This is a genomic window from Moraxella sp. 179-F 1C4 NHS (assembly GCF_045370505.1).
Taxonomy (GTDB): domain Bacteria; phylum Pseudomonadota; class Gammaproteobacteria; order Pseudomonadales; family Moraxellaceae; genus Faucicola; species Faucicola tetraodonis.
This window is the reverse complement of record NZ_JBIQEC010000003.1, coordinates 57,672-173,014: the sequence shown is the minus strand read 5'-3', so window position 1 is coordinate 173,014 and position 115,343 is coordinate 57,672. Positions and strand designations below refer to the sequence as shown.

95 protein-coding genes, 3 tRNA genes, 1 other RNA gene and 2 pseudogenes (2 of these 101 cut by a window edge) are annotated in these 115,343 nt (G+C 44.2%); 51 read left to right on the top strand and 50 right to left on the bottom strand.

The features are described 5' to 3' along the window. Window positions 1-67 carry the final stretch of an RtcB family protein gene (locus ACH0AB_RS02625; protein WP_406877045.1) on the top strand. It extends 1,139 nt beyond the left edge of the window, so only the last 67 of its 1,206 coding nucleotides appear in the window; its start codon lies off the left edge, out of view; its stop codon occupies window positions 65-67. 3 nt (window positions 68-70) lie between these two features. After that, window positions 71-295, top strand: a complete 225-nt coding sequence (locus tag ACH0AB_RS02620; protein WP_406877043.1) for a hypothetical protein — start codon at window positions 71-73, stop codon at window positions 293-295. Window positions 296-349: 54 nt separating this feature from the next. Here ACH0AB_RS02620 and ACH0AB_RS02615 read toward each other — a convergent pair whose 3' ends face one another. The 5 genes from ACH0AB_RS02615 to leuC form a co-directional block, all read right to left on the bottom strand. Further along, window positions 350-1,675, bottom strand: a complete 1,326-nt coding sequence (locus ACH0AB_RS02615; protein WP_406877042.1) for a L,D-transpeptidase family protein — start codon at window positions 1,673-1,675, stop codon at window positions 350-352. 210 nt (window positions 1,676-1,885) lie between these two features. Continuing rightward, a complete protein-coding gene (gene leuB, locus ACH0AB_RS02610) occupies window positions 1,886-2,956 on the bottom strand; it encodes a 3-isopropylmalate dehydrogenase (RefSeq protein ID WP_406877041.1) in 1,071 nt (356 codons plus the stop codon). A gap of 130 nt (window positions 2,957-3,086) precedes the next feature. Beyond that, window positions 3,087-3,731: a hypothetical protein gene (locus ACH0AB_RS02605; protein WP_007114911.1), complete on the bottom strand. Its 645-nt coding sequence runs from the start codon at window positions 3,729-3,731 to the stop codon at window positions 3,087-3,089. Window positions 3,732-4,017: 286 nt separating this feature from the next. After that, a complete protein-coding gene (leuD, locus tag ACH0AB_RS02600; RefSeq protein WP_007114912.1) occupies window positions 4,018-4,668 on the bottom strand; it encodes a 3-isopropylmalate dehydratase small subunit in 651 nt (216 codons plus the stop codon). Between the two features lie 9 nt (window positions 4,669-4,677). Next, the gene (gene leuC / locus ACH0AB_RS02595) at window positions 4,678-6,096 is read right to left on the bottom strand and encodes a 3-isopropylmalate dehydratase large subunit (RefSeq protein ID WP_406877040.1); all 1,419 of its coding nucleotides are present in this window, start codon (window positions 6,094-6,096) and stop codon (window positions 4,678-4,680) included. A 247-nt stretch (window positions 6,097-6,343) separates the two neighbouring features. Between leuC and ACH0AB_RS02590 the strand changes: the two genes are divergently transcribed. Then, entirely contained in the window at window positions 6,344-7,234 is an 891-nt protein-coding gene (locus tag ACH0AB_RS02590) for a LysR family transcriptional regulator (RefSeq protein ID WP_065252955.1), read from the top strand. 70 nt (window positions 7,235-7,304) lie between these two features. Here the strand turns inward: ACH0AB_RS02590 and ACH0AB_RS02585 are convergent, their stop codons facing one another. Together ACH0AB_RS02585 and ACH0AB_RS02580 are read right to left on the bottom strand one after the other, a co-directional pair. Beyond that, a complete protein-coding gene (locus ACH0AB_RS02585; RefSeq protein WP_406877039.1) occupies window positions 7,305-8,708 on the bottom strand; it encodes a hypothetical protein in 1,404 nt (467 codons plus the stop codon). A 272-nt stretch (window positions 8,709-8,980) separates the two neighbouring features. Then, window positions 8,981-9,676 (bottom strand): DUF3108 domain-containing protein, encoded by a 696-nt coding sequence (locus ACH0AB_RS02580; protein ID WP_224054191.1) that lies wholly within the window; start codon window positions 9,674-9,676, stop codon window positions 8,981-8,983. A gap of 402 nt (window positions 9,677-10,078) precedes the next feature. Between ACH0AB_RS02580 and ACH0AB_RS02575 the strand changes: the two genes are divergently transcribed. Next, entirely contained in the window at window positions 10,079-10,372 is a 294-nt protein-coding gene (locus ACH0AB_RS02575) for a co-chaperone GroES (protein ID WP_198001374.1), read from the top strand. 158 nt (window positions 10,373-10,530) lie between these two features. Further along, window positions 10,531-12,165 (top strand): chaperonin GroEL, encoded by a 1,635-nt coding sequence (groL, locus tag ACH0AB_RS02570; protein ID WP_406877038.1) that lies wholly within the window; start codon window positions 10,531-10,533, stop codon window positions 12,163-12,165. Window positions 12,166-12,400: 235 nt separating this feature from the next. Here the strand turns inward: groL and yaaA are convergent, their stop codons facing one another. From yaaA to ACH0AB_RS02530, 8 genes are all read right to left on the bottom strand, one after another. Further along, window positions 12,401-13,207, bottom strand: coding sequence for a peroxide stress protein YaaA (gene yaaA / locus ACH0AB_RS02565; RefSeq protein ID WP_406877037.1), 807 nt, complete (start codon window positions 13,205-13,207; stop codon window positions 12,401-12,403). Between the two features lie 97 nt (window positions 13,208-13,304). Then, window positions 13,305-14,225, bottom strand: coding sequence for an ornithine carbamoyltransferase (argF, locus tag ACH0AB_RS02560; protein WP_406877036.1), 921 nt, complete (start codon window positions 14,223-14,225; stop codon window positions 13,305-13,307). 126 nt (window positions 14,226-14,351) lie between these two features. After that, entirely contained in the window at window positions 14,352-15,437 is a 1,086-nt protein-coding gene (gene alr, locus ACH0AB_RS02555) for an alanine racemase (RefSeq protein WP_406877034.1), read from the bottom strand. A gap of 27 nt (window positions 15,438-15,464) precedes the next feature. Next, complete coding sequence (gene dnaB / locus ACH0AB_RS02550) at window positions 15,465-16,886, bottom strand: replicative DNA helicase (RefSeq protein ID WP_062331227.1); 1,422 nt, start codon at window positions 16,884-16,886, stop codon at window positions 15,465-15,467. Window positions 16,887-17,160: 274 nt separating this feature from the next. Continuing rightward, window positions 17,161-17,619, bottom strand: coding sequence for a 50S ribosomal protein L9 (gene rplI, locus ACH0AB_RS02545; RefSeq protein ID WP_065252950.1), 459 nt, complete (start codon window positions 17,617-17,619; stop codon window positions 17,161-17,163). 15 nt (window positions 17,620-17,634) lie between these two features. Further along, complete coding sequence (gene rpsR / locus ACH0AB_RS02540) at window positions 17,635-17,862, bottom strand: 30S ribosomal protein S18 (protein ID WP_036594162.1); 228 nt, start codon at window positions 17,860-17,862, stop codon at window positions 17,635-17,637. A 15-nt stretch (window positions 17,863-17,877) separates the two neighbouring features. After that, a complete protein-coding gene (gene rpsF / locus ACH0AB_RS02535) occupies window positions 17,878-18,306 on the bottom strand; it encodes a 30S ribosomal protein S6 (RefSeq protein WP_007114929.1) in 429 nt (142 codons plus the stop codon). 145 nt (window positions 18,307-18,451) lie between these two features. After that, window positions 18,452-18,619, bottom strand: coding sequence for a hypothetical protein (locus tag ACH0AB_RS02530; protein ID WP_167541434.1), 168 nt, complete (start codon window positions 18,617-18,619; stop codon window positions 18,452-18,454). 437 nt (window positions 18,620-19,056) lie between these two features. On the opposite strand from ACH0AB_RS02530, the gene ACH0AB_RS02525 reads away from it, so the two are divergent. Next, window positions 19,057-19,278: a hypothetical protein gene (locus tag ACH0AB_RS02525; RefSeq protein ID WP_406877033.1), complete on the top strand. Its 222-nt coding sequence runs from the start codon at window positions 19,057-19,059 to the stop codon at window positions 19,276-19,278. Between the two features lie 129 nt (window positions 19,279-19,407). Here the strand turns inward: ACH0AB_RS02525 and ACH0AB_RS02520 are convergent, their stop codons facing one another. Further along, entirely contained in the window at window positions 19,408-20,880 is a 1,473-nt protein-coding gene (locus ACH0AB_RS02520; RefSeq protein WP_406877032.1) for a L,D-transpeptidase family protein, read from the bottom strand. Between the two features lie 695 nt (window positions 20,881-21,575). On the opposite strand from ACH0AB_RS02520, the gene prmB reads away from it, so the two are divergent. From prmB to ACH0AB_RS02480, 8 genes are all read left to right on the top strand, one after another. Next, window positions 21,576-22,595 carry a 50S ribosomal protein L3 N(5)-glutamine methyltransferase gene (gene prmB, locus ACH0AB_RS02515; RefSeq protein WP_406877063.1) on the top strand — a complete coding sequence of 340 codons (1,020 nt, stop codon included), beginning with the start codon at window positions 21,576-21,578 and terminating at the stop codon, window positions 22,593-22,595. A 140-nt stretch (window positions 22,596-22,735) separates the two neighbouring features. Continuing rightward, complete coding sequence (gene aroC, locus ACH0AB_RS02510; protein ID WP_065252948.1) at window positions 22,736-23,839, top strand: chorismate synthase; 1,104 nt, start codon at window positions 22,736-22,738, stop codon at window positions 23,837-23,839. 75 nt (window positions 23,840-23,914) lie between these two features. Beyond that, complete coding sequence (locus tag ACH0AB_RS02505; RefSeq protein ID WP_406877031.1) at window positions 23,915-24,781, top strand: hypothetical protein; 867 nt, start codon at window positions 23,915-23,917, stop codon at window positions 24,779-24,781. Window positions 24,782-24,901: 120 nt separating this feature from the next. Beyond that, on the top strand, window positions 24,902-26,005 hold the full coding sequence (serC, locus tag ACH0AB_RS02500; RefSeq protein ID WP_406877030.1) for a 3-phosphoserine/phosphohydroxythreonine transaminase: 1,104 nt from the start codon (window positions 24,902-24,904) through the stop codon (window positions 26,003-26,005). Between the two features lie 166 nt (window positions 26,006-26,171). Then, window positions 26,172-28,043, top strand: a complete 1,872-nt coding sequence (locus tag ACH0AB_RS02495; RefSeq protein ID WP_406877029.1) for an extracellular solute-binding protein — start codon at window positions 26,172-26,174, stop codon at window positions 28,041-28,043. Window positions 28,044-28,057: 14 nt separating this feature from the next. Further along, complete coding sequence (gene gloB, locus ACH0AB_RS02490; RefSeq protein WP_406877028.1) at window positions 28,058-28,858, top strand: hydroxyacylglutathione hydrolase; 801 nt, start codon at window positions 28,058-28,060, stop codon at window positions 28,856-28,858. 47 nt (window positions 28,859-28,905) lie between these two features. Then, window positions 28,906-29,955 carry a microcin C ABC transporter permease YejB gene (yejB, locus tag ACH0AB_RS02485; protein ID WP_406877027.1) on the top strand — a complete coding sequence of 350 codons (1,050 nt, stop codon included), beginning with the start codon at window positions 28,906-28,908 and terminating at the stop codon, window positions 29,953-29,955. Beyond that, a complete protein-coding gene (locus ACH0AB_RS02480) occupies window positions 29,955-30,977 on the top strand; it encodes an ABC transporter permease (RefSeq protein WP_406877026.1) in 1,023 nt (340 codons plus the stop codon). The genes yejB and ACH0AB_RS02480 overlap by 1 nt, the downstream gene beginning before the upstream one ends. A gap of 1 nt (window position 30,978) precedes the next feature. Here the strand turns inward: ACH0AB_RS02480 and vapC are convergent, their stop codons facing one another. Next, window positions 30,979-31,389, bottom strand: a complete 411-nt coding sequence (gene vapC, locus ACH0AB_RS02475) for a type II toxin-antitoxin system VapC family toxin (protein WP_313091269.1) — start codon at window positions 31,387-31,389, stop codon at window positions 30,979-30,981. Beyond that, a complete protein-coding gene (locus ACH0AB_RS02470; RefSeq protein WP_203172083.1) occupies window positions 31,386-31,589 on the bottom strand; it encodes a type II toxin-antitoxin system VapB family antitoxin in 204 nt (67 codons plus the stop codon). The genes vapC and ACH0AB_RS02470 overlap by 4 nt, the downstream gene beginning before the upstream one ends. Window positions 31,590-31,730: 141 nt before the next feature. On the opposite strand from ACH0AB_RS02470, the gene ACH0AB_RS02465 reads away from it, so the two are divergent. The 3 genes from ACH0AB_RS02465 (at window position 31,731) to tfpB (ending at window position 36,999) form a co-directional block, all read left to right on the top strand. Further along, complete coding sequence (locus ACH0AB_RS02465) at window positions 31,731-33,398, top strand: ATP-binding cassette domain-containing protein (RefSeq protein WP_406877024.1); 1,668 nt, start codon at window positions 31,731-31,733, stop codon at window positions 33,396-33,398. Window positions 33,399-33,584: 186 nt separating this feature from the next. Next, window positions 33,585-35,054 carry a DHA2 family efflux MFS transporter permease subunit gene (locus ACH0AB_RS02460; RefSeq protein WP_286130640.1) on the top strand — a complete coding sequence of 490 codons (1,470 nt, stop codon included), beginning with the start codon at window positions 33,585-33,587 and terminating at the stop codon, window positions 35,052-35,054. 172 nt (window positions 35,055-35,226) lie between these two features. Then, the gene (gene tfpB, locus ACH0AB_RS02455) at window positions 35,227-36,999 is read left to right on the top strand and encodes a type IV pilus assembly ATPase TfpB (RefSeq protein WP_406877022.1); all 1,773 of its coding nucleotides are present in this window, start codon (window positions 35,227-35,229) and stop codon (window positions 36,997-36,999) included. Window positions 37,000-37,090: 91 nt separating this feature from the next. Here tfpB and ACH0AB_RS02450 read toward each other — a convergent pair. Both ACH0AB_RS02450 and ACH0AB_RS02445 read right to left on the bottom strand, forming a co-directional pair. Continuing rightward, window positions 37,091-37,177: transfer RNA gene (locus ACH0AB_RS02450), tRNA-Leu, on the bottom strand. A 161-nt stretch (window positions 37,178-37,338) separates the two neighbouring features. Further along, a tRNA-Cys gene (locus ACH0AB_RS02445) sits at window positions 37,339-37,412 on the bottom strand. Window positions 37,413-37,635: 223 nt separating this feature from the next. Here ACH0AB_RS02445 and folD point away from each other — a divergent pair. The 7 genes from folD (at window position 37,636) to ACH0AB_RS02410 (ending at window position 45,941) form a co-directional block, all read left to right on the top strand. Beyond that, entirely contained in the window at window positions 37,636-38,505 is an 870-nt protein-coding gene (gene folD / locus ACH0AB_RS02440; RefSeq protein ID WP_406877021.1) for a bifunctional methylenetetrahydrofolate dehydrogenase/methenyltetrahydrofolate cyclohydrolase FolD, read from the top strand. 143 nt (window positions 38,506-38,648) lie between these two features. Beyond that, complete coding sequence (locus tag ACH0AB_RS02435) at window positions 38,649-39,359, top strand: class I SAM-dependent methyltransferase (protein ID WP_406877020.1); 711 nt, start codon at window positions 38,649-38,651, stop codon at window positions 39,357-39,359. A gap of 265 nt (window positions 39,360-39,624) precedes the next feature. Next, a complete protein-coding gene (locus ACH0AB_RS02430; RefSeq protein ID WP_406877019.1) occupies window positions 39,625-40,770 on the top strand; it encodes a beta-ketoacyl-ACP synthase III in 1,146 nt (381 codons plus the stop codon). A 146-nt stretch (window positions 40,771-40,916) separates the two neighbouring features. Continuing rightward, the gene (prfA, locus tag ACH0AB_RS02425; RefSeq protein ID WP_203172078.1) at window positions 40,917-42,011 is read left to right on the top strand and encodes a peptide chain release factor 1; all 1,095 of its coding nucleotides are present in this window, start codon (window positions 40,917-40,919) and stop codon (window positions 42,009-42,011) included. A 1-nt stretch (window position 42,012) separates the two neighbouring features. Further along, window positions 42,013-42,801, top strand: coding sequence for a phospholipase D family protein (locus tag ACH0AB_RS02420; RefSeq protein ID WP_406877018.1), 789 nt, complete (start codon window positions 42,013-42,015; stop codon window positions 42,799-42,801). 15 nt (window positions 42,802-42,816) lie between these two features. After that, window positions 42,817-44,349, top strand: a complete 1,533-nt coding sequence (lysS, locus tag ACH0AB_RS02415) for a lysine--tRNA ligase (RefSeq protein WP_406877017.1) — start codon at window positions 42,817-42,819, stop codon at window positions 44,347-44,349. A 239-nt stretch (window positions 44,350-44,588) separates the two neighbouring features. Then, complete coding sequence (locus ACH0AB_RS02410; RefSeq protein WP_406877016.1) at window positions 44,589-45,941, top strand: S1C family serine protease; 1,353 nt, start codon at window positions 44,589-44,591, stop codon at window positions 45,939-45,941. An 86-nt stretch (window positions 45,942-46,027) separates the two neighbouring features. Here the strand turns inward: ACH0AB_RS02410 and ACH0AB_RS02405 are convergent, their stop codons facing one another. Continuing rightward, window positions 46,028-46,831, bottom strand: coding sequence for a pteridine reductase (locus ACH0AB_RS02405; protein ID WP_406877015.1), 804 nt, complete (start codon window positions 46,829-46,831; stop codon window positions 46,028-46,030). A gap of 94 nt (window positions 46,832-46,925) precedes the next feature. On the opposite strand from ACH0AB_RS02405, the gene ACH0AB_RS02400 reads away from it, so the two are divergent. Continuing rightward, window positions 46,926-47,873: an alpha-glutamyl/putrescinyl thymine pyrophosphorylase clade 3 protein gene (locus ACH0AB_RS02400; RefSeq protein WP_406877013.1), complete on the top strand. Its 948-nt coding sequence runs from the start codon at window positions 46,926-46,928 to the stop codon at window positions 47,871-47,873. A 90-nt stretch (window positions 47,874-47,963) separates the two neighbouring features. Here ACH0AB_RS02400 and secB read toward each other — a convergent pair whose 3' ends face one another. The 4 genes from secB to rsgA form a co-directional block, all read right to left on the bottom strand. Beyond that, the gene (gene secB, locus ACH0AB_RS02395; RefSeq protein WP_007114956.1) at window positions 47,964-48,395 is read right to left on the bottom strand and encodes a protein-export chaperone SecB; all 432 of its coding nucleotides are present in this window, start codon (window positions 48,393-48,395) and stop codon (window positions 47,964-47,966) included. Between the two features lie 142 nt (window positions 48,396-48,537). Continuing rightward, window positions 48,538-48,798, bottom strand: coding sequence for a glutaredoxin 3 (gene grxC, locus ACH0AB_RS02390; RefSeq protein ID WP_036589920.1), 261 nt, complete (start codon window positions 48,796-48,798; stop codon window positions 48,538-48,540). 134 nt (window positions 48,799-48,932) lie between these two features. Next, on the bottom strand, window positions 48,933-49,361 hold the full coding sequence (locus ACH0AB_RS02385) for a rhodanese-like domain-containing protein (RefSeq protein ID WP_076774070.1): 429 nt from the start codon (window positions 49,359-49,361) through the stop codon (window positions 48,933-48,935). Between the two features lie 143 nt (window positions 49,362-49,504). Then, the gene (gene rsgA / locus ACH0AB_RS02380) at window positions 49,505-50,575 is read right to left on the bottom strand and encodes a ribosome small subunit-dependent GTPase A (RefSeq protein WP_406877011.1); all 1,071 of its coding nucleotides are present in this window, start codon (window positions 50,573-50,575) and stop codon (window positions 49,505-49,507) included. A 183-nt stretch (window positions 50,576-50,758) separates the two neighbouring features. Here rsgA and orn point away from each other — a divergent pair, with 183 nt between their 5' ends. The 3 genes from orn (at window position 50,759) to ACH0AB_RS02365 (ending at window position 54,156) form a co-directional block, all read left to right on the top strand. After that, window positions 50,759-51,310 (top strand): oligoribonuclease, encoded by a 552-nt coding sequence (orn, locus tag ACH0AB_RS02375; protein WP_095356063.1) that lies wholly within the window; start codon window positions 50,759-50,761, stop codon window positions 51,308-51,310. A 285-nt stretch (window positions 51,311-51,595) separates the two neighbouring features. Continuing rightward, complete coding sequence (locus tag ACH0AB_RS02370) at window positions 51,596-53,305, top strand: AMP-binding protein (RefSeq protein WP_406877010.1); 1,710 nt, start codon at window positions 51,596-51,598, stop codon at window positions 53,303-53,305. An 86-nt stretch (window positions 53,306-53,391) separates the two neighbouring features. Next, window positions 53,392-54,156, top strand: coding sequence for an SDR family NAD(P)-dependent oxidoreductase (locus ACH0AB_RS02365; RefSeq protein ID WP_406877009.1), 765 nt, complete (start codon window positions 53,392-53,394; stop codon window positions 54,154-54,156). A 133-nt stretch (window positions 54,157-54,289) separates the two neighbouring features. On the opposite strand, the gene hemP is transcribed toward ACH0AB_RS02365, so the two are convergent. Beyond that, a complete protein-coding gene (gene hemP / locus ACH0AB_RS02360) occupies window positions 54,290-54,454 on the bottom strand; it encodes a hemin uptake protein HemP (protein WP_007114963.1) in 165 nt (54 codons plus the stop codon). Between the two features lie 152 nt (window positions 54,455-54,606). Here hemP and ACH0AB_RS02355 point away from each other — a divergent pair, with 152 nt between their 5' ends. From ACH0AB_RS02355 to obgE, 4 genes are all read left to right on the top strand, one after another. Then, on the top strand, window positions 54,607-55,638 hold the full coding sequence (locus ACH0AB_RS02355; protein ID WP_406877008.1) for an NUDIX domain-containing protein: 1,032 nt from the start codon (window positions 54,607-54,609) through the stop codon (window positions 55,636-55,638). A gap of 174 nt (window positions 55,639-55,812) precedes the next feature. Next, window positions 55,813-56,421: a lipocalin family protein gene (locus tag ACH0AB_RS02350; protein WP_219331444.1), complete on the top strand. Its 609-nt coding sequence runs from the start codon at window positions 55,813-55,815 to the stop codon at window positions 56,419-56,421. Between the two features lie 125 nt (window positions 56,422-56,546). Next, window positions 56,547-57,899 carry a glyceraldehyde-3-phosphate dehydrogenase gene (locus ACH0AB_RS02345; protein ID WP_313063079.1) on the top strand — a complete coding sequence of 451 codons (1,353 nt, stop codon included), beginning with the start codon at window positions 56,547-56,549 and terminating at the stop codon, window positions 57,897-57,899. 152 nt (window positions 57,900-58,051) lie between these two features. Next, window positions 58,052-59,272 (top strand): GTPase ObgE, encoded by a 1,221-nt coding sequence (gene obgE / locus ACH0AB_RS02340; RefSeq protein WP_373703631.1) that lies wholly within the window; start codon window positions 58,052-58,054, stop codon window positions 59,270-59,272. Window positions 59,273-59,346: 74 nt separating this feature from the next. On the opposite strand, the gene ACH0AB_RS02335 is transcribed toward obgE, so the two are convergent. Beyond that, complete coding sequence (locus ACH0AB_RS02335; protein WP_406877007.1) at window positions 59,347-60,228, bottom strand: DegV family protein; 882 nt, start codon at window positions 60,226-60,228, stop codon at window positions 59,347-59,349. Window positions 60,229-60,541: 313 nt separating this feature from the next. Between ACH0AB_RS02335 and proB the strand changes: the two genes are divergently transcribed. The 6 genes from proB (at window position 60,542) to clpA (ending at window position 68,538) form a co-directional block, all read left to right on the top strand. Continuing rightward, window positions 60,542-61,690, top strand: a complete 1,149-nt coding sequence (gene proB, locus ACH0AB_RS02330) for a glutamate 5-kinase (protein ID WP_406877060.1) — start codon at window positions 60,542-60,544, stop codon at window positions 61,688-61,690. A 102-nt stretch (window positions 61,691-61,792) separates the two neighbouring features. After that, a complete protein-coding gene (gene hemE, locus ACH0AB_RS02325; RefSeq protein WP_406877006.1) occupies window positions 61,793-62,902 on the top strand; it encodes a uroporphyrinogen decarboxylase in 1,110 nt (369 codons plus the stop codon). Between the two features lie 21 nt (window positions 62,903-62,923). After that, window positions 62,924-63,991, top strand: coding sequence for an N-acetyl-gamma-glutamyl-phosphate reductase (gene argC / locus ACH0AB_RS02320; protein WP_406877005.1), 1,068 nt, complete (start codon window positions 62,924-62,926; stop codon window positions 63,989-63,991). 302 nt (window positions 63,992-64,293) lie between these two features. Further along, on the top strand, window positions 64,294-65,154 hold the full coding sequence (locus ACH0AB_RS02315) for a hypothetical protein (protein ID WP_406877004.1): 861 nt from the start codon (window positions 64,294-64,296) through the stop codon (window positions 65,152-65,154). A 42-nt stretch (window positions 65,155-65,196) separates the two neighbouring features. Then, window positions 65,197-65,682 (top strand): ATP-dependent Clp protease adaptor ClpS, encoded by a 486-nt coding sequence (locus tag ACH0AB_RS02310; RefSeq protein WP_406877003.1) that lies wholly within the window; start codon window positions 65,197-65,199, stop codon window positions 65,680-65,682. Window positions 65,683-66,078: 396 nt separating this feature from the next. Beyond that, window positions 66,079-68,538, top strand: a complete 2,460-nt coding sequence (gene clpA, locus ACH0AB_RS02305; protein WP_406877002.1) for an ATP-dependent Clp protease ATP-binding subunit ClpA — start codon at window positions 66,079-66,081, stop codon at window positions 68,536-68,538. Between the two features lie 140 nt (window positions 68,539-68,678). Here the strand turns inward: clpA and ACH0AB_RS02300 are convergent, their stop codons facing one another. From ACH0AB_RS02300 to ACH0AB_RS02270, 7 genes are all read right to left on the bottom strand, one after another. After that, on the bottom strand, window positions 68,679-69,830 hold the full coding sequence (locus ACH0AB_RS02300; RefSeq protein ID WP_406877001.1) for an AAA family ATPase: 1,152 nt from the start codon (window positions 69,828-69,830) through the stop codon (window positions 68,679-68,681). Between the two features lie 253 nt (window positions 69,831-70,083). Beyond that, window positions 70,084-70,168 (bottom strand) — tRNA-Leu (locus tag ACH0AB_RS02295). A 111-nt stretch (window positions 70,169-70,279) separates the two neighbouring features. Continuing rightward, window positions 70,280-71,248, bottom strand: coding sequence for a serine/threonine protein kinase (locus ACH0AB_RS02290; protein ID WP_406877000.1), 969 nt, complete (start codon window positions 71,246-71,248; stop codon window positions 70,280-70,282). After that, on the bottom strand, window positions 71,245-73,038 hold the full coding sequence (locus ACH0AB_RS02285; RefSeq protein WP_406876998.1) for a sigma 54-interacting transcriptional regulator: 1,794 nt from the start codon (window positions 73,036-73,038) through the stop codon (window positions 71,245-71,247). Before ACH0AB_RS02285 ends, ACH0AB_RS02290 begins: the two co-directional genes overlap by 4 nt. Before the next feature lie 128 nt (window positions 73,039-73,166). After that, entirely contained in the window at window positions 73,167-74,423 is a 1,257-nt protein-coding gene (locus ACH0AB_RS02280; RefSeq protein ID WP_406876997.1) for a two-component system sensor histidine kinase NtrB, read from the bottom strand. Window positions 74,424-74,707: 284 nt separating this feature from the next. Continuing rightward, window positions 74,708-76,645, bottom strand: coding sequence for a TonB-dependent receptor domain-containing protein (locus tag ACH0AB_RS02275; RefSeq protein WP_406876996.1), 1,938 nt, complete (start codon window positions 76,643-76,645; stop codon window positions 74,708-74,710). Between the two features lie 161 nt (window positions 76,646-76,806). Further along, complete coding sequence (locus ACH0AB_RS02270) at window positions 76,807-77,295, bottom strand: hypothetical protein (RefSeq protein WP_406876995.1); 489 nt, start codon at window positions 77,293-77,295, stop codon at window positions 76,807-76,809. Window positions 77,296-77,635: 340 nt separating this feature from the next. On the opposite strand from ACH0AB_RS02270, the gene recJ reads away from it, so the two are divergent. The 4 genes from recJ to ACH0AB_RS02250 all read left to right on the top strand — a co-directional run bounded on the left by recJ (window position 77,636) and on the right by ACH0AB_RS02250 (window position 84,516). After that, entirely contained in the window at window positions 77,636-79,414 is a 1,779-nt protein-coding gene (gene recJ, locus ACH0AB_RS02265; protein WP_406876994.1) for a single-stranded-DNA-specific exonuclease RecJ, read from the top strand. Between the two features lie 291 nt (window positions 79,415-79,705). Continuing rightward, the gene (locus ACH0AB_RS02260; protein WP_188874982.1) at window positions 79,706-80,791 is read left to right on the top strand and encodes a helix-turn-helix transcriptional regulator; all 1,086 of its coding nucleotides are present in this window, start codon (window positions 79,706-79,708) and stop codon (window positions 80,789-80,791) included. Window positions 80,792-80,843: 52 nt separating this feature from the next. After that, window positions 80,844-81,896, top strand: coding sequence for a TerD family protein (locus ACH0AB_RS02255; RefSeq protein WP_406876992.1), 1,053 nt, complete (start codon window positions 80,844-80,846; stop codon window positions 81,894-81,896). 382 nt (window positions 81,897-82,278) lie between these two features. After that, window positions 82,279-84,516, top strand: a complete 2,238-nt coding sequence (locus ACH0AB_RS02250; protein ID WP_406876991.1) for an NADP-dependent isocitrate dehydrogenase — start codon at window positions 82,279-82,281, stop codon at window positions 84,514-84,516. 139 nt (window positions 84,517-84,655) lie between these two features. Here the strand turns inward: ACH0AB_RS02250 and ACH0AB_RS02245 are convergent, their stop codons facing one another. After that, a complete protein-coding gene (locus tag ACH0AB_RS02245) occupies window positions 84,656-86,008 on the bottom strand; it encodes an adenylate/guanylate cyclase domain-containing protein (RefSeq protein WP_406876990.1) in 1,353 nt (450 codons plus the stop codon). Between the two features lie 39 nt (window positions 86,009-86,047). After that, complete coding sequence (locus ACH0AB_RS02240; protein ID WP_036601311.1) at window positions 86,048-86,485, bottom strand: HIT domain-containing protein; 438 nt, start codon at window positions 86,483-86,485, stop codon at window positions 86,048-86,050. Window positions 86,486-86,701: 216 nt separating this feature from the next. Here ACH0AB_RS02240 and ACH0AB_RS02235 point away from each other — a divergent pair, with 216 nt between their 5' ends. Next, window positions 86,702-88,465, top strand: a complete 1,764-nt coding sequence (locus ACH0AB_RS02235; RefSeq protein WP_406876989.1) for a mechanosensitive ion channel family protein — start codon at window positions 86,702-86,704, stop codon at window positions 88,463-88,465. Here the strand turns inward: ACH0AB_RS02235 and ACH0AB_RS02230 are convergent. Beyond that, window positions 88,462-88,638: a hypothetical protein gene (locus ACH0AB_RS02230; RefSeq protein ID WP_219299277.1), complete on the bottom strand. Its 177-nt coding sequence runs from the start codon at window positions 88,636-88,638 to the stop codon at window positions 88,462-88,464. The genes ACH0AB_RS02235 and ACH0AB_RS02230 overlap by 4 nt on opposite strands. 197 nt (window positions 88,639-88,835) lie before the next feature. Then, window positions 88,836-91,124 carry a class 1a ribonucleoside-diphosphate reductase subunit alpha gene (gene nrdA, locus ACH0AB_RS02225; RefSeq protein ID WP_406876988.1) on the bottom strand — a complete coding sequence of 763 codons (2,289 nt, stop codon included), beginning with the start codon at window positions 91,122-91,124 and terminating at the stop codon, window positions 88,836-88,838. Between the two features lie 526 nt (window positions 91,125-91,650). Between nrdA and ACH0AB_RS02220 the strand changes: the two genes are divergently transcribed. The 3 genes from ACH0AB_RS02220 to tadA all read left to right on the top strand — a co-directional run bounded on the left by ACH0AB_RS02220 (window position 91,651) and on the right by tadA (window position 93,539). Then, window positions 91,651-92,139 carry a MaoC/PaaZ C-terminal domain-containing protein gene (locus tag ACH0AB_RS02220; RefSeq protein WP_219299275.1) on the top strand — a complete coding sequence of 163 codons (489 nt, stop codon included), beginning with the start codon at window positions 91,651-91,653 and terminating at the stop codon, window positions 92,137-92,139. A gap of 118 nt (window positions 92,140-92,257) precedes the next feature. After that, window positions 92,258-92,974, top strand: a complete 717-nt coding sequence (gene ung, locus ACH0AB_RS02215; RefSeq protein WP_406876987.1) for a uracil-DNA glycosylase — start codon at window positions 92,258-92,260, stop codon at window positions 92,972-92,974. 16 nt (window positions 92,975-92,990) lie between these two features. Next, entirely contained in the window at window positions 92,991-93,539 is a 549-nt protein-coding gene (tadA, locus tag ACH0AB_RS02210) for a tRNA adenosine(34) deaminase TadA (RefSeq protein WP_406876986.1), read from the top strand. Between the two features lie 162 nt (window positions 93,540-93,701). Here tadA and ACH0AB_RS02205 read toward each other — a convergent pair whose 3' ends face one another. The 6 genes and pseudogenes from ACH0AB_RS02205 to ilvD all read right to left on the bottom strand — a co-directional run bounded on the left by ACH0AB_RS02205 (window position 93,702) and on the right by ilvD (window position 102,332). Then, window positions 93,702-94,076 carry a HopJ type III effector protein gene (locus ACH0AB_RS02205; protein ID WP_406876985.1) on the bottom strand — a complete coding sequence of 125 codons (375 nt, stop codon included), beginning with the start codon at window positions 94,074-94,076 and terminating at the stop codon, window positions 93,702-93,704. A gap of 269 nt (window positions 94,077-94,345) precedes the next feature. Continuing rightward, window positions 94,346-94,549, bottom strand: a pseudogene (gene csrA / locus ACH0AB_RS02200) (carbon storage regulator CsrA); the annotation flags it as partial. Window positions 94,550-94,867: 318 nt separating this feature from the next. Then, a complete protein-coding gene (locus ACH0AB_RS02195; RefSeq protein WP_007115684.1) occupies window positions 94,868-96,151 on the bottom strand; it encodes an aspartate kinase in 1,284 nt (427 codons plus the stop codon). Window positions 96,152-96,378: 227 nt separating this feature from the next. Next, window positions 96,379-97,170, bottom strand: coding sequence for a glutathione-dependent disulfide-bond oxidoreductase (gene yghU, locus ACH0AB_RS02190; RefSeq protein ID WP_406876984.1), 792 nt, complete (start codon window positions 97,168-97,170; stop codon window positions 96,379-96,381). Window positions 97,171-97,454: 284 nt separating this feature from the next. Then, window positions 97,455-100,127 (bottom strand): alanine--tRNA ligase, encoded by a 2,673-nt coding sequence (gene alaS, locus ACH0AB_RS02185; protein WP_406876982.1) that lies wholly within the window; start codon window positions 100,125-100,127, stop codon window positions 97,455-97,457. Between the two features lie 303 nt (window positions 100,128-100,430). Beyond that, on the bottom strand, window positions 100,431-102,332 hold the full coding sequence (gene ilvD / locus ACH0AB_RS02180) for a dihydroxy-acid dehydratase (protein ID WP_406876981.1): 1,902 nt from the start codon (window positions 102,330-102,332) through the stop codon (window positions 100,431-100,433). A gap of 216 nt (window positions 102,333-102,548) precedes the next feature. Here ilvD and ACH0AB_RS02175 point away from each other — a divergent pair, with 216 nt between their 5' ends. Together ACH0AB_RS02175 and pal are read left to right on the top strand one after the other, a co-directional pair. Then, window positions 102,549-103,136 (top strand): DUF6231 family protein, encoded by a 588-nt coding sequence (locus tag ACH0AB_RS02175; protein WP_406876980.1) that lies wholly within the window; start codon window positions 102,549-102,551, stop codon window positions 103,134-103,136. A 233-nt stretch (window positions 103,137-103,369) separates the two neighbouring features. Next, complete coding sequence (pal, locus tag ACH0AB_RS02170) at window positions 103,370-103,888, top strand: peptidoglycan-associated lipoprotein Pal (RefSeq protein ID WP_007115689.1); 519 nt, start codon at window positions 103,370-103,372, stop codon at window positions 103,886-103,888. A 73-nt stretch (window positions 103,889-103,961) separates the two neighbouring features. Here the strand turns inward: pal and ACH0AB_RS02165 are convergent, their stop codons facing one another. Next, window positions 103,962-104,771 carry an SIMPL domain-containing protein gene (locus tag ACH0AB_RS02165; protein WP_406876979.1) on the bottom strand — a complete coding sequence of 270 codons (810 nt, stop codon included), beginning with the start codon at window positions 104,769-104,771 and terminating at the stop codon, window positions 103,962-103,964. Window positions 104,772-105,083: 312 nt separating this feature from the next. Between ACH0AB_RS02165 and ffs the strand changes: the two genes are divergently transcribed. Beyond that, an RNA gene (gene ffs, locus ACH0AB_RS02160) (signal recognition particle sRNA small type) lies at window positions 105,084-105,180 on the top strand. 527 nt (window positions 105,181-105,707) lie between these two features. Beyond that, window positions 105,708-107,285: pseudogene (locus ACH0AB_RS02155) on the top strand (DEAD/DEAH box helicase); the annotation flags it as partial. 807 nt (window positions 107,286-108,092) lie between these two features. On the opposite strand, the gene ACH0AB_RS02150 reads toward ACH0AB_RS02155, so the two are convergent. Continuing rightward, window positions 108,093-109,109 carry an alpha/beta hydrolase gene (locus ACH0AB_RS02150; protein WP_406876978.1) on the bottom strand — a complete coding sequence of 339 codons (1,017 nt, stop codon included), beginning with the start codon at window positions 109,107-109,109 and terminating at the stop codon, window positions 108,093-108,095. A 482-nt stretch (window positions 109,110-109,591) separates the two neighbouring features. Here ACH0AB_RS02150 and ACH0AB_RS02145 point away from each other — a divergent pair, with 482 nt between their 5' ends. Next, the gene (locus tag ACH0AB_RS02145) at window positions 109,592-110,758 is read left to right on the top strand and encodes an MFS transporter (RefSeq protein ID WP_406877059.1); all 1,167 of its coding nucleotides are present in this window, start codon (window positions 109,592-109,594) and stop codon (window positions 110,756-110,758) included. A gap of 89 nt (window positions 110,759-110,847) precedes the next feature. Here ACH0AB_RS02145 and ACH0AB_RS02140 read toward each other — a convergent pair whose 3' ends face one another. From ACH0AB_RS02140 to ACH0AB_RS02125, 4 genes are all read right to left on the bottom strand, one after another. Continuing rightward, on the bottom strand, window positions 110,848-112,341 hold the full coding sequence (locus ACH0AB_RS02140) for an alanine/glycine:cation symporter family protein (RefSeq protein ID WP_406876976.1): 1,494 nt from the start codon (window positions 112,339-112,341) through the stop codon (window positions 110,848-110,850). A 215-nt stretch (window positions 112,342-112,556) separates the two neighbouring features. Continuing rightward, the gene (locus ACH0AB_RS02135; protein ID WP_406876975.1) at window positions 112,557-113,255 is read right to left on the bottom strand and encodes a VIT1/CCC1 transporter family protein; all 699 of its coding nucleotides are present in this window, start codon (window positions 113,253-113,255) and stop codon (window positions 112,557-112,559) included. 170 nt (window positions 113,256-113,425) lie between these two features. Next, entirely contained in the window at window positions 113,426-114,988 is a 1,563-nt protein-coding gene (locus ACH0AB_RS02130; protein ID WP_406876974.1) for a DUF3482 domain-containing protein, read from the bottom strand. A gap of 31 nt (window positions 114,989-115,019) precedes the next feature. Next, window positions 115,020-115,343 carry the 3' portion of a hypothetical protein gene (locus ACH0AB_RS02125; RefSeq protein WP_406876973.1) on the bottom strand. 234 nt of this gene lie beyond the right edge of the window, so only the last 324 of its 558 coding nucleotides appear in the window; the start codon falls outside the window, past its right edge — the gene reads right to left on this strand; the stop codon is at window positions 115,020-115,022.

Genomic DNA, 115,343 nt, shown 5'->3' with positions numbered 1-115,343 from the left:
GGCGAATCAGTCGGCGCTTGTCGAAGTCGTGCATGCGCTTAAACAAGTGATGTGTATTAAAGGATAAACCATGAAAAACCAAAAAAAATTAATCAAATTGGGCGAGCAACTGGAGAAAAACCCGCTGATTGCCCAATCTAATTTGCCAGTTAAGCCCCGTAATTACTTGGCGTTAAATCCGCTTTTGCAAAAAGGCGGACTGCATGAAAAAGACGATGTCGAAATCGCCCGTAAAAAACAACGCAGGCAGACCAAGCAGGATTTGCGAAAACAAGTTTGGCGACAGGAAGCGTAATAACCAAACACCCCAGATTTTGGGGTGTTTAGTTGACGCCTATACAATATAAACTTATTCAAATACCACGTCTGCGCCATCGGCTATCGTGCCATACAGACTTAGGGCATCCCAATTGGTCAAACGCACACAACCGTGTGATTTTTGCGCGCTGATTAACTCAGGCTCAGGCGAGCCATGAATACCATAACTCCGTTTTGATAACCCAATCCAAGCACGCCCCACAGGGTTGTTGGGTCCTGGTGGTAGCCACTTTTCTTTGGAAGAAAAATCAGTATTATAGGTGGGGTTTAATACCCGATTTTTAACTTTTAAGGTGCCAGAGGGTGAGGGGGTGTAATTAGAGCCGACTGTTGTCGGGTAGCTTGCAACGAGCTCACCACTAGCAGCATAGGCGTATAGAATGTTTTTCTTTTTATCGCTCACAACCTTAGTCACTTCCGTCATATTGGGCTGATAAGGATTGTACACGGTAATAACGTTACCCGCTTTGAGTGGCGTGGTGGGGTTTAATCGACTCACCAGTTTTTGGCTCATATGAAATTTTTCAGCCACCGCTTCACGCGCTGATTTATATTGCATGTCTTTGGGCGCTTTGGTAATCACCAAATCATCGCGCGTTAGCTGATAATTGATAAAAATCGGCTGCTTATTTAACGTCTCGTTGCTGGTTAACGCTGACCAAGTGGCTTCATCCATCGTGGTGGTTACGGGCAGATTGTGCTTTTGCTGAAAAATCTGCATCGCTTTGATGGTGTTTTTATTCATTATTCCTGTCAGCGCACCCACACTATGCCCATGCCAGTTAAGCAGGGCTTGGGTCTTAAATACAAGCAGTTCATCAGGCTTAATGAACACTTGTTTTGATGGTAACGCGTCTTTGTTAGCCACGGATGACGGATTATCATTAGCCGATTGTTTGAGCGCAGCATAGTCAATAGTTGATTGAAAACCCGTCACAGATGGAGTCGCTGAAGCAGATGTGGTTGATGCGGCTTGTGACGCCGCCACCGCAGAGGCAGGCATGGCTGGCAAATCAATAGCGCCTGTGGGTGACCAACTCACTTGGTTTACTTGCTGGGCAACCATTGGTAAATTATCAGTGGTATAGGCAATCTCTGGCAAGGCTTGTTTCAGTCGTTGCTGCACCAAGCTTGTGCCAATAAACTGTTGACTGACATTGGCTTTTAGCGTTGGGGCAGGCGAAGAGGCAGCGACACTTGCGGTTGTACTGACTGCAGTACTAGCTGTAGTACTTGCTGTCGGAACTGTGGGTACATCCATCGCTTGATTGGGTGACTGTTGACAGGCAGATAAACTGATAGCAAGCAGTAGGCTTGTAAAGCAAGGTAATATTTTATGATAAGAAGATATAGTCATTGAATTTTAAGAAAAATTTAGCAAGTGAGGATGGAAGGTCATCGAGGTTTTAGAGAAACGATAATGGCATACTATAGCAAAACTCGCTTGAAGATAAGCAGGATTTTACAAATTTTTCAAAAAAATGTTGGCAAAAATGGCATAAAAAAAGGCAGGTTAGACCAGCTAACACTACCTTTAACGCACAATAAAAATTAGGGTAATCAAAGATTATAAGTTAGCGATAACTGCATCACCCATGTCTGAGCAAGAAACCAGCGTGGTGCCTTGTTCAAAGATATCGCCTGTGCGTAACCCTTGCTGCAATACTTTTTGCACTGCTTGCTCAACCTGCGTGGCACGGGATTCATCATTGAGGCTATAGCGTAACAGCATCGCCAATGACAAAATGGTTGCCAACGGGTTGGCTTTATTTTGACCTGCGATATCAGGGGCAGAACCATGCGATGGTTCATATAGCCCTTTGCCTGTGTCATTTAAGCTTGCTGATGGTAGCATACCAATAGAGCCAGTCAGCATTGAGGCTTGATCTGATAAAATATCGCCAAAAATATTGCCGGTGGCAATCACATCAAACTGTTTTGGGGCTTTGACCAGCTGCATCGCTGCATTGTCGACATACATGTGAGTCAATTCAACATCTGGGTATTCGGCAGCCACTTCAGTGAAAATCTGCTTCCAAAACTCTGTGGTCTCAAGCACGTTGGCTTTATCAACTGAACAGAGTTTTTTACCGCGTTTTTGCGCCGCTTCAAAGGCGACTTTGGCGATACGGCGAATTTCTGATTCGCTGTATTTCATGGTGTTGTAGCCTTCTTTCTCGCCGTTTTCAAGCGTGCGAATACCGCGTGGTTCACCAAAATAAATATCGCCGGTGAGCTCACGGACAATCAAAATATCTAAGCCAGATACCACCTCAGGTTTTAAAGTTGAGGCATTGGCAAGCTCTGGATAAAGAATGGCTGGGCGAAGATTGGCAAATAGATTTAAGTCTTTACGAATCGCCAGTAATCCACGCTCTGGGCGCACTGAGCGTTCAAGGTTATCATACTGTGGGCCACCGACAGCACCGAGCAATACTGCATCAGCCTTGCGGCACAGAGTTTGGGTAGCTTCTGGATAGGGTGAGCCATGCGCATCATACGCTGAACCACCTAACAGCCCATACTCATAATGAGCGTCTAATCCTTGCTCGATTAATTTGTCCAATACTTTGACAGCTTGTCCAATGATTTCAGGACCAATACCATCACCTTGTAATACGGCAATTTGTTTTGTCATGTTACTTCCTTCACGTTAATCCACAACTTTTTGCTGACAACGCAGCTTTTAAAATTTTGTTAGTTTCTAAAAAATAATCGAATCAGGCATTATTGAATGACGCTTTTTTGCGTCACGCTTTAAGGCGCATCTATAAAGCAATCTTTATAAATTCATTCGATAAAGCGCCTTGCTGATTAGGTTTTTTACACCATTGATTGGTAAGTTTGGCATTTTCATACAAATCAATACACAGGGGCGTTGGGGCAGACTGCGCTAGCAAACTATAATCGGTCTTTTGAATTTGGCGGTAGGCTTTGAGCTCATAGCGTTTACCGCTTTCAAAACGATGGATAAAACTAAAACTTTCAACCGTCGTCAAATCCTCATCCAAATAAAAACGGGTGGCAACCACGTGCTGACCACTGGGAAAACTTACCAAGTAATTTGGTATAGTAGATTTGCTCTGCGGCTTACTCATCAAAGGTGTGACGGTCACTGGGCTAGTCTCTTGGCTATGGTTGCCAAGTGTAGCGCTCGGGGTGTGAGTCGATTGATTAATAACTGACAACGTGCCAATACGATTGATTTCACAGGCATAAATGCCGGTACATTTTAGGGTGCTTTTGCCTGCAGCAATCGGTTGCGGCGCTGTTACCACTGAGGGTTTGGCGCGTGCGCTTGGCTGCTTTGTCATTGATTGACAGCCAGATAGCGCCACTGCCGAACAAATCGCAATGGCTATACCTACAACAGGCAAACAGTCAGGGCGAAAAAAGCGCTTCGTAAACATCATGGTCGTTATTCCCTCAAATCAAAAAAGGCAACTAAAATATTGCAGTAACAGGGTGGCTGCCATAGTTAGACGATGATAATTATGGCGGATGATGCCATGATTTAAACACAGTCATAGGCACGCTAAAATGTGACTAACATAACCAATATGCCAACCTTTGTCAAAAAATGCCTTTTTAGACGCGGCTTATACGCAGGATGGGATACATGATGGATAAACTATCAATGATAAATCATCAATGATGAAACGCTACTAACAGTGGACATTTACCTAACCAAGCAGCATTTTAAGCCGCGCCTGTGCCAAATACCCAAGGGCGTGATTGTTTGGCGTTCTCTTCATACGCTTTGATGCTATCAGCTTGCTGTAAGGTAAGACCAATATCGTCTAAACCGTTGAGCAGACAGTGCTTACGAAATTCATCGACGTCAAACGCATAGCTTTTACCTGAGGGTGAAATCACTTGCTGTTTTTCTAAATCCACGGTTAATTGGTAGCCATCTTGGGCAAAACATTCGGCAAACAATTCACTGACCGCATCTTCGCTTAAAATCACTGGCAACATGCCATTTTTAAAGCAGTTATTGTAGAAAATATCGGCAAAACTTGGCGCAATCACCGTGCGAAAACCGTATTCTTCGAGCGCCCAAGGGGCATGCTCACGGCTTGAACCACAACCAAAGTTTTTACGCGCAAGCAAAATGTTAGCACCTTGATAACGGGGCTGATTCAAAATAAAATCAGGGTTAATGGGGCGTTTGCTATTGTCTTGACCAGGATAGCCTTCGTCCAAATAACGCCATTCATCAAATAAATTGGCACCAAACCCCGTGCGTTTGATAGATTTCAAAAACTGTTTTGGAATGATTTGGTCAGTGTCCACGTTTGAGCGATCTAGTGGGCAGACAATGCCCTGCTCAAGGGTATATTTTTTCATAGTTCTACCTTAATAATTTCTCACGTCAACAAAATGACCGGCTAATGCGGCAGCGGCGGCCATGGCAGGGCTGACCAAATGGGTGCGTCCGCCATTGCCTTGACGACCTTCAAAGTTACGATTCGAGGTACTGGCGCAATGTTCTTTTGGTTGCAATTTATCCGCGTTCATGGCGAGGCACATCGAGCAGCCTGGCTCTCGCCATTCAAACCCCGCTGCGGTAAAGATTTTATCCAGCCCTTCGCTTTCTGCTTGTTGTTTAACCAACCCAGAACCGGCTACCACAATCGCTTCTTTGACGCTATCTGCGACTCTGCGACCTTTGATAACAGCCGCCGCCGCGCGAATATCTTCAATACGTGAGTTGGTACAAGAGCCGATAAACACCCGATCGACTTTGATGTCAGTGACCGGTTGACCCGCGGTCAAACCCATATACTCATAGGCGCGTGTCCACGCGTCTTTTTGGACCTCATCTTTTGCCGCATCTAAGGTAGGGACGTGCGCGCTGATATCAACCACCATCTCAGGGGAGGTGCCCCAAGATACTTGGGGTGCGATGTCAGCGCCTGCCATCTCAATGACGGTATCAAACACAGCATCAGCATCTGAATGCAGGGTTTGCCAGTAAGCCACGGCTTTATCCCACATTTCACCCGTAGGCGCATAGGGACGACCTTTGACGTATTCAATGGTAGTGTCATCAACGGCTACCATGCCAACGCGTGCGCCCGCTTCAATCGCCATATTACACACGGTCATACGTCCTTCCATACTCATGTCACGGAACACATCGCCTGCAAATTCAATGGCGTAACCTGTCCCGCCCGCGGTGCCGATTTTTGCAATAATCGCTAGCACCACGTCTTTTGGGGTGACACCTTCACCCAATTTGCCATCGACTTTAATAAGCATATTTTTCATCTTGGTTTGCACAAGGCACTGTGTTGCCAATACATGCTCAACTTCGCTGGTACCGATACCGTGGGCAAGACAGCCTAACGCACCATGGGTTGCGGTATGTGAGTCGCCACACACCACGGTCATCCCAGGCAAGACCAAACCTTGTTCTGGGCCTACCACATGCACAATGCCTTGGCGCACGTCATTGATGGTAAATTCAGTGATGTTAAATTTGGCACAGTTTTCATCGAGTGTGGCTACTTGCAAGCGAGAGACATCATCTTTAATGCCTGCCACACCTTCCTTACGTTCGCTCGCCACCGTTGGGACATTATGGTCAGGGGTGGCGACGTTTGCTGACAAACGCCAAGGGTCACGATTGGCCAATGACAAGCCTTCAAATGCTTGTGGGCTCGTGACTTCATGTAATAAATGACGGTCGATATAGATAAGACTAGAACCGTCGTCTCGTTGATTGACTAAGTGATCTTGCCAAAGTTTATCATAAAGCGTTTGCGCTGCCATGACACATATCCTATGGTTTTTTTATAAAAGGGCGTAGTAATCGGGTAAACAATAACGCCATTATAACAAAGAAAAATGATAATTTTAATTGATGATTTTTATATTTTATAAAAATTTTAGGAATGTATTGAGCGATTAAATAAATTGTATTTGTGCATACGTTGTCTTATAATCTTATTTAATGTATTTTTTAAAGAATGAAACTTTTATTTATATCAATTGGTAGGGTTTTAGTTTTGGGGGAAAGATGAATACCACAAATTTAAATACTTTTTTAGCGGTTATGCAAACAGGTAGTATCTCGCAGGCGGCTGATAAATTATTTATTACACAGCCTGCAGTAAGTAAGCGTATCAAAAACTTAGAAGACGAATTTGATGTCACCCTTTTTGATACCGTGGGTCGTGGTATTATCCCAACCCAAGCGGCACATGACTTGATACCCCATGCCAAACGCTGGCTAGATGATTACGACAATCTAAAAATTAATCTTAAAAATCGCCAGCAAACGGTATCAGGCAAACTGATTATTGGTACCAGTCATCATATTGGCTTACATCATTTGCCAGCTGTTCTCAAACAATTTATCCAAAGCTATCCTGCGGTACAGCTTGAAGTGCATTTTGTCGATTCTGAGCAAGCGCATAAAGCGGTCCTTGATGGCGACTTGTCATTGGCTTTTTTAACGCTACCCCCTGTGTATGATAAACGTCTAAATTATCATATGCTATGGTCAGATCCGCTGCATTTTGTGACAGGTATTTTATCGCCACTGGCGCATAAAATGAACGTGACGCTTGAACAATTGGCGAATTATCCAGCGATTTTACCCGCCGCTAATACCTTTACCAGTCAAATCACTTTAGCTGAATTTGCCAAATATAACTTAAAACCGTATGCCACGATGAGCACCAATCCGTTGGAGTCGATTCGTATGTTGGTATCGGTTGGGCTAGGCTGGTCGGTGTTACCGCAGACGTTAGTCAATCAAGATTTACAGCCGATTAATATGGATACCCCCGTTGAGTTGCAACGCTATTTGGGGTTGGTCACCAACCCCAATATCACGGTATCTGCAAGCATGGCAGCCTTGCTTGATATGTTAGGATTAGAGGTGGATGGTAAACATCGCGATTGATAGTAAACATCACGATTAATGGAGCGACATAAAAAAAGCCTATCAACGTGATAGGCTTTTTTTATGAGACTTACTTTTTCTGATAAGTTAAACGCAGCCCGTAAATCCAAGCATCGTTGTTTTGGAAATCACCCACTAAGTCGCCATTGGGGATTTTTGATTTGGCATCGCCAAACATCAAGTATTTCACGCCTGCCGACACGGCGACTTCGGGTGTAACATTGTACTTGGCGCCTAGACCCACATTCCAATGACCTTCGACAGGTCCTAAGGTGGTGGTAGGATCACCCGCGCCGCTATCCCAACCCACTGAGCCTGATACTGCCCATTGATTACTTAATTTTTTACCCAAGCCTACTTCTGCTGCCCAGCCATCATCTGAGTAATCAATCAAGTTTAAACCATTGGGGTATAGGGGTTTAAAATCCGCCCCTGTGGGTTTTTTGGTCGTTGCATTATATAGAGGCGGTTTGATTGAAAAATCGCTCCAAGGTACCCAGCGCAGTTTTGCGGTCAATAGCGTGGTTGGGTTTAGACCTGTTTGAAAGTCAACATTCACGGATTTTGGGGTAGTGATGGTAATGTCATTAGTACCTGAATCGCCAGTTGCAGGCATGTATTCATACGCTACGGTGTCATGATCAATTTCAGAGCGATAAGTCAACGCCGCTTTAAGCGCAATCTCAGGTTTGCTATAGGCTAAACCTGCCATCCAACCATAACCATTCGATTGGGCAAAGATACCATCATAACCTTGAGTAGAATTGTAGGCTGTACCGCGTAAATGCACTTCACCTTCTAATTTTTGTAATACCGGCCCGCCATATACTTGCCAATTATTTTTTTCGCCAAATTTGACACCCACCAAACCCGTGAAGTTTTTACTATCAACAGAGACGTTGGTACCTTCGTTGGGGTGCTGAGCAATATTGCTTGCTAGATTGTAAACTGCCCCTGCTTGCTGTGCGGTTTTAAGCGCGGTAGCCGCATTATAAGCGAGTGTTTGGTTGGTTGGATCTGCTTTTGCAGCGGCGGCGGCAGTTTTTGCAGCTGTGGCGGCGGCTAGCGCCGCTTGTCCTGCAGCAGCAACCTGCTGCGCGCTGACTGTACCATTGACAAAGTTATTATTGCCGGTAAACTCAACATCCGCGCCCCACGGCTGGTCAAAAAACACACCCACACTGACTTTATCATTGATGTCTGCTTTTGCCCCATAATTGATAAAATCATAGTTTAGCGCCATGTTGTTAATATCGCGACCTTCTTCGTACGTGGTTGGCGAAGGGGTGGTGGCCGCATTGTCTTTGCCACTAATTGATGGGTCGATGGTGATTCGTTCGATGTAAGCAAAAGTGCCATCTTGCGTAAACGCCCAGCTTGGCTGAGTTGAGCGGTCGAGCCCTGCGGCATGGGCAGCGCTAGCAAATGAAATGCTGACAATAGCGAGCGTTAAGGATTGCAATCTTAATGACATGAAATACTCCCTTTTACATGGATATTGATATAGTGCGAATTGGAGAGCTTGCTAAAGGTTGCTAAAAGGTATGAAAAACTTAGACAGGATAGTGAGGCCTTCCAATGGACCTACAAAGAATAGTTAAAAACTTACGCCTTGACAACTTATGGCTTACAAAAATAGCGCCAATTTCTGACCTGATAAGTCACTAATAGCGTATTTACAGTGACATAAACATAAAAAAACACCGATTAATATAATCGGTGTTTGAGTCAAAACATGACAAAGTATTAATTTACTCTAGCCAAATTCATTTCCATTTTTCTACCATCATTGTTTTGAACCACTTTAACAGGTAGATAATCAAGTTTTGGGGCTAACCAAAAACTGGTTTGACGGTCTTTGTCATCATGCACGCGATCGATACGCACCACATCAAAAGTGCCCGCTGGCACAGTAATGCGAGTCATGGCAGATTTTTTGAAGGGCACTGCTTCAACTGTATTGCGATCTGCCATGTAATAGTTACCACGGAATTTGCCTGCTTTTAAATCCTCGCGAATTTGAATTTCTAAACTCAAATCATCATACGCAGGCTGTGGCAAAGCAATGACTTTGTTTTGACCTTTATAATTGGTGACCAGCTGTTTTTTTGCATTATTAAAGTTCAATGTGGTAGTTCGACCCGTCCCCAAAATTTTGTATTGGGTTAACGCGCTCACCGGTAAGATAGCGCCATTGGCATTGACGAAATTGGCGGTTTGCTTGGCACTGGCTAATTTACCGACACTTGCATTAACATTATAAAAATACTGATTGCCAGTTTGGGTCAATACACGGCTTGCAGTACCATTGTATTTGCCTTCAATATTAAAATTATAGGTTGCATTAAAAGGGGCAACTGCTGCATTTGCCATAGAGGTGATAGCCATGGCTGACACGAGTGAAGTACTTACTACCAGTTTTTTTACTAAAGAATTTTTCATGTTTCATCCATCAAATAACGTTCATAAGATAAGGTTAAATCTGTTTGGTATGCATACAGTAGTATTGACGGCAAGCAAATACAAGCCAGTTAACAAAAGATTGTGATTGTGCAATAAACCACAGTCTTTATGAAGTGTTTGGGCTAGGTAGTTAAAAAATTGACAACAAATTGCAAAATTTCGTAATTTTCTGCTTGAACAAATTGGCATACATCCCCACTGTTAGACAGTGAATTGATAACATGTGATAAGCATATGACTATTTATGCAAACAGATAGTTATCATCTTTTTGTGGTCGGCAAAATAGCGGTGATCTTTTGAGCTAACCTCTGAGCTGATCACAGCTTTCAAAGCTAACTACGGCTTTCAAACAATAATTTAACAGTTAATTTATGGAGTAGATTATGGCAATTCGTCCTTTACATGATCGTATCGTCGTGCGTCGCAGCGAAGAAGAACAAAAAACGGCTGGCGGTTTATTACTAGCAGGCAGTGCCCAAGAGAAACCTTCTCAAGGTGAAGTCATTGCAGTAGGTAATGGTCAAATCCGTGAAAACGGCGATGTACGTGCGCTCGATGTTAAAGTCGGCGACAAAGTACTCTTTGGTCAATACGCCGGCTCAACGGTTAAAGTAGATGGTGAAGAATTATTGATTATGAAAGAAAGTGATGTATTAGGTGTGATTGAAGGTTAATCAGTCATTACTCTAAACAATCGTTTTTACCTAAAAGCTAATTTGCTTAGTCTTAATTTACCTAGTCTTAATCTAACTGGTAAAGTAATTGATAGCAATCGTGGTAGCAATTTGGACTACCTTATACAAATAAAAATTTATAATTTGGAGAATTTAACATGGCTAAAGATGTAAAATTTGGTATTGATGCCCGTGCAAAAATGATTGACGGCGTCAACGTATTGGCAAATGCGGTTAAAGTAACATTGGGTCCTAAAGGTCGTAACGTGGTTATCGATAAATCTTTTGGCGCACCAACCATCACTAAAGATGGCGTATCAGTGGCTAAAGAAATCGAACTTGATGACAAATTTGAAAACATGGGCGCACAGTTGGTGCGTGAAGTTGCAAGCAAAACCAATGATGTTGCAGGTGACGGTACTACCACAGCGACTGTTTTAGCCCAAGCGATTTTACAAGAAGGCATGAAATCAGTTGCCGCTGGCATGAACCCAATGGACTTAAAACGTGGTATCGATAAAGGTGTACGTGCCGTTGTTGCACAAATCCACGCGTTTTCAACCCCAGCCAATGACACCAAAGCCATCGCGCAAGTTGGCTCTATCTCAGCTAACTCTGACCAAACTATCGGTGACCTCATCGCTCAAGCGATGGAAAAAGTGGGTAAAGAAGGCGTAATCACGGTTGAAGAAGGTTCAGGCTTTGAAGACACCCTTGAAGTCGTTGAAGGTATGCAGTTTGACCGTGGCTACATCAGCCCATACTTCGCCAATAAAGCAGATACGTTGACCGCTGAACTAGAAAACCCATTAATCTTGTTAGTGGACAAAAAAATCAGCAACATCCGTGAATTGATTCCACTGCTTGAAAACGTGATGAAATCTGGTAAAGCGTTACTTATCATTGCTGAAGATGTTGAAAACGAAGCTTTGGCAACTTTGGTTGTAAATAACATGCGCGGCGGTTTAAAAGTTTGTGCTGTCAAAGCCCCTGGTTTTGGTGACCGTCGTAAAGCGATGCTTCAAGATATCGCAATCTTAACGGGTGGTACGGTTGTATCAGAAGAAATGGGCATGAGCTTAGAAACTGCGGACTTATCAGTATTAGGCACTGCCAAAAAAGTGACCGTTGGTAAAGAAAACACCGTGATTGTCGATGGTGCCGGTCAAAAAACTGAAATCGATAATCGTGTTGCCTCTATCCGTCGTCAAGTGGAAGAATCAACCTCTGATTACGACAAAGAGAAGCTACAAGAGCGTATTGCCAAACTCGCAGGCGGTGTGGCAGTTATCAAAGTCGGTGCGGCGACTGAAACTGAAATGAAAGAGAAAAAAGACCGTGTGGATGATGCTTTGCATGCAACTCGTGCTGCTGTCGAAGAAGGCGTTGTAGCAGGTGGTGGTGTGGCATTGGTTCGTGCTATCTCTGCGCTTGATAATGTCAACGGTGACAATGACGACCAAGCCGCGGGTATCAACATTCTACGCCGTGCGATGGAAGCACCACTTCGTCAAATCGTGACCAACGCAGGTGATGAAGCATCTGTGGTGGTAAACCAAGTCAAAGGCGGTCAAGGTAACTACGGTTACAACGCAGCGACTGGTGAATACGGCGATATGCTAGAAATGGGTATCTTAGACCCAGCCAAAGTCACTCGCTCAGCGCTTGAAAACGCGGCGTCTGTGGCAGGCTTGATGCTCACCACAGAAGCAATGATTACTGACCTGCCAAAAGACGACGCTGGCGCCGCTGCTGCCATGGGTGGTATGGGTGGTATGGGCGGCATGATGTAATCGAAAGATTATATCCCACTCAAGCCATTTAGCTAAAATCATAACCCTATTAAACTTCAGTTTAATGGGGTTTTTTAATTAGGGAAATTATCACAACCATAACGATGGAATTACTGGGCAATCTGCTACCACAAGCCAAAATCATCGGTTTATTCTGTATATTCAATGAAACTGTGCTAAAAGATAGGGTCAGTGGATTTTATGGGCGGATATTTTGCGTTAAATGGCGGTGCAGTTAATCATTATCCCGTCTAAAAACATACTCCGTTGAGCTTGAAGCATTTTCAATGAACTGATAGCCTTCCAAGTTAAAGTCTTTTAACTGTTGCGTGGTTGTCAGCTGATTTTCAGCGGCAAAACGCACCATCAACCCGCGTGCCTTTTTGGCATAGAAGCTTACCACCTTATATACGCCATCTTTGCCGTCTTCAAAACGGGGCGTGATAATTTCTGCATTGATTTTTTTGGGATTGACCGACTTGAAGTATTCGTTGGAAGCCAAGTTTACCAAAACTTTGTGTTTATTTTCTGCCATGCGTTGATTGATGAGGTCGGCAATCGTATCGCCCCAAAATTGATACAAATTCTCGCCTCTAGGATTTTTTAGTTTTGTACCCATTTCCAAGCGATAGGGTAGCATCAAATCAAGCGGTTTTAACAGGCCGTACAACCCAGACAATATTCCTAATCGCTCATTGACATAATGGACTTGTTGCTTAGTCATTTGCTGCGCTGCCAAACCTGTATAGACATCGCCATCAAATAAATACAGCGCCGCTTTAGCAGGTATATCAGCATGATCGGTGCTAAATGGCTGGGTAGTATGCCATCGCCAATTTTGGTTGCGCACGGCATTTAATTGCCCAAGTTTAGCTGAGATACTCATCAACGCCGACAACTCGGTTGGTGCTAATGTTTTTAATTCACCCATCAATTCGCAAGCGTGCGCCATCAAAGCAGGTTGGGTGTAATGTTGACTAAAATCGAAAGGTAAATCATTTTTTTCATTCAAATTTTTGGCAGGCGAGAGCACAAAGTACATGGCTATGTTCCGTTTACTTTATCGGTTAAGAATTCGAGCGGTTAAGATAGTAATAATGGCAGCGTAGGGCGCAAAGATAACGCCCAGACCACATAGACTAGGCGAGTTTGATTTTATCGGTTAACAAAAATTCCATCAGCGCTTTTTGGGCATGCAGACGATTTTCGGCTTCATCCCATACCACAGCACGCGGATCCTCTAGCAAATCATAGGAGATTTCTTCGCCGCGGTGGGCAGGCAGACAATGCATAAATAATACGTCTGGATCGGCTTTATCCAGTAATGAGCGGGTCACCATATATTGGGCAAATCGCCGCGCACGAGTATTTTGCTCGCTTTCTTGTCCCATACTTGCCCATACATCGGTGGCAACCAAATGCGAGCCTTTGACCGCTTCATTAACATCTTCGACCAGCTCGACACAGTGCGAATACTGTTTGATGAGGTCGGCATTGGGTTCAAACCCATAAGGGGCGGAAACCCGCAGTTGAAAGCCAAATTGATGCGCAGCATGGATAAAAGAAGCGCACATATTGTTGCCATCTCCAATCCAAGTCACTGTTTTGCCTTCGATGCTGCCACGGTGCTCTATAAAGGTTTGGATATCAGCTAGTAGCTGACAAGGATGCTGTTCATCGGTGAGCGCATTGATAACAGGCACTTGCGAATACTGGGCGAATTTTTCAACAATACTGTGTTCAAAGGTGCGAATCATGATGATATCGACCATGCGTGAGATGACACGTGCCGAATCCTCAATCGGTTCGCCACGGCCAAGCTGGGTATCGCGAGGTGATAAAAATATGGCATGGCCGCCAAATTGTCCCATTCCTGTTTCAAACGAAATACGGGTACGGGTACTCGATTTTTCAAAAATCATCCCCAAGGTGCGACCGACAAAAGGCTGATAAATAACCCCTTCATGCTGCATCAAACGCAGTTCGCTACCACGTTTAATCACTTGCATCAATTCTTCTTTGCTAAAATCCAATAACGTCAAAAAATGGCGGGTACTCATTGCCTGTCCTACATCCCAATTTTGTCAATAAACATTACAGTAAACTATCAGTATAGCGGATTTATCCAAACTGTCTAGCAAATTGACGCATTTGTGTCACTTTAACATCCGTCACATAGTTAACAGTTACGACTGATAAATCCACGTTGGACGTCGTGTGACCACGCTTAACAGCTCATAGCTAATGGTATCATTCCAGCTACCCACCTCATCAATGCTCGGTGCGTTACCCCAAAGCTGGACAGGACAGTCAAGGTTTACCTCAGTAGTATGGGTCAAATCAACCATCAACATATCCATCGCCACGCGACCGATGATAGGCGCCTGTTGACCTGCGACCACGATATAGGCATCATCGCTAATCACCCTTGGATAACCATCAGCATAACCCACACTGACAATGCCGATCCGCGCTGGGGCTTGGGCAGTCCAGCGACTACCATAACCCACGCTATCGCCCGCTTTTAGCGTATGAATTGCCATGATGCTGGCGTTAAAATGCATGACGGGTTGCAGGTTTAGCTGTTTGGCAGTGGCATGATTTACAGGTGTTGCGCCATACAAGATAATGCCTGGGCGCACCCAATCATAATGGCGGTCTGACCAGTTCACAATCCCTGCTGAATTACACAATGAGCCTTTAATCGCTGGGTTTACTTGGTCACGTAGCATTTGTAGGGTTGAATCAAATAATTCAAATTGTTGTTGGTTATTGGGATGATCGATGGCATCAGCGTTGGCAAAATGGGTGGTCAAAACAATTTCGTAACCTGACTCAGTTAATTGCTGGGCGATTTTCTTGATTTCACCCGATGTAAAGCCAAGGCGGTTCATGCCAGTGTTTAGTTTTAGCCACACGGTTGCGCCCGCTTTTGCAGGCTGCTGCAACGCCCAGTCTAATTGGCGTTGGTGATGCACCACGCACTCGATTTGATGCGCTATACAATATTGCCATTCTGCTAACGAAAACGCGCCTTCAATCACTACCATTAGTTTTTGCCAGCCCGCCTGTTGTAGTTCTATCGCTTCTTGCAAACAAGCGACACCTAAGGCATCGGCTTGTGCGACGGCAGGTAAACAGTTGACTGCGCCATGCCCGTAGGCATTGGCTTTCACCATGGCTAATACCTTGGCGGTCGGGGCATAATCTTTGACGCGTTGTAGGTTATGGGTAAGCGCTGCTAAATCGATGGTGATGCTGGTTTGACGCACAATCTTGACCTTGTTGCAGTGAAATTTTTATTCATCAGGTTCGCTAAAGGAAGCGGTTTGGTAAAATTCAGGGGTTAGGTTACCAAAACGGGTAAATTGCCCTTCAAAGGAGAGGCGCACTGTCCCAATAGGTCCATTACGCTGTTTACCGATAATGATTTCAGCTGTGCCTTTAGCATCGCTGTTTTCATTATAAACCTCATCACGATAAATGAACATAATCAAATCGGCATCCTGCTCAATTGCACCCGACTCGCGTAAGTCCGACATAATCGGGCGTTTGTTGGGACGATTCTCCAAGCTCCGATTTAGCTGTGATAAAGCCACCACAGGGCAATTCATCTCACGGGCAAGCGCTTTTAAGCTTCGTGAAATCTCCGAAATCTCACCTACGCGGTTGTCACCTAAGCCTGGGACTTTCATCAGTTGTAAATAGTCGACCATCACCATGCCAAGTTTGCCATCATTGTCTTTGGCAATACGGCGACAGCGCGAACGAACCTCAGATGGCGGTAGCGCCGTACTGTCATCGATATACAATTTTTTAGCATGCAGATGGGCGATGGCGTTGGAGAGTTTACCCCATTCGTCTTCGTTCATTTGACCTGAGCGCAAGTGCGTTTGGTTGATAGCCCCCCAAGAGGATAATAGACGCATCACAATTGACTCGGCAGGCATTTCCATTGAAAACACCACCACAGGTAAATCGGTATGAAATAAAATACTCTCTGCCAAATTCATCGCAAATGTGGTTTTACCCATCGAAGGACGCGCTGCCACGATAATAAGATCGCCCGCTTGTAGCCCTTGGGTTTTGTTATTGAGTTCTTCAAACGGGGTCTTAAGCCCAATCATGCCTTCAGGATGGTCTTTAAGTTCTTGGATATTGTTGACGACATTGGTAATAACATCGCTTAGTTGGGTAGGACCCTTGTGTTTTGACTGGCGGCTATGGGTTTCATTGATGGCAAAAATTTCGCTTTCAACGGTGTCTAAAATATCACTGACACTTTGATTTTTTGGGTCAAAGGCAAGCTCTAGCATATGACTGCCGGCTTTGATGATTTGGCGTAAAGTCGAAAATTCCCTGACCCGCTGCGCATAAGCAGTCAAGTTAAATAGCGTCGCTGGGCTTTGTGATAGGATATCGCCTAGATAATCGCTACCCCCCGCGGGCTCAAGCAGTTTTTGCATATCGAGCCAGTCCATCACCATGGTGGCATCATACGGCTCATTGGCATTGGCAAGATGAGAGATGGCATCAAAAATATATTGATGGCGCTGTGCATAAAAATCATATTTGGTAATAATATCTGAGATGCGATCAAACGACTCTTCAAGGCTCATCAGCGACGCTAGGACGGACTTTTCTAAGTCCATACTGTGCGGTGGGTGCTGCGTCAGCGAAGTAGTCTTAAGATCGTTGTCTTTGGTTTTATCGTCTGCCATGATGACCTGTGATAAAGTTATTTTAAATGGTTTGAAAGGGCAAAAGTTTGCTAAAAGTTATCGCTTGCAAATCGTGAGTCTAACACACGCATCGAAATAGAACAGACAATATACCGAAAAAATCATTTAAATTCTAATGAGAAAAATATAAAAAATCGGCAATTTTTTTGAATGAAATCAGCTTGAATTTTAGGCTTTTTTGTTGAATTTTTACGCCGCAAACAATAAAAAAAAGAGACAGCAAAGCCATCTCTTTTTTAAAGTAAACTATCAATTAAGCAGCTGAATCTTCTGCCAAGATAGTGACTTGAATGTTGGTCATTACATCATGATGTAATTGGATATCAACATTGTATTCGCCAATTTGACGTAATGCACCTTCAGGCAATTTAACTTCTGAACGGTCAACAGGTAAACCAGATTTGGTTAATGCATCGGCAATATCGCGAGTACCGATAGAACCAAATAGTTTGCCTTCATCACCTGATTTTGCACGGATGATAACATTGACGTCTTGTAATGCTTCAGCACGTGCATTAGCAGCGGCTAATTCATCAGCTTCTACTTTTTCAAGTTCTGCACGGCGTGCTTCAAATTTTTCGATGTTAGAAGCAGTGGCTGGTAATGCTTTACCTTGTGGTACAAGGAAGTTACGACCGTAACCTGCTTTTACATTAACAGTATCGCCTAGTTTACCTAGGTTAGCGATACGTTGTAATAAAATAACTTGCATATATCACTCCTCGGTTTATTTTTGGCTGTCAGTGTAAGGAACCAACGCAAGATAACGTGCTTGTTTGATTGCTACAGCCAATTGGCGTTGATATTTGTTTGAAGTACCAGTGATACGGCTTGGTACGATTTTGCCACTTTCAGTGACATACTGTTTTAGGATTTCGATATCTTTATAATCGATATGGGTAATGCCTTCAGCAGTAAAACGGCAAAATTTACGGCGGCGATAAAAACGTGCCATGATTAGTCTCCTTAATTATTCGTCGTTGTTGTCTTCAGCATCAACTTCTGACTCATCATCATTTGATTGATAGTCATCTTGAGCTGTATCGTTACGGCGTGAAGCTTTACGAGCACGTTTTTCTTCAGCACTTTTTGCTAATGGTGATTCTTCAGTAATCGCTTCGTCACGACGGATAACTAAGCTACGGATGATAGCATCGTTATAACGGAATAATTCTTCAAGTTCATCAAGCGTTTGTTGACCCGCTTCAATGTTTAATAGCACATAGTGAGCTTTGTGAACTTTGTTGATTGGGTAAGCTAATTGACGACGACCCCAATCTTCTAGGCGATGGATAGCACCACCTTGTTCTTTTACTAAGTTGATATAACGCTCAACCATGCCAACCACTTGGTCGCTTTGGTCTGGGTGAACCAATAATACCAGTTCATAATGTCTCATAAAGACTCCTCACGGATTAAACAGCCGTTGACCCCGTGTCAACAGCAAGGAGATTGAATGCACCTAAGTTAGAATCATCTAACTATATTGGTATAAACAAGGTGCGCTATTATATAGTAGCGCACACTCAGTAGCAAGTTAATATTTACTTAACAAATTCGCCCACGCATTGCTGTAAGGTATTCGATACCGCCCGCGCCACAATGACATTGCGCGCGGTCGGGTCGACTGCAGCGGCACTTTGTAGGCGTTTAATAGCTAGGCGTTTTGTTGATGGCCTAATAGCGGCAAAAAAAGAAAATTGTTGGTGCATGTTAAATACTCCTGTCCTTTACTGTGTCAAACAATTGATAAACACCAATAACATAGCAGATTATAGAAAATTTTTTTACCCCAATTTTTAACCCAAGTCATGTTATTGGGTCATAGTTACTAAAAATAATTACTAAAAATAGTTACTAAAAAATGTGCCATCAAACCTAAAAAACTGGGTGGGATTTTTTTTCATCAATGTTTACTAAGCCAATTAAATTCCTCGACCTCGGTGACATTCATCGGAAAAAAACACGGATTTTTTGGATTTTTCGATAGATTTGATTCAAATTAAACCTTACTAAAAATGTGGGATTGATAACCAATTGTTTTAGGTTTTGCATTTGTTTAATCTTTTTTTCCCTTGTTTTGAGTGTGGGATTGGATTATAACTATACGTAACAAATACATCTATTTACACAATGATAAGGAATTGTTATGAACTGGCAATTATTTAGCGTAATTTTTACAATCGCTTCTGGTGTGACTATCGGTGTTTTAATGACCATTGCGCTGGTAACTGGTTTTGACCAAATTCCACACATTATAGCCACAGCGATTGTTGGCTTAATCCTATCTATTCCAATTGCATGGATTGTCGCCAAAAAAATGCAAACACTGAATATTGCCAAAACCCCACTAACCCCAGTTGCGCGATAACAAAGTACGCTAGATAAATCGCCAAAACCGCTTAACTAATAATAGCTAAGCGGTTTTTTTATGGCTAATAAGATTAAAAGTGTATAGCACTCACGCTAGACTGTGGTGCTAAACGCTGTGGCACAATAGCTACTGTAAATCTACTTTAGTGCCCGTATCAACATTGGCATACACCTCAAGCACATCCCAGTTGGTTAAGCGAACACAGCCGTGCGAGGCTTGACGGCTAATGCCTTCAGGAACGGGCGAGCCATGAATGCCGTATGAGGGCTTACTCAGTCCCATCCATACCACACCGACTGGACCGTTGGGTCCTGGCGGCAACATAAACACTTTTTTATCTTTGCCTTCACCGCTAGTGGCGCGGTACCAAGGGTTTTTAACACGATTGACAATACTAAAGGTACCCGTAGGAGACGGTGTATCACTACTACCGACCGTGGTAGGATAAGTGGCAATTAATCTATCGCCATTATAAGCGTACAAGATATTGTCCGCTTTTTTGGCAACCAAACGGGTGATTTTCTCATTGAGCGGCGCGCCTGCGTTAAAGACGGTGATGGTTTCACCCACGGTGAATTTTTTATCGCTATTAAGCTTTTTAAGATAGCGAATATCCATGTGGAAACGTTCAGCCAACATTTCTTGGACGTCTTGATAGTATAGACCTTTCATTTTAGATTTGGCTTCACTACCACTCGGTGTTGGCTGATACGGACCTTTAATATCTTCTTGGGTCAAGGTATAACCGACCAACACAGGCTGATTGGCAGGAATTTTTTCATTTAACAGTTTCCAAACTTCGGCGTTCATACGGCCATCTTGGGGTAGTCCATGCATGGCTTGGAAATTTTTGAGCGCTTTTTTGGCATTCATACCCCAACCGCCATCAATCGGACCGGGTGAAGCATGATTCCAATCTAACAAGGCTTGAAGTTTTAAGGTCGTTGCTGAGTTAACATTTTGACCAGGTTTCCATTCGGCGCTATTGACTAGCTGTGCATAGTCAGACAAATTTAGGTTGGAAAAACTGGCAGGTGTCGTTGCTGTTTTATTGTTACCTACTGTTGTCGGGTCAAAGGTTGGCGGCGCCGTCGTAGTATTGTTGACTTCTTCAGAGCTCGCGCCTGCGACACCCGCACCCGAGGTATAGTCACTGTCGATACCTGTTTGGGTGACATCTTCTTTAATGCCTAATGCCGTGGTGGTGGCTGCGATTGGGGTCAAAGGGATATCGGTTGCTGCTAGCGTTGGTTTTGCCGCCGTCACCGCAGTAGCCGAGGCGACTTTGGGGGTGGTGGTAGATTGTGTGACGCTAGCTGCGGGCTTGGCTGTTTGCGGTTTTTTAGTAGTAGCAGTCGCGGTTTTGCTTTGCGGTTTTTTAGCCGTTTTACTATCAGTAGTGGTTTTTTTAGCAGTCGCGGCTGCGGTAGGGGTGCTCGCCGATTTCGTGGTGGCAGTTTTAGTCGTGGTCGTTGTTTTGGTAACAGCTTTGGTGGCGGGTACCGTTTTGGCGGTAGTGGTGTCTGAGACCGTGTTGGTGGCTGCAAATGCTTGATTGGCAATCAGACAAGCTAGGGTAGACAGTACAAATTTTTTCATAGATTGACTCAATAATCGGCAATAACAAATAAAAATAAGGGACAATATAAATAACGTACAATAAAAGCATAAATTGGCAGCAATTATACTATAAAAACCAACTTTTCGGGCAATGGCTCATTTGTTGGCAGCACAGCAATTTAAGTCTAAGTAGCGTTTGCCAAAGCGTTTAATAACCTTGCGCCATGAAAATTCGCTGCACACTTAATTTTTACGCCGTTAAAATGTTGTATAGATAAATTGTCCCATAGGCGAATTTACATGCTTTAAGTCTAACATTAACAAATCGCGCCATAGACAATGGTAAAATTTTTTAACCAAGCGGTATTTTTATAGCAAGGTTAACCTAAAAAAGGGTTTGAAACATTTAGACCTGCGCGCAACATTTATTTTTACCATGTTTATTGAACAGCTCGATGATGAAAAATTGAATTGTACAAATCTGCGACCTTTTAGCTTGTTAAATGACTTTAGCTCGTTAAATAATTTGTAAAAAAATCAAAGTATATTATAATTTTAATTCAAAATTTTTTAGGTTAACCACTATGTCATCATCGCCATTTGCATCAGCCAATGTTTCTCACACGCCATCTTTTGACCAAAATCAAGATTTACAAAACCTTGATGATTTGCAAATCGATTTGCAAACACTTGATATGGATGAAGAAAGCGAATCAGATGACATCTTTGACACCATGCAACAAGAGTTTGCTGAAGCACACCAAACTCTAAAAACGATTCGCGATTTTATCCGTTTTGGGGTCAGTAAATTACGGGAGCACGATGTAGTAGTCGCGCAAGGTACCACAGATGAGTTTGCTGAAGCTTCTGCCATTGTGCTACAAACCTTATCGCTTGATTGGTCTGCCGATGAACAAATTTTAGATTGTCGCCTGACCAATAGCGAAAAATCAGAAGTGTTAACACTGTTGCAGCGCCGTATCGTTGAGCGTAAACCTTTGAGTTATTTAATTAATTTATCTTATTTTTGCGATTTGCCATTTTATGTGGATGAGCGGGTATTGATTCCGCGCTCGCCAATTGCTGAGCTGATTCGCCAGCAGTTTTATCCGTATTTTGAGCCGAATGATTTGGTTGAAAAAATCAGTGGCACTACTAATGACAAAAAATTTCATGACCACGGATTGTATGATAAGCAGTTAGCACAACCAGAGCGTATGCTGGACTTGTGTACAGGGTCAGGGTGTATTGCCATTGCCTTGGCAAGCCGTTTCCCTGATGCAATGGTCGATGCCAGTGATATCGACAAGAACGCGCTAGAAGTGGCAGCGGTCAATGTGGATCATCACCACATGAACCATCAAGTCAATTTGATTGAGTCAAACTTATTTGAAAAAGTACCTGCAGAAAATCAATATGATTTGATTGTAACCAACCCGCCGTATGTCGATGCCGCGACGATGGCAGATTTACCACCCGAGTTCTTGCATGAGCCAGACCACGCGTTGGCAGCGGGACAAGATGGCTTGGATTTGGTGCATCATATTTTATACAACGCCCCAGATTATCTAACTCGTGACGGCCTGCTAGTGTGCGAGGTGGGGGATAGTGAATGGGCACTGCGCCAAGCGTATCCTGAAATTCAGTTTGATTGGTTAACCTTTGCGCATGGCGGGCATGGGATTTTTGCCATGGATTATGATGAATTGATGGAAAATCGGGCATATTTTGAGCAGTATGTAAGTGTTTCTTAGTAAGCGGTTGTTTAGGGTCGCTATCTTTAACTTGTTGATTTAATGAGTTAGATAATGGCTAAAAAAACAATATATGAACAGGGTGCAACAAACCTATTTTTTTATTCGTAGGCATTCATGAAATAGTAAGCGGAGCGTAAATGGCAGGCAATACCATCGGGCAAGTTTTTACCGTCACCACCTGTGGCGAATCACATGGCGCAGGACTTATGGCAATCGTTGACGGTGTGCCACCAGGGTTGCCTTTAACCGAAGCAGATCTGCAAATTGACCTGGATCGTCGTAAGCCCGGTACCTCAAAATTTGCGACCCAGCGCCGTGAAGACGATACAGTTGAAATTATTTCTGGCGTGTTTGAGGGTAAAACGACAGGCACTTCTATTGGGCTTTTGATTCGCAATACCAACCAAAAATCCAAAGATTATAGCGATATTAAAGATACCTTTCGTCCCAACCATGCCGATTATACTTATAGCATGAAATATGGGTTTCGCGATTATCGTGGCGGTGGTCGCTCATCAGCGCGCGAAACGGCAATGCGAGTGGCAGCGGGCGCGATTGCCAAGAAATATTTGAAACAACGGCTGGGGGTAGAAGTCCGCGGTTATGTGACCCAGATTGGTGATGTGGTTGCCAAACAGATACCTGAAAATACGATTGATTGGGACTTTGTCAACAGCAACCCATTTTTTTGTGCGGATATAGACGCCTTGCCAAAGTTTGAGCAGCTGATTACCCAATGCCGTGAGCAAGGGACAAGCTGTGGCGCAAAGCTCACCATATTGGCATCGGGTGTGCCTGTGGGACTCGGCGAGCCTGTGTTTGACAGGCTTGATGCGGATATAGCTCATGCGATGATGAGCATCAATGCAGTCAAAGGCGTTGAAATTGGCGATGGCATGGCAGTGGCGGGACAGTTTGGGCATGAGTCTCGCGACGAGTTAACCTTGGACGGCTTTAATGCCAACCATGCCGGGGGAATTTTAGGGGGAATTTCATCGGGTCAGACGATTGTAGTGAGTATTGCGCTAAAACCTACTGCCAGTATCACCACCCCGGGTCAAAGTATTGATATTCACGGCAATGCAGTAGAGATGCTAACCAAAGGGCGGCATGATCCTTGTGTCGGTGTGCGTGCTACGCCGATTGCAGAAGCCATGCTTGCCATTGTGCTGTTAGACCATTATCTGCGTCATCGTGGGCAAAATGCGGATGTCACTGTGCCGCTCACCCCGATTGTATAATTTTTTTATAGGGGTATTTGGTTGCCATAAGGTTGCTACAATGCGTTGCCCCATTCAACTTGAGTTAACATTGGTATGACTGTACCTGACCTTACCCTTGATGAGCAGCAGTACGATGCCTGGCAAAGCGAAATACTGGCGCAGATGGGTGTTACGCGTTGGGTGCGCCAAGATTGCCCTGTCAAAACGTTTGCTAATCTAGAAGATTTTGAGGTTGTTTCTTCCTATCAAGCGGTTGAGACGCTTGCTGCCATGCCACCGCAGTTACAACCCGCTCAAACTGGGTTAACGAGCGAACTTGCGCCTATTGATACAACGCCAGACTTCAATCATCCTGTTATTGCGGATGATGCCATTGAGAGCGCAGTAAAATTACCGCCAGCGAGTCTGGCAGATTTTCACCCGCATGATGTACCTTTACCCAACGATTCATCTTTACCCCATTATTCACCTTTAAAAAGCGACCTTGCGCCAAATAATGATGGGTACAGTGATGCTGGGCACAGTGATGAACGGTTCAATAATGAACAGCTCAGTGATGAATTACTCACTGCCAGTTTTGATCTGCAGGCGATAGTCGTGGGTGAGTGGACACTGGTGGTTGACAGTCATTTTTTGCAGACAGACAGTCGCCAACAGCAGTTATGGCAACAAATCATTAGTGGATTAAAAGCGTCAGTGCATTTTTTTAATTTTCCCTTGCTCACCGATAGCCAGCATTTACCCAAAGCCACGGTGAAATTAATGAGCAGCTACCCGATGGCAGTCGCAGGGTTTTCAGGATTTTTATACCGTATCAATCAAGGCAATCCCAAGGTGGGGGCATTGACGCCATTGCCTGACTGTCTAGATGAACAACCGATACAGCGTCTGCCGTATCTGCTAGATATGCTCGATGATTATCGCCTAAAACGCCAACTTTGGCAGTTGCTATCAAGTTGAGCTTAAAAGCTGCCGATTGATGACTTATCTTTATGATTCATCGACTAACCATATTGTGGTAAAGTATTTTTTTATGTCATTTCACACGATAACATTTCACAAGATAAAAAGGAACGTGCTATGAGTGTCAGCTTTGATCAACGTGTTGCTAACTTTTGTGCAGGCCCAGCGTCTATGCCGACTGCGGTGCTGCAAAAAGCGCAAGCCGAATTGTTAAATTGGCAGGGCTCAGGCATGTCGGTGATGGAGATGAGCCACCGTAGCAGTGAATTTGTGGGCATTGCCTCAAAAGCCGAGCAGGATTTGCGAAAGCTGATGAACATTCCTGACAATTATAAAGTGCTATTTTTGCAAGGTGGCGCAAGCTTGCAGTTTTCAGCTATTCCTTTGAATTTACTCAAAGGAGAAGCTGATTATTTAGACACCGGCATTTGGTCTAAAAAAGCCATCAGCGAAGCCAAACGCTATGAACAAGCAGGGCTAGGCAAAATCAATGTCGTCGCTTCTGCCAAAGACAGCAACTATACCACTGTGCCCCCACGTGATAGCTGGCAACTTAATGACAACGCCGATTATTTCCATTATTGCCCCAATGAGACCATCAATGGCTTGGCGATGTTTGATGTACCAGCGGTGAATGTACCCATCGTGGCGGATATGTCATCTTGCATCCTATCTAGCCCAATAGATGTATCAAAATTTGGACTGATTTATGCAGGGGCGCAAAAAAATATCGGTCCTGCGGGTTTGACGCTTGTGATTGTCCGTGATGATTTGATCGGCCATGCCAACTTAGTTTGCCCAAGTATCTTGGATTATAAAAACCAAGCCGACAATGATTCGATGGTCAATACGCCAGCAACTTTTTCTTGGTATTTGGCAGGTTTGGTGTTTGAATGGTTGCTTGAGCAAGGGGGTGTCGAGGCAATCTATCAACAAAATTTGTTAAAAGCGCAAAAACTGTATGAATTTATCGACCAAAGCGATTTTTACCAAAACCCTGTCAACAAAGACAACCGCTCAATCATGAATGTACCCTTCACCTTGGCAGATAGTCAACTTGATAAAACCTTTTTAGCTAAAGCCGACGAAGCAGGATTTTTGAATCTTAAAGGGCACCGTACAGTGGGCGGCATGCGCGCTAGTATTTATAACGCGATTGATTTGGCGACCATTGAAAAATTAATCAAATTTATGCAGCAGTTTGAACAAACTAGCGTATAAAAAAGTTTAACAATCATGCTACATTAAGACTTAACAGCTAAAATGCTTGTTAAGTCTTTTTTATAGTTAGCGGGTGTGGGGCATATGAGGGATAACAGCTAGCAATACCAAAGTTTTTTGAAAAATAGTTGAAGGGGTCATGGGGATGCAAGTGAAAAAAGACAGGATGATAAGACCAGCCCACTGGATGAGGGCAGTCACTCGCCAGACATTTGGCAAGAAATGCTGGGTGCTGGGCTTGTTAGTGGTCGCGTCCGCTGCCAATACCGCTATCATCACTGGCACGTCTATCGCTCACAACAGCACCGCGCAATTTGCCCATGTCTCACATTTACCTTATGCCAATCCCAACGCTCCCAAAGGCGGTGTGTTAAGCCTATCTGCCATCGGCACTTTTGACAGTATTAATAAATGGATTGATGTCGGTACGCCTGTGACCGGCACCGATTATTTGTTTGAAAGTTTGATGACAGGCTCGCTGTCTGAAGCGTTTGTGCAGTACCCACTACTGGCGGATAAAGTCACTTACGACCCAGATGACCCAAGCTGGGTTATTTATCACATCAACCCCAAAGCCTATTTTTGGGATGGCACGCCTGTGACAGCGCAAGATGTCAAAGCCAGTATGGATGCACTGCTGACAAAAGGCGTAATGAGTATGCGTAGCTATCTATCGGATGTCAAAGAAACGCAAGTGATAGATCGACAAACCGTCAAATTTATTTTTAAATCCAAAGACAACCAAGAAATCAAATTGACCGTCGCGCAAATGCCGATTTGGTCAAAAAAATCGATTGATGGCTATTTTGATAAAGTAGGACTGACGCCACTGATGGGCAGTGGCGCATATAAAGTCGGCACAATCGATGCAGGACGCGCCATTACTTATGTGCGTGACCCCAATTATTGGGGCGCCAAACCTGACGCAGGCGTGGTGGTGAATGTCGGTCGTTATAATTTTGACCAAATTAAGTATGTGTATTATCAAAACCCCGAAGTGGCATTTGAAGGCTTTAAATCCGGCGAATATTTTTTCCGTGCCGAAAACAAAGCGCGGACATGGTCGACGGGTTACAACTTTCCTGCCGTCAAAGCAGGTATGATCACCAAAGCGCAAATCGCCAATAACAACCCCGTACCGATGCAAGCGATTGTGATGAATTTGCGCCGACCGATTTTTCAAGATATTCGGGTGCGCCAAGCGATGACACTGGCGTATGATTTTGAATGGCTCAATAAAACCATGTTTTATGGACAATATGAACGCTTGCAAAGCTTTTTTCATGGGTCAGCGCTTGCCGCCACTGGCACGCCAACGCCCCAAGAACTGGTGGTTATCAATCCGCTATTACCTGACCTTGAGCCTATTCAAAGACAGGCTGTTTTAAGCGATTGGCAAGCCCCCAAATCAACTGGCGATGGATTTAATCGAGACAATTTATTAAAAGCGCGTGAATTGCTGCTACAAGCGGGTTTCAAATACCAAAATATGAAGCTGTATCAGCCCAATGGTCAGCCCGCCAAACTGGAATTTTTATCCGCCGATGACAAGAATGCGCGCATTGTGTTGCCTTTTTTACGTAATTTACAACGACTCGGATTTGATGCCAGGTTTCGCCAAGCCGATGTCCCCCAGTACCTAGAGCGCACTCGCAGATACGACTACGACATGATTATCGATATGTTTGCCCAAAGTTTGTCACCTGGCGCCGAGCAAACCTATATGTGGGGCTCACAAGCCGCAGACGAAAAAGGCAACCAAAACTCGGCGGGTATCAAAAACAAAGCCATTGATGCGGTGATTGCCAAACTCATAGTGTCGAAGAATCGTGATGATATTGTGCTATACAGCAAAGTGTTAGACCGTCTGCTACGTGCGGGCTATTATGTCGTGCCGACTTATGGCAAGCATACTGACAATGTGGCGTATTGGAAATTTTATGAACATGGACAGCTGCCAAGCAATGCCATCGGCATCGATTATTGGTGGGCGGACAAAGACAAACAAGCACAAGTCATGCAGTATTTAGGAAAATAATAAGGAATAAAACAATGCTAAAAATCCACCCAATCCCAGCCTTCGCTGACAACTACATTTGGGCAATTATCAATAATGAAACACAAGAAGTGATTATTGTCGATGCTGGCGATGCTGAGCCTGTTTTAGAGTTTGTCAACCGTGAAAATCTAACAATCACCCAAATATGGGTAACCCATCATCACAGCGACCACATTGGCGGCGTAACAGCATTGGCAAATGCGTTTCCAAACGCACAGATTTTTGCGCATGCAAATATTCACCCGCTAATCAATGCCACGCATTTAATCCCTGTCGCTGAAGGACGCGAATTAACCGCTTGGGGCAGTCCTGTGCAGGTGTGGCAGGTGGCAGGGCATACCGAAAATCACTTAGCGTACTTAGTGACACTTGATAACTGTCTGCATATTTTTTGTGGGGATACGCTATTTCGCGCAGGTTGTGGACGTGTTTTCACCGGCAAGATTGAGACGTTGTTTGAAAGCTTTGACCGTTTTGCGCAGTTACATGACGATGAAACGCTATTTTATCCTGCCCATGAATATACCTTGTCAAATCTAAAATTTGCTCAGTTTATTGAGCCAAACAATCCTGCCATACAGAAAGCGATTGAACACGACAACCAGTTACGCAGTCAGAATAAGCCGACTTTGCCAACCACGCTTGCCGATGAAAAAGCCATCAATCCGTTTATGCGTGCGGTGATTGCACCCAGTGATGAGATGATAAAAACCGTACAAACGCAGACAGGAATTGAAGATGACAGTCCGTTTGAGATATTTAAAGCCTTACGTCAACTAAAAAATAACTTTTAAGGGCAATAATTAACGGTAACAATTAAGGCTAATAATGAGGGGTAACCATGGGCAAATATATTGTTAAACGGCTGTTATTAATCATCCCCACCTTATTTTTGATTTTGCTCACCAACTTTGCCATTGTCCAATCTGCCCCTGGCGGTCCTGTCGAGCAAAAAATATCCCAAATTGAAGCAGAACAAAAACACAGCTCAACCCAAACCCAACTGTCAACGACCACTTATCAAGGCAGTCGCGGTTTATCGCCAGACATGGTCGAAGCCATCAAAAAACAATACGGCTTTGATAAATCCGCGCCCGAGCGGTTTTGGCTCATGTTGACAAGCTATGCCAAGGGCGATTTTGGTACCTCGTTTTTTAAAGGCAAACCTGTGTCACAGCTGATTTTGGATAAAATGCCCGTGTCGATTTCGCTAGGGCTTTGGAGTACGCTACTGATTTATTTAATCGCTGTGCCGCTTGGGATTGCCAAAGCCAAACGCCATAATTCACTGATGGATAAAACCACCGCGTTGCTGCTTGCGGTGAGTTATGCCGTGCCTGTGTTTGTGTTGGCGGTGGTGTTACTGGTGATGTTGGCAGGGGGGAGTTATTGGCAGATTTTTCCGCTGCAAGGCTTGGTGAGTGAGAATTTTGATAAGCTCTCCACGTTTGGCAAAATCAAAGATTATTTTTGGCATTTGGCATTACCCATCACGGCAAGCACGATTGGCGGATTTGCGGGACTCGCATATTTGACCAAGTTTAGTTTTATGGAAGAATTGAACAAACAATACGTGCTGACGGCTCGCAGTAAAGGGTTAAGCGAAAAAAAAGTGCTATACGGTCATGTATTTCGCAATGCGATGATGATTATTATTGCAGGCTTGCCGTCGGCGATTGTGGGAATATTTTTTACCGGCAATTTTTTGATTGAAGTAATTTTTAACTTGGATGGTTTGGGACGACTGGGGTTTGAAGCGATTGGGCAGCGCGATTATCCGGTGATTTTTGGCACGTTGTTTATTTTTACCTTGATGGGGCTGATTTTGCAGTTGATAAGTGATGTGACTTATCATCTCATTGATCCCCGTATTGATTTTGAGGGTCGCTAATGCTGATAAAACATCCTGTTTGGCAAGCCCGCATTCACCGCTTTCGGCGTAATCGGTTGGGATTTTTTTCGCTCATCATGTTTAGCTTGATTTTCCTTGCCTGCATGGGGGCAAACCTTATCGCCAATGACAAGCCGATACTGGTTAATTACCAAAATCACTGGTATTTTCCCATCGTCAAGTCTTACCCCGAAACCACCTTTGGCGGGGTGTTTGAGACCGAAACCAATTACCAAGACCCTGTGGTCAAAGACCTAATCAACCAACATGGCTACATGATTGAGCCTATGATACCGTTTGCTGACCAAACGCCAAGTGTGAGTCGCGATGTGCCGTTTCCTGCGCCGCCAAATAGCGAGAACTGGCTCGGTACCGACGACCAAGGTCGAGATGTACTGGCAAGGGTATTGTATGGCTTGCGTGTCTCGCTATTATTTGGGTTGGCGTTGACGGTGGCAGGGTCAATTATTGGCATTGCGGTGGGGGCGGTGCAAGGGTATTTTGGCGGCTGGACAGATTTGGTGGGTCAGCGGCTGATGGAAGTATGGGGCGGTTTACCACAGCTGTTTATGATTATTATTTTGGTCAGTCTGTTTAGCCCCAGTGTGTTTGTGTTGTTTGGCTTAATGCTGCTCTTTGGCTGGATGGGGCTCGTTGGTCTGGTGCGTGCTGAGTTTTTGCGAGCGAGAAATTTTGATTATGTGCGGTCGGCAAAGGCGATGGGGGTGTCAGATGCCAAGATTATGTTTCGCCATATTTTGCCCAATGCGATGTCGTCGAGTCTGTCGCAGTTGCCGTTTATTTTGACGGCGAATATCACGGCACTCACCACGCTTGATTATTTGGGCTATGGCTTGCCGGCAGGGTCGCCGTCTTTGGGGGAGCTAATCTCACAGGGAAAAGATAATTTGGATTCACCGTGGCTCGCTTTGGCTGGGTTTTTTAGTTTAACGATTGTGTTGTCGCTGCTGATTTTTATTGGGGAAGCGCTGCGAGATGCGTTTGACCCAAGGCAGTCTTGAATTAACTAAAATTCAATGCAGCAATCAACCCAAAATGCTGAGTAAACGGAATAAAATCCCTATCGCAAAATAACAGGGGTAATTGATGTTCAACGCAAAAACTAGCAATCATCACATCATTGGATTTACGAATGGTAATGCCTTGCTTGCGTAATTGGCGGTAATAATCAGCGTATTTAATCGCATTTTGTTGGTTTAAAATATCGTAACATAATAAACTATCAAGGGCATTTTTGGCTTGATTGTAGTCTGTATCAAGGCGAAAACCTTGCAAGATTTCCATCAAAATCACATCAAAAATCGCCACATTACTTGCCTCAAGTTGCGTGTCCAAAAAATCGGTGTGAGGTGTTGAATGACCGTTAAAATAGTCTATCCAAACGCTAGTATCAGCGATGATAGGCAAGCTCACCCTTCAACACCTGTTTTACGCATTTCGGCTAAGTCGCCTTCCCAATGCAGTTTGCCCCGCAAGTCACGGATTTTTTGTTGTTGGCTTTTTTGCAAGAGTAGCTTTAGCCCTTGTTCGACGGCTTCTTTTTTAGTTTTAATGCCTGTGGCTTGTAGGGTCTGTTGCATTAGATTGTCATCTATTATGATGTTAGTTCGCATATCATTTCGCCTTTGTGTATAATTATTTGATATTATACACATTTTAATAAATAGTTAAAAGGATAAAAATATGAGTTCAGGTTTTGTGGCGGGGACGCTCATGCATACGGATAAAAGTTCGACCATTCAAGGAAATGATAAATGAGCGAGTTACTCAAAGTCAAAAACCTAACCATCAAATCCGCCAATCAAACGCTGGTTGATAACCTATCTTATACCCTGCACACAGGCGAAACGCTTGCCATTGTGGGCGAATCTGGCTCTGGCAAATCCATCTCAAGCCTTGCCTTACTCGGACTGCTGCCAAATAGCCTAAGCATCACAGGACAAGCCACTTTAACTGATGTTAGCGATAATGTTAGTGATACGCAAAACCCCAAACCAATCATTTTACCCATTGAAGACGATAGCCTAAGCACTTATTCCAAAAGCAGAAAGCAAAACGAAAATATTTTCCGCCAAATCCGTGGCAAACGCATCGGCATGATTTTTCAAGAACCGATGACCGCCTTAAACCCCTTGCACACGGTGGGCAAACAAATCGCCGAATCATTAAGTCTGGCTGGCGTGGCAAAAAAACACTGGCGACAGCGTACCATTGACCTACTTACTCAAGTCAATATTGCCAACCCTGAAAGCAAACTTGCGCGCTATCCGCACGAGCTCTCGGGTGGGCAACGACAGCGTATCATGATAGCGATGGCACTGGCGCAAGACCCTGACATTATTATCGCAGACGAGCCAACCACCGCCCTAGATGTGACTTTACGCCATGAGATTTTGCGGTTATTGCATCGGCTAAAACACGAGCGGGGCATGGCGATGATTTTGATTAGCCATGATTTAAACCTTGTCAAACGCTACAGTGACAACCTCATCGTCATGCAACAAGGCAAGGTCATGGAGCAGGGGCAAACCCAAGCGATTTTTGACCAGCCGCAGCAGGATTATACTCGCTCATTGATTTATCAAGATTTTGGACAAAGTTTACCCATCATTGACAATTCACCCAGCGTTTTGGAAGTTAAACAGTTAACCATCGCTTTCCCCCAAAAAAACAATATATTGGGTCAAACCACCCAATGGTTTGAGGCGGTTAAAGGGTTAAACTTGACCCTTGCACAAGGTCAATCCTTAGGTATAGTGGGCGAGTCGGGTTCTGGCAAAACCACCACAGCTTTGGCACTCATCAAATTATTGGCTAATGCTGCCAAAGTGGAAGGTCAGATTTTGCTGTCAGCCAATGCTCACATGACGGACGTTTTAGCGTTGTCGAATAAAGCCTTTTTGCCGTATCGCTCGGATATGCAAATGGTATTTCAAGACCCGTATGCCAGTATCAATCCACGGTTTAGTGTGTTTGAGATAATTGAAGAAGGGCTAACTATTCAAGGTATGGCAAAAACGAAGCGTGAAAAAGCGGTATTAGCAGCCTTAGACACGGTGCGGTTGCCACGAGATTTTATCAGCCGTTATCCGCATGAGCTTTCAGGCGGTCAGCGTCAGCGGGTGGCACTTGCGCGGGCGTTGGTGATGAAACCCAAAATTTTGTTACTCGATGAGCCCACATCGGCGCTTGATAGCAGCACCCAAGTGGCAATAGTCGAGTTATTGCGAGATATTCAAGCAAAATTTGGCTTAAGCTATATTTTTATCAGCCATGATTTGCAGGTGGTTAAGGCATTGTGTCAAACGATACTGGTATTGAAAAATGGCGAGACACAAGCGTATGATACGACAGACAATATCTTCACCCAACCACAAAATCACTATGTGACTGCCCTAATTGCGCACAGCAGTGAAAACTAGCGGATTTGCTGTCAAAACATTAGAAAGTTAACAATTATCGTGAACCACGTTGTGACGTAAGTTTGCTTGCTTATAGCCAATTTATCCTAGTCATTTAACCCTAGTGATTTTATTACAAGCAATTATATAGCTACTTGATTACATGCACTTCACTACAGCCCCTTTAGCAATTGTTAAAAGTTAACCATGCCAAATTCCATCATTACCGAAGACAAAAAGCCACAGCATGACCTATTTGCTATAGCTGCCTTAACCCCCGCGCAAACCAAATATTTGCCAATCGTGGTGGCAATCGCTTTGTTTATGCAAATTTTAGACTCAACGGTGCTCAATACCGCTTTGCCTGCGATGGCGCATGATTTAAATCAGCCTGCGTTATCAATGCAGTGGACAGTGATTAGCTATGCGCTTACTTTGGCAATTTTTACCCCGATTAGTGGTTTTATTGCCGATAAGTATGGTACTAAAACCACCTTTATGGTGGCGATTGGCGTGTTTACGGCAGGCTCGATGATGTGTGCGGTGTCACCAACGCTCAATAGCCTAATTTTTTCTCGCGTGGTGCAAGGATTGGGCGGTGCGATGCTGATGCCTGTGGGCAAGTTAACGCTGATTAAAAGCTATCCGCGAGAACGTATGCTGTCGGTGATGAATTATGCGGTAATGCCTGCGATGATTGCGCCAGTGATTGGGCCTTTGGTCGGGGGGTATTTGGTGGAGCTGGCAAGCTGGCATTGGATTTTTTTGATTAATATTCCTATGGGGGCATTGGGGATGTGGGCAGGGTGGAAACTGATGCCCAACTATCTACAGCGCAATCCCAGCATGGATTTGCTTGGATTTTTGCTGTTTGGTGGCGCGATGGCAAGCTTTACCTTTGCGCTCGAGTTTGCCAATAACATTCATGCCGATAATCTGGCTTCAGCGGTTTTTCCCGTGATGGTTGCTTTATTGGCGATTATGCTGCTTATTGGCTATTATTATCACGCCAAATACTCAGAATCGCGTAATGGACAACAACCGCTATTTGGCTTGGATTTATTTCAAGTGCGTACCTTTCGGGTGGGCATTGTTGGCAATTTGCTGACCCGTTTGGGGATGAGTGCGATTCCTTTTCTACTGCCGCTACTGCTGCAAGTGGTGCAGGGCTATTCGCCGTCACAAGCGGGCTGGATGTTGGCACCGATTGCGGTGGGCGCACTGTTGACCAAGCCGCTAGTCACGCGTATTGTGAAGCGATTTGGTTATCGTAGAACATTGGCGGGCAATACCTTGTTGATTGGGGTTAATATCATGCTGCTATCACAACTCAATCAAACCACGCCGATTTGGTTAAGTGTGCCATTTTTGACTTTTATGGGGGCGTGTAATTCGCTACAATTTAGCACGATGAACACCATCAGTATCGCACGGCTTCGCCCAAGTCAAACCAGCAGTGGCAATAGTTTATTGTCGGTCAACCAACAGTTGGCGATTAGTTTTGGGATTGGCTTTGGGGCGATGCTGCTACATTTACTGACGCCCGCTCGCGCCTCGCTGGCACAGACGCAAACCGCATTTTCATACAGTTTTATCATATTGGGTATCATGACGATTTTATCTGGGCTGTATTTTTTGCGGTTGCACCGATTTGATGGCAAAGGACTATACCAGTAATCGCCCTTATATTTTTGCCCATATCGTTGATACCATGTTGTCAATATAGGTTGCCCAGCCATACCGATGGATAGTGTGGTGATTTATTTCACTCATTTTTATGATAATTTTAATCCTTTAACCCGATTGTCCCTAATTGCTACTCTATGGTCGCAATCGTTTTGGAAAACCTATGCTCTCCAATGCTTTTTCAATGATAATTGATACCCGTTGGTGTCTTGATGAACTGCTAAAAGAGGGCATCATTGACCAACGTGATTATAATTTGGTGATGACCCATAACCGCAAAACCTTGCATCCCCTACAAGTGATTGCAGGCTTTCATCTGGTCGATAAAACCACGCAAATGGCGCTCAGTCTTGACCAGCTCAATCGCTGGTTAGCACAAAAAGCAGGCGTTGATTATGTACGTATCGACCCACTGAAAACCGATGTGCCCTCAGTGACATCAATTATGTCATTTGAATATGCGCGCTCGCAGCACATTTTGCCAGTCGCCGTCACCCAAGATACGGTGGAAATCGGCACTGACCAGCCATTTTATCAAGATTGGCAGCTCAATATTGCGCATATCGTGTCGCCCAAAAAAATCAAAACCGTATTAATCAGTCCTGAGCAAATCAACCGCTATCGCCAAGAATTTTATCAAGTGACCAAAGCCATTGCGGGGGCAAACCATCAGCAAAAACGCGCGGATGGCGATATCACCAATGTCGAAGCGTTATTACAACTGGGCAATGCCGCCAATATTGAGAATCCCGATGCCAATGACCAACACATCGTCAAAATTGTTGATTGGCTATTACAGTACGCTTTTGACCAGCGTGCCAGTGATATTCACTTAGAGCCGCGCCGAGATAAAAGCAACGTGCGTTTTCGTATCGATGGTATTTTGCATACGGTTTATCAAATGCCGACTGGGATTATGACCGCGGTAGTGGCTCGGATAAAAATTTTAGCCAGACTCAATGTCGCTGAAAAACGTAAACCGCAAGATGGACGGCTCAAAACTCGCACCCCCAAAGGTCAAGAAACCGAGCTGCGGTTATCGACGCTCCCCACTGCGTTTGGCGAAAAATTGGTGATGCGGGTATTTGACCCCGAGGTACTGGTGCGCTCTTTTGAACAGTTGGGGCTCACAGGGCGGGATTTGCAAAAATGGGATGACATGACCCGTAAAGCCAATGGTATTATTTTGGTCACAGGTCCGACAGGCTCGGGTAAAACCACGACGCTGTACAGTACCCTCAAAAAACTGGCGACAGAAGAAGTCAATGTCTGTACCATCGAAGACCCCATTGAGATGGTGGAGCCGTCATTTAACCAAATGCAAATTCAAAATAACATTGATTTGACCTTTGCTGACGGTATTCGCTCGTTGATGCGTCAAGACCCCGATATCATCATGATTGGCGAGATTCGCGATACCGAAACCGCAGAAATGGCAGTACAAGCATCGCTGACTGGGCACTTGGTGTTATCGACTTTACATACCAATGATGCACCCAGTTCGTTAACAAGGCTGCATGATTTGGGCGTGGCGCCGTTTTTAACCTCAGCGACCATCTTGGGCATCATGGCACAGCGTTTGGTGCGTACCCTTTGCCCACATTGTAAATCCAATAAGCCCATGAATGACATTGAGCAGCAGACATGGCAGGCGTTAGTCAGTCCTTGGAAAGCCGCCGCCCCAGATACCATCAATCATGCCGTTGGCTGTGAACACTGCCGTAACACTGGCTATCTTGGGCGAGTGGGATTGTATGAAATCATGGTGCTCAGTAATGCGCTTAAAAAATTGATTAGCGAAGGCGCTGACTTGTCGCAAATCGCGCAAAAAGCCTATCAAGATGGGTTGCAACCGTTAAGACTGGCAGGGGCAAAAAAGATTGCCGAAGGGGTGACGACGTTTGAAGAAGTGATGAGAGTGGTGCCATTAACTTAGGCAGCTAACCATTATTTGAAAGACAAAAAGTAAAAGTTAAAAAATAACCGGCAACAAAAAAGCCTAAACGTAAAAGTTTAGGCTTAATCAATGGTGCCCGGGGCCGGACTTGAACCGGCACGCTCGTAAGAGCGAGGGATTTTAAATCCCTTGTGTCTACCAATTTCACCACCCGGGCAGGGTAGTCACAGCACTGACGCTTGGCGTCGTGTGGTGTCTGTGTCAGAAGTGGGTGCTATTATAATCAGTTTTGTTAACTTTGCAAGCAATTTTTTACGATATTTTTTCGCGTTTATCGCTGACTTATAATAACAAAACAATAGTACCGAAAAATGAAAATGGAGGCTGAGGCCGGAATCGAACCGGCGTCCGCGGATTTGCAATCCGATGCATGGCCACTGTGCTACCCAGCCATTTCATTTAGGTTTGCTATGATAGCAAAAATTTTTAAAAGTGCAAGGACTTTTTTAGCCATTTGAGCGATGTAATGAAGGATTGTAGAGGGTATTTGAGCGCTAATTTAGCGGTTAAACATTTTCAATGGATGTTATCACACCGCAAAATCGGTTAAAATAACGCAAATTTTTTGCTAACCGACTTTTTGTTGACCGATTCGTTATTGATTGAGGAACCACCATGACTGCGACAGTGTTAGATGGCAAAGCGTATGCCAAACAAATGGAAGCTGAACTTGCCGAGCGGGTTGCCAAGTTAAAACAAGACTCTGGACGCACGCCGATTTTGGCAACGATTTTGGTGGGCGATGACCCTGCCTCCGCAACTTATGTCAAAATGAAAGGCAATGCCTGTCAACGTGTGGGTATGGATTCTTTAAAAGTTGCCATGCCACAAGCCACTACAACCAAGCAGTTATTGGCAAAAATTGCCGAGCTTAACAACAATCCAGATGTGCATGGGATTTTGCTACAACACCCTGTGCCCAGCCAAATTGATGAGCGTGCCTGTTTTGATGCCATTGCGCTGGCAAAAGATGTGGATGGCGTAACTTGTTTAGGCTTTGGCAATATGGCGATGGGCGAGCCTGCGTATGGTTCGTGTACCCCGCAAGGTATTATGTATTTATTAGAAAAAAACGGCGTTGAGCTTGCTGGTAAGCATGCGGTGGTCGTGGGTCGTAGCGCGATTTTGGGTAAACCGATGGCGATGATGCTATTAAATGCCAACTGTACCGTGACCATTTGCCACTCACGTACCCAGAACTTGGCAGAATTGGTCAAACAAGCGGATATCGTGGTGGGTGCTGTGGGCAAACCAGAACTTATCAAAAAAGATTGGATTAAATCGGGCGCCGTGGTGGTGGATGCAGGGTTTCATCCGCGTACCCATGCGGATGGCACGAGCGGTGGTGTGGGTGATATTGAGCTGACAGGTATCGAAGCTATTGCCTCAAGTTATACCCCAGTGCCAGGTGGCGTAGGTCCAATGACCATCAATACACTCATCCGTCAAACGGTAGAAGCGGCAGAAAAAGCAGCAGCAAAATAATGGGTTTGAATTAAAAAAGGGAGTGCTTAAAGCTTCCTTTTTTTGTACATTTTTTTTGTATTCATTTTTTCACCATGACTGGAAATCTTTACGTGACTGTTGTTAAAACTTCCGCTTATAAAAATTCCCGCTATAAAAATTCAATGCCATCAAATACTTCTGACTCATCAACCGTTTTTCATCAACTGATTACCGCATTGCAGCAAGTGTTGCCTAACGCTAATCTTGCCAAGACACGTGTGCCGTTATTATCTAAGCCGAATCAACCTTTTTATTTATGGCTCATTGATCCAGATTTCTGTCATGAAGATTTGACGCCAGCGGTGATAGAAAATCTGTGGAATAATTGTCCATATTGGGTGTTTGCATGGGCGTCAGGGCAAGTGTTGGCGCAGTATATTTTGCAGCAGCCACAGATAGTGCACAATAAAGTGGTGATGGATTTTGGCGCAGGGTCGGGGATTGTTGGTATTGCCGCAAAAATGGCGGGTGCCAAACGAGTTATTTGCTGTGATATTGATAGCGTGAGTCTAACTAGCTGCCAAGCCAATGCGCAATTAAATGGGGTAACGGTTGAGCTGCTAGATAATTTATTTGAGTTAAAACAGCAATTTGGCATGGATAAGGTCGATGTGCTGTTGGTCGCGGATGTGCTGTATGACAAAGCCAATCTGCCGTTATTAGATGTGTTCTTACAATACGCGCATGAGGTTTGGGTCGCCGATAGCCGCGTCAAAAATTTTGCTCACCCGCGCTACCACAAGGTAACGACGTTGGATAACACAACCACCTTGCCCGATATGGATGAAGCCAAGCAGTTTAACCAAGTAGTGCTTTATCGCAGTACGGATTGAATCAGAAATAGCAGGATTATAGTAGTATGGAGTGTATGCCCGCAAAAAACCCTCGACTTTGTTTTCTATATTTTTAAGGCTATGAAATAATTTGTAACATAGTTATCGCATTATCGCTATTTTCAAGGCATAATAAGCCACACCCCTATTTTTAATCATCTGTTTGTTCAATACCATCCCCGATGGCATGCACCGCAGCATCATTATTGATGACGACAGCTAGATGATTACCTTGCCGTTTTACGTTTAGAAAAGGAATCCTAATATGAGTATTTGTATCACTGCCACAGGATTATATACCCCGCCTTACAGCATCAGTAACGAAGAGTTGGTCGCTACTTTTAACCAATACGTTGATAACTATAATGCAAAAAATGCCGATGCCATCGCCCGTGGTGAGAAGACGGCACTTGTGCATTCGACGGCCGAATTTATCGAAAAAGCCTCAGGTATCAAATCCCGCTATGTGATGGAAAAAGACGGAATTTTAAACCCAGATATCATGGCGCCTGTGATTCCTTATCGCAAGCTTGGCGAAGAGATGTCCATCATGGCGGAAATGGGTCTAGATGCGCTAAAACAAGCCCTGGACAATGCAGGTTTACAAGGTAAAGACTTAGACGGTATTATTGTTGCTTGTTCAAACTTCCAACGCGTGTATCCTGCCATCGCCATTGAAATCCAACAATATATTGGTATGCAAGGGGGTTTTGGCTTTGATATGAACGTCGCCTGTAGCGCAGCAACCTTTGGTATCGCCCAAGCGGTTGGTCTGATTAAAGCTGGCACTGCCAAACGTGTCGCCATGGTCAATATCGAAATCACCTCAGCGCACCTCAACTGGCGCAACCGTGACAGCCACTTTATCTTTGGGGATGTGGCAACGGCGACGATTATCGAAGAGCTCGCTACACCTAAAGGCTATGAAATTTTAGATAGTCATCTGTTTACCCAGTTTTCAACCAATATTAAAAATGAATACGGCTTTTTGGATCGCAGTGAATTCTTAGCCGCTGGCACGCCGATGTATCCTGATATCGACGCACCTGTGACTGACAAATTGTTCTTGCAAGAAGGTCGCAAAGTATTTCGTGAAGTGTGCCCTGCCGTGTCCAATTTAATCCTTGAACTGCTCCATAAAAACCACGTTGAGCCACAACAACTCAAAAAAATGTGGCTACACCAAGCCAATGCCAACATGATTGATTTGATTTTACGCACCGTGTTGGGCAAAGAAGCAGATAAATCGATTGCGCCTATGGTGCTAGCAGAATATGCCAATACTAGCTCAGCCAGCCCTATGATTGTGTTTCACAAGCACCAAGAAAATATGCAGTCAGGTGATTTGGGTGTGATTTGCTCATTTGGCGCAGGTTACTCAATTGGGGGTGTGTTGGTCAAAAAAGTCTAAGCTTTTTGTTGTCTCTCACGAAACCCATGCAAATCCCCCCAAAATGTGGCAAAATATCCGATTATTTTGCCATTTTCTATTTTTAAGCGCACATTGCGCCAAAACTTTTAAGCCCTAAATTAAGCCAAAACTTTTAAGCCATCATTATGAAAGAATCTTTACGTTTTCGCCTTGACCAAATGTCTGACCGTTTCGAAGAAGTCACCGCCATGCTGTCTGAGCCAGAAACCATGAATGACAACAAAAAATTCCGTGAATTATCGGTTGAGCACAGTGATTTATCCGCATTGGTCGATGTCTGGGGCAAATACCGCCAAGCGGAAGAAGATTTGGCAACCGCTGAAGAAATGTTGTCAGATTCAACTGGCGATGGCGACATGAAAGAAATGGCGCAAGAAGAAATCCAAGCCGCCAAAGATACCATCAATGAGCTTGAAGACGTGCTCAATGTGATGATGCTGCCTAAAGACCCGAATGATAAAGTGCCTGCCTTCTTAGAGATTCGAGCAGGGACGGGCGGCGATGAAGCGGCGATTTTTAGCGGGGATTTGTTCCGTATGTATGAGCGTTATGCGGCAACCCAAGGTTGGACAGTGGAAGTATTGTCTGAGAACGAAGGTGAGCATGGCGGCTATAAAGAAATCATCAGCCGTGTATCGGGCACGGGTGTGTATGGTCGCTTAAAATTTGAGTCGGGCGCACACCGGGTGCAACGGGTGCCAGAGACTGAAAGCCAAGGACGGGTGCATACTTCGGCTTGCACGGTCGCGGTGATGCCAGAGATTGAAATTGATGATACCGTCGATATCAACCCTGCTGACTTGCGCATCGATACTTATCGTGCCAGTGGGGCAGGTGGTCAGCATATCAATAAAACCGACTCCGCAGTGCGTATTACCCATATTCCAACAGGCACGGTGGTCGAGTGTCAGCAAGAGCGTAGCCAACACGCCAACCGTGACAAAGCCATGAAAATGCTGGTATCCAAAATTCAGCAAGAAAAAGTGCAAAAACAAATCGATGCGTCAAGTGATATGCGTCGCAATTTGGTCGGTAGTGGTGACCGCTCGGAGCGCATTCGCACTTATAATTTTCCCCAAGGGCGAATGACCGACCACCGTATTAATTTAACCTTGTACAAACTCGATGCCATTATGCAGGGTGACTTAGATGAGTTACTTGACAGCCTACTGCGTGAACACCAAGCCGATTTGATGGCATCGGTGAGTGGGGAAGAATAAGATGGCAAAATTTTTAAATACCAGTGGCACGACATATCATCTTGAAGAAATGATAAAGAAGGCTTCTGACCGCCTTATTTTAATTAGCCCTTATCTAAAGCTCAATGAACGAGTTAAAGAATTACTCGAAGACAAAAATCGCCTAAAAATTGATATTCGCATTGTATATGGTAAAAGTGATTTACAGCCCGAAGAGATTAATTGGCTCAAAAATTTAACGTTCATTCGAACCAGTTTTTGCAAAAATTTGCATGCCAAATGCTACATGAACGAGAATGAATGCATTATCACAAGTTTAAATTTATATGAATTTAGCCAAATCAATAATAATGAAATGGGCATTTTGATCGCTCGTGATGCAGATACTCAGCTATATAGCGATGCATATGAAGAAGCGCAGCGTATTATTCGTATTAGTGAAGAAATCAAAGTATCTGCCGATAAAGTAGAACCCAAAAAAGTCGAAATTCAGCCAAGCGAGTCGCCGAAAAACGAGCTGGCAAGTGAGCCAAAAAAACCACGCAATTTTGACAAATTAACTATCAGTAAACTTGCCGATAAGCTCGGTATAAAGTCGAGTGAGTTAAGCGAAAAATTAGAGCAATTAGGGTATATCGAAACCAAAGGTAAAAATATTTTCTTAACGGAAAAAGGTAAACAAGCAGGCGGTGAAACCAAAAAAGGGCAGTATGGCTATTTCACCGTTTGGTCAGTGGATTTAGACGTGTCGATTCAAGATGATAAAGGCACATCCTTAGCTGACAAATTATTAAAATTGTTTAGTTTTTAAATAAAAGGTAATATCATGTCAAACCAATCGCAAACTTCCGAAAACGAACATCCAGCCGAAGACGTCAACGAACTTATCAAACAACGTCACAGCAAACTTGATTTAATCAAACAAGCTGGCAAGAATCCTTACCCAAACCAATTCAAACGCAAAGAATATGCCCAAGACTTGCAGCAGCAATTTGCCGATAAAGACAAAGAAGCATTGGCAAACAGCGATAAAGTCATGGTGACTGTCGCCGGTCGTATCATGCTTAAACGGGTGATGGGTAAAGCCAGCTTTGTGACCATTGCAGACATGACAGGTCGTATCCAAGCCTATGTCAGTAAAAACGACTTGGGCGAAGAGATTTATAATGATTTTAAAACATGGGATATCGGTGACATTATTGGTGTGACAGGTTATGTATTTCGTACCAACACCGGTGAATTATCTGTGCATGCCACTGAAGTACAGTTATTAACCAAATCACTACGTCCACTGCCAGACAAATTCCATGGGTTAAGCGATACGGAGGCTCGCTATCGTAGCCGTCACCTTGACCTGATGACCAATGAAGACAGCCGTAACGCCTTTATTATCCGTAGTAAAGTCATTGCTGGTATTCGTGAGTATATGCTAAATGAGCGTTACATGGAAGTCGAAACCCCGATGATGCACGTCATTCCAGGCGGTGCGGTGGCTCGTCCATTTGTCACCCATCACAATGCGCTTGATATGCCGCTTTTTTTACGCATTGCGCCAGAATTGTACTTAAAACGTCTAGTCGTCGGTGGTTTTGAGCGGGTGTTTGAGATTAACCGTAATTTTCGTAACGAAGGAGTATCGGCGCGTCATAACCCAGAATTTACCATGATTGAGTTTTATCAAGCCTATGCCGATTATGAAGATTTGATGAAACTGACTGAAAATATGTTTGAAAAACTGGCAAACGATATTTTAGGTACCACGGAGATTGATTATCAAGGTGAAGCAATTAGTTTCAAAGCACCATTTGAACGCTTGCCAATGACCAAAGCGATTGAAAAATACGCGGATAATTTTGACATGAGCAAAATCGCAGACCGTGATTATCTAGCGGATTATGCCAAAAACGTACTCAAACAGGACGTTAAAGACATCTTTGGGATTGGCAAACTGCAAACCATCATCTTTGAAGAAACCGCCGAAACCAAACTGCGCCAACCAACCTTCGTCACAGAATATCCTGCTGAAACTTCACCACTAGCACGCCGTAACGATGACAATAGCGAAATTACTGACCGTTTTGAGCTGTTTATCGGCGGGCGTGAAATTGCCAACGGCTTTAGCGAACTCAATGACCCAATCGACCAAGCCGAGCGGTTTAAACAACAAGTGGCTGAGAAAGACGCAGGCGATGATGAAGCGATGCATTATGATGCAGAGTTTATCGAAGCATTGTCCTATGGCTTGCCACCGACTGCAGGCGAGGGCATCGGTATTGACCGTTTGGTGATGTTATTTACCAATGCACCGAGTATTCGTGATGTGATTTTGTTTCCGCATATGCGCCGCAAAGACGTCTAAAAAATATCAATACAGCGATAGCTTTCAAAACCGCAGTCATTATGGTGACTGCGGTTTTTTTATGATAATCGAGCCATCATCCAAGCTAGCTATCATTGAATACAGTAATATCAAAGATATCTTTTGAAACAAAACTAATAAAAAATCGGCTCAACTCACCAAATAATCAGTGTTAGACTAAACTGTATTTTTCGCTCAAACCCGTCTATTTTCTGACCTATCGTTGAGAAACGTTGACTATGACAGACCCCCGTTCAGACAAGCCTTTGGAAACCCCACCTGTTTTGCCGCCTACTTATCGTAAACCTAACAAATTTACTCTAATACTACCCTGGATTTTGTTACTGCTAGTGCTGTTGGCGGGTTTGTGGATGATGACCAAGCCACAGCTGCCTTGGCAAAAAAATCAAGCAGTGGTAGCCAGTCAGCCCGGTTGGCAGCCGCCGAAATCTGAGCCTGTCGATACCAAAAAACTCGGTGACAATCCAAATGCTGCGGTGGCATCTTATCACAATGCTGTCGCTGTCGCTGCCCAGTCAGTCGTCAATATCTATACCACGCAAAAAATCGAGGAGCATCCCTATATGAATGACCCGATGATGCGCCGCTATTTTGAATATCACGGTATCCCCAATGGCGAGAGCGATAATACCAATTTAGGCTCGGGTGTCATTATTTCGCAAGATGGCTATATCGTCACCAACTCGCATGTGATTTCTAAAGCCGATAACATTATCGTGATGCTCAATGATGGCCGCAAAGCAACAGCAAAAGTCATCGGTAGCGATGTAGAAAGTGATTTGGCGGTGATTAAGGTTGATTTGACAGGGCTGAAACCCTTAGGATTTCGTGAACAGTCGACCCAAGTGGGCGATGTGGTGTTGGCGATTGGCAATCCGTTTGGGGTCGGTCAAACCGTCACCCAAGGTATTATTTCGGCAACGGGGCGCACGGGACTCGGTATCAACACGGTGGAAGATTTTATCCAAACCGATGCCGCTATCAATCCCGGTAACTCAGGGGGTGCGCTGGTCGATGCTTATGGTCAGCTTGTTGGTATCAACACCGCGATTTTTTCACGCTCGGGCGGCTCAATGGGCATTGGGTTTGCCATTCCTACCGAGATTGTTAAGCTTGTGATGAATGGCATTATTAAAGATGGTAAAGTGCACCGCGGCTGGCTTGGGATTGAATTACAAAGTTCGATGAAAGACCCAACCAAGCTAGGTGATGACACGCAGGGCGTTGAAGTGATGAACGTGATGCGTGATGGTCCTGCCGCCAAAGCGGGCTTGCAAAAAGGGGATATCATCACCGCAATGGATAATAAACCTGTCAATGATGCCAACACGCTGATTCAAATGGTCGCACGTAAAGCACCCAACAGTGTGGTCAATCTACAAGTGATGCGTAATAAAGCGCAAAGCAGCGTCAATGTGACCCTAGGCGAAAGACAACCCCAAGAGGCTTTGACCGAGCTACCCACCTCACAAAACTTTGACCAAAATAATGATAGTGCTAATCAAAATGGTGCCAGCAATGAGGATGACATTCGAGCAGAATTAATGGAATTACTGAAAAAACATCATTAAACGTTATTCAAAATTCCAAAAGTTTGTTGCGTTGCGGTTAGGCAGGTGCTTTACTTGCTCTGGCTGCCGGCTGTGATTAGCTGATTTCATTGCCTGCTTTCATTACCCGCTAAGGTCAAACCACGCCCGCCATCCACTGCAATAATCTGCCCTGTGATATACGGGGCAGCTGCCAAAAATACCGCCACTTGCGCGATATCTTGCGGTGTGCCAATTCTTTTTAACGGTACGGCATGGCAGATTTTTTCAATCGTTTGGGCGGTGAGCGCTTGCTCAGTGCCTTCTATGGGTAAAATGTTAATACCCGGCGCGATACCATTGACGCGGATATCGGGCGCTAGTTCGATTGCTAGCGACTGCACCATCATTTGGTGCGCGGCTTTTGCCATGTTATAGACTGTATAACCCCCAAATGGCTTGCCATTGGCGTGAATGTCCAAAATGCTGATAATACAGCCTTGCGATTTTTTCAGATAAGGATGTAAATACTGGCTGATAAATAACGGGGTTTGCGCATTGGTCAAAAATAAATTTTGCCAGTCTTGCTGAGAGATTTGACCAAAGGGCGTCGGGTAAAATCGTGAGGCATTATGAACCAGACAATCCAATCGACCAAAACTGTTGATTATTCGCCAAGCTAACTGTGGCAACGTTTCAAAATCCTCTAAATCCCCTTGCACGCTTTTTGCTGACTGTGGGCGAATGGCATTACAGTAATCAACAAGTTCCATGGCTTCTGATTCGCTGGTGTGGTAATGGATGATGATATTATAATTGGCTTGGTGCAGTGCCAGCACAAGCGCCCGACCAATTCGTTTGGCGCCACCTGTGACACACGCCACGCGGCACGGATTGGATACTTCGCTCATCGCTGCTTGATTCAACATCATTTGCTACCTATGGCTATTTGATTAATCGGTTTGTCGTTTTAATCATTCATGCTTTAATCCATATGAGCCCAATTGGTTGGGATTGGAAAACCCTATGATTATCACACACCTTGAACGAGCGACACAACTTTATCAAGCGCTGCAGGATTATCAGCAAAGCACCCATGCTTTTAGCCAGCCGTCACAGCGGCAATTGACCGCTTTTGCCAATCATTTGGTCGCTAGCGAAAGGCAAGCACAGTATTTGACCGCGTTAGCCAAGCGTACACCAGTTACCCCCACTTATTGGTCAACGCAGCGAGCCAATCCCAATAGCGCGTTTTTTGACCCTGTCAAAGCCATATTATATTGGCAAAATATCGATATCGCCGAGTCGCTTTGGTTGGCTTTTTTACTCATTCATGTCGGTGATAGCCCACAGCTACAGGGCAACCGTCAATCTCAATGGCAATATTTACGCCTATTGTATGGCAATTTTAGTGGTGCTGACGAACCTAGTAAACCCTTACTGAGTTGGGCAACTATGACCGCCAACCCTCAAGTAGTCGTAGAGTGGGTTCGTGAGTGTCAAAGCCATTACATAAGCTTTAAATTCGGTAAACATCGCAAATATGAGTCAATCAAACAGCTGCCCCAAGTAGTGGATAGTTATGGGCATTGGCTTGCTGATATAGGTGGGGTAGCAAATTTAACCAATGAAGAGATGCAACAAGATTTGAGCGCTGAACAACGCTTTGCCCACTTATATAAAACCCTAAACATCTATCGATTTGGACGATTAGCCAAATTTGAGTTTTTATCGTTACTGGGCTATCTTAAAATTTTAGCCATCAAAGCCGATCACTGCTATTTGACTAAAGCCACAGGCCCCAAACGTGGCGCAAAATTGCTATTTGGCCATTACACCACAGACCCTCAGTTAGAGCGTTTAGCGGTACAAACAGCAGAGGCAATTGGGGTTGATCATGCGGTATTTGAAGCAGCGTTATGTCATTGGCAAGCCTCACCGAATCACGCACCAAGTCCTAACGATTTACCTTAAATATACATAAAAAAAGAGCAGGGGTTATCCTGCTCTTAATTTTTGGTACTGAAAAATTAGTTAGCTTTAAAATAGTTAACTTTAAAAAAATTAGTTACCTTGCTCAAGCGTTTGTTGATAGGCTTGGTCAAAATTGACTGGCGCAAGTAACAATTGTGGGAAGCTACCACGGGTCACAATGTCACTGACCACTTCACGGGCATAAGGGAACAATACGTTTGGACAATACGCACCTAAAATTGCTCCCAATTGTTCTTCAGGGATATTTTGCAACATAAAGATGCCCGCTTGGTGTACTTCTGCGATAAATGCGGTTTCACCACCGTTATTGGCAGTCACATTAACGGTTAATATCACTTGGTAGTGGTCATCGTCCAATTTTTCAGCGGCACTTGATAGGTTGATATCAAGCTCTGGTTGCCATTCACGGGTAAATACATCTGCACCCGGTACTTCTAATGACATATCTTTAACATAGATACGTTCTAGCGCCAGTTGTGGTAAGTTTTGTTCGTCTGCCATGGTAGTGTCCTCAATTAACTGTTTTTACGGAAATTATAACAATATGACAGCTTTAACTTTTTCTAAAAACTAGTCTAAAAACTATCAACTGTATTTATAATGGGGGTTATTTATCTAGTAAAGTTTTTTAATCTGTTAACGGTTAATCCGCTAATAGACCATCAAGTTTGCCTTGACGCTCAAGACCAGCGAGTTGGTCATAACCACCAATGAAATTATCGCCAATAAAAATTTGCGGTACGGTGCGGTAGTTATTGGTTTTTTGCGCCAATGCCTGACGTTCTTCTGTGGTCACATCATACATGTTGACTTCTTCAAATGCTTGGCCTTTGTTTTTTAATAGCATTTTAGCTTGCATACAGTAGGGGCAAGTCGGTGTGGTATAAATTTTCACCATAGCCATAACAATCTCCTTATTTCTGGATTTTTTAAATTAGGTTAAAAGCTTATTATCAAATACCGATGAGATAATAAAGCGTTATTGATGGTTATGGGGCTTGGCGATTTAAATTTCAAATTGTGAACAGCCAACCAGTCTTATTTGGTTTTGCCGGGCACGGTTTTTTCTACCACTAAAGGTAAACCTGCGGCTTGCCAATTGGTAATACCACCATCGAGACGATAAACGTTGTCGTTACCAATCATTGCCACTGCAGTACCCGCCGTCATACCCATTTGGCAAACGATGATAATAGGATGGTCAGCACTGCGAAGTGCGTCAACGTGATCTTTTAGCTCAGTAAACGGGATATTGCGGCTGCCTTTGATATAGCCTTTTTCAAAATCTTTTCGTGGACGGATATCAATCAGCTGAGCGTTTTGGTTGTTAACCATTAAGCCCACTGCATTTGGATTGATTTTTTTGCCGCCACGTTTGTTCTCAAGCATAAAAAATAGCACAATTAGCACAAACATGGTGCCAAATAAAAATGGGTGATGACCCATAAACTCAAACCAACGTTCCAAGATATCCTCCACAGGGGCATGTCGTCAAAATTATCGTTTGATTGCCCATAAAAAATTGACTGTATTATAACGGTAGTTGTCAATTTTAAGAAACTTTTATTTAGTCTACTATTTGGTCTACTATTTAGTCTAAAATCGCAAGCTTAAAAATCCTGCGAGGCCGCTTCTTGTTGCAATAGCACCAAATTATCCACCCGCCTTGCTAGCACTTGCCCGTCTGTCACCGCCTGCCACATCGCACAATTGGGCGTGGACTCGGTGTGTTTGCAATCGCGAAAACGGCAGTAGGGGGCGAGCGGCGCAAGCTCGATAAAGCCTTGCAAAATATCATCAGGGGTCAAATGCCAAAGCCCATATTCGCGAATACCGGGTGTATCAATAATGGCGCCTTTGCTGAGCGCCATCGAGTCAAACGCTAAAAATCGACTGGTGGTAGTGGTATGCTGACCCAACTGTGAAATGGTTGAAATTTCATTGACTGATTGTCCTGCAGCAGGCAATAACTGGTTGACCAAGCTGCTCTTGCCAACCCCTGATTGACCGGCAAAAATCACGTTCTTGCCGGCAACGGTGTTTTTTAGCTCAGTTAACTCACCATTCGATTGGGTCACCAAGGTGGCATAGCCAAGCTGTTGATAGGCTGTTAGTAGCTCTGTCACCTCGCTATGACTGCCATCTGCCAACAAATCGGCTTTATTTAAAATCAGCAATGGCGTGATGTCTGAGTGATGGCAAGCCACCAAATACCGATCAATCAGCTGGGCAGACGGTAGCGGCAGTGGGGCAAATACGACTGCTAAAATATCAACATTGGCGGCGATGGGTTTGAGCTTGTGGTAACGGTCGGGGCGGTTGATGATGCTTTGTCTATCATAAATCGCTTCAATGCGTCCAAGTCCTGTATTTGGGTCAGCGACAAAGCGGACTTTATCCCCAGTGGCAATCAGTGGCAAGTTAGTACGGGTGTGACAACGCCAAACACTGTGCAGGGTGATGGGTTGCCAAAACGGTTCTGGCTCGTCAGCGGCGACAATCGGTTTTTCAGGCAGGGTTTGCGGTAGGCTAGTGGCTTGGACTTCGAGCTGCTTGCCGAAGTTTGCGACAACAATGCCATCCATCAGCTGGGCATCGTCCAGCACTTGCTGGGATTTTTGTTGTTTTTGGATGCGGCGGGTTTGCTGGTCAGTGAGTTTACGTTTACGGATTAACGCCATACGCTATCCACTACATCAGCCACTAGGGGATTTTTTACCATACTAACACCTTATAAAATTTTGCAATATCTTTAGACTCGCTACATGAGCACGCCTGAGCAATCGCCAACAAAACCGATATTTTACCTGTAAAATCTGCTAAGATGGCGGATTATTTGTTAAAGAGTATGAAAAGGCAACAGTATGGCGGTTGATAAAAAACATCTGATTTGGATTGACCTTGAGATGACAGGTCTAGATACCCTCAACGATACCATCATCGAGATAGCGACGATAGTGACTGACAGTGAACTCAATATCTTAGCCGAAGGTCCTGTGTTTGCCATCCATACGCCTGACATTGTGCTCAACAGCATGGATGATTGGAACACGCGCCAACATGGGCAATCGGGACTAATTGACCGTATTCGCCGTAGTAACGTGACGATGGCTCAAGCAGAAACCGAAACCATTGCATTTTTGAGTAAATATGTCGAATCAGGACGCTCACCGATGTGTGGCAATTCGATTTGCCAAGACAGACGGTTTTTGGCACGGCAAATGCCGACGCTTGAGCGGTTTTTTCATTACCGCAATTTAGATGTGTCAACGGTCAAAGAGCTGGCTTATCGCTGGCGCCCCGATATTTTGTCAAGCTTTGAGAAAAAAGGAAGTCATTTGGCACTTGATGATATCCGTGATTCAATTCGTGAACTGCGCCACTATAAAGAGCACTTTTTTAAGTTTATTGGTTAACAGTAAAATTTTTAAAACGATACAATTCATATCATAATACTTGAAATTGTCCAAAATTTTAGGCATCATAAGCTGACAAAAGGAATTTGTTAGCTTGACTTGATACAAGTAAATCAGCGTGAGTGTAAATCAGTGATAGTTGCGAGCCCATCGTCAAAAAACTGGTTATATCAGCTCAAATTTATTTCAAGCCAGATTTATTTTAAGTCAGCGTTATTTTAAGCCAGTTGGTGACCGTTAACACTGGCTTTATTCCTATCTCATGGACGACATTAGGAGCCAATCATGGACAATCTTGACACCCAAACCCCGCAATCTACCCATCCTGATTATCAAAGCTACCACTATCAAAGCTACCGATATCAAAGCTACATTGACCAATTCAATATCGACGAACTTGAACAGCAAATCCTGCAAGGTTGCCGCATCAATGGTATCAACGCCTATGTAGAATGTGTGGGTCGTCATGCCCAGTCTGATAAGGCAAATAAAGTCGCGCTAGTGCATGAAGATACCCAAGGCAATATCCATAAAATCACTTACGCACAGCTCGATAAACTAAGCGGTAAAATGGCAAATCTGCTGACTTCTTTGGGGGTGGAAAAAGGCGATCGGGTATCAACCATGCTGTCACGTACACCGACTTTATTAGCAGTGATTGTGGGTGCGTGGCGCATTGGTGCGGTATATCAGCCATTGTTTACCGCATTTGGTGTCGAAGCGATTGAATACCGCCTTGAAAAAGCCGCTACCAAAGTGGTTTTCACCGACAGCCATAACCGTGAAAAATTCAATGACATAAACCCACTACCAAACATGGTGATGGTGGGCAGCGAGCAAGCCGCCAAACAATATGGCGATTGGCATTTTGATAGCTTAATGGCAGCGCAAAGCGAAGACTTTGAACCTGTGATGCTAACAGGGGAAGATCCTTTTTTGCAAATGTTTACTTCAGGTACCGTGGGCAAATCAAAAGGTGTGGCAGTACCACTTAAAGCGCTAACCGCATTTTATTTGTACATGGTACATGCAGTGGGTCTAAGCGATGATGACCAGTTTTGGAACATGGCTGACCCAGGTTGGGCCTATGGCTTGTATTATGCCATTACAGGACCTTTGCTAGTCGGTGCTACTACCCACTTTAATGAGTCAGGGTTTGATGCCAAGCATACATTAGATTTTATCAAAAACCATAAAATCACTAATTTAGCCTCATCACCCACTGCATTTCGTATGATGAAATCAAGCGGTGTTTTTGACAACAAAGCTGATGAGTTACCGCTATTGACGCGTATTAGCTCAGCGGGTGAGACGTTAAATACTGAAGTGGTGACGTGGATCACTGACCATCTTGGTGCATCTATTCTTGACCATTATGGACAAACCGAATTGGGGATGGCGTGCTGCTGTCATCATAAGTTAACCCATGATCAGCCAATTGGTTCAATGGGTATGCCATTGCCAGGTTATCGCTTGGCGGTACTCGATGAAAACTTTAATGAACTAGGCGCAGGCGTCCAAGGTCAACTAGCCGTTGATGTGGCAAACTCGCCATCCTTATTTTTCCAAGGCTATACGTGGAACGAAAAAAATCCGTTTGAAAATGGCTATTATCTGACGGGCGATATGGTCGAACAGCATGATGATGGCACTTTTTGGTTTGTCGGGCGTGATGACGATATTATTACCACCGCAGGGTATCGCGTGGGTCCTACAGATGTCGAGAATACGGTAATGGAACACCCGTCGGTAGCCGAGACCGCGGCGATTGGCGTGCCAGATGACATACGCGGCCACATCATCAAATCTTATGTTGTACTCAAAGACGGCTATACAGGTAATGACGAGTTAGCCAAAGACATCCAAAGCTTGGTGCATGCACGGTTATCTGCCCATGCGTATCCACGTATCGTTGAGTTTATCGATGCCCTACCAAAGACCCCAAGCGGTAAAGTGCAACGTTTTATGCTGCGTAGCATGAGCGTGGCGCAGTAACAAAAATTTTATCCCTATGCAAAAGAGTATCTAGTATTAGCTAGGCTTTTTTTATCAACAAAAAATAACAGGTTAACGGAAAAACAATGCAAGTAAAAAATAATACATTTTTGGTCACAGGCGGCGCGTCAGGTCTAGGTGAAGCGACAACCCGTTATTTGGTGGCACATGGCGCAAATGTCATCATCGCCGATTTGAACCAACAAGCCGGTGAGAAATTAGTGGCTGAATTGGGCGACAACGTGATTTTTGCAAAATGTGACATCACCAGCGAAGCGGATGTCAAAAATGCGATTGAGGCGGGTGTGACCAAATTTGGTAAATTATCAGGGTCAATCAACTGTGCTGGTATCGTGGTGGTGCAAAAATTACTGGACAAAGAAGGCAATCCAACCGATTTAACCACCTTTGCCCGTGGTATCCAGATTAACCTCATCGGTACTTTCAATGTGGCGCGACTAGCGGCGGCTGCGATGGCAAAAAATACTGCAGACAGCAACGAAGATAAAGGTGTGATTATCAACACCGCTTCAATTGCCGCATTCGATGGTCAAGTCGGGCAAGGCAGTTACTCGTCATCTAAAGCAGGCGTGGTGGGCTTAACCTTACCACTCGCGCGTGAGCTGCAGCGCCATCAAATACGTATCATGACCATCGCCCCAGGGGTGTTCGGTACACCGATGATGGCAAGCCTGCCAGAAGCTGCCCGTACCAGTCTTGAGCAAGCCGTGCCTTTTCCCAAACGTTTGGGCAACCCAGAAGAATTTGCTAAATTGGTGGTACACATCATCGAAAATAGCTATCTTAATGGCGACGTTATTCGTTTGGACGGGGCTATTCGCATGGGTTAATTCAGGTGATTGTTGCCTGTCACTGGGCACGGTGACTGGCAACAGAGACTATCAACTTAGCCCTCTAAAAAAGCCACTCTGAGGAAGATTGGCTTTTTTATTAGCTATTTCACGGGGGCTATTTGCTAAGTCACTATTTGGTGAGTATTAGCCGGTTATTACGGGTCAATCGAAGACGGTATTCTTCGCCGTCATGCTGAATGCGAATCTCTTTGGTCAGCGCAAATAAATGATTGGAATATAGCGTAGGCAAGGAACTTTGTTGGATAAGATTGGCGCGATTTAATAAGTGTAGCATGGGATACTCCTTTTCTCTGTAAGATGGGCGAATAGTGTTTTTAATTGATAATGATTATCATTTATATTTTATGGGTCGTCAAGTGACTTTTTTCACTTTTTCATCAAATTTAATGCTTTATAATGGGTAACAATCAATAGTTTGAGAAAAATATGTCAAAAGTCGTCAATGTGGCAGTCGCGGTGATACATTTTAACAATCAATATCTACTGGGATTTCGCCATGCCAGTCAACACCAAGGCAATCGCTATGAGTTTGTCGGGGGAAAAATTGAGCCAGATGAAACCCCAACACAAGGGTTAATCCGTGAAGTCCATGAAGAGATTGGTTTGGATATCGCGCAAAATACCGCAGTCAAAATGGGGGTGATACGCCATGATTATGCTGATAAAACCGTGGCATTGCACGTTTTTAAAATTCAAGTGAGCCAAGCGCAGTTTGATGGGTTACAACAGGGTAATGGCAAGGAAGGTCAAGCCGTCACATGGGCGCACCAGTCAGACTTGTTTGCCAATCACTACCCCTTGCCCGATGCCAATGCCCGCATTTTACAGTGGTTAAGATTGCCCAATGCAATTTATATCACGCAGCCTTTAGATTACTTCGTTGGTGTGGATAAGTGGGTTGATTTTTATAGCCAAAAACTACCCCAAAGTGCCCATTGTTATCTTCGCCCGCAAACCAGCCATGAAAATGCCACCGCTATGATTGATGGCTTGCTCACGATAAGGGCGGATATCACCCCGATTATTCAATATGCAACACTAGCGTGCTTATTTAAGTGCTTACCTGAGCGCTTATTTAAGCGTTTAGATGCGTGGTTAAAAAACGGCATGGTGCATTTGAATCACCAACAACTCGTCACGCTTGATTTCTCAAGTTTATCAAAAAATTATCGCTATTTTGCCAGTTGCCATGACCAACATAGCCTAAGCAGATTAAATACCTTGGCAACCTCGCATACTGTAATGGGCTGTTTTTTATCCCCGGTGAAAGCCACACCGACACACCCAGAAACCTTTCAAAATGGGGGCATGGGCTGGCAAGCGTTCGGTGAATTAGCAAAGCTTAGTGATGTACCGGTATTTGCGCTGGGCGGGTTGGAGCAGGCAGATTTAGCCACCGCCTATGAGCATGGGGCGATGGGAATCGCGGGTATTCGGTTATTGGTCGACAAGGTATAAAAACTAGCCAACAGGTTGACAATAGCGCATTCACTGTAACAACTGGCTGACAAAAAGTGCCCCAATAGTCACCGTTTGAGCGTTTATTTTAGGCTAAAATGAGTAGTGTAATGACTAATAAAACCACCAATCTAGAATCACCAATCACAATGACCAACTAAGGTGACATACACAATGAAACTGATGAATAAAAAAACGTTAGCAGTGGCAGGTATTGCAGGTACATTAATTGCGATAAGTGCTTGCTCCACCACCACCCCCACCAAAAACACCTCAACCGAAACCACCGCCAAGTCCACAGGCATTGGTAAAGCTCAGGCGGTGCAAAGCGTTGATTTAAACCGTTATGCGGGCAAATGGTACGAAATCGCCCGTTTGCCGATGTTTTTTCAGCGTAACTGTGCCAGTGATGTCACCGCCACTTATACCCTACAACCGACAGGCAAGGTGGAAGTTAATAACCAGTGTATGGGCAAAGACGGCAAACCCATGCAAAGCATTGGTGAAGCCACCAAAAATGGCGATAGTGGCAGTAAACTTAAAGTTACTTTCTTGCCGCAAGGATTGCGTTGGTTGCCTGTGGGTAAAGCCGACTATTGGGTACTTGCTTTAGACCCCAATTATAATCATGCGTTGGTGGGTACGCCAAACCAAAAATACTTGTGGATTTTGTCACGTACGCCCACGATGGATGAAGACACTTATCAAACAATGGTCGCTACCGCAAAATCTCAAGGCTACGATGTCAGTAAATTGCAAAAAACCGTACAAAACAGCCGATAAGCTAGGTAGTTGAAACACCCTGCTTTAAAATTGCTAAAACGCCTAAATTCCGTTACAATCTAGGCGTTTATTTTTGCTGCATTTTTCACAGATTTTATTTTTCCTTCACAAAAAAAGGTCATACTATGTCTGCCAATCTCTACCAAGACCACCTCACCACTCGCAAAAATCAAGAAGCCCAAGCGGTTCAGTTACTAGTTGAGCTAAATACCCTAGCCAATAAAGGCGTCGATGTGCTGTTTTTTGGCAACCGCATTGCGCTAAACCTTGTTGATATCATCGCTCATCATGACAAAAACGCCCTTAACATCGCTGATACACTCGCTTTCGCCACCGCGTTAAACGACCAAAATCTAAGCCATACCACGGTGGACTTGGGTCAAGCGCTCAAAGCAGGTAAACAAGCTGACAGCTTTACTAGCGGTGACGAAGTGCCTGCGACAGATGTCGTGTTGTACGGTTTTGGTCGTATCGGTCGTATTTTAGCTCGTTTGCTGATGAGCCGTCCTGCCTCAGACAAAGGCTTACAATTAAAAGCCATCGTCGTTCGTCCAGCCGGTGAAGCAGATTTGGAAAAACGTGCAAGCTTGCTTGAGCGTGACTCGGTACATGGCTGGTTTGATGGCTCAGTGGTAGTGGATAAAGCAAACAGCGGTATCATCGCCAACGGTCGTTTCATCAAAGTCATTTATGCTTCTGACCCAAGCGAAATCGACTACACGTCTTATGGTATCGACAATGCCTTAATCATTGACAACACCGGTAAATGGAAAGATGAAGCAGGTCTTGGCAAGCATTTACAGTCAAAAGGTGCCAAAAAAGTGCTATTGACTGCGCCAGCGTCGGGTGATATCAAAAACATCGTTTATAATGTCAATGATGACACCATCGGCAGTGATACCATCGTGTCAGCGGCAAGCTGTACCACCAATGCGATTACCCCTACGCTCAAACTCTTAAACGATAAATACGGCATTGAAAACGGTCACATGGAAACCATCCATGCGTTCACCAATGACCAAAACTTGGTCGATAACCACCATAAAGCCGAGCGTCGTGGGCGTGCTGCAACCTTAAATATGGTGATGACTAGCACAGGCGCTGCCAAAGCGGTCAGTAAAGCGATTCCAGAACTAAAAGGCAAATTGTCAGGTAGCTCGGTACGTGTACCAACGCCAAACGTGAGCCTTGCGATTTTGAATTTGAATTTCAAAAACCCGGTCAATTCAAGCGATGAACTCAATGCCTTTATCAAAGAAGCCACTGAGAGCGAACAATGGCAAGCGCAAATTGCTTATTCAGATTCGGATGAAGCGGTTTCTACCGACTTTGTGGGCTGCGAAAAAGTGGCGATTTGGGACGCCAAATCTACGCTTGCGCAAGACAACCGTGCCGTGATGTACCTATGGTATGACAACGAAATGGGCTATAGCACCCAAGTTCTACGTGTCGCTGAAACCATGGCAAAAAATGCCTAAATGTTCCTAAGCGCTAAGAACGATGACAAGACCGCTCAAGTTTGGGCGGTTTTTTATTGGATAAAATTTCAAACATCAATCCTGTTCAAATTTTTCTTGCTAAAATTCATGCTATAATATTTGGTTATTCAAGAATTTAAGGAAAGTCTTCAATGCGTTTTATCGATGAAGCAATCGTAACAGTCAAAGCAGGCGACGGCGGCAATGGTATCGTCAGTTTTCGCCGAGAAAAATACGTCCCCAAAGGCGGTCCCGATGGCGGTGATGGCGGCAAAGGCGGTGATGTGTACGTGGTGTGCGACGACAACACCAACACCCTCGTCGATTACCGGTTTACGCGTCGCTATGATGCCAAGCGCGGCGAAAATGGTGGTGCCAAAAACTGTTCAGGTCGTGGCGCGGATGATATCTATCTATCTGTGCCCATCGGTACCACCGTGGTTGATACCGAAACAGGTGAGGTTTTAGCGGACTTGACCAAAAAAGGGCAAACGGCGAGGATTGCCAAAGGCGGTGACGGCGGGCAAGGTAATACCCATTTTAAAACCTCCACCAATCAAGCACCACGACGTGCCACCCCAGGTTTTGCAGGTGAATTAAAAGTCTTGAAGTTTGAGCTAAAAGTGGTAGCGGACGTAGGTCTTATCGGTCTGCCAAACGCGGGTAAATCCACCTTTATTCGTCAAGTCTCTGCTGCCAAACCCAAAGTTGCCAATTATCCGTTTACCACTTTGGTACCGAATCTAGGTGTCGTGGATGTGGGCAAACACCGCTCATTTGTTATGGCAGATATCCCAGGACTGATTGAAGGCGCCTCTGAAGGGGCTGGACTGGGTATTCGCTTTTTAAAACACGTCGCTCGTACCCGTCGATTATTGCATCTTGTCGATGTACAGCCCATTGATGGTAGCGACCCTGTGGCAAACGCCCAAGTGATTTTTAATGAGTTAGAAAAATTCTCGCCAGAGCTGTCAAAACTGCCACAGATTTTGATTTTAAACAAAATCGACCAAGTGCCCGAAGAGTCATTAAACCAACTTTGCACTCATATCGTGGCAGAGCTTGGTTGGACAGGGATGGTTTTTCGTACTTCCACGCTCACAGGGGAAGGGGTTGATGCCGTGGTTTGGCATTTGATGAATGAAATCGAGCAAGAGCGCGAGATGGAAGAAACTGATCCCGACTTTGCTGAAAGTCAGCGGTTGCGTTTTGAACGACTGGAAGCGGAAGTGCGCGCCAATACGGAAGAGCAAAAAGAAGCGTATCGTGCCAAACGTAAAGCTGAGCGTGAAGGTCGCGCATTGGATGACGATGATTTTGATGACGACGACTACGATGACGATGATGGCGTGGAAGTGGTCTACGCACCTTAGCGGTGATGGAAATAGCTTTAAAAAGGTTAGCGCGGGCTAACCTTTTTTATTAGCTGAATTTAGATAAGGACAGGTCATTTTTTTAATGCTTTGACAATGTGGGGTAATTCACCATAAAACACCCCAATGCCTGTTCCCATCAAGCCGTGATTGGCGAGCGAAATGGTCGACACGCGAATAACAGGTAAATCATGCCAACCAAAATGGGTCGCCAATAAATATTTAAGATACTCGGTGCTTTCATGATGCCCCGTATCTGTCAAATAGATAAACGCGGGTTGATTTGCGGCAAATTTTTCGACGGTTTTTCCCATGGTTGTCAGGGTTTTTTCAAGCTTACGCACTTTTTCCACCGCGATAATTTCGCCAATTTGATTAATTTGCATAATCGGTTTGATATCAAATAAGTTGGCAACAAATGCGGCAGGGGCGGACAATTTTTTGTTGCGAATAATATAGTCCAAGTCGCTGAGGGTAAATAAAAATTCACTGCGACGACGCAAATCGTCAAGTTTTTTTGCCACGTTTTCAAACGATTCACCTTGCTCAATCAACACTTTTGCCTCGTACGCCAGCGCCCCTTCAGCAATATTAAGTGTTTTGGTGTCATACACAAAGATGTGCAGGCGATTGGCATAATGTACTTTGAGTTCTTCTAGCATGGGCAAAGTTTGGCTAAATTTGGACGAGATGCCGCAAACAAATACCTCAGTGACCCCGCGAGCAATCAAATCATTAAACAACAGATGCATCTCATGGATGGATGGCGGAAATGTCCTCGCCACCGATTTGAGGTTGGTTTTCATAATGGTTGCTAGACGTTCACTGGTGATATTTTTACCATCGATAAAATCAACGTTATTGATGTTTACGTGTAAGCGCAGAATGTCCATGCCTTGCGACAATCCAAGGGCTTCAAGACAAGATGAGGAAGTGGTGACGACAGCTCTTTTCATAAATTTGATAAACCCAGTAGCCCATGAAGATGAGCAAATTTATATAAAAGCAAAGTTGATAGCAAGTTATCCTCATCTAAATTGAGAAAACCTCAAGTCGATATTTTTTAGTTGACAATGTCAATTTGTTTTTTCAATGGTTGCTATTTAATTGGGATAAAAATGCGTATGGCAAAAACGTGTGATATTTAACGGCTACCGGCATCGATTAGCATTTATAAACCCAGTAAAAATTGTTACAATGCTCAGCCAAGCCATTATGGCATTTAATTTGATTAAAAAATTGCACTTGACTGATTATGACTATCAACTTATGACTGCCACCGCCTCACCTAACTCAACTAAAAAAGCCCTTAAGTCCAACACCATTGTGGTAAAAATTGGTTCATCGCTACTGACCAATAATGGTAAAGGTTTGGATCGCACCGCAATTTATGAATGGGCGAAGCAAATCGCCAAGCTGCATAATGAAGGCTATCAAGTATTGCTAGTATCCTCAGGGGCAGTGGCGGAAGGGGTGGTGCGGATGAATTTGGAAGAACGCCCCAAAAAATTACAAGCCTTGCAAGCCTGCGCCGCCATTGGGCAGATGGGCTTGATTGAAACTTGGTGGTCGGCGTTGATTCAGTATGGTGTACAAAGCGCACAATTGCTACTGACACATGACGATCTTGCCAATCGAAATCGTTATCTCAATACCGCCAGTACGTTAAATCAGCTACTTGAATGGCGTGTGCTGCCTGTCATTAACGAAAATGACACCGTCAGTGTCGATGAAATCAAATTTGGTGATAATGACAGTCTAGGTGCGATGGTGGCAGCCATGGTCAAAGCTGATTTATACATTATATTGACCGATCAGCAAGGCGTATTCACCGATAACCCTCGTACCAACCCGGATGCGAAGCTGATTAAGACTGAGCGGGCAATGGCAGATTATTTGTTTGACGTGGCGGGAGATGGCGGCAAATTGGGTCGTGGCGGCATGATTACCAAAATTCGTGCGGCAAGGCTTGCGGCAATGGGTGGTTGTCCCACCGTGATTGTCAGCGGCAGCATCGATAACGTGATTAATCGCGTGGTCAAAGGGGAATCCTTAGGTACGATGCTCACCACCAATGACGATGATAAACGCATTGCCAAAAAACAATGGTTAGCCGCTCATCTGCGTATGGCAGGTCGCTTGGTGATTGACGATGGCGCAGTGGATGCCATCATTAAAAATAACAAAAGCTTATTGCCTGTCGGGGTGATTGAAGTGCAAGGTGATTTTGATGAGGGCGATGTGGTGGAATGCGTTGATAAAACAGGGGTACGTATTGCGGTCGGTCAGGTGGATTTCTCATCAAATGAAGCTAAGCGCATCGCTCGCAAACGCAATAGCGACATCGAAGCGATTTTGGGTAAAAATGAGGAACGGCACGTGATGGTACATCGTGATAATATGGCGATTATCGTATGATTTTCGACAATTTTTGATTGAAATTTGACTACTTTTAGACTGATTCAATAGTATTTTTACCCAATAGTACTTTTATCCAAGATTATTTTTGAAGGCAATGACATGACCCATAACTTTCCGATGTTAAAAAATGACCGCATTTTAAGAGCCATGCGTTTTGAACCTGTGGATGTGACGCCTGTGTGGATGATGCGACAAGCCGGTCGGTATTTGCCTGAGTATAAAAAAACCCGTGCCCAAGCCGGTGACTTTCTATCGCTTTGCAAAAATACTGATTTGGCGACGGAAGTCACCATTCAGCCATTTCGCCGTTTTGAGTTGGATGCGGCGATTTTGTTTAGTGATATTTTAACCATTCCTGATGCGCTCGGTTTGGGTCTGTATTTTGAAGCAGGGGAAGGCCCAAAATTTCACAAAACTGTCAGAAGCATGGCAGAGGTTGAAGCTTTGCCAATCGTCGCGATGGCAGATGCACTCGACTATGTGATGAAAGCGGTGACCAGTATTCGTCATGCGCTGGCAGGTCGTGCGCCATTATTTGGCTTCTCGGGTAGTCCGTGGACGCTAGCGACCTATATGATTGAAGGTGGTAGTTCTAAAGAATACCGCTATGCCAAAGCCATGTTGTATGGCGAACCTGACACCTTGCATGCGCTGCTCGCTAAAATCACCGACACTGTGATTGATTATTTGCTAGCGCAAATAGCAGCGGGGGCGCAGTTGGTACAAATTTTTGATAGTTGGGGCGGGGCATTGGCGCATCGACAATTTGTTGAATTCTCGCACCATTACAATACTAAAATTGTCGCGGCGATCAAAGCAACATACCCAGAGGTACCTGTGGTACTATTTACCAAAGGTGGCGGCTTGTGGTTAGATACCCAATGCCACAGTGGCGCGGATGCGCTAGGACTTGATTGGACGATGCCACTAGATAGAGCCCGCAGCATCGTCTTTGAACAACAAAAAGAATTGACCAAATTGCACAAAAAGCTGCATACAGGCATCGCGCTGCAAGGTAATCTTGACCCCGCGACATTATTTGCATCGCCTGAGCATATTCGCCAGCAGACGCATTTGATGCTACAGGACGCCTACAGCCTCGGTGATAAAACAGGCTATATAGCAAACTTAGGTCACGGTATTAACCAATGGGTTAATCCTGACCATGCCAAAGCTTTTATTGATGCGGTGCATGAATATAAACTTTAATACCAACATCAGGAGACGACCATGATCAAAGTAGGTATTGTCGGTGGCACAGGCTACACTGGCGTAGAGCTAATTCGACTATTGAGTCGTCATCCACAGGCACAAGTGACGATGCTGACATCGCGCTCAGAAGCGGGCAGACGCGTTGATGATATGTTTCCAAGTTTGCGGGGCGTGACCGATTTAACGTTTTCGGATTTGGATGAAAAAAAATTAGCAGCATGTGATGTGGTATTCTTTGCTACGCCACATGGCGTCGCGATGAAGCATGCCAGATTTTTAACCGAAAATGGCACTAAAGTCATCGATTTGGCGGCAGATTTTCGTTTGCAGTCGCTACAAGATTTTGAAACTTGGTATAAGCTTGAACATGCTTGCCCCGATATTTTAAAAGACGCTGTGTATGGGTTACCCGAAGTCAATCGTGATGCCATTGCCAAAGCCAATGTCATTGGCAACCCAGGTTGTTATCCCACCACGGCGATTTTGGGGTTAAAACCGCTAATCGATGCCCAAAACAGCCAGCAGCAGGCATTGATTGAACCTTGGATTATTATTGATGCCAAATCAGGCGTCTCAGGTGCAGGTCGCCAAGCCAAAATGAATTTGTTATTTAGCGAGACCTCGGATAGTTTTAGTGCCTATGGCGTGGCAGGTCATCGTCACGCTCCAGAGATTAGCCAAGGGATTGACCAAATATTGGGTCAAAGCAAACACTTTCAGTCGCATGATATCCGCTTTGTACCCCATTTAGTACCCATGATTCGCGGTATGTTTACCACCATTCATGTTCGGTTGACGGCGGCGGGTCAAGCGTTAGATTTACAATCCTTATATGAAACCAGCTATCAAAACGAATATTTTGTAGACGTCATGCCAAAAGGAATGTACCCAGATACCCGTAGTGTACGGGGTAGCAACTATTTAAGAATGGCGGTGCAAACACTAGAAAATGGCCCGATGGCGACGATTTTGGTGGTACAAGATAATTTGGTCAAAGGTGCGGCAGGACAAGCCGTGCAAAATATGAATGTGATGTTTGGCCTTGCAGAGCAAACAGGATTGGCATTGGTTGCCGTCGTGCCTTAAGTGATTTCTTGAATAAGTTGTCTGCTTAAGTGGTTTTCTTAAGCTATTTATGGTCAGCCTGTTTAGAAATATTAATGTCATAGCAAGCACTGCTTTATTTTTTTTAGCCAAAAAAATATGACGCTATGATGAAATGGGCTAACTTTATTATTTTTTCGGTCAATAAATTTAGCTGAATTCATCATAATTTTTGTTTATAATGGGGTTCGCTTTAATGGATGTCATATTCATCAACCCTTTTTGAGCTATCATCAGTACTGTGATTATCCATGTTTTGATCGTTTTTCAATTTGAGTATCTCTATGGATTTGCCCGAAGATAATAACTCTTCTCAATCTTTGCCAGAAGCACAACGCAATTATATTACCCAACCCAACAAGGTGTCTGGGTGGTTGATTGCGTTTGGGGTTAGCTTGTTGTTAGTTGCTATTATTGCACTGGTGTTAGGTCAACGCATTGGTTATCATCGCGGCTTAAGCTTTGCCGCTGAAGAAGCGAAAAAAACCGCCGCAGGTCTTGAAATCTCAGCAGAAAACATCAAATCATTAAAGCTAAAATCTGATACGTTGCAAAGCCAATTAACCACCGCGCAGCAAGAGCGTGATATCAGCTTGGCGAACCTATCAGCACTGCGTACCGATATTCAAGATTTAAAAGTCACCAACTTACAGCTTGAACAAGGTCAGCAATTCTTAACCACGTCGCTTGCTAAAAAAGGCGGTATGAGTTTACAAGTCATCGGGGCAAAAATCGCACCGTTGCCAGAAAATGCCTATGAATACCGCTTTGATGTCGGTATGGTCGATGCGTCAAATCAGCCAAAAAATCTGATACCAAAATTGACATTGCTGGATGAAGTTAATATGGTCGAAGTACCATTGCAACCCAATAGTTACTCGATTCATGGGATTGCAAGAATTCGCGGGCGTTTTTTGATGCCCAAAAACTTTGTACCCAAACAAGTGAAACTTGAATTAACCGCCGGCAACCAAAAAACTCAGCAAGTGTATGATTGGCAACTCGGTCAGCCGATTGATAACATGCCATATACGCTTGAAGAAACGCCTGAAGCGGATAAACGACCTGTGAGTTCGACCGATAGCACGCCAGTGGCAAGCACAGTCAATACGCAAAAACCTGCCGCAACGACTGCTGCAAAGTAGTATAATCAATGTTTAATCTAATCTTAGGTAAATGTTCAATTAATGATGTTTCAAACGCTTAATTTTTCTCGTCAATTAGTTGTGTCACAGCCAACCACCACGAATATGGATTGGCATCTGCCGGCATGGTTGCCAACACAACTACCTAAAAAGTCCCCTAAACAGCTACCTAGCCAATCACCAAATTCATTGCCAGCCCGTCTGACCGACATAGAAGGCGAGCCAAATACCGACCCCGTCGAAGATGTGCTATTGGCTGATCCTGAACTGAAAAAACCACAGATGTATGCGGTGGTCATGTACAACGATGACTATACGCCGATGGAATTTGTGGTGGATGTTTTACAAAATCATTTTAAACATACGCTAGATTCCGCTATCAGTATTATGCTTGCCATTCATCAACAAGGCAAAGGCATTGCCGGTATATATCCTAAGGACATCGCAGAAACCAAGGCCCAAACGGTCAACCGTGAAGCGCGTCAGGCAGGCTATCCGTTATTGAGTCAAATCGAACCCCAAGGTTAGTGGTATTTTGCGATTTAACCCCGTTTTATTTTTAGTGGTACCTCCTTTCTATTTTTTATTCATCATTGAAATCTTTGCCATTTTAAAATCCGCCATTAACTACGTTTTATCACTTGAATTTATTAGCAATGTCATTATATTAAACCTAATGATTTTGATTTTTCCCATTTTGTCATCTTTCATTTTTACTTCCTTTTAACCGAACTTAGCATGATTAGACAGATATCTATAAGATATTTGGGGCTGAGGTGACGGCAAATGAAACTTGAGAAAACATCAATACACAATACACATAACCCTCAACACCAATAACCATATCAAACCAATTAAAGCGCATGGTGTTTTTCAAGTAGGGCAAAATCAAAAACCGTCGGTGACACGTATTAAGGACATCTTATGTTAAGTTTAGAATTACAAAGCACGTTGCGGTTGGTAGTGACACTCGCAAAACAACGTGCACATGAATATTTAACGGTCGAGCATTTGCTATTAGCACTGTTAGAGAATGAAAATGCGGTAGAAGCCTTGGTGGCTTGTGCAGTCAATGTGGATCAGCTTGGCAAAGATTTGACCCAGTATATTGATGAACATACCCCAACAGTCGATATCAACGAAGATTACTCGCCACAACCTACGCGCAGTTTTGACCGTATCTTGCAGCGGGCGATTTTTCATGTGCAATCGGTTGCCAGCAGCCGTTTGGTGGAAGGCTCAGATTTACTGGTGTCTATGTTCTCAGAGCATGATACCTACGCGGTTTACCTGCTTAAAAAACAAGGGGTTACCCGACTTGAGTTGACCCAGTATCTGTCACATGGTCAAGACAAAAAAGTACGCGACAAATTGAACAGTGTTGAAACTGAAGAAACGGGCGAAAAAGCCAATAAAGACCCATTGACTGAATTTACCATTAATCTCAATCAAAAAGCCGCTGCGGGCGGCACCGATCCGTTAATTGGCCGCCAAGCAGAAATCGAGCGTACCGCGCAGATTTTATGCCGTCGCCGCAAAAACAATCCCCTACTGGTGGGTGACCCAGGGGTGGGTAAAACGTCGATTGCGGAGGGCTTGGCATGGCTGATTGTCAATGACAAAGCACCAAAACCATTATCAGGCTGTGTGGTGTATAGTCTAGATATTGGTGCGCTGATTGCCGGTACAAAATACCGCGGCGATTTTGAAAAACGGATGAAAGCGCTATTAGATGCCTTAAAAGCCAAGCCCAATGCGATTTTATTTATTGATGAAATCCATATGATTATTGGCGCCGGCTCATCGATGAGCAGCAATATGGATGTGTCAAATTTAATCAAACCTGCGTTGGCATCAGGTGAGCTGCGTTGTATCGGCTCAACCACCTTTACCGAATACCGCCAAGTGTTTGAAAAAGACCATGCCTTAAGTCGTCGTTTCCAAAAAGTTGATGTCAACGAGCCATCCATTGATGAAACGATTGATATTCTACGCGGTCTGAAAAAACAATATGAGAAATTCCATAACGTAAGCTATACCGACCAGGCACTACAAAGTGCCGTGAATCTAGCGGTAAAACACATTCACGAACGCTTTTTACCTGACAAAGCCATTGATGTGATTGATGAAGCGGGTGCATTTGTTCGCCTGCAAAAACAAGCTGAAAATCAGGTTGAATCTGGTGTGGACAGTAATCAATCCACTGATACTGTAGCAAATGACAAGCTATCAAATCAGCCTGTGGTAGATGAAGACGCACTTGTCGATGACTTAGATATTAGCCATGCAGCGGATGGTGTTGTCGAACCTGAAGCTATGTTAAGCGAAGCCGATAATAAGGTGATTGATGCGGCACAACAAGATGGTGAGGTGGTGATTGATGTCCCGCAAATTGAATATATTATTTCAAAAATTGCGCGTATCCCGCCAAAATCCGTCTCAACGGATGACAAATCGGTGCTACAAAATCTTGAAAGCAACCTAAAACATCTGGTGTTTGGTCAAGATGAAGCCATCAAAAACTTGGCAGATGCCATTAAGTTGTCACGTGCAGGCTTAAAACCCGATGATAAACCGATTGCTTCGTTTATGTTTGCCGGTCCTACGGGTGTCGGTAAAACTGAAGTCAGTCGTCAGTTAGCGAATTTATTAGGCATTGAGCTGGTTCGTTTTGATATGTCTGAGTATATGGAAGCACATACAGCGTCCCGCTTGATTGGGGCGCCGCCAGGCTATGTGGGCTTTGATCAGGGTGGTTTATTGACCGAAAAAATCAATCAATTTCCGCATTGTGTGCTATTGCTGGATGAGATTGAAAAAGCCCATCCTGACGTATTTAACTTGCTGCTCCAAGTGATGGATCATGGCTCGCTTACCGACAATAACGGTCGCACCTCAAGCTTTAAGCAAGTAATATTGATTATGACCACCAATGTCGGCGCTGATAGCATCAGCCGCAACAGCATGGGCTTTACCAAACAAGACCATAGCCGCGACAATAGTGAGGCGATGAAACGGATGTTTACCCCAGAGTTTCGCAATCGTTTGGATGCCATCATTCAATTTAACCCATTGGATCAAAATGTCATTGTATCCGTGGTTGATAAATTCTTGGTTGAGCTGCAAGCCCAGCTCGATGACAAAAAAGTGGTGCTTGAAATTGATGATGAGGTCAGAAATTATCTGGCAGAAAAAGGTTACGATCGTCTCATGGGTGCACGCCCAATGAACCGCTTGATTCAAGATGAAATCAAAAAACCATTGGCAGAGCAAATATTATTTGGTGATTTGGTCAATGGCGGTACGGTTTCGATTCGTATGAATGCAGATAAAACAGCGATTGAGCTTGTGCCCATTGATGAAAAGCAAATCGATAATGTCTAGGTCTAGGTTTAGTAATTAGTAATGTCTAGTATAAAAAAAGGAGCCAATTGCGCTCCTTTTTTTTATGCCTGCTGATTATGTTTAATGATTATACTTAATGACTATCGCTAATGATTATAATTAATAATTAGACTTAATAATTACACAAAACCAAATTTGGGTTTTTCTGCTTGTTTCTCTCGATAGGACAGATGATCCATGTTGGTTAATTCTGCCAATGAGTGCGGTTTATTGACGGTGATAGCTTTATCAATGGATGCCAAAAACATGTTGGATTTTTCGACGGACAGTTCTTTGAATTTATACTCGGCTATCAATCGACCTTTACGCAGCAGCGCGGGGTCAATTTTCGAGATATCGGAGTTAAAGGTACAAATAAACTGGCACTCCAACACATCCGACAGCATACCATCAGCAATGTTCAAAATCGCCGATACCACATCGGTATTAGCGTTATCAATGCTACGCTCGGCAATGTAGTTTTCACAGTCTTCAAGCACTAATACCGAGTTTTTGTTATCCACCAATAGTGACATAAATTCAGGGTTGGTCAAATACCCAATCATGGTAGTGGGTACAAAGATGAATTTTTTATTAGGCACTTGGCTGGTTAGCCATTTGATATAGTTGGTTTTACCTGAACCGGCCACGCCATGCAACAGTACCACGCCTTTACCATCGTGATTGAGCGATTCTTTGATATGCTGATGCACAGGCAGAAAATCCTCGTGATACATGGTATCTAAATTGATGGGAAATGGCTTGATACGGTGGGTTTTAAACACAAAACCATGGACTTCTTTGAGTAAAATCGATACTTTAGCCTCTTGCGACACATACTTTTGTAAGTATTCATCAAACACGTTTTTGACACTCGCCGCCGAATGCGGATTGGTCGAAATATAGTAAATACTGACGACTTTTAGCAGACCTGATTCAAAGATATATTCGTCATAGTCATTGGACAAATCTTCATTGGTGAGCATGAACACTTCATATTTGGGATGAAAATAACAAGCTTCACGCTCATACAATGTATTATTTTTATGCGAATAGGCGACGGTGGTAAAATCGGTGCAACGCTCAAAATCTTTAAGCTGCTCTTTGCGAATCACCATGTCATGGTTGCCAACATGTACCCCAGGGAAAATATCATCGAGTAGCGACTCAAAAGGGTTATATTTGCTAGCGTATTGGAGGTTGTCTTCAATAAGTTGAACAGTATAGGGCGGCTCAGACGAGGCGCTGAGCAGCTTTCGCGATTGATAATAGGGCGATTGTAAAATTTTCATAGGAATATAGGCTTATAAAAGGCAGTAGAAAAATTAACATAGTTAGCAATAAACAAGCTAACTATAGAGATGGGGCAGTTAATACTAGATGCAAGCTAAAAAGTAGCTAGTTGGCAATCAGTTAAAAAATTTTTAGCAATACAGTGAGCAACATACGGGCTAACAGTAAGCAATGGTGAGATAAGATAGACAGGAATTTTGGGCATAAAAAAACCTGCGAGAGGCAGGTTAATTTAACTAATACCGATTTGAGTGGTGGGGCTGAAGAGACTCGAACTCTTACACCTCGCGGCGCTGGAACCTAAATCCAGTGCGTCTACCAATTTCGCCACAGCCCCATGAGTTGCCTCAAAGTGTTGACTCAATATTTGTATCAGTGTCTTTGTGGTTGGCTATTATATAGAAAATTTTCGCTTTGGCAAGAGGTTTTTTAAAAAAATTGCATTTTTTTATTGGTTAAGTAAAATTTTTAGCGCATTGATAATATTTGCCAAGTCATTAATACGGTTTTCCACGCGTTTTGCCAGCAGCTTGTCGATAAAAGGCTGGCAAGCTTGGCAAGCAAATTCTGATAGCTGATGATTTGGGCATAAAAAAGGCACGGGCTGTTGGCAATGCGAAATTGCCCAACCAGGATAATCATTTGCCATAAAAGGCAGACATCCCATCAATAATTCGTACCATACCACCCCCAAACTATAGTAGTCGCTAAACTTGTCAACAGTCTGTCCTGTGAATTGCTCAGGACTCATATAGGCGGGTGTACCAGCGGTGTAAGTTTTGCAGTTGAGTGAGTCATTTTTTCCCATAGCATTGCTAACATCAAAATCACTCAGACCAAAGTCAATTAACACCACCTCAAGATTGGGTTTTACAATAAAGTTGGCGGGTTTGAGATCCAAATGCATCAGCCCAAATTGATGTAAACGGTTGACCACTTGGCAACTATGTAAAAAAATGGTCATTTTTTGCGGAAGACTGAGTAGTGGCAATTTAGCATTCGCATACAGCAAGGATTTTAACGTCTCCCCTGAATGATAGGACATAACCAGACAAGGACCAACAGATTGCTGCGGCTGCTGTTGGTCAAAGATGAGGGTATCAGGGAGAAGGTTTGAAGCATACAGCGTGGGGATGCCGCTTGTATGATGGGTGCCGTCAATCGCTAGGCTCTGGCAATGATGAAGGGCGTTAATTTCTTGCTCAAAATGGGCAAGATGGGTTGTGCTAAAGTGAGGTAGTAATTGTTTAACCACCACGGCTGTAGGCGGGGAGTGAGCCGAATGCCATACCCCGTACCAAAGCTCGGTATGGTTGAGTGGATTTGAAGGTGATAGTGGCTGTAAGTCAGTAACGACCGACTGACAGCCATTTTTTATGATAACCAGTGCTGGGTGAGTTGACTTTGTCTCAATCATGAAAGCTTAACGGGTCTGCCTTCAATCAACTGCTGGTATTTTCGGGTCACGGTATTGCGCCCCCAACCGAGTAGGTCAGCCGCTTGTCCTTTATGCTGAGCAGTATGGGCAAGTGCCACTTCGAGCAAACATTTCTCAAACATCGGATAAGCGGTTTGCAATATGTCATACTGTCCTTCAGCGAGTGCTTGTTGTGCCCAAACTTGCAGCGGGGTGATCCAATCTGCGGTTGCACCAGTTTGTGATGCAGGTAAGATCGGTATGACCGTGGTAGCGGGCAAAGGCGTTGGCAGCTCACTCGAATGGGCACTCAAATTAGAACTAGCACTGGGACTGGGACTGTTACTCGCAGCTGGTAAAGATGACGGATGTTCGCTCGCAGGTGTCTCAAACTGAGTGTCGGGCTGATAGTTATGTGTCTTATGTGTCTTATGTATTTTGGGCTCACGTGTAGTTACAGGCGTGCTATCTTGCGATTCAAACGCTTGTAAAATCTCGGGTGGCAAATCACTGGGCTGAATGGTTTGCCCTGTTGTCATCACACTGAGCCAGCGGCAGGTATTTTCAAGTTGACGCACGTTGCCTTGCCAAGGATAGCTTTGCAAAATATGCATGGCAGAGGGGGTGATGGTTTTGGTCGAGGTATGCATGCTTTTGGCAATATTTTGCATAAAAAAATCGATTAACAGCGGAATGTCTTCGCGGCGCTCACGTAGGGAAGGTAGCGCCAGTCGAATGACATTGAGCCGATAAAACAAATCTTCACGAAACTTGCCTTGCTGCACCAGGGTTTCTAAGTTTTGATGGGTCGCTGCGATGATACGTACATCGACTTTAATGGGTTTGAGCCCACCGACACGATAAAACTCACCATTTGCCAAGACGCGCAGCAAACGTGTCTGCGTTGGTAAAGGCATATCGCCGATTTCATCCAAAAACAAAGTGCCACCATGCGCCTGCTCAAAACGCCCTTGGCGCGTGGTAGTCGCACCCGTAAACGCGCCTTTTTCATGACCAAATAGTTCAGCTTCAATCAAATCATGCGGAATCGCCGCCATATTGAGCGCGATAAATGGTTTGGATTTGCGTGGCGAATGTTCGTGTAAGGCACTGGCAATCAGCTCTTTACCCGTACCCGATTCGCCGGTGATGAGGACTGTCATCGGCATATGCGACAAGCGACCAATCGCACGAAAGACTTTTTGCATGGCAATCGATTGCCCGATGATGCCTGATGGATTGGTGGTGGCTTTTTCTGGCGCGACTTCTACTTTTTGCGCTGGCGGCTGCTGTGCATCACGAATCAGAGAGTCGTTGTAGTTCTCAGACTTACTGCGCTTTTGTGTTTGGTTTGACTGGCTTTGCAGGCAAGCTTTTTTCACCATGGCAATGGCATCATCCAACTCAAACGGCTTGGGTAAGTAATCAAACGCGCCTGATTGATAGCTATCCACCGCAGACTGCACATCGGCATGCGCGGTCATGATGATGACAGGAATTTGTGCAAAGGCTTGTTTGATTTTACTGCTAAAGTCCAAGCCGTTCATCATCGGCATTCGAATATCGGTGACGATGACGCTTGGCAAGGAGGCACTATTGTCACTCTTCGCCTGGCTGTCTTGACCACTATCTTGTAGCAGCCGCCACGCCGATTGCGCATTGCCAAAGGTTTGCACTTGAAATCCACTATCTGTCAGCGTATCTTCCAAAATCATGCGTAGCGCTTGGTCGTCATCGATGACCCAAACAGTAGGCTCGTTGGTTGGCGTTTTATTATTGGGATAAGTCATATAAAAACCCTATATGGGAAACTGTATTGGTTTAAACATTATTGATTGAAAAATTGATTGAAAAATTCATAGCCGATCAGTCATGATGCTGTGGTGTATCAGGGTTAAATTATCAATTGGTCATTTGGTCATTTGGTTATTTGTCGAATTTGCCAAGGTAAAAAAATCGTAAATAGGGTTTCACCTGGCTGAGAGGTTACACTGATTTGCCCTTGATGGCGCTGAATAATGTCATGAGCAAGTGCCAGTCCCAACCCCGTACCATTGGCGCGTCCTGTAACCAAAGGATAAAAAATTTGCGGTAACAACTCACTATCAATGCCCAAGCCATTATCAATAAAATCGACGCGCAAGACGCTTTTATGTCGTATATCGCCAATGGTTTGTTGGTGCTGAATACGGGTCTTTACCGTGATGCTAGGCGACACAATGTCGTTTTCATTGAGCGCTTGTATCGCATTATTGACGATATTCATAAATACTTGTACGAGCTGGTCTTTATCAGCGGTGATTTCTGGCAACGATAAATCAAAGTCTCTGACTAGACTAATATTGGGGTTTTGTATCTCTGCCAATGTTAGTACATGCTGCAGGGGCTCATGTACATTGATTAATTGCCAGTTGGGCAAATTTGGCGCGCCCAGCAATTGGGTCACCAAGTTATTGAGTCGTCTGGTCTCATCCATGATGATACTGAGATAATTGGCGACCTTTTGCGCCTTGGTGTCATTAATATAGCGCACAATCCCATCAGATTTCATGATTTGATTAAAATTCTTCTCAAGCAGTTGACTTGCCCCAAGGATACCGGCTAAAGGGTTTTTGACTTCGTGTGCCATACTGCGAATCATTTGACGGGTTATCAAATGTTGGTGATTTTGATATTGTTCTTGTTGAATGCGACTTTCGCGATCTTTTGCCCAAATTTCAATTAAATAAAAAAACCCCGCCTCGGTTTCTAATGGGGAAACCCCATAATCGACCAATAATGGTGCACCAATCCCTTGGGTACTTAGCCCCAAAATGGTGCAATCATGATGGATAAAGGCTTGGTACATTTTTTTGGTATGTTCAAATTGGTTTTGTAGCGCCACTTTGACCTGTGCTTTGGTTTTTTTATAGGTTAGCAGGTCACCATCTGTGGATGATTGCTCTGGTGCTTGCGTTAGTAATTTTTCATAGTTTGCGGGGGTTAAAATATCGATAACATTTTTATGAAGTAAATGGGGCTGACTGACTGACAAAATCTGCTCAGCCGTCGCATTGATATAGACGCACTCATAGTTGCTGTCAGCGACAATTAACCCCGATAGTAGGTTATTGAACATGTCATCAAACAGGGTCTGGTTGGATTCAGGATTATGTAAAAAAGTAGGATGGTTCATTGGATAACTACCACAAATTTGAGCAATGGTTAAAGTGCAATTTAAATGCCAATAAACTATTGGATAATTTTTGGATTATTGTCATAACAGATAAATAATTAGAGTGATGGGCAGCAAATCAGTCATTTGATATTAAAAAATCACTCATTTATAGCAACGTGCTAATCGTAGTATGATATATTTTGAACCAAAATAGTGCAAAAGTTAAAGCCTAATTGCTAAAAAAGAAGTATAAAAAAAGGGCATAAAATCTATGCCCTTTGATGTACTGTAGCTATAAAAATTTAGAACCATTGGTAGGTTAGTGAGACGAATGAATTAATGCCTTTTTGGCGGTAGCCATAAACGGTCTCATAATCTTTATCTGTGAGATTATTAAGACGACTGCTAATGGTTAGGTTGGGACTGACATAATAATTCCCAGTCAGGTTCAACAAGGTGTAGCTGTCTAGAGTTTGTGAATTGTTGGCATCACGATAACGCTCTCCGACGTATTGTAGCTCCGTTCGAATGTCATATTTTGGCTGTTGATAGCCTAGGTAAACAATACCTTTGTTTTTGGGTTGATAAATTAATTCTTTGCCCGTTTTTTTATCTTCAGTATCTAGATAATCATAACCTAGACCAAATAAAGTATTATTTAACTGCCAGTCACTGGTTAACGAAATACCGTTAATATCCGCTTTATCTATATTTTGCATTTGACCTGCATAAGTAAGTGGGTCGGTGGTTACCCAAGCTAATTTATCGGTAAATTTAGATTGGTAGGCTGTTACGCGTGTGTGTTGATGATGATTGCTGTTTTCAATAAAGATTTCTGCATTTTTGCTGGTTTCAGGTTTTAAGTTGGGATTTTCTGAGCCTGGCCAATACAAATCGTTGAATGTGGGGGCACGAAAATTGGTTGCGTATGATGCACCAATGCGAGTGTTGGGGCTAAGACGATACGCACCGCCCACATTGTAGGTGGTCTTGCTATCAAATTGTGAGTTATCATCGTGACGCACATTTAATTGCACATCATATTTATCTTGAGCGAGCTGATATCCCAAAAACTCACTGTTGATAGTGCGGTGAGTCACGTCATAATCATTAGAGCTATCAACTTCTTGTTTTAAATTCTCATAACCACCGATAAGCTTACCGAGTGGCAACTGATAGCCAAGCTGTATGGTTACTTGTTTCTGAGTCGTATTGATTACATCGTCTAGGCGACCTGTTTGCCAATCTGCACCATCATACGTGGTAGATTTATCATAACTTTGACCATATTTAATATTTGCAGACAGTTTATCTTGTTGATAATCGGCAAAAGCTGAGACAGCCGCGTTTTTTTGGTCAGCATACGCGTTTGGCACTTCTGAACCACTATCAATATCTGTAGTGGATTTTGCAAATAATCCTGTTGCTCCAATTTCAACATTGTCATTGACTTTATGCTTGGCGACCAAACTTGCGTTTTTGGACTCAAAACCGTCTTTGTCAGCATGATGTATGCCGAACTGAGCGTAAGGTTTCGTCGCGTCAATGCCATTGGTCTTTTCATAACCCGTAGAAAGGCTTAAAGTCGTTGCAGAATTAACCAGTTGTCCTGTAATTTGCCCTTTATAGCTGTTTTCTGTGCCGCCGCCAACAGTCAATGCGACATTAGACTGTTGGGCGTTTTGACCTTTAGTAAAGACTTGAATCACGCCGCCCATCGCATCTGAGCCATAAAGACTTGAGCCAGAAGCACCATAAACTATTTCTATTCTATCGATTTGGTCGACTGGTAACAGCGATAATGCTGCTCCACCTGCGGTTGCAGAGCTGTAACGAATCCCATCGATTAATACTAAGACTTGACTATTGGAGTAACCACGCAATCTGACACCACTGCTCGCACCATCCCCACCATTTTGAGTAACATATATGCCACCTTGTCCACGAAGTACATCTATCACGCTTTGACCGCGATAACGTTGCAATTGTTCTTCATCAATCACAGTGGTTTGGGCGATGGTATTCTTGACAAGCGTCGGCGTTTTGGTTGCCGTGGTGGTAAAAGTAAGGCTCGGCAAAGTCGTTTCAGCTTCGCCAATAGCAGCTTCGCTAGTCGCTGCATGAGCGCTAACACCAGTCATGGACATGCCAATAATCACCAAGACGCTTTGCGTGATTGGATGGATATTAAAAAATGGCCTTTTGATAAAACGTAGTGATGTCTGATAGGTATAACGCATAACTTGACCCAAAAAAATAGTTTAAAGACACATTGTAGAAAAATATCGTTACATAAGCTATTACTTTCGCTTGGTCATTGCTCATTAAAGCTTGAGAATTTTTCAATAAAAAACCCCTTTAGCAACTAAAGGGGTTTTGGTACAAGGCTTGGTATCAACAATTAGCTGGCTTGTTGCTGTAATTTTTTAGCTTTTTGGTAGCATTCATTGATGTGATTTTCAGCAATTTTTTTAAACATCAAATAACCGATGGTACCTGCTACTAATTGACCGCCAAATGGTACAAATTTGGTGACTTGCTTGGCGATAATACGGCTACCAAAACCTTGGAAAGTTTTTTTGGCGATACTGCGCGTCACCACTAGCCCTGCAAAATCCACCGCTTTATCTTTTAGTTGGTTGATTTGCGTGCCGTTGTTCAAATCTACGGCTGCTTGGGCTGATTCAATTAAACCAAATTTAGCGGAGATTTCAGGTAGCAATTTTGATAACAGACCTGCGTCAACCGCAACGTCTAGTAGCGGCACAGGGACAACCGCTGCTACGGCAGACATTTTGGCTTTACTTTTAATCATCGCCTCGCATTCGCGTTTGATTTTTTCTAAGTCAAGTTTTGGGTCGATGGTTTTGGTCGAATTTTCTGCTGACATAATTTTTCCTTCTAAAAAATTTCAATTATCAATAGTAAAGGTAGTATTGCAAACGTTTGTAACAAGAGATGATTATTCATTAATGGTTGGTGATGCTATTAGATTAATGATAAGTGATGACTCTTTGGTTTGATTATAACTGAGTGTAAAGGTATCAATAAGCATCTTTTTGCAAAAAAATGCTAATGGTTTGTAGTGGCATTATTACGATATGCAAAATTCACAAATATCTATGAAAGCTGATGGGAGGTTTTTCACCGTTTCGCTGTTGTAATTTTGCCTATTCACTATCATTATGCTAGTTTGTTCTCTATACTTTTTTGACAACCATGATAAGTTTATGTTGACTGTGACTCCCCGTTTTATTGCCACCAAGATTGACGAGATTCCCCGTGATTTACAGCCGTTGGCGCAGACATCGATGACATTAGCACGCATTTTGGCTGGGCGGGGTGTGCGAGATGCGGCAAATTTAGACACCGCCTTCAATAAGATGTTACCTGCAAATTCGCTTACAGGCATTACCAAGGCAGTGGCGCTGCTTGACAAGGCGATTGATACGCAGCAAAAAATACTGATTGTGGGTGATTTTGACTGCGATGGCGCGACTAGCACGGCATTGATGGTAAGGGTGTTACGTGAGATGGGCGCGCAGGTTGAGTTTTTGGTGCCCGATCGTTTTAAGTACGGTTATGGACTGACGCCAGAAATTGTTGCACTAGGTATTGAAACCTATGATCCTGATGTGATTGTCACGGTTGATAATGGTATCTCCAGCCATGCTGGGGTCGAACTTGCCAAAGCCAAAGGGCTAACGGTGATTATTACCGATCATCACCTGACGACGCAGGCGACACCAAACGCCGATGCCGTGGTCAATCCCAATCAGCTGGGCTGTGATTTTGCTAGTAAATCATTGGTAGGGGTTGGGGTGGCATTTTATGTGCTAGGCAATCTTGCCAAAGTCAGACGCCAAGCCAACAAATCCACCACCCAAGTGAGTCGCTATATTGATTTGGTGGCACTCGGCACGGTGGCGGATGTGGGCGTATTAGACCAAAATAATCGTATTTTGGTGCACCAAGGTATCCAAGCCATCAAGCAAGGTCGTTGCTGTGTGGGTATTTTGGCGTTGTTGGAGCAGGCGAGTCGGCAGGTAGCCGACATCACGGCTCAAGATTTTGGTTTTATTTTGGGACCACGCATCAACGCCGCAGGTCGTATGGATAGTATGCGCATAGGCATTGACTGCTTGCTCACCGATGATTGGGGGGAGGCTCAGCGGCTTGCGCATCAGCTCGATAAACTCAATCAAGAGCGCCGCCAAGTCGAGCAGGGCATGCGACAACAAGCCGATAGTGTATTAAGGACGCTTGAGAATCCATCTGAGCAAAATGCTGTAAATCAAGTAACGCACCGCAAACGCAGTATTATTTTGTATCAAGATGAGTGGCACCAAGGGGTGATTGGTATCGTCGCAGGCAGATTAAAAGAAAGCTACCATGTGCCCGCTATCGTGTTTGCCCCTGCTGATACAGCATTGATTGAAGATGACGATGCTATCAAAGGTTCCGCACGCTCTATTGAAGGCATTCATATCCGTGATGCCATTGAATCAGTCGCGCAAACCTACCCCGAACTTATTAGCCACTTTGGCGGGCATGCGATGGCGGCAGGTCTGACAATCAAACGAAAAAACTTTGAGCCGTTTTGTAAAGCGTTTGATGAGGTAATTGCAGCGGTGGCTGATGAGGTATTTGCAGAGACGTTATATAGCGATGGTGAATTGACACCCCTTGAATTCACGGTCGATTTTGTAGATAGCTTGCAGACGTTGGCTATTTGGGGACATGGGTTTGTGGCACCGATATTTGATGGGGTGTTTGTGGTGCAAGATTATCGGGTGTTAAAAGAGCGTCATTTAAAATTATGGTTGTCGTATCCCGATGTGCCTTTTACTATCGAAGCGATTTGGTTTAATGTTGACTTTGACGCGATAGCTTTGTCTGCTATCAATCGCAGTGTGTCAAAAGTGCATTTACTCTATGAGCTTGAGAAAAATTTATTTAATGGACAAACTAAATTGCAGCTAAGGGTAAAAAAGGGTGTACTCCTCTAGACAAGCGTTTTTGCTGATTCATACACAATCTGATAACCATAACACCCAATAAAGATGATAAACGACATAAAATGACATGTTAATATAATTTATCACCTATATTGCGCTAAATTTTGATAAATTATGCAGGTATCAAGGTGTTAATTGTTGGCGTTAATTTTTAAAGTTTGAATAAAGCTTTGGCGCTTAGCTGGCTATTATTTATTATTTAACCGTTTGTCTTTTAACTAGATATCTTTTAACTGGCTGTTTTTTAACTATCTGTCTTTTACCTGCGTATGGAGAATTGCCATGAGTAAATCGCTTGCCAACAATGCAACCGCAACGACGGCTCGGCAATGGCAAATCCTCTCACAGCTGGATCGCAAACGTTGGCTCGGTACCACCCATATCAAAGAACAGCTTGATTTGATGGGTTTTGATATCAGTTTGCGAACCATTCAGCGAGATTTAAACGCTTTGGCAACGCGTTTTCCGATTGAAAAAAACAACACCAATCCACAAGGTTGGCGCTGGCGTGAAGATGCACCGATGCAAAGCTTGCCGCACATGAATTTGTCGCAAGCAGTGGCGTTTAGTATGATGCGCCATAATTTGACCCAGCTATTACCCCCGGCTATTTTGGATGAATTGATTCCTTGGTTTGACCTAGCGAATCGGCAACTCAAAGAAAGCAAAGTGGCAAATACTTGGCTTGATAGAGTGCGTATCCTGTCCGCCAATCAACCGCTCATCCCGCCATCGGTCAATCCAGCCGCCAAAGACGCTGTCTATGACGCATTGTTTCAAAATAAAAAACTCATCGCCTGTTATAAAGCGCGCGGGCGAGAGGAAGCGCAAAAATACACCTTAAATCCGCTAGCCATTGTGCAGCGTGGTGTGGTGATTTACTTGATTGCCTCGCGAACCGACAGAGCCTCTGACGATGTGCGCCAATTTGCTTTGCACCGTTTTGAGAGTGCGGAAGTGAGCGCAAGCGACGCGCAAACCCCGAAAGATTTTAATTTAGACAATTACATCAATACAGGCGCGATGGGGTTTAATTATCCGTTGTTCCAAAAACTCATGCCTGAAAGCGAAAAAAACAACCACGAGCCGCCCATACAGCAAGTGCGTTTATTGTTTCATCCGTTATCGGGGGCAAGTTTACTTGAAAGCCCCTTATCAACCGACCAGCAAAGCTGGGAAGATGACGAAGGATTGCATATCACAGCCACAGTAAACATGACCTCTCAGCTAGTATGGTGGCTACGTGGTTTTGGTAAAGGACTGCGAAAAATCGAGCCTGAGATTTTATCAATCGCCGTCTTTGAAACCCAAACTCCAAACCAACAAGCGCCTAATCAACAACCCACCATCCAAACAATAAACGAATAACTAACAAACGCCCAAACAAGCTAACTACTTTTTCCAATTTTTCGAGAATCTTATGAAACATGCTAATAATAACACCCTTGAGGCCACTGCTACCGACACCAACACACAGCAGCCTAGCAAGCTAAAAACCACGATTTTATACAGTGATTTGACGGATGATTCACCTATCACATCTGCCAAATCGCCTGACAATCTGACACCCAGCACTACCACAGAGACCTACCAGATTATTTCGGCGCAGTTTGCTGACCCAGCGGTTGAAATAATAGCGCCTGTCAACTCACCCAATTTGACCGATAAAAACCCCAATGAGGCGGTATTGGCAAGCACCTCACCGCTGCACCATTCGCTACACAAAGTGCCAAAAATCAACCCCATGACTGATGACAAGATTTTGCAAAAAAGTCATCAGCTAGCAATCACCCAAGACGATCAGCTTGAAGATGATAAAACAGCTTCAGGTATAGCCGTTGAGCATATGGATGTGGCACTCAAGCAGTGGTATTTTACCGTGCAATGGCAGAAAACGCAGATGCCAAAATCTGGGCTTTATAATAAATTTAAAAAACGCACGCAAGCCATGGATATAGACTTATCCTGCTTGCTTTGTAACCGATATGGCGAGGTAATCGAAACTGTTTGGTTCAAAAATGTCCGTGATAAAGCGCAATCAGTGCGTCATCAAGGCGATGAATTATTGGGCAAAAAGCCATTTAGCGCTATCGATGACCGCAAAGAAGACGCTGACAACAATCAAAGCACCAAGGTCAATGATGCCAACCTCAATCAAGAAAGTATGGTGCTTTTTTTAAGTAAGCTTCCGCCCCAAGTATTTCATGTGGTTATGATTGTGTCATCTTATCACGGCTATGCGCTTAGCAAAGCGAAAGAAGCGTCTTGTCAGCTAAGTGATGATGAAGGTAATGTGATTAGTGAGTTGGCTTTTACCAAACTGCCAAGTAATACGAAGGCATTATGGTTTGCCAGTCTGACCCGTTCTGCCGATAGTTGGCGCTACAACACTGAGCATCAACCTTTAGATAATAACAAGATGGCGCTAATGGAAAAAGAAGTAAGTGAAAAATTGGTACGTACGGCCAGATGATTGGGCATGAAGCGTAAGCTTATTGTTTATCATGGGTAAAATAACGAAGCAATTTTAAAGCCAAAATTTTATACATTTGAGGATGTTGCCATCGCATCTGTCAGTGATTGGATGTATTCGTCACTGTGATACTGTGGTACACTATGACAAAAAAAGGGATTGTCTTAATCGATAGGGATACATCGCATCTGCATTATTTTTCTCCTAAATATAGGTATTCCTAGATACATTATTGACTCATTATGCGGTAACCGTATACTTTGCGTTTAAAATGGTCAATCACATTTTATCCCATAATTAGTAATGCTTACTGTGAAATTTCTCACGCTGCTAGATGCATCATCTAGTATCTCAATTAACATTCATATAAAAGAGGTTCTCTATGGCTAGTGGAAAGTCAAATATTATCTATACCTTAACTGACGAAGCACCGCTACTGGCGACTTATTCACTACTTCCTATTATTGAAACATTTACCAAACCTGCTGGCGTTGAAATCACCAAAACCGATATTTCCGTTGCCGCGCGTGTATTGGCAGAATTCTCCGACTACCTGACCCCAGAACAACAAGTGACCGACAATCTTGCTGAGCTTGGTCGGTTGACCCAAGACCCAGACACCAATATCATCAAATTGCCTAATATCAGTGCCTCAGTGGCTCAGCTACAAGAATGTATTGAAGAGTTACAAGCCAAAGGCTACAACATTCCCAATTACCCAGAAAACCCAACCACAGACGAAGAAAAAGCCCTCAAAGCCCGTTATGGTAAATGTTTAGGTTCTGCGGTAAATCCCGTATTACGTGAAGGTAATTCCGATCGCCGTGCCCCAGCTGCCGTAAAAAACTATGCCAAAAAGCACCCGCATTCAATGGGTGAATGGAAACAATGGTCAAAAACCCACGTCTCTCACATGGAAGAAGGTGACTTTTACCATGGCGAAAAATCAATGACCCTTGATAAAGCGCGTAAAGTCAAAATGGAGCTCATCACCCATAGTGGCAAAGCTGTGGTGCTAAAACCCGAAGTTGCCCTACAAGACGGTGAAGTGATTGACTCAATGTTTATGAGCAAAAAAGCCTTAATCGAGTTTTATGAAAAAGAGCTAGAAGATTGCCGCGAAGGTAAAATCCTGTTCTCTCTACACGTCAAAGCCACGATGATGAAGGTGTCACATCCTATCGTATTTGGTCACTGCGTGAGAGTGTACTACAAAGACGCATTCGAAAAATGGAACAAAACCTTTGACGAACTAGGTATTAATGTTAACAACGGTATGGCAGGACTATACGAAAAAATCGAAACCCTACCGACTACTATCCGTGAGGAAATCGTCCGTGACTTGCATGCCTGTCAAGAACATCGCCCCGCATTGGCGATGGTGGACTCAGCAAAGGGAATCGATAACTTCTATTCGCCAAATGACGTCATCGTAGACGCCTCAATGCCAGCGATGATTCGTAATGGTGGTAAAATGTGGGCAGCCGATGGCAAGCCTTACGACTGTAAAGCAGTGATGCCAGAATCGACCTTTGCCCGTATTTACCAAGAAGTCATCAACTTCTGTAAATGGCATGGCAACTTTGACCCAGCGACCATGGGTACCGTACCAAACGTAGGTTTGATGGCACAAAAAGCGGAAGAATACGGCTCTCACGACAAAACTTTTGAAATCCCAGAGGCAGGCGTTGCCAATATCACGGACATTGAGACCGGCGAAGTATTGATGTCGCAAAATGTTGAAGAAGGCGATATTTGGCGTATGTGTCAAGTCAAAGATGCGCCAATTCGTGACTGGGTAAAACTGGCAGTGACGCGTGCACGTAACTCAGGCATGCCAGCTATCTTCTGGCTTGACCCATACCGCCCACATGAAAATGAGCTCATCAAGAAAGTAAAAAAATACTTACAAGAGCATGATACCGAAGGTCTAGATATCCAAATTATGTCTCAAGTTCGTGCGATGCGTTATACCCTTGAGCGTGTGGCGCGTGGTTTGGACACCATCTCAGTCACAGGTAACATCTTACGTGACTACTTAACTGACTTGTTCCCAATTCTAGAATTAGGCACGTCAGCCAAAATGCTATCAATCGTCCCATTGATGGAAGGCGGTGGTCTTTATGAGACAGGGGCAGGCGGCTCAGCCCCAAAACATGTCGAGCAGTTGGTTGAAGAAAACCACCTGCGCTGGGATTCACTCGGCGAGATGCTGGCGCTTGCGGTATCTTTAGAAGACTTAGGCATTAAAGAAAATAACCCACGGATAAAATTACTGGCAAAAACCCTAGACTTGGCAACGGGTAAATTGTTGGATAACGACAAATCACCATCACGCCGTACCGGTGAGCTCGACAACCGTGGCAGCCATTATTATCTAGCCAAATACTGGGCAGAAGAATTGGCAAACCAAGAGGAAGATAGCGAGCTTAAAACCAAGTTTGCGCCGCTTGCTCAAGCATTGTCAGAAAATGAAGACAAAATCATTGCTGAATTAAATGATGTTCAAGGTCAAGGCGCGGATATTGGTGGTTACTATCAACCAGACCAACAAAAACTAAGCCAAGTGATGCGCCCAAGTGCGACATTTAACCAAGCATTGGCTTCGTTTGATGCCTAATTCAATAGTATAAAAAAAGCCGAAGCTGGATGCTTCGGCTTTTTTAGTGCCTGGCTTTTTTAGTATCTGTAAATGGTTGAACATAGCTAAGCTAAGAGTATAGCTGAGTTAAAAAATGGGTAAGCCAAAACCGTCAACATCATTGTTTGTGCTTTTCTTCAACAAGCGCCAATGCAGATTTTAGCTGGTTAGTAATATCATTTTTATCATAATTACGAATATCATGAAAATTTAAATGCAAATTAAACCCAGGCAAGCTAAAGTCCACCCAATCGGTTTGCTCTATAGATTCGCTGTTGGGTTCGAGCAATTCCCACACATTCATGGCATCTTGAAAGCCCTTAAACTTAAGTTGCCCCACGGCTTGGCAATGATGGACATGACCAATTAAATTAAACGTGCTTTCGCTGATCAAAATTTGATTGTTTTGCGCGGCAGTTTCAAGGCGAAAGGCAAAATTGGCCTCTTTTCCAACCACGGTATAGGTCATACGATTGCGGCTGCCAAAATTACCGACATAACAATACCCTGTATTGATACCCATACGTACATGCAGCCCTTCAAAACCGAGTAATCGCCATTGGTGGCGCAGCACTTCCATTTCACGGCGCATCTCAATGGCCATACTGGCACAAGCAATCGCGTTATCACGGTCATTACCACCCATATCACCAAAATAGCACAATAACCCATCTCCCAAAAACTTATCGAGGGTCGCCCCATATTTTTGGCTCACTTGGGTCATACGGTCAAGATAAGTGTTTAAAATATTGGCTAAATGGTCGGAGCTAATATGATCCGACAAATCGGTAAAGCCAACAATGTCGGAAAACAAAATAGTTAGCTTGCGACGTTGATTAATGACTTCAACCTTGGTGTTATTTTTGACAATGGGCTGCCAAATCTGGGGCGGCAAAAAACGGGTTAATTTATTGGTTACCTTGATTAAGGTATCAATCCGTGCCTGCTGCTGCGCAAGCATTTGATTTTTTTGGCGTAAGCGAACTACCATGGACCAAATATGATAACCAACAGTCAAGATATCGGTAAATACAATGGCGAAATTTAAAATGTCTTCTTGCTTGGCGGTCAAACTAATGGCGGGTAATAAAAAATGCGCGAATATCAGACTAAGTAGACCTACTGCTACGGTTAATAATACCAACGAAACGGTGTATTTGGTATCTGAAAAAATCAAGCGAATCAAAATCAACAACCATAACGCAAGGCTTGGGATATAGTTAAACTGCAACATACCCGTTGCCAACGCCATCAGGGTTAATACACTGGCCGAAGTAATGTAGTGATGGGGCCGGATAACACTCAAAGTGGTGACGATAACGCCTACTACCAACAGCAAAATACTGAGCATATGATAAATGGGCGGTACGTCAAGAGAGGTTAAGGTAAGCAATACAACAAAAAATGCCACCAACTCAATGAATTTCGGACTTTTTAGATTGGTCGAAAGACCTTGAATGGATTCACGCAATTTAGTTTGTCTACCTCGTGCCTCGTGGTAAAATTTTTTTTAGACGTTCATTTGCCAATCAAATGGCATATCACGATGACCCCGCAGTGCCATCATCAGTGTCTGCTGCATATGGCTGAGAACTTCAGGGGTATAGGGGATGGCTGGATTACCCCATACGGGATTGGGCCAAGCAATGTCATTTTGGTAGCGCACGATATGATGAAAATGCAATTGCGGCACTTGGTTGCCAAGCGCGGCGATGTTCATTTTGTCGGCTTGAAAAGTTTTGGCAAGCTGACTGGATAGCCAGCTAGATTCACGTAAAAACTGGGCTTGGTCACTGGCGGATAGTTCATATAATTCTTTGATACCTGGGACACGCGGAATTAAAATCAACCAAGGAAATTGACAGTCGTTCATCAAGCGGCAAGTAGATAACGGAAATTCGCCCACCAAAAAAGTATCTTTTGCTAGTTGTGGATGTAAATTAAACATAATAACTCAATGCATTTAAAAGTGTTTTTGGAATTTAAAACTGATAAAATCAAATAATTCGCGTATTTTAGCAGTTATACCTACAAGACGAAATACTTTATTCAGAATAAGCGCATTGCAATTTAAGATTTCTTAAAGCATAAAGCAAGGCCGTTATCATCTAGACTAACTATTAGCCTAATTATGTCTGAGCGTTTTACAAATTTTGGGAAGTTTATGCAGTTGTTAAAGTCTCTTAACCAATGTCAGCGTCATGCTGATGCACCATCTTTATACCGCCGTTGTTTTATGATGGCATTGTTTGCTTTACTCATGGTTATCACCAGTGTCAAACCGACCGCTGTATGGGCGGCTGATAGCAGCAAATCAGCCAGTAGCGCCAGCGGTACGGCAACCCCACAAGACACCTTTGGGCGTGACACCCCGCGTGGTAGCGTGCAAGGCTTTATTCAAGCCTTGGCAAAAAGTGATTGGATGCTCGCGAGCCGTTATGTGGATTTAAGCTATACCAAAGACCCCAGTGGCACGCTGGAATCTTTAAAATCGGCACTCGATAGCGGCGGACGTATCAACGAGCAGCTACAAATTAGCAATGACCCTACCGGCAATCTCGATGACAAACTAGCGCCCAATCTCGATAAGGTAGGGGAGATCAACAATCCCACCGCTGACAAAAAGAGTATCGATATCTTAATGCAGCGTGTCAAACAATCTAACGGCACCTATATTTGGCTGATTTCACAACAAACCTTGCAAGAAGTTGCGTCGTTATCACTCGTTACCCAGCCGACACTGGTAGAAAAGTACATTCCCAAACAATGGATTGAGAAAGATATTAAAGGCTATAGTCTTGGACACATTGCGGCAGTGATTGCGCTCATGATAGCGACTTATCTCGCCTGTCTATTGATTAGCCAAATCTTATATATGATTATCACGCGAATTTATCTAGCGACCCACCCAGATAAAGAAAAGCAATTTCCGATTGATGGGCGCGTGGTCGTACCTGCCGCAATGGTGCTGACGGCGCTGATTATCAAAGAAGCCATGATTGTAGTGGGTATTAATTTGGTTGTGCGCAATATGGCGTCCAACCTTGCCGATATTTTATCTTGGGTATCCATGGTATGGTTGATTTTACGTATTTTGGATTTGATTTTTAAACGTGCAGAAAACTATGCCAGCAATAATCATCATCCAGAGCGGCTATCTGTCCTAAATCTGCTGCGAAAAGTGGTAAAATTGATTTTGATTGCGATTGCGACCATTGTGATTTTGGGTAATCTAGGCTACGACTTAACCACAGGTATTGCCGCATTGGGGATTGGTGGTGTGGCGTTGGCCTTGGGTGCACAAAAAACGATTGAAAACTTGGTGGGCAGCGTATCGGTCGTTGCTGACCAGCCTGTGAATGTGGGCGACTATTGCCGCTTTGGCACGCAAGAAGGTACAGTTGAAGACATCGGTATCCGCTCCACCCGTCTGCGCACCACGGATCGCACGGTAGTAACGATTCCGAATGGTAACTTCTCATCGATGAGCATTGAAAATGTCTCGCAGCGCGACATGTTTCATTTTTCGCAAGTGTTCTATATCTCGCGCGATAGCGAAATCAGTGAGATCAAGGAATTTATCGAGCAGACGCAAATTTATATCACCAATCATCCTGACACCAACAGTGTGTGGAATCAAGTGCGTATCTCTGGCACTCAGCAAGACGCGTATCTTATTGAAGTGCGATGCTATCTTAATGTGAAAGGCGCGATGGATTTTAATCAAAAACAAACCGATATGATTTTAAAAATCGCGGAGATGATGAAAGAAGTGGGGCTCAAAAATGCGTTACCGACCAGCCGTGTGATGATGGGCAAACCGATTGATGTTACCTATTCAAATTTTGCTAATACTGTACCTGTGAAAGATAAAGTGGCGGGGTCAGAAAAACTGGCACAATCGGACAAGACTGATACCAAGCCTTAGTGACTCATAGTTTTGGTATTGGCTTTTGAATTTGAATTGGGCAGGGTGGTGGCAGGTATGGCATCACCCAAGTCAACATAGACAGGAATTGGACTGTCATATGTTTGCGGCAAAGAAGCACACGAGGTAAGGTTCATCACTAAAATGGCATAAACAATCAACGGGTTTTTCAAGTTTGAAACATCCTATGTAATAAAAATCCATGCAATGAAAATTTCTAGGCTTTTAATAATAAAAACCTAGATATTACGTCAAAATAATTTAAGTAATCAATTTAATGGGTTGTGCCATTTTTATTTGTATTTACTGAACATAAATCACTGAATAAAAAACTAGGGATAATCCATCAGTATTATCCCTAAATACTCTCTTATAAAGTACAAGCGCCGCCAGCACAGCCATTTTCAAGGTCGTCTTGGGCATCATTTGCGCCATCACGGGTGTTATGATAGTACAGCGTCTTAACGCCCAATTTATATGCCATCAACAAGTCTTGAATCATCACCTTCATCGGTACACGGCTATCTTCAAACTTGGTTGGGTCGTAGTTGGTATTGGCTGAGATACTTTGGTCAATAAATTTTTGCATAATCGCCACAAGACTCAAATAACCCTTGTTATTTGGCATTTGCCATAATAGCTCGTATTGATCTTTGAGCTTATCAATCTCAGGCACCACTTGTTTTAAAATACCGTCTTTTGATGCTTTGACAGATACCAGACCGCGAGGTGGCTCAATGCCATTAGTTGCGTTAGCAATCTGGCTAGAGGTTTCTGATGGCATCAAGGCGGTCAAGGTTGAGTTGCGAAGACCGTAGGTTTTGATATCGTGACGCAGTGCTTCCCAGTCGAGTTGAAGCGGCTCATTACAAATCGCATCAATATCTGCTTTATACGTATCAATCGGTAAAATACCTTGTGAATACGTGGTATCGCCAAATGCAGGACACGCGCCTTGCTCTTTAGCCAGTTTATTTGACGCCACCAACAAATAATACTGTAAGGCTTCAAAAGTGCGATGGGTTAAACCGAGCGCCGAAGGATCTGAATATTTGGTACCATTTTTGGCAAGATAATAGGCGTAGTTGATGACACCAATACCCAGCGTGCGACGTTTCATAGAGCCATTTTTAGCAGCGATGACAGGATAGTCTTGGTAGTCAAGCAAGGCATCTAGCGCACGCACGATCAGTTCCGCTGGCTCTTTGATGTCTTCTAATTGGTTGATTTCACCCAAGTTAATGCCTGATAACGTACAAAGGGCGATTTCACCGCTTTCATCATTGATGTTGTCAAGCGGTTGGGTCGGTAGCGCAATTTCCATACATAGGTTGGATTGGCGAATTGGCGCAACACTTGGGTCAAACGGACTGTGGGTGTTACAATGGTCAACGTTTTGCACATAGATACGACCCGTGCTAGCACGCTCTTGCATCATCAAGCTAAACAACTCTTGCGCCGGCACACTGCGTTTGCGAATGGATTCATCTTGCTCATATTGCTCATACAAACGTTCAAACTTGGCTTGATCGGCAAAAAAAGCATCGTACAAACCTGGCACATCCGATGGTGAAAACAGGGTCACATTTTGATTTTTAATCAAACGTTGATAGATGGTTTTATTGATTTGTACGCCATAATCCATGTGGCGAACACGGTTGTCTTCCACGCCGCGGTTGTTTTTGAGCACCAGCAGATTTTCCACTTCCAAATGCCAAATCGGGTAGAACAAGGTCGCTGCACCACCGCGCACACCGCCTTGTGAGCAGCATTTAACGGCAGTTTGGAATAGTTTGTAAAAAGGAATACAGCCGGTGTGCTGCGCTTCACCGCCACGAATTGGGCTACCTAATGCGCGAATACGACCCGCATTGACACCAATACCGGCACGCTGTGACACGTAACGCACGATGGCACTGGTGGTGGCGTTGATACTGTCTAAGCTATCATCACATTCAATAAGTACGCATGAGCTAAACTGACGCGATGGGGTACGCACGCCCGACATGATTGGCGTTGGCAGTGAGATTTTAAAAGTAGACGTGGTGTCATAAAAGCGCTTGATATAATCTAATCGCGCGGCCTTGTCATATTGTTTGTCGTAGCTAGCAAACAGACACATACCAACGAGCATATACAAAAATTGTGGGCTTTCAAAGACTTGTTTGCTGACGCGGTCTTGCACCAAGTATTTGCCTTCCATTTGTTTGACGGCGGCATACGCAAAGCTCAAATCACGGTTGTGGTCAATATAGTCATTGAGTATGTCAAATTCTTCTTTGCTAAAGTCTTGCAAAATATGCGCATCGTAACGACCTTCTTGGGTCAGTTTGGTGACATGGTCAAACAAATGCGGCGGCTCAAACTGACCAAATGCGATTTTGCGTAAATGAAAAATTGCCAATCGCGCTGCCAAATACTGATAATCAGGCGTTGCTGCAGAAATCAAATCCGCGGCTGATTTAATGATGGTTTCATGGATGCTTTTGGTGGTGATTTTGTCATAAAACTGGATATGTGAGCTGATTTCTACTTGCGAAACAGACACATTATCGAGCCCTTCTGCTGCCCACTCGATGACTCGGTGAATCTTATCCAAATCAATTTTTTCCAAACGCCCATCGCGTTTTTGCACGAGGATATCTTCAGTACGAGTCATAATACGTTCCTTTTTTTACCTGTTTATCAACGTCATATCTGTATGTATTAAAAAGGCGCTGAGTGAGAGGTGATGAGATAAAAATGCCAAGTAAAACAGCTAACCGAAAGTATAGTGAGTGTGTGTGCCGCTTTTAACGACCGCTTTTGAGCCGAGGCCACATCACTTATCTAGCATCGCAAAGTCATTGCCGTATTATTGCAAGGTTTTGCAAAAAACTACTATATCTAGGGGTTGTTTTGTTATTTCGCACAATATAGCGTAAAAAAATTTGTAATTCTAGCTTGTATTTTTTTCAATTTTTTGCCTATTTTTCTGCAAAAATGCTAGACGCTTGATTTTATTAGCAGTTCATCAAGTCAAGCAAAAAGATAAAAAATTTGTAATTATTAAAATCAGATGGCTTGATGAATGCGTAGTCATTGTCATAAAAATTTGAAAAATTTATGCTATAGTCAAACCATCAAAACGATTTTGCAATCGTGGTTTTTTATGAAATTAATCAACAACAACAAAAGGACGGATAATGACAACTTTTAGTAATTTTACCTATGAGGAATTAACTATCGGGCAAACTGCCAGTATGACCCGCCAAGTGACCGCAGATGATGTTAAAGCATTTGCGCTTGTTACCCATGACTATAACCCTGCGCATCTCGATAATGAGTATGCCGAGCAAAGCCAGTTTAAAGGCGTGATTGCGCATGGTATGTGGACAGCAGGTCTATTATCAGCCTTGATTGGTACCAAATTTCCAGGCTTGGGGACAATTTATCTGAACCAAAGTTTGTCGTTTCGTCGTCCTGTGCATATCGATGATACCTTAACCGCAACCTTGACCGTGAAAAGTAAAGACGATAGCAAAAAATGGGTGGTGTTAGATTGCCAAGTGACCAATCAAGAGGGTAAAGCAGTAGTGACAGGTGAAGCGCAAGTAATTCCCCCCACTGAAAAAACCAGCCGTGAAGCGGTCAAATTAGACGATTTTACCCTGCGTCAAACTTTTTCAGAGTAATTAGTGGGTATAAAATAGACAGCATCAAAGAGTTGCAGTTATTGACGACAATTATTTGCTACAATAAAGCCAAGAAATTTTTTGGCTTTTTTTATAATTTTTTGATAGCAGATAAACCATGAAAACATTAACGCCTGAACAACAACAAATTTTAGCCAATGTCAAAATGCCGGATGATTGGAAGCACGCCTTGGCGACAGAATTAACCAGCAGCAATATGGATAAGATTCGCCAGTTTTTGCGAGATCAATATCATGCGAAAAAAGTGATTTATCCTTCCGGTAGTCAGATGTTCAATGCGTTTAATTTGACGCCTTTGTTGCAGGTTAAAGTAGTGATTTTGGGTCAAGACCCGTACCATGGCGCGGGACAAGCGATGGGGTTATCCTTTTCCGTGCCCAAAGCCATTCCCAAACCGCCGAGTCTACAAAATATTTTACGAGAGCTCGCCACCGATTTGGGTATCGCCCCGTCAAAACATGGCGATTTGACCCATTGGGCAACCCAAGGGGTGCTGCTACTCAACAGTATGCTATCGGTAGAAGCAGGCCAGGCCGGCAGCCATCAACGTATTGGCTGGGAAACGTTCACTGATGCGGTGATTGAGGCTGTCAATCAGTACTGCGAGCACTGTGTCTTTATCCTATGGGGGAGTTACGCGCAGAAAAAAGGCCGTTTTATCGATACATCTAAGCATTTAATCATTACAGGCACGCATCCATCACCGCTTGGTGCCAATCGGGGTGGTTTTTTTGGCACGCGTCCTTTTTCCAAAGCCAATGATTATCTGATAGCGCATGGCAAAAGCCCGATAGATTGGCAGTTGCCACAGTAGTTTGGGTGGTATCATAATGAGTGCAAGTGAGGATAACTGTTGTAAAACAGGCTTTTGTGACAGCGACTTTTGTGACACCGATTATGCCTTTATGCAAGCGGCGCTTGACGTTGCAGCCGAGGGCGGACAGCTGGGGGAAGTGCCAGTGGGTGCCGTGATTGTGCATCAAGGCACCATCATCGCCAAAGGCTACAATCAACCGATTTTAAGCCATGACGCCACGGCCCACGCCGAAATAGTGGCAATAAGGCGAGCATGTCAATATTTTGATAATTACCGCCTGCCAGCGGATTGTGAACTGTTTGTCACGCTTGAGCCTTGCACCATGTGCCTAGGAGCGATTATTCACGCCAGAGTGTCGCGCTTGGTGTTTGCAGCGACAGAGCCGAAAGCAGGCATGATTGTCAGCCAGCAGGATTTTAGCCAAGTGACGTTTTATAATCATTGTTTGAAAGTAGAACAGGGGCTAATGGCAGAGCAAAGTCGCGCTTTGTTGCAGGATTTTTTTCGCCATCGTCGTGAGCAAAAAAAACTAATGCGCGAGCAGTTAAGGGCAAACCAATAACCAATGAGTCTCTCAAAACCATTCTTTAAAATAAAAGCCATTCTTTAAAATCAAAACTATTCTTTAAAATCAAAAATTTTGGATAAAAAAAGGCAACCCATCGGCTGCCTTGTTTGACGCAAAAAACAGTTAGATTTTTAGACTAAAGCATGTTAGAGAATGTCATGACGCTTTTGGTGTTAATGCTTTTGGCGTTAAACAGTTACGCTGCATCAAAAAGCCTTGCCAGCCAAAAAAGCTAAAGTTACGGATATTGGCATGGTTTGTACCTTTTGGTTCTGCTTTAACACTGTCATAGTGCTCAGCAAACAGTTTTAGCGTATCTTGTTGGGTCAAATGGTTGAGTATCGCAAAGCCGAATACTTTCGCACTGCCTTCATTGTCACCCGCCGCATTGTGCACTTCGCCATTGACAAACTCAGTTGGGCGATAGTCATAGTAACTATCGATGATAGCTAGCACGGAAGCAAAATCTAGCGATTTGTTTTCTAATTTAGCTAATAGTTTTGATAGTTCTAGCTTATCAATAGCGCTCATAGTTACTCCAAAAGTCAAAATAGCGGCCGTCATTAACGATTAAAATAATCGTCCTCAAACGGATCAAAAGCTGGGTTAAAATTATTGTTGGTCTGACCAAAACCGCGGTTTTCCACACGGTTTTCTAAATGACGCATTTGCTGACCGCTATTGCGCGGTTGAGAGGGTTTACTGCGCTCTTGGGGAAAGGCCTCATGACTGGCTGCCCCAAAACCACTACGGTCTTGACCCATTCTATCATGGGCGGCAAAATCGACTGGGTGATTATCATAACCCATGCGTTCATGCCCAGTTCGTTCATGCCCAGTTCGTTCATGCAAAATTCTTTGATAAATCTCTTCACGGTGTACAGCAATGTCTTTTGGCGCATTGACGCCCAGTCTGACTTGGTTACCTTTTACACCCAGTACGGTGACACTCACTTCGTCACCTATCATTAACGTTTCGCCAACACGGCGAGTCAAAATTAACATGCGTCACACTCCTTATGTCGCAACACGTACCATCAATGTCCTATGATGATTCAACGATAAATTAGCTAAATTCGTCAAATATATTATCATGTATCATTGCCCAATGATACGTTAAAGACAGACTGCAAGGGCATAATTTAAGCCAACTCATCATGCTTGGCGGCTATTTGCCAACAGTCAAAATAGGCATTGAGGGGTCAGTTGCGTTTGTGCCCAATAAACGAAATGCCATTATAAACGAAATGCGGAAGTAAAAAAAAGGTTAACACCCGCAAAACGCGGATATTAACCTTGTTTTTGTGGAGAATTACAAATTTATTATAATCCAGCAACCTTGCTTTCACCGTCTTCACGGTCAAGACCAAAAGCGGTATGTAACGCTTTAACCGCTTTTTCCAGTTGTTCTTCTTGAATCAGTACCGAGATTTTGATTTCGCTGGTAGAAATCATTTGGATATTGATGTTGTTTTCTGCCAGTGTTTCAAACATTTTGCTTGCCACGCCCGCATGTGAACGCATCCCAACGCCCACCAGTGATACTTTAACCACATTGTTGTTGCTCACGATTTCTTTGCCACCAATCTCCGCAAGATTGTCACCCAAAATCGCTAGGGTTTTATCAAAGTCACCACGGTTAACGGTAAAAGTAAAGTCAGTCAAACCGTTTTCTGCGATGTTTTGGATAATCATATCGATTTCGATATTGGCAGCACTGATTGGGCTTAAAATCGATGACGCAATACCAGGACGATCAGGCACTGCTAAGATAGATACTTTAGCTTCGTCACGGTTAAAGGCGATGCCCGAAATAATTGGTTGTTCCATGCTGTCTCCCTCATCGGTGGTAATTAATGTACCTACATTCTTTTTAAAATCATCATCGAATTTACCATCGGCGTTTTCATCAAAACTGGATAAAACACGCAGTGGTACTTGGTATTTTCCGGCAAATTCAACCGAGCGAATTTGCAATACTTTTGAGCCAAGGCTTGCCATTTCTAGCATTTCTTCAAAGGTGATTTTTGATAATTTTTTGGCTTTTGGTGTCACCCGTGGGTCAGTAGTATACACGCCGTCGACATCGGTATAGATTTGACATTCATCGGCAGATAGGGCAGCAGCCAGTGCAACGCCTGTGGTGTCCGAGCCACCCCGACCTAAGGTGTTGATGTCACCTTTTTCATCCACCCCTTGGAAACCCGCCACTACAACTACCATACCAGCATCGAGTGCGGCGCGAAGCTGACTATCATCGATATGTTGAATACGGGCTTTAGTATGACTGTCATCGGTACGAATCGCCACTTGTCCACCCGTCATTGACTTGGCGCTCACACCGATTTCATTTAATGCCATAGCAAGTAAAGAAATCGAGACTTGCTCACCGGTTGACACCATTTGGTCGTATTCGCGAGCGTTTGGCTCTTTACTGATTTGACGTGCCAAATCAATCAAGCGATTGGTCTCGCCACTCATGGCAGAGACGACAACCACCACCTGATGACCATTGTCATGCCAACGTTTGACGCGCTGTGCCACATTTTTGATACGTTCGACACTACCCATCGACGTACCACCGTATTTTTGTACGATTAAAGCCATTGTCAATACACCCTATAATATCGCGCACATTGTTTGCCATCGCTATCCAAGACTTGCCATACCAAGTCCTAATGGATTGCTTAGCAGATTGTTTACAATGTCACGAAACGTAAATTAAACGGTACTTTATACCATATTTCCCAATTTTGGGGCAAGGCAAAATTGCCAAAAATCCCCAAATGACTGGCTGAAAATTGGATGGGTAATGTGAACCAAAAGTTATCAGTTTAGGCAATCGGTTGTAGGGGTAGGGTTAAAGCGCGTTGCACGGCAGGGCGGTCATGCAGGTTTTTTGCCCAGCGTTGTAGATGGGTGTAGTCTTGCACTTGTAAAAACTCGCCAGCGTTATACAATTTGCCCAGTGCCAACTGACCATACCATGCCCAAATCGCGATATCCGCGATACTGTAGTCATTACCTACCATAAACGTGTGAGTCGCTAAATGTTGATCGAGTAAATCCAATTGGCGTTTGGTTTCCATGGTAAAGCGATTGATGGCGTATTCAAACTTCTCTGGGGCATATGCATAAAAATGTCCAAAGCCGCCACCGACATACGGTGCAGCGCCCATTTGCCAAAACAACCATGACAAACATTCGGCACGTTTGGCGGTGTCTGCTGGGATAAACTGCCCAAATTTTTCGGCAAGGTATAGCAAGATAGCGCCTGATTCAAACAGTTTAATCGGTGGATTAACGCTGTTATCCACCAGTGCAGGGATTTTAGAATTGGGATTGATGTCAACAAAATCTGAGCCAAATTGATCGCCATTCATGATGTCAATTTTGAAGGCATCATACTGGGCGCCTTCAATACCGAGCTCTGCCAACTCTTCAAGTAAGATATTGATTTTGATGCCATTTGGGGTATTTAAGCTGTAAAGCTGCAAAGGGTTGTTACCAATCGGTAAGTGTTGCTCGTGGGTTGCTCCTGCGGTAGGGCGGTTGGTACTGGCAAATTTGCCACCGTTTTGGCTATCGTTTGTCCAAATTTTTGGGGGCTGATAATGATTGTCCATGATGTTTCCTTATTGATTATGAGTATTTTAAAGCTATAAGTGTGTTTTAAAGCTTTTTTGGTTAATAGGATGTTAGATGTGATTATAGACACGACTATAGATGCGATTATAGGAACGATTATACACAATGTGCTTTAAGCTTTATGATACCGAATGTTTGGCTAAAGTAAATGGCGCTTTGATTAAGCCTAATTAAACTAACGCTTTATATAGCCGCATAAAAAAATAACCCCATAAAAAAAAGCCGAATAAGTCATTCGGCGTTTTTTTAGGGATAGTTTTAATTAGGCAAGTCGCTCAGCCAACCAATTTGGTAGCGCATCTAATACAGTTGGCAATCCTGCCACATCAGTTGCGCCGCCTTGGGCAAAGTCAGGTTTACCGCCCCCTTTACCGCCAAGTTGCTCGCTTAAGTGTTTGATGATATCGCCCGCTTTGATTTTGCTGGTTAAGTCTTTGCCGACACTGGCAGTCAGCGCAATTTTATCGTCAGCCACGCCCGCGAGCACCACGATGCCATCATGCAATTTTGACTTCATGTCATCGGCAATCGTGCGTAATGCTTTACCATCCATGCCTTGTAAACTTGCAATCAGCACTTTTTGTCCATTGATATCTTGCACGTTGTTGATTAAGTCTTTGGCTTGGCTGCTGGCCAATTTTTGCTGCAAACGCTCAAGCTGTTTTTCAAGGTCGCGTGTTTTGTCGGTCATTTGATTGACACGGTCGGCGATTTCGTCGCGCTTCGCTTTGAGTTGACTGGCAAGTTGATTGAGCTGTTTTTCACCTTGCTGCACATAGTTGACTGCACCCATGCCTGTCACCGCTTCGATACGGCGAATGCCTGCCGCGATACCTTGCTCACTGACGATTTTGAATAAGCCGATATCACCCGTGCGTTGTACATGCAGACCACCACATAGTTCGATGGAGAAAGGCTTGCCGTCTTTATCTATCGTACCCATCGACAATACGCGAACCGTGTCACCATATTTTTCACCAAACAGTGCCATCGCGCCTTTGTCTTGCGCTTGCGTCATGCTGAGCATTTCTACAGTGGCAGGTTGGTTGGCAAGGATTTGTTGGTTAACGATGTTTTCAATGGTGATAATGTCTTGCTCAGTCAAGGCTTTGTCATACGAGAAGTCAAAACGCAACACCTCACTATTGACCAATGACCCTTTTTGGGTGACGCCTGTACCCAGATGCTCACGAAGGGCGGCGTGCAGTAGGTGAGTGGCGGAGTGGTTTTTGGCACTCATGGCGCGTACTTGGCTTGCAACGCGTGCTTCGCTTGACTGACCCTGGCGGATACTGCCCATTTTGACCACGCCATAATGAATGATGGCTTGACCAGATTTTTTGGTGTCTTGAACTTCAAATACACCGGTTTCGGTTTGGATGTCACCCAATTCACCCGCTTGACCACCGCCTTCAGCATAAAAAGGCGTTGCCGATAATACAATGACCCCTTCATCGCCTTCCTGCAATTGTTCAGCAGATTTGCCCTCAAGGTATAAATGGGTGATAGTGCTGCTGTGTTCTGCTTTGTCATACCCCAAAAATTCAGTGGCACTGTCGACTTGAATCAATTGGTTGTAATCAACGCCAAATTTACCCGCTTCACGGGCGCGGGCGCGTTGCTGCGCCATGCCTTGCTCAAAACCGGCTTCATCAATGCTGATGTCGCGTTCGCGCACGATATCGGCCGTCAAATCGGCAGGGAAACCATACGTGTCGTACAATTTAAACACGGTTGCACCCGACAACGTATCGCCAGATTTTAAGTTATCTAATTCTTGGGATAGCAGTTTAAGACCTTGTGATAGGGTTTTGGCAAATTGCTCTTCTTCTTTTAAGATGGCTTGCTCAATGTTGGCTTGCTGTTCCCGAAGCTGTGGGTAGGCGTCGCCCATGATTTGGGCAAGTGGCGCGACGAGCTTATAAAAGAAGTTGTCATTAGCGCCTAATTTATTGCCATGACGAACCGCGCGGCGGATGATACGACGCAGCACATAACCACGGCCTTCATTGCTTGGCAGTACGCCATCTGCAATTAAGAAGGAAACCGAGCGGATATGGTCGGCAAGCACTTTGAGTGATGGCTCAGACTGTAAGTCGATATCGTTTGGCAAGCCGATCACTTGCGCCGCGTGCTGCATGAGATGGGTAAACATATCGATTTCATAGTTGCTATGCACGCCTTGCATGATGGCACTAATACGCTCTAAACCCATTCCCGTATCGACACTTGGCGCAGGCAGTTTTTCAAGTGTGCCGTCTTTTTGGCGGTTAAACTGCATAAAGACATTGTTCCAAATCTCGACAAAACGGTCGCCGTCTTCTTCAGGTGTACCTGGCAGACCGCCCCAAATATGCTCGCCGTGGTCATAAAATACTTCGGTACAAGGACCACAAGGACCTGTGTCACCCATTGCCCAAAAGTTATCCGATTGGTATTGACCGCCTTTATTATCCCCAATACGGATGATACGCTCGGCAGGCAAGCCTACCACATTATGCCAAATATCAAAGGCTTCATCATCGGTGTGATACACGGTGACATACAGCTTGTCTTTTGGCAGACCAAGCCATTTATCCGATGTCAAAAACTCCCAACAAAATGGGATGGCTTGTTGTTTAAAATAATCGCCAAACGAAAAATTACCGAGCATCTCAAAAAATGTATGGTGACGCGCGGTATAGCCGACATTATCAAGGTCATTGTGTTTACCGCCTGCGCGCACACATTTTTGCGACGATACCGCACGTTTATAATCGCGTTTGTCTATCCCTAAGAACACATCTTTAAATTGGTTCATACCGGCATTGGTGAATAGCAGGGTAGGGTCATTGTGTGGGACTAGGCTCGATGATGCCACTGGGGTATGACCATTTTCGGCAAAATAATTGATAAAAGCTTGACGTATATCGGCTGAAGAAAACGGACGGCTCACAGCGGCTCCTTAAGATATTTCAAAATTAAATTTGGCATATATTATCAAAAAAATGTAAACATTGTATTTTAGCAGAATTCATTCGATGTGGATAATGCTTTTATAGATAGCACCTTTTATAAACCGCACCTTTTAACAGCCATACTTTTTATAAAATGCACATTGAATCTAGAACCTTGGGCAAAAGTATGAGGTTTGCAACGTTTTTCATGGGGCTAAAAAAAAGACCGATAAGTACCATCGATCTTTTTTGATAATTCTTTTTTGCCAATTTTTTTATAGCAATGTAGTTGGAAGTAAAAATTACCGCTCTACTTGACTGACATCACGCACTGCGCCGGTATCCGCGCTGGTTGTCATCGCTGCATACGCCCGCAAGGCGGCTGACACTTGGCGCTCACGATTCACAGGTTTCCAAGCTTGGTTGCCACGGCTCACCATCGCTTCTCGGCGTTTTTCAAGTTCGGCAAAATCAACCGCCAAATGAATCGAGCGATTAGGGATATCAATCTCGATGGTATCGCCTTCATTGACCAAACCGATGGTACCGCCTTCAGCGGCTTCTGGGCTGACGTGACCGATGGATAAACCCGACGTACCCCCTGAGAAACGACCATCGGTAAGTAGCGCACAGGCTTTACCTAGACCTTTTGATTTTAGGTAAGACGTCGGATACAACATCTCTTGCATACCAGGACCGCCTTTCGGACCTTCATAGCGAATCACAACGACATCACCGGCGACAATTTGGTCTGCCAAAATCGCTGCGACGGCGTCATCTTGGCTCTCAAAAACACGGGCACGACCGGTAAATTTTAGGATGCTGTCATCCACGCCCGCTGTTTTGACCACACAGCCACGTTCAGCGATATTACCAAATAATACTGCCAAACCGCCGTCTTGTGAGTAGGCAAATTCTTTGCTGCGGATACAGCCAGATTCGCGGTTGACATCAAGATTTGACCACGCATTGTTTTGGCTAAAGGCTTGCGTGGTGCGTACCCCACCTGGGGCTGCAATATAACGCTCACGTGCCTCGGTATTATCAGGATTCATGATATCCCATTGGCTCAGCGCCGCTTTGAGTGAAGTACTATGAACGGTGGGGACATCGGTTTGCAGCAGGTTTGCGCGATCAAGCTCGGCTAAAATTGCTATTACCCCGCCAGCGCGGTGCACGTCTTCCATATGGTATTTTTGCGTCGCCGGGGCAACTTTTGATAGACAAGGCACACGGCGACTTAGACGGTCAATATCCGCCATTTTAAAATCTACTTGGGCTTCATGGGCAGCGGCAAGCAAATGTAGAATCGTGTTGGTTGAGCCACCCATGGCGATATCAAGGCTCATGGCGTTTTCAAATGCCGCTTTGGTCGCAATTGAGCGTGGCAATACGCTGGCGTCATCTTGCTCATAATAACGTTTGGCAAGTGTTACGATACGGCGACCTGCTTCTAAGAATAAATCTTTACGTTTGGCGTGAGTGGCAAGTAACGAGCCATTGCCAGGCAGGGATAAGCCTAACGCTTCGGTCAAACAGTTCATCGAGTTGGCAGTGAACATACCTGAGCATGAACCACAAGTTGGGCAAGCCGAGCGCTCAGTTTGTGCCACATCTTCGTCACTAATCAAGTCATCTGCTGCATCAATCATGGCGTCGACTAGGTCAAGTTTGCGAATTTTTTCACCCAATTCATTCATCACGGTTTCATGGGTGGTATGTCCATCGCCCAACGTAGATGCCAATACTTTGCCCGCTTCCATTGGACCGCCCGACACAAAAATCGTTGGGATATTAAGGCGCATCGCTGCCATCAGCATACCAGGGGTGATTTTATCGCAGTTGGAGATACAAACCAGCGCATCGGCGCAGTGGGCATTGACCATATACTCCACGCTATCGGCGATTAAATCACGGCTTGGCAAGCTATAGAGCATACCCAAGTGACCCATGGCGATACCATCATCCACCGCAATGGTGTTAAATTCTTTGGCAACACCACCTGCTGCTTCAATCTCGCGGGCAACCAGCTGACCCAAGTCTTTTAGGTGTACGTGACCGGGTACAAACTGGGTAAACGAGTTGGCAATCGCGATAATCGGTTTGTTAAAGTCCTCATCTGTCATACCGGTTGCACGCCAAAGTGCGCGTGCACCCGCCATATTGCGGCCAGACGTGGAGGTTTTTGAGCGATATTGTGGCATGGTTGTTCCTTATTTCTAACAGTCAATACAAGTGATAAATTTAGCACTTAGTGTACTCTGTCTCGACCAAAAGGGCTAGTCATGGCTCATGATAGATAGTTATAATTGGTTTTAAAGAATGGCATATTAGCCACCCTTATCATTGCTATATCACGGCTATCATTCAACCGTATCTCTCAACAGTATCTAATAAAAACTCATCAAAAGGATTTTATTTTGACCAATCCCACCTTAAGCATTACCGATGTCATCCGGCAAAGTCTGGCATTTTTAAGTAAAGATAGCCTAAGCAAAAATGATTCAAGCAAACACGATTTAAGCAAAGATAAAAATGCCGCATTAAAAAATCAGCCGTTCACTGGGCTGATTATTGGTGATGACACGCAGTCGGTTTTTAGCCAAATTCAAGCCATTGATGAAGCTATTGGTCAAGCCGTGAGTTGGGAAGCGTTTGATTATCAAGCGTTTATCGCACATCGGTTTGCCAAGCGCTATGACTTGGCAGTGATAATATTATCAAACGATAGCGCTATTGATACCCAAATCATTCAGCGCTGTCGCGATTTGTTTGCCAAGCATTGTTTGGTGGTGCAAGACTTATCCCAGCCAGCAACAGGTGTGGATGTGGCGAGCTTTGGCTTTAGCCGATTACATGAGCAGCCGATTGTGGAAAATGACCAAGATCACCATGCAACCAGCTACCAAGTATGGCAATTTAATCTGTTTGACTATAAACATTTGCCAGATTGGTTTAATAGCAAGTTTTGGGCAAACCCTGAATTATGGAATAAATTTCGTTGGTAGCGGTTGTAGACACAACTTTAGACAACTTGTTTTGTTACCACTAATCTTATCTTATAAAAGGTGATTTCTTCAGCTATTCGTTTAATCCAAAAATTAAACTACTTTGAGAATTTCGAGGAAAAGTTGGCTAAATTTACAGTAATACTGTTTACAAAAAGCGCGAGATTGATTTACTCTATCGAAAAGTAACAAAATAGGTAAACGCGTTAAATAATAATTTTTGAGGAAAGACTATGAAATTAACGATACTAAAAGTAGTAAGCGCTGCTGCGATGATGGCAACCATCGCCTTAACAGGGTGTTCTGCCAAACGTACTGGCACGTCTGAAGTGGTGGTTGCGCCGATGGGCGTTCCCGGTGGTGTAGGCTACTATAACGGTGGCGCTGTGGTAACAAACTCGACGTCAGTCATCACTGCCGCGGGTGCTAACCCAAATACCGTGTATTTCGGCTTTGATAGCAGTGAAATCGACGCTCAAGGTCAAGCTGTGTTAAATCAACAAGCGCAATTCTTACAAGCCAACCCAAGTGCCCGTGTCGCCATTGCTGGTCACACCGATGAGCGTGGTAGCCGTGAATATAATCTGGCATTGGGTGAGCGCCGTGCCCAAGCCGCACAGGCCTATTTAGCTACGTCAGGGGTATCAGCTTCACGTATGGAAGCCATCAGCTATGGTGAAGACCAACCTGCTGATCCCGGTCATGACGAATCAGCATGGGCAAAAAACCGCCGTGCAGAAATTTCTTACTAAGTATTTCTTAGTGAGTAAAAGACAAACAAAAAAACCTGTTGATTCAACAGGTTTTTTTGTGGTTAATAGCAGCTTATTTTACCAGTTGTACGGTACCGTTGGCAGTGACCGTAATGGTGCTATCGCCCGCTTGGAAGTTTTGGTCAGCGACTTTAGCACTGGCGGCTTCTAGCATCATTACACTGCCATACGCACGCGGTGCACGATAATCGCCCCCTTGACTAAACTCCAACGAAACTAATTGATAGCCTTTTGCGCCCCACACAGGCATTAGCGTTTGCGCTTGGCGCTGGAAGTTTTTGGAAGCTTCCATCATCAATTCTTGCTCGGTGGCTTTGCGCGCGGCATCAGACACGCTAAAGTCTAATCCATCAAGGGTCATAAAACTTTGCAATTCGGCAATCAATTTGCTAGCGGCGACTGTGTCGGTGCTTTTTAAATTCAAGCTTGCAGTCCCCGTCCAACCAATGATTTTTTGGTTTTTATCATATTGTGGATAGGTGGTTTGGTTGCCCGTACTGACTTGCACTTGTGGGTATTTTTTGGCAATCGCAACCGCTTGGTTCAACGTGGTAGCGATTTGATTAGCCACCTCACTGCTTGATTTGTTTTGCACAGTTTTGCTAAGGGTAGCATTGATTTGGTCATTGCTGACTTTTTTACTCGCTGAGGCAGCAAAGTTAAGCAAGCCGTAGTTTAAAGTATGGGTCATGGATGAGTTCGCAGGGGATGGATTCACAGGGTAGGTAGCGGCTGAAACACTGGTAAAAGGTAATAGCATCGCCATAGCAAGCAAGCTGGCTGCAATACCTTTGGTCATTGTATGATTGGCATGCACTTTATGATTGGGATGGTTATTAGTCGTGGTGCTTAAATGTGTCATAATGTTTCCTATTGTTTTTTTCCTAGTTTTTTCTAGTGGTTCTTTATATAGGTTGGCATGAATTTTTTGCTGATTAAACTGCTATTTAGCTTATTAAATATGTTGTTAAATGGGCATTATAAAATATTTTGTAACATTTGTAGCGCAAGAATTGTAGAAAAAGGGTAAGAAATTCGACAAAAATTTACCCAAATGTTGCTTGCTGATGGTTTAGCGTGTGAAAAAGTGAAATAAATACAAAAATTTGGCGTATATGATAAAAATAGTTTGCATTTGGACGCCAAATTCTCTAGAATACCGCTTCGGTAACCCCATTGGTAGCTTCGCAACTAGCTGCTGTGAACCCCGCCAGGACCGGAAGGTAGCAACGGTAGCAGCCAGTCAGTGTGCCGAAGATGTGCTAGTGGGGTTATCACTTTTTTAAGTAGGTGTTTTTGATGCCTATTTCACTTGGTAAGTTTTTTAATTGCGAAAGAAAACTGACCAATAATGACTCATATACGCTACCTAAACGCTAAGAGCAACGTCAATTTTCCAATTAATCTAGCTTATCCATCTGCCTATATATCATGCGCGCCATTGTAAGCGCTGATAATCTTCCGATGATAACCTAATATTTAGCATTGTATTTTTTTAAGCATTCTTGTGAATGCCGCGATACGAACTTTTTGATGGTTTTACTGTTTCAAAAGTTTTGATAAGTCTGACAGTAGGTTTTGTCGCTATTTTTATAGCGAAAATAAGTCTTACAGACACGATTACAATGCTTTAAAGCGATTAACACGATATTTGTGATTAATGATAGCTGATAATTTTGCCTATTCATTTTGCTTATCCATTTTGAAAGTGCAGTCAGCTTGAGGGCTTTTGCTTGTTGCGTGTTTTCAATCAAGGTTACCACCGACACCTTGATTAACTTATTTTTTAAGGACTTACATGACTGATTTTAATTCAACCACAGATTTTGCTGATAACTCAATCGATAATTTTTTTAACCACAGCCAAGCCAACAGCAATCAGCCTACTGACAAGACCCTAGTTGATGATTCAGAAGCAACTGCGCCAACGTCTGACGATGCTAACCCTAGCGAAAATGGTTTTACCGCACTGGGTCTTTCAGGTTCATTACTAAAAAGTATTGTCGCAACGGGTTATACCACACCAACGCCTATCCAAGCGCGCGCGATTCCTGCTGCATTAGCGGGTCGTGATTTGCTATTATCCGCACAAACAGGTAGTGGTAAAACTGCCGCGTTTGTATTACCAATTTTGCATCAATTAAGTGAACTACAAGCCAAAGAAAAAGCGGCAGAAAAGACCGCAAGTGGCAAACGTGGTCGCCAACAGCCAAAAGTGGTACAAGCTTTGATTTTGACACCGACGCGTGAGCTTGCCAACCAAGTTCAAGACAGTATCCGTCGTTATGGCTCAGCCATGAAAGATTTGTACAGTGTGCCACTTGTGGGTGGTGCGGCATACAGTGGTCAAATTCGCGCGCTAAAAAAAGGCGTGCAAATCATCGTGGCGACGCCGGGTCGTTTGCTAGATCATATCAATGCCCAGCGTGTAAATCTCTCTGATTTGACTATGTTGGTACTTGATGAAGCAGACCGTATGCTAGACATGGGTTTTGCCGATGATATCAATGCGATTTTGGAAGCCACACCCGCGCATCGCCAAACCATCATGTCATCTGCGACATGGGATGGTCCAGTCGGTAAAATCGCTGAAAGCTTTACCAAAGACCCAGAGCGTATCAACATCAAAGTTGAAACCGCACACATCGATGAAAAAGTGTACTTCTGTGACAACTTTGACCACAAAAATAAATTATTAGAGCAGCTGATCTGTGACCCAGAGCGTGGTCAAGCGATTATCTTTACCGCGACCAAACGCAGCAGTGAAGAAGTCGCTGAGCGCCTACAACAATGGGAACACAAAGCCTGTTATCTGCATGGTGACTTGCCACAAAGCAAGCGTAATCGTATCGTTTCAGATTTACGCAGTGGCAAATTTGACATCGTGGTAGCAACAGACGTGGCAGCACGTGGTCTTGATTTACCTAATATTACCCATGTATTTAACTATGATTTACCGCGCCAAGTGGAAGACTATGTGCATCGTATCGGTCGCTCAGGTCGTGCTGGTCGTACTGGTATTGCTATCAACCTATGTAGCCGCGATGACCGTCGTCAATTTGGCAATATTGCCCGTTACCTAAAACGTGATATCAATGAAGCGCAAGTTGAAGGTTTAGAACCGCGTTTTGTGGAAAAATTTGAAGGTCGTGGTAAGCCTAATGGTCGTGATGGTCGCGGTCGTGGTCGCAGCGGCAGTGATAGCCGTGGCGGTCGCTCACAACGTTTTGCTGGTTCAAGCGATAGACCTTCGAGCGAGCGTCGTTTTGCGGACAAGCCACGTTTTGACAACCAAGAACGCTATGGCAAATCAGCGAGCAACGATAGTTCGGCACGTTTTGAAAAACGCGAGCGTTTTGACAAAGGTCACCAAGGCAACAGCGATAGTCGTTTTGGGCGTGATGATGCGAGTGCGCCGCGTCGTCATCGTGATTCAGATAACCGTCATGGCAATAGTCAGGGCGATTTTCACCGCGCCGCTAAATCATCGGACAAACCAAATTTTGACCGTGATTCACGCCAAGGTAATCGTGAGCCTCGCCAAGGTGAGTATGCAGATCGTCGCCGCGATGATAACCGTAGCTTTAACAAAGATGGCTTTAAAGGCTATCAAGGTGATAAGCCACGTTACAACACTGACCGTAACAGCAGTGAGCGTCATGGCGAGCGTCCTAACCGCTTTGAAAAAAATGACCGGTTTGGTGACAAACCTTTTGCCAAAAAGACCGACCGCTCTAGCGAGTTTCGTGGTGATGACCGCGCTCGCAAGCCACGTCCAATCGTAGAAGAAACCTTTGGTCAACCGCTTAAAAAACGTAGCGACAGACCGTATCCGGCAAAAGAGGGTCAACGTGCGGGTGATTCACGCTCAAACGGGTTTAAATCTGAGGGTTTCAAAAAATCAGATAAACCATTTGCTGGTAAATCGTCAAGATCGGAAGGATTTAAGTCATCGTCTGACCGTTACGCCTCATCAAGCAAGCCATCAGCTAAACCTGCTGGCAAACAAGATGGTTGGGATGCCCCAAAACGTAGCCGTCGCAATAGCACAGGCAAACCGCTATAAGCTATGATCAGTAAAAAAAAGCACCGAATTGGGTGCTTTTTTTTGGGTAGCTTATTTTGGCTTGTCATCAGACTGGGCAAATTTTATCCGGCTGTGTAGTTTTTGTGGGGCGTTGTGTTATTGGCAAAATTCGCCAACGGTTTGATACAGTTGTTTGCATTGCTCAGGGCACAGATTTTCCATGTTTAAGAACGCGTGCGGCATATCGGCAAAATGGACGAGTTGGGATGGCGCCCCTGCGGCTTGTAATACCTCATGATAGCCGATATCTTCATCACGCAGCGGACAATAACCAGCCGTTAGGTGCAGTGTCTTTGGGGCTTGATACGGCGAATGATGTAGTAGGGTAGCCATATCGGTCCAAAACGGTGAGCTCAGCTCACGGTCATCATACGCTGAAAAATAATTGTCAAAATACCAGCGGATTTTGCTGGATTCCAGTAAATAACCCGTGCCATTTTCCTCAATCGAGGGCTGTGACATGGTGTAATCTAGACTGGCATAAATCAAAATTTGATGGGTGATAGCTAAGTCTGTGCTCACACGGTTGGCAAGCCAATCTTGCACCAAGCTGGCAGTAATCGCACCGCCACCGCTATCACCTGCTATGATAAGCTTGCCGTTACAGGCATAACCGACTTGCTGTAGGGTCGCTGTTAAATACGTTAAAATCGCGTGGGCATCATCAATCGCCGCAGGGTAGCGGTTTTCTGGTGCCAGGCGATATTCGGGCGCTACCACCGCACAGCCTGTCGCTTCGGCCAATTTTTTATAGAGTTTATCATACACGGTGACGCTCCCTGCCATGCCACCACCACCATGAAAATACACCATTACCGGCACGTCAGCCGCTGCTTGTTCATTTGGCAGGGGGCAGTTGCTCGGTACAAATAGCCTAAGTGATACGTTATAACCACGAAAATTGCTTGGCGTCACCAGCACCGTATCGATGATTTTTGCCATGTTGGGTGCGTCAGTGACAAATGCGGTTGTCAAATTGGCTAACGCCTCACGTGCGTTGATGGCATTGGGCTGAACGCCTTGCGCTAACAGATACGGAACAATCACTTGATGCAGCTGTGTCAAATACGCTTGCATGGCAGCGGGCATTGGCTGTTTTAAATTCTCCGGCATAATTCAATCCTATTGATTTTAAGGTTAACTTCCACAATGTGCTAAATATTACTGCAGTTTTGTCATGGCTGGATAGTCATGTTTTGAAAAATACTGATGTTTTGACAAACAGCCATGGGTTAAAAATATTACACGCTAGGACGCCAAATTTGTCATTGAAGGCCTTTAAATACCTTTAATTAACGTGAAGGGCTTGCAAAGTACGGCTTAGGGTTAAACTTCTTTTAACAATAAATACCGCGCTTTAGTGCTAGTATAGGCATTTTTATGACAGGCAATACTTTGTAAAAAGGTCACCTATGACTTCTCAAGCACAACATGCCACTGGGCATTTAGATTCTTCCAATCATTTCACTGATACTGATACTCACACACTAACATCCATTAACTTAACTAGCCGCAATCCACCCCATAGCCAACCGCAAAATCAACCGCCTTCTCAACAACCGCCCTCTCAACAACCGAATGCCAAACCACCGACAATGCCACCCTCATTGATAGTCAAAATCATGATTGGCATGATTGGCGCGTTTGCATTTTTGCAGGTTTATTCGATTCAAGCGATTTTGCCGATTATGATGCAAGCGTTCTCAGCGACCGAAACGCAAGTGGGCATGACAGTTGGGGCGACGGTGATTGCCATTGCCATGATGTCACCGTTTATGGGGATGTTGTCTGATGCCGTGGGTCGTAAAAATATCATTGTGGCATCCATTGCCTTTATGGCAATACCCACGATGATGATTGGGCTGTCTGACTCACTCTCTAGCATCGTTATTTGGCGATTTATGCAAGGGTTGGCGGTACCTGGCATTACAGTGGTGACGATTGCCTATGTCGGGGAAGAGTACGCCGGCAAAGAGATGGCAAAAATGATGTCCTATTATGTCTCAGGTACAGTATTTGGGGGATTTTTAGGGCGCTTTATCTTGGGGCATTTAGAAGAGCTTATCGGCTGGGAAAAAGGCTTTTTGTTCATGGGCGTGTTAACGGTGTTAGGCGCTGGCTTGGTGGCTTGGTTATTACCGCGCTCACGTCATTTTCATGCCAACCCAAATTTTACATCGGCGCTGCACATGCTAAGTAAACATCTGCGCAACCGTTATGTGGTGACCGCAGGACTGCTTGGCGCATGCGTGTTGTTTTCATTAGTGGGCTGTTTTACCTATGTTAATTTGCACTTGGCAAACGCACCCTACAATCTATCGAGTGCAGGGCTTGCTAACATTTTTGCGGTGTATTTGATTGGGGTCGTGGTCACACCGATTGCAAGTAGTTTAATTGCCAAATACGGCGCTGCCCGTATGGTGCGCGTGGCGGTGATGATTTCGATGATGGGCGTGCTGATGACACTGGCTGCGCCTATCTCCTTGGTGATTGTAGCGCTTGCGGTGATGTCGACCGGGGTGTTTATTACCCAATCGGCGACCATTACTTATATCGCGGTGAATGTCAAAGAAGGGCGGTCGCTGGCGTCAGGTTTATATTATATGGCGTACTACATCGGTGGTAGTATCGGAGCGTGGGCGTGTGGTCTGGCATATGCACAAGGCAAATGGCTATATACAGTCTATACGCTGCTGGCTGTACAAGTCATCGCTTTACTGATTGCATTTTTTGGGTTAATTAAAATCCCAATCAAAAGATAATCATTCATCACAAAAATAAACCCCAGTCAATGGGGCTTATTTTTTTAACGGCTGTTAAATGAAAGTATTGAAGCATTCACATATTAAAATTAGGGTACAAAGCGATCATGGTTGGGATGTTCGCCAAATTCTTTACGGTACTTGGCTGAAATTTCATCCCAAATAGGCGCATTGTGTACGCCATTGGCGCGCGCATCATAGATAGGATCTTTGCCTTGTTTGACCTGTGCTTCATAATCGCGCAGTGCAGCAAACGCAGGTTTTTGCAAGAATAAGATACCAATGATGTTGAGCCATGCCATCAAACCAACGCCCAAGTCACCCAATGCCCATGCCAAGTCGGCGGTTTTTAAGCAGCTATAAATTACCACAAATAAAATCACTACTTTGAGTACAGGGATTGCCCAATTTAGCTTTACGGTACGAGTGAGATAACGGATATTGGTTTCTGCAATATAGTAGTAAGCCATGATGGTAGTGAAGGCAAAGAAGAATAGCGCAACCGCCACAAACACTGCGCCAAAACCTGGCATGATGTTTTCCATCGCAGTTTGCACATAACCTGGACCTGCGGCAACGCCTTTAACCCCTTGATACAAGAAGGCTTCTTTGCTGGCAGGGTCTTGTACGTTGTACATACCAGTAATGATTAGCATGAAACCTGTCGCCGAACAAACAAATAACGTATCGACATACACTGAAAACGCTTGTACTAAGCCTTGTTTGGCTGGGTGTGACACATCAGCGGCTGCCGATGGGTGAGGACCTGTACCTTGACCTGCTTCATTGGAGTAAACGCCACGTTTCACACCCCATTGGATGGCAAGACCCAACACAGCACCAAACGTAGAATCCATACCAAACGCAGAGCGGAAAATCAACGCTAGCACATCAGGTAATTGACCGATATGCATGATGATAATAACAATCGCCACGATGATGTAGGCAAGTGCCATAAAAGGTACAATCACCTCAGCGGAGGAGGCAATACGTTTGACACCACCAAAGATGATAAAGCCAAGTAGTGCCGCAATTACCGCGGCTGAAATGCTAGGTGCGATACCCAGTGAATTATTCATCGCTTCAGCAATCGAATTGGCCTGTACACCGGGTAACAATAAACCACAAGCGGCGATTGCCGATATCGCAAATAACACGGCATACCATTTTTGCCCTAGTGCTTTTTCAAAATAATAGGCTGGACCACCGATAAAAAAGCCTTTATCATCACGTTCTTTATAAATCTGCGCAAGCGTTGACTCAACGAATGCGGTACTTGCACCCAAGAACGCTACCATCCACATCCAAAATAATGCACCAGGACCACCAAACGTAATCGCTGTTGCGACACCGGCAATGTTACCTGTACCCACACGACCTGCGAGTGACATAGCGAGTGCTTGAAATGAGGACACACCCTGATCGGTGCTTTTGCCGTCCATCAGCAATCGAATCATGCGACCAAAATGGCGCACTTGTAAAAAACGACCACGAATTGAAAAATATAAACCAACCAATAAACATAGATAGATTAATGCGGGACTCCATACCCAATCATTAATCGCATTGACAAAATCTTGCATAACCTTATCTCCCACTACCGTAGAAAGCTAAAATCCCATAGGATTTTTGACTATTTGCCAACTGTTTAATTTATAGAAACGATAATCTATCACTCAATAATAGTTTCTATAAACTTGCTGAATTATTACAGTTTTCTTATCTTATAAGAAAAAATTGGTTTTGCAAATGGTAATGATAAAAATTAGCGATAAATAATGCGATAAAAAGTGATTGACTAACCTGTTTTTACCCCAAACATTCCACCGATAAGGTTGGTAGTAACCAACGCAACAACGCCCCAAATGACCACCCGTACAATGGCAGGGAAAATTTTGGCACCCCCCAAATACGCCGATAACCACCCCAAAACTGCCAATCCTATCAAGGTTACTGTGCCCAAACCGCCGACCAAATATTGTTTTGGTAATAGCCAAATACACAGCACCGGTAGCAGCGCCCCTGTGATAAAGGATAAAGCCGACGCCACGGCTGCCTGTAGTGGATTGGCGGATGCGGTATCGGTAAGTCCAATTTCATCGCGCGCGTGCGCTTCTAGGGCATTGTGAGCAGTGAGTGCTACCGCAACATCATGTGCCATAGCAGGCGTTAAGCCGCGCTGAACATAAATATGCGTCAGTTCTTTTAGCTCGCGGTCTGAATTGTGCTCAAGTTCATAGGCTTCTTTTGCCAAGTCGGCTTTTTCGGTGTCGGCTTGCGAAGAGACGGAGACATACTCACCCGCTGCCATACTAATTGCACCAGCAATCAGCGATGCCACCCCTGTCAGCAGCAAGGTGTGACTGTCCACTTGCGCTGCCGCAACCCCCATTAATAGACTGGCAGTGGAAATCAAACCATCGTTGGCGCCGAGCACGGTTGCGCGTAGCCAGTTGTTGCGATTACTAAAATGCGGTTCATGATGTGCTGAATACATGGTCTTGCCCTCAAAAACAAAAAATTGACATAGATTAAAAAAGATAGATGAAAAGGTAAACATAACAAAATTAACTTAATAAATTCTTATAGTGGGCTTAGCAAATAATAACCTTAACAAGGCTAGATAGTTTTCAGCCAGATTCTTTACCATGTTTTTACCCTAATAAATCAGCGTCTTAATTGACGTGATAGTTGCCAAGCTGCCTCATCGCGCAGCTCATGCGACTGCTTGGCAGATACAGTGGCTTGTCTACCTGTGTTGAGCGATGACCATTCGGGCTTACCACGCGCTTTTTTGAGCAAACTTGGCAATCTATCAACTGACCAAGGCGCGAGCGATTGGTTCGCCATGATGCTATCAGTCGCCGCATGACCACGATGGCGTAGCGCAGTCAGTAAATCCATTGCTCGAGTTGCCAGTAAGGTCAGGGTAGCAGGGTCTATGTGCAGCCGTTTGACGCCGCTGATTTTGTCGGCAATCGCGCTGGTGTTTGACAGTAAGCCACCTGCCAAACCACCAAGCGCCGTACCCAGCCCCAGTGAAGTGCCAAGGGTGGCGACATCAATACCTAAACCAATCAGCGCGCCTGCCGCAGCACCGCCTGTGGTACGAATCCCATAACTGGCTAGTACCTCTTTATCGAACGGATCGCGACGATATTCAGTCAGTTCAAGCGGTGTGGTGGTGACGATATTGTCATAAAATTTATACAGGTTTAATAGTTCATCTTGCATATTGCGTTCAGCTTGGCGTACTTTTTCTTGCATTTTTTGCAAGGTGGGCAGCGGATCATCTTCCTCATGAATGGTTTCAACAAAGGCGGCAACGTTTAATAAAAAATGCGCAATGATAATATTGGCATCATCGTACAAATTATCCCAATCGGCTTTACGACGCTCGATCAGCTGTTTGATAATTTCAGGTTGTATTAGCATGGTTTCTAAGTTTTGCCACAGTTTGATTTCATCATCAAATTCAAACGCCACTGAGTCAAACCGCGTGGATACATGTAAGTTGCGGCGCGCGAGCATCTGCTGCCACTCATTGATATTGCTATCTTGACCCTTAGTAAAGTTAAATACAGGCATGACGGGGATGGCTGACCATGACAGCACCGTCAACTCATCTTTATATTTGCCGAGCACAGGCTCACGCGCATCAATCACATAGACGGCCATATCACTGGCAATCAGCTGACGAATGACCTTGGCTTCTTGGCTAAACTCGTCTTGCGCAGGCGCACTTGCCAAAAATTGCTGTAACCGCTCCACACCGTCACGGCGGGCAGCGGTGTTGTCTTCTAACCAATCAAGTAGCCCTGACGCATCTTCTAGACCGGGCGTGTCATACAGTGCCACCAAGCCTTTACCCGTTTGGCTGTCATTGATCATGGCTTTTTCCACATGGCGGGTAGTGGCAGGCGCATTTTTGACTTCGCCAAAGTACATATCACGCAACAGGGTGCGCAGTAGCGAAGTTTTACCGGTATTGGTATGACCCACGACCGCCAATTTTAACGCTTCATTTTCGCCAATGCTGATTTTGCGGCTGCGATAGGGATTTTGTTCAGCTTGGGCTAATGGATGATTGGACATCTGCGTAGCGATGTCGGTGCTTGGATGGGTCACACTGTCAGCGACCCCCGCTGGCAAGGTGGTATTCGCTGGCAAATAATCTTTGGTTAAATCAATTGTCAGTTTTTCTTGGGCGGTTATGTCTTTGTTATCCATTATTTGTTAACCTTTATGTATTCAGCGCGAGCTATTTTTGGCAAGTTCTTTTGGCAAGTTCTAAGGCATGGGTGACATGATTGAAGGCAGTTTGGGTCAGTGGATGTGCCAACCAATCATCAAAACTATGGGCAACATCATCTATGTTTTCGCTACTATCTTCTGCCAGTTGGTCGTAATAATCCAAGTAGCCTTCAGCGGTTAAAATCACCCAACCATCACTCACGGCAGATTTTTCTTCCATGGCGGTCAAAGATAGATAAAACCCAAGCATATCAAGCATCAGCAAAATCGCGTCACTGGTGCTGTGTGGATAGCTCTCGCCCATAGCAAACATGATGTCATCGAGCGCATT

Excerpts from the sequence above, each read along its gene's own strand:
- ACH0AB_RS02620 (WP_406877043.1), top strand. The coding sequence starts at position 71 with ATGAAAAACCAAAAAAAATTAATCAAATTGGGCGAGCAACTGGAGAAA.
- ACH0AB_RS02615 (WP_406877042.1), bottom strand. The coding sequence starts at position 1,675 with ATGACTATATCTTCTTATCATAAAATATTACCTTGCTTTACAAGCCTA.
- leuB (WP_406877041.1), bottom strand. The coding sequence starts at position 2,956 with ATGACAAAACAAATTGCCGTATTACAAGGTGATGGTATTGGTCCTGAA.
- ACH0AB_RS02605 (WP_007114911.1), bottom strand. The coding sequence starts at position 3,731 with ATGATGTTTACGAAGCGCTTTTTTCGCCCTGACTGTTTGCCTGTTGTA.
- leuD (WP_007114912.1), bottom strand. The coding sequence starts at position 4,668 with ATGAAAAAATATACCCTTGAGCAGGGCATTGTCTGCCCACTAGATCGC.
- leuC (WP_406877040.1), bottom strand. The coding sequence starts at position 6,096 with ATGGCAGCGCAAACGCTTTATGATAAACTTTGGCAAGATCACTTAGTC.
- ACH0AB_RS02590 (WP_065252955.1), top strand. The coding sequence starts at position 6,344 with ATGAATACCACAAATTTAAATACTTTTTTAGCGGTTATGCAAACAGGT.
- ACH0AB_RS02585 (WP_406877039.1), bottom strand. The coding sequence starts at position 8,708 with ATGTCATTAAGATTGCAATCCTTAACGCTCGCTATTGTCAGCATTTCA.
- ACH0AB_RS02580 (WP_224054191.1), bottom strand. The coding sequence starts at position 9,676 with ATGAAAAATTCTTTAGTAAAAAAACTGGTAGTAAGTACTTCACTCGTG.
- groL (WP_406877038.1), top strand. The coding sequence starts at position 10,531 with ATGGCTAAAGATGTAAAATTTGGTATTGATGCCCGTGCAAAAATGATT.
- yaaA (WP_406877037.1), bottom strand. The coding sequence starts at position 13,207 with ATGTACTTTGTGCTCTCGCCTGCCAAAAATTTGAATGAAAAAAATGAT.
- argF (WP_406877036.1), bottom strand. The coding sequence starts at position 14,225 with ATGAGTACCCGCCATTTTTTGACGTTATTGGATTTTAGCAAAGAAGAA.
- dnaB (WP_062331227.1), bottom strand. The coding sequence starts at position 16,886 with ATGGCAGACGATAAAACCAAAGACAACGATCTTAAGACTACTTCGCTG.
- rplI (WP_065252950.1), bottom strand. The coding sequence starts at position 17,619 with ATGCAAGTTATTTTATTACAACGTATCGCTAACCTAGGTAAACTAGGC.
- rpsR (WP_036594162.1), bottom strand. The coding sequence starts at position 17,862 with ATGGCACGTTTTTATCGCCGCCGTAAATTTTGCCGTTTTACTGCTGAA.
- rpsF (WP_007114929.1), bottom strand. The coding sequence starts at position 18,306 with ATGAGACATTATGAACTGGTATTATTGGTTCACCCAGACCAAAGCGAC.
- ACH0AB_RS02530 (WP_167541434.1), bottom strand. The coding sequence starts at position 18,619 with ATGCACCAACAATTTTCTTTTTTTGCCGCTATTAGGCCATCAACAAAA.
- ACH0AB_RS02525 (WP_406877033.1), top strand. The coding sequence starts at position 19,057 with ATGAACTGGCAATTATTTAGCGTAATTTTTACAATCGCTTCTGGTGTG.
- ACH0AB_RS02520 (WP_406877032.1), bottom strand. The coding sequence starts at position 20,880 with ATGAAAAAATTTGTACTGTCTACCCTAGCTTGTCTGATTGCCAATCAA.
- prmB (WP_406877063.1), top strand. The coding sequence starts at position 21,576 with ATGCAACAAGAGTTTGCTGAAGCACACCAAACTCTAAAAACGATTCGC.
- aroC (WP_065252948.1), top strand. The coding sequence starts at position 22,736 with ATGGCAGGCAATACCATCGGGCAAGTTTTTACCGTCACCACCTGTGGC.
- ACH0AB_RS02505 (WP_406877031.1), top strand. The coding sequence starts at position 23,915 with ATGACTGTACCTGACCTTACCCTTGATGAGCAGCAGTACGATGCCTGG.
- serC (WP_406877030.1), top strand. The coding sequence starts at position 24,902 with ATGAGTGTCAGCTTTGATCAACGTGTTGCTAACTTTTGTGCAGGCCCA.
- ACH0AB_RS02495 (WP_406877029.1), top strand. The coding sequence starts at position 26,172 with ATGATAAGACCAGCCCACTGGATGAGGGCAGTCACTCGCCAGACATTT.
- gloB (WP_406877028.1), top strand. The coding sequence starts at position 28,058 with ATGCTAAAAATCCACCCAATCCCAGCCTTCGCTGACAACTACATTTGG.
- yejB (WP_406877027.1), top strand. The coding sequence starts at position 28,906 with ATGGGCAAATATATTGTTAAACGGCTGTTATTAATCATCCCCACCTTA.
- ACH0AB_RS02480 (WP_406877026.1), top strand. The coding sequence starts at position 29,955 with ATGCTGATAAAACATCCTGTTTGGCAAGCCCGCATTCACCGCTTTCGG.
- ACH0AB_RS02470 (WP_203172083.1), bottom strand. The coding sequence starts at position 31,589 with ATGCGAACTAACATCATAATAGATGACAATCTAATGCAACAGACCCTA.
- ACH0AB_RS02465 (WP_406877024.1), top strand. The coding sequence starts at position 31,731 with ATGAGCGAGTTACTCAAAGTCAAAAACCTAACCATCAAATCCGCCAAT.
- ACH0AB_RS02460 (WP_286130640.1), top strand. The coding sequence starts at position 33,585 with ATGCCAAATTCCATCATTACCGAAGACAAAAAGCCACAGCATGACCTA.
- tfpB (WP_406877022.1), top strand. The coding sequence starts at position 35,227 with ATGCTCTCCAATGCTTTTTCAATGATAATTGATACCCGTTGGTGTCTT.
- folD (WP_406877021.1), top strand. The coding sequence starts at position 37,636 with ATGACTGCGACAGTGTTAGATGGCAAAGCGTATGCCAAACAAATGGAA.
- ACH0AB_RS02435 (WP_406877020.1), top strand. The coding sequence starts at position 38,649 with ATGCCATCAAATACTTCTGACTCATCAACCGTTTTTCATCAACTGATT.
- ACH0AB_RS02430 (WP_406877019.1), top strand. The coding sequence starts at position 39,625 with ATGAGTATTTGTATCACTGCCACAGGATTATATACCCCGCCTTACAGC.
- prfA (WP_203172078.1), top strand. The coding sequence starts at position 40,917 with ATGAAAGAATCTTTACGTTTTCGCCTTGACCAAATGTCTGACCGTTTC.
- ACH0AB_RS02420 (WP_406877018.1), top strand. The coding sequence starts at position 42,013 with ATGGCAAAATTTTTAAATACCAGTGGCACGACATATCATCTTGAAGAA.
- lysS (WP_406877017.1), top strand. The coding sequence starts at position 42,817 with ATGTCAAACCAATCGCAAACTTCCGAAAACGAACATCCAGCCGAAGAC.
- ACH0AB_RS02410 (WP_406877016.1), top strand. The coding sequence starts at position 44,589 with ATGACAGACCCCCGTTCAGACAAGCCTTTGGAAACCCCACCTGTTTTG.
- ACH0AB_RS02405 (WP_406877015.1), bottom strand. The coding sequence starts at position 46,831 with ATGATGTTGAATCAAGCAGCGATGAGCGAAGTATCCAATCCGTGCCGC.
- ACH0AB_RS02400 (WP_406877013.1), top strand. The coding sequence starts at position 46,926 with ATGATTATCACACACCTTGAACGAGCGACACAACTTTATCAAGCGCTG.
- secB (WP_007114956.1), bottom strand. The coding sequence starts at position 48,395 with ATGGCAGACGAACAAAACTTACCACAACTGGCGCTAGAACGTATCTAT.
- grxC (WP_036589920.1), bottom strand. The coding sequence starts at position 48,798 with ATGGCTATGGTGAAAATTTATACCACACCGACTTGCCCCTACTGTATG.
- rsgA (WP_406877011.1), bottom strand. The coding sequence starts at position 50,575 with ATGGCGTTAATCCGTAAACGTAAACTCACTGACCAGCAAACCCGCCGC.
- orn (WP_095356063.1), top strand. The coding sequence starts at position 50,759 with ATGGCGGTTGATAAAAAACATCTGATTTGGATTGACCTTGAGATGACA.
- ACH0AB_RS02370 (WP_406877010.1), top strand. The coding sequence starts at position 51,596 with ATGGACAATCTTGACACCCAAACCCCGCAATCTACCCATCCTGATTAT.
- ACH0AB_RS02365 (WP_406877009.1), top strand. The coding sequence starts at position 53,392 with ATGCAAGTAAAAAATAATACATTTTTGGTCACAGGCGGCGCGTCAGGT.
- hemP (WP_007114963.1), bottom strand. The coding sequence starts at position 54,454 with ATGCTACACTTATTAAATCGCGCCAATCTTATCCAACAAAGTTCCTTG.
- ACH0AB_RS02355 (WP_406877008.1), top strand. The coding sequence starts at position 54,607 with ATGTCAAAAGTCGTCAATGTGGCAGTCGCGGTGATACATTTTAACAAT.
- ACH0AB_RS02350 (WP_219331444.1), top strand. The coding sequence starts at position 55,813 with ATGAAACTGATGAATAAAAAAACGTTAGCAGTGGCAGGTATTGCAGGT.
- ACH0AB_RS02345 (WP_313063079.1), top strand. The coding sequence starts at position 56,547 with ATGTCTGCCAATCTCTACCAAGACCACCTCACCACTCGCAAAAATCAA.
- obgE (WP_373703631.1), top strand. The coding sequence starts at position 58,052 with ATGCGTTTTATCGATGAAGCAATCGTAACAGTCAAAGCAGGCGACGGC.
- ACH0AB_RS02335 (WP_406877007.1), bottom strand. The coding sequence starts at position 60,228 with ATGAAAAGAGCTGTCGTCACCACTTCCTCATCTTGTCTTGAAGCCCTT.
- proB (WP_406877060.1), top strand. The coding sequence starts at position 60,542 with ATGACTGCCACCGCCTCACCTAACTCAACTAAAAAAGCCCTTAAGTCC.
- hemE (WP_406877006.1), top strand. The coding sequence starts at position 61,793 with ATGACCCATAACTTTCCGATGTTAAAAAATGACCGCATTTTAAGAGCC.
- argC (WP_406877005.1), top strand. The coding sequence starts at position 62,924 with ATGATCAAAGTAGGTATTGTCGGTGGCACAGGCTACACTGGCGTAGAG.
- ACH0AB_RS02315 (WP_406877004.1), top strand. The coding sequence starts at position 64,294 with ATGGATTTGCCCGAAGATAATAACTCTTCTCAATCTTTGCCAGAAGCA.
- ACH0AB_RS02310 (WP_406877003.1), top strand. The coding sequence starts at position 65,197 with ATGATGTTTCAAACGCTTAATTTTTCTCGTCAATTAGTTGTGTCACAG.
- clpA (WP_406877002.1), top strand. The coding sequence starts at position 66,079 with ATGTTAAGTTTAGAATTACAAAGCACGTTGCGGTTGGTAGTGACACTC.
- ACH0AB_RS02300 (WP_406877001.1), bottom strand. The coding sequence starts at position 69,830 with ATGAAAATTTTACAATCGCCCTATTATCAATCGCGAAAGCTGCTCAGC.
- ACH0AB_RS02290 (WP_406877000.1), bottom strand. The coding sequence starts at position 71,248 with ATGATTGAGACAAAGTCAACTCACCCAGCACTGGTTATCATAAAAAAT.
- ACH0AB_RS02285 (WP_406876998.1), bottom strand. The coding sequence starts at position 73,038 with ATGACTTATCCCAATAATAAAACGCCAACCAACGAGCCTACTGTTTGG.
- ACH0AB_RS02280 (WP_406876997.1), bottom strand. The coding sequence starts at position 74,423 with ATGAACCATCCTACTTTTTTACATAATCCTGAATCCAACCAGACCCTG.
- ACH0AB_RS02275 (WP_406876996.1), bottom strand. The coding sequence starts at position 76,645 with ATGCGTTATACCTATCAGACATCACTACGTTTTATCAAAAGGCCATTT.
- ACH0AB_RS02270 (WP_406876995.1), bottom strand. The coding sequence starts at position 77,295 with ATGTCAGCAGAAAATTCGACCAAAACCATCGACCCAAAACTTGACTTA.
- recJ (WP_406876994.1), top strand. The coding sequence starts at position 77,636 with ATGTTGACTGTGACTCCCCGTTTTATTGCCACCAAGATTGACGAGATT.
- ACH0AB_RS02260 (WP_188874982.1), top strand. The coding sequence starts at position 79,706 with ATGAGTAAATCGCTTGCCAACAATGCAACCGCAACGACGGCTCGGCAA.
- ACH0AB_RS02255 (WP_406876992.1), top strand. The coding sequence starts at position 80,844 with ATGAAACATGCTAATAATAACACCCTTGAGGCCACTGCTACCGACACC.
- ACH0AB_RS02250 (WP_406876991.1), top strand. The coding sequence starts at position 82,279 with ATGGCTAGTGGAAAGTCAAATATTATCTATACCTTAACTGACGAAGCA.
- ACH0AB_RS02240 (WP_036601311.1), bottom strand. The coding sequence starts at position 86,485 with ATGTTTAATTTACATCCACAACTAGCAAAAGATACTTTTTTGGTGGGC.
- ACH0AB_RS02235 (WP_406876989.1), top strand. The coding sequence starts at position 86,702 with ATGCAGTTGTTAAAGTCTCTTAACCAATGTCAGCGTCATGCTGATGCA.
- nrdA (WP_406876988.1), bottom strand. The coding sequence starts at position 91,124 with ATGACTCGTACTGAAGATATCCTCGTGCAAAAACGCGATGGGCGTTTG.
- ACH0AB_RS02220 (WP_219299275.1), top strand. The coding sequence starts at position 91,651 with ATGACAACTTTTAGTAATTTTACCTATGAGGAATTAACTATCGGGCAA.
- ung (WP_406876987.1), top strand. The coding sequence starts at position 92,258 with ATGAAAACATTAACGCCTGAACAACAACAAATTTTAGCCAATGTCAAA.
- tadA (WP_406876986.1), top strand. The coding sequence starts at position 92,991 with ATGAGTGCAAGTGAGGATAACTGTTGTAAAACAGGCTTTTGTGACAGC.
- ACH0AB_RS02205 (WP_406876985.1), bottom strand. The coding sequence starts at position 94,076 with ATGAGCGCTATTGATAAGCTAGAACTATCAAAACTATTAGCTAAATTA.
- ACH0AB_RS02195 (WP_007115684.1), bottom strand. The coding sequence starts at position 96,151 with ATGGCTTTAATCGTACAAAAATACGGTGGTACGTCGATGGGTAGTGTC.
- yghU (WP_406876984.1), bottom strand. The coding sequence starts at position 97,170 with ATGGACAATCATTATCAGCCCCCAAAAATTTGGACAAACGATAGCCAA.
- ilvD (WP_406876981.1), bottom strand. The coding sequence starts at position 102,332 with ATGCCACAATATCGCTCAAAAACCTCCACGTCTGGCCGCAATATGGCG.
- pal (WP_007115689.1), top strand. The coding sequence starts at position 103,370 with ATGAAATTAACGATACTAAAAGTAGTAAGCGCTGCTGCGATGATGGCA.
- ACH0AB_RS02165 (WP_406876979.1), bottom strand. The coding sequence starts at position 104,771 with ATGACACATTTAAGCACCACGACTAATAACCATCCCAATCATAAAGTG.
- ACH0AB_RS02150 (WP_406876978.1), bottom strand. The coding sequence starts at position 109,109 with ATGCCGGAGAATTTAAAACAGCCAATGCCCGCTGCCATGCAAGCGTAT.
- ACH0AB_RS02145 (WP_406877059.1), top strand. The coding sequence starts at position 109,592 with ATGCCACCCTCATTGATAGTCAAAATCATGATTGGCATGATTGGCGCG.
- ACH0AB_RS02140 (WP_406876976.1), bottom strand. The coding sequence starts at position 112,341 with ATGCAAGATTTTGTCAATGCGATTAATGATTGGGTATGGAGTCCCGCA.
- ACH0AB_RS02135 (WP_406876975.1), bottom strand. The coding sequence starts at position 113,255 with ATGTATTCAGCACATCATGAACCGCATTTTAGTAATCGCAACAACTGG.
- ACH0AB_RS02130 (WP_406876974.1), bottom strand. The coding sequence starts at position 114,988 with ATGGATAACAAAGACATAACCGCCCAAGAAAAACTGACAATTGATTTA.